The sequence below is a fragment of the Streptomyces sp. NPDC005402 genome (genome assembly GCF_040606575.1).
Classification (GTDB): Bacteria; Actinomycetota; Actinomycetes; order Streptomycetales; family Streptomycetaceae; genus Streptomyces.
Genome location: NZ_JBEXFB010000006.1, coordinates 1 through 113938 on the forward strand (window position 1 = coordinate 1; position 113938 = coordinate 113938).

Consider the following 113938-nt stretch of genomic DNA (forward strand, 5'->3'; position numbering starts at 1 on the left):
CGCACGCCGGTGCGCCCGGCCCGGGTCCTGCTGCACGTCTTCCTCGCCGGCACCGCGCTGGCCTGGCTGGCGCCGCTGCTGTGGGCGGTCCTCGCGGCCCTGCGGCCGTACTCGGAGACCAGCAACAAGGGCTATGTGTCCTGGCCGGACACGCTGAACTTCGACAACTTCAAGAACGCGTTCCAGCAGTCCGACATGCTGCACTACTTCGGCAACACCCTGCTCATCGCGGTCCCGGCCGTGCTGATCACCCTGGTGCTGTCGTCGATGGTCGCCTTCTACGTCTCGCGCTTCGACTTCCGCCTCAACATCGCCCTGCTGCTGGTCTTCACCGCCGGCAACCTGCTCCCGCAGCAGGTCATCATCACCCCGCTGTACCGCCTGTACCTGCTCATCGACCTGCCCGGCATCACCATGAGCGGCAAGCTCTACGACTCCGCGCTCGGCCTGGTCCTCATCCACGTGGCCTTCCAGTCCGGGTTCTGCGCCTTCGTCCTCAGCAACTACATGCGGATGCTCCCCCACGAGCTGACCGAGGCCGCCCTGGTCGACGGCGCCTCGGTGTGGCGGATGTACTGGCAGATCGTGCTGCCCCTGTGCAAGCCCGCCATGGCGGCACTGGGCACGTTGTTGTCCATCTGGATCTACAACGACTTCTTCTGGGCCATCGTGCTGATCTCCACCGGCGAGAACATGCCGATCACCTCGGCGCTCAACAACCTCTCCGGCCAGTACTTCACCGACCCCAACCTGGTCGCCGCCGGCGCCCTGCTCACCGCGATCCCCACGCTGATCGTGTACTTCGTGCTCCAGCGCCAGTTCGTCAGCGGACTGACCCTCGGCGCCAACAAGGGCTGACCGCCCGCACCTGAGAGAGAACCACCGTGCCCCACCCCTTCACCCCGCTCGCCTCCGTGCCCGTGGATCCCGTCAGGGCCCGCGTCCACGAGGAGGGCTGGCAGTCCTGGAGCCCCAGCGGCGCGTACGCCCTCGGCGACAAGCCGTACCGCCCGACGAACGACAACTGGGCGACGGTCTGCTACCGGCCGGGCGTCACCGTCCCCGAGGGCGCCTTCCAGGGCGAGGGCCTGCTGGCGCTCGACCCGGGGGACGGATCGCCGGTACGGCTGTGGGGGGCGCCGGATCCGCTGCACGAGGTGCCGTCGATCCGTCTGGTCGCCGAGGGCTCCGTGGCGGAGGTCTCGGCCGACGGCCCGGTGAAGGAGTTCACGGGCACCGACATCCCGTCGGTGCTGGCCGAGTGGGCCGCCGGACTCGGGGTCGCGGCCCCGCGCCCGGCGCCCACCGTCTGGTGCTCCTGGTACGAGTACTTCACCAGCGTCACCGAGGACGACATCCACGAGAACCTCCGTGCGATGGACACCCTCGACCTGCCCGTCGACGTCGTCCAGATCGACGACGGCTACCAGAAGGCCCTCGGCGACTGGCTCACCCTCTCCGGCCGCTTCCGCTCCCGCGCGGGCATCGCCGACGCGATCCGGGCCCGGGGCCGCCGCGCCGGCATCTGGACGGCCCCCTTCCTGGTCGACCCGGCCAGTGACCTGGCCGCCGAGCATCCCGACTGGCTGGTCGAGGACCTCGACGGAGGCTTCCTGCACGCCGGCCGCAACTGGGGCCACGACCTGTGCGTCCTGGACACCACCCACCCCGAGGCGGCCCAGTACCTGGCGTCGGTCTTCAGGACGCTGGTGTCCGAGGGCTACGACTACTTCAAGGCCGACTTCCTGTACGCGGGTGCGCTGGAAGGCGTGCGGCACTCCTCCGTGGACGCGCTCACGGCGTACCGCGCGGGCATCGAGCTGATCCGCGAGGCCATCGGCGAGGACGCCTACCTGCTCGGCTGCGGGGCGCCCGTGCTGCCCTCCATCGGTCTGTTCGACGCGATGCGGGTCAGCCCCGACACGGCCCCCCATCGCCGCCCCGAGGCCGACGACTACAGCCAGCCGGGCCAGGACCCGGCCGAGTTCACGGGCGCCGGCCGCCAGTGGCAGCACGGCCGGCTGTGGGTCAACGACCCCGACTGCCTGATGGCCCGCCCGGCCGTGGAGACCCGCGAGCGCTGGGCGGCCCACGTGGAGGCGACCGGCGGCCTGATGGCGTCGAGCGACCGCCTGCTGTCCCTGGACCAGTGGGGCGTGGAGACGACCCGCCGCCTGCTCGGCGGTGACGTCCGATGATCGCGGAAGGCATCGCCTACGGCGGCGACTACAACCCCGAGCAGTGGCCCGAGGAGGTCTGGGCCGAGGACGTACGCCTCATGCGCGAGGCGGGCGTCAACATGGTCAGCGTCAACATCTTCGCGTGGGCGCTCCTCGAACCCCGCGAGGGCGAGTACGACTTCTCGCGCCTCGACAGGATCCTCGCCCTGCTCCACGAGAACGGCATCGCCGCCGACCTGGCCACCCCGACCGCGGCCCCGCCGGCCTGGTTCTTCCGCGAGCACCCGGAGGCGCTGCCGGTCGACAAGGACGGCAGGAGACTGTCGTACGGCAGCCGCCAGACGTTCTGCCCCTCCAGCCCCGCCTACCGGGAGGCGGCCCTGCGGATCGCCCGGGTGCTCGGGGAGCGGTACGCCGACCACCCGGCGGTCGTGATGTGGCACGTCCACAACGAGTACGGCTGCCACAACGCGGAGTGCTACTGCGAGCTGAGCGCGGACGCCTTCCGGCGTTGGCTGCGGGCGAAGTACGACGACCTGGCCGCGCTCAACCACGCCTGGGGCACGACCTTCTGGAGCCAGTGGTACTACGACTGGGACGAGATCATCCCGCCCCGCGCCACCGGGGCCGTGCCCAACCCGACCCACCAGCTGGACTGGCGGCGCTTCTGCAGCGACGAGCTGCTGGCGCTGTGCACGGCGGAGCGCGAGGTGCTGCGGGAGGCCGCTCCCTCGGTGCCGGCCACCACCAACTTCATGGTGATGTACAACTTCGACGCGCTGGACTACTGGCGCTGGGCACCGGAGCTGGACGTCGTCTCCAACGACCACTATCTGAGGTCGACGGACCCCGAGTCGGAGATCGACATCGCGCTCAGCGGCGACCTGGTCCGCTCGCTGGCGGGCGGCCCGTGGCTGCTGATGGAGCACTCGACGGGCGCGGTGAACTGGCAGCCGGTCAACCGGGCCAAGACAGCGGGGGAGTTGCGCCGCAACGCCCTCGCGCACGTCGCCCGCGGCGCCGACGGCATCGCCTACTTCCAGTGGCGGGCCGCGAAGGCGGGCGCCGAACAGTGGCACTCGGCGATGCTGCCGCACGCGGGCACGGACAGCCAGATCTGGCGTGACGTGGTCGCGTTGGGCGCGGAGCTGAAGGCGCTGGCGGAGGTGCGGGGCAGCACGAGCCCCGCCCCGGTCGCCGTCGTCTGGGACTGGAACGCCCGCTGGGCCCTGGAACTCCCCTCCCAGCCCAGCGAGTCGGTCCGCTACCTGGACCTGGTCCGCTCCTGGTACGAGCCGCTGTGGCGCTCCGGCGTGGCGGTGGACTTCGTGCACCCCTCGGCGGACCTGTCGCGGTACCGGCTCGTCCTCGCCCCCGCCCTCTATCTGGTCGACGACGAGGGCGCGCAGAACCTGACGGGCTTCGCGTCCGGCGGCGGCACGCTGGTCGTCGGCTTCCACAGCGGGGCCGTCGACGCCAACTGCCATGTCCGCCTGGGCGGTTACCCGGGCGCCTTCCGCGAGGCACTCGGCGTCACCACGGACGAACTGTTCCCGCTGCTGCCGGGGGAGTCCCTGGGGCTGAGCGGCGGGGGCACGGCGTCCCTGTGGTCGGAGCGGGTACGGCCGGCCGGCGCGGAGGTCGTGACCTCGTACACCTCGGGCCCGCTGACCGGAGTCCCGGCGGTGACCCGGCACACCTACGGCGAGGGCGTCGCCTGGTACCTGGCCACCCACCCGGACCCGTCGACGCTGGCGACTCTGCTGGACCGCATCCGCACGGAGGCGGGCGTGGCGCCGGTGCGGGAGACGCCGGAGGGCGTGGAGGCGGTGCTGCGGCGGGGCGAGGAGGCCGACTATCTCTTCCTGATCAACCACGGTGAACGGGACGCCGAGGTGCAAGTGGCCTCCCGGGCAACCGAGTTGCTGAGCGGCAAGGGCATCGACGGCGGCCGGGTGACGGTGGCGCCGGGCGATGTGGCGGTCGTACGGGAATCACACTGAGACGACCTTGCCCACCGGGCGGGCCGCTCCTGCCCTCCTGGTGGCACTGGTCGCGGTGCTGGCGGTGACGTCGCTGCGGTGAGACGCGGCGGGGCGCGGCACCCCCCTCGGATGCCGCGCCCCTTCCCCGTCCCCCGTCTCCGTGGTGGCTACTGGATGCTGTGGACCTCCGGGAGCGTGCCCGTGCGTGCGGCCCGGCCGTACCAGAGGGCACTGGACTTGGGTGTCCGTTCCAGCGTCGCGTAGTCGACGTAGACCGCGCCGAAGCGCTTCTCGTAGCCGTACGCCCACTCGAAGTTGTCCAGCAGGGACCACAGGTAGTAGCCGCGGACGTCCGCGCCGTCGGCGATCGCGCGGCGGACCGCGGCGAGGTGACCGTGCAGGTAGGAGATCCGCTCGGGGTCGTGGACGCGGCCGTCGGGGTCGGGCTTGTCGTCGTAGGCCGCGCCGTTCTCCGTGATGTACAGCGGCAGACCCGGGGCCTCGCGCGTGTAGCGCATGATCAGGTCGTGCAGGCCCGTCGGGTCGATCGTCCAGCCCATCTCGGTGCGCTCGCCCGGCGTCTGGTGGAACGTGACGTCGTCCGCGCCCGGCCACGGGGAGTGCGCGCTGCTGCCGTGACCGTCGGCGCGCGGCCCGCTGGTGTCCGCGTCGGCGGACGAGACCAGTGCGGGCGTGTAGTAGTTGAGGCCCAGCGCGTCGAGCGGCTGGTTGATCAGGGCGAGGTCGCCGTCCTCGACGAACGACCAGTCCGTGATCAGCTCCGTCGCCGTGAACAGCGTCTGCGGATACGCCCCGTGCAGGATCGGCCCGTGGAAGACGCCGTTGGCCAGGTCGTCGATCTTCTGCGCCGCCGCCAGGTCCGCCGCGTCCTGCGAGAAGGGCCTGACCACCGAGGAGTTGAGGCTGAGCGCCACCGAGTTACGGGCCGGCATCGAGGCGCGCAGGGCAGAAGTGCCCAGCCCGTGCGCCAGGTTCAGCGTGTGGGCCGCCTTCAGTGAGGCGGCGGGGTCCGTACGGCCCGGCGCGTGCACTCCCGAGGCATAGCCCAGGAAGGCCGCGCACCACGGCTCGTTGAGGGTGATCCACTGCTCCACCCGGTCGCCGAGCGCCTCCCCGACGATCTGCGCGTACTCCGCGAAGCGGTACGCCGTGTCGCGCTCCGGCCAGCCGCCCGCGTCCTCCAGCTCCTGGGGCAGGTCCCAGTGGTAGAGCGTCACGGCCGGCTTGATGCCGTGCGCGAGGAGCTCGTCCACCAGCCGGCGGTAGAAGTCCAGACCCCGCTGGACCGCGGGGCCGCGGCCGGTCGGCTGCACCCGGGACCAGGAGACCGAGAAGCGGTACGCCGTCAGGCCCAGGTCGGCCATGAGCGCCACGTCGTCGCGGTAGCGGTGGTAGTGGTCGACAGCGATGTCACCGTGCTCGCCGCCGGCCGTCTTGCCCGGGGTGTGGCTGAAGGTGTCCCAGATGGAGGGCGTACGGCCGTCCTCCCGCACCGCCCCCTCGATCTGGTAGGCGGAGGTCGCGGCTCCCCACAGGAAGGCGGGGGGAAAGGTCACCGGGGTCACCGGCGATTCGGGCTCAGGCATGGAAGCGCTCCCATTGGGGGTCGTTGAACAGACCGACTGATGGAGGGGGGAGGGGAGGGGCAGGGGCCGAAGCGGCGGCGGCCCGGCCCCAGGAGACGTGCGGGAGGAACCGTACGGCGGGCGTCAGCCCTTGATCGCGCCCTGCATGATGCCGCCCACGATCTGCTTGCCGAACAGGAGGAAGGCGATCAGCAGCGGCAGCGTGCCGAGGAGCGCGCCCGCCATGATCACGGCCTGGTCGGGGACATAGCCGGTGCCGAGGGAGTTGAGGGCGACCTGCACGGTCGGGTTCTGCTGGTTCAGGGCGATGATCGGCCACAGGAAGTCGTTCCAGGCGAACACGAAGGTCAGCAGCCCGAGCACGGCCATCGCAGGGCGCGCCGCCGGGAAGACCACGTGCCACACCACCCGGATGCTGCTCGCCCCGTCCACTCGGGCCGCCTCGATCAGCTCGGTGGGCAGCGCCTGCACCAGGTACTGCCGCATGAAGAAGGTGCCGAAGGCCGTGACGAGGGTGGGCAGGATGACCGTCTGGAGCTGGTTCGACCAGCCGAGGTCCGCCATCCACAGATACAGCGGTACGACCGCCAGCTGCGGCGGGATCATCATCGTGCCGATCGTCAGCAGCAGCAGAAAGCCCGAGAACCTGAACCGCAGCTTGGCGAAGGCGAAGCCGGCGAGCGTGGAGAACAGCACCGTGCTGATCGTGATGGCGCCCGCCACGATCACGCTGTTCAGCATCGCGGTGCCGAGACCTGCCTCGTCCCACGCGGTCTGCATGTTCTTGAACAGGTTCCCGCCGAACCACAGCGGCGGCGGCGTCTCGGCGAGCCTGCGGTCGGTGCGTGAGGCCGCGATCGCCGTCCACACCAGGGGCGCCAGCGAGACCAGCGCGAAGACCGCCAGGACGAGGTAGGTCACCGGGCCCGCGTGCAGCTGCTTGCCCGCGCCCATCACCCGGCGGGAGGCGCCCCGCTTCTTCCCCGGCTGAGGCTTCGCCTGAGGCAGTGTCAGTTCACTGGTGGTCATTGGGACTTCCTCAGACGTCGGGTGACCAGCAGATTGATCGCGGCGATGATCAACAGGATCAGGAACATCGACCAGGCGATCGCGGACGCCTTGCCGAGGTTGCCGATGATCCAGCCCTGGTCGTACATGTACAGGCCGAGCGTCTGGTACTGGTGCTCGGAGCCGCCCTTGGAACCGCTCACCCCGCCGAACAGCAGGGGCTCACCGAAGAGCTGGGTCGCACCGATGGTGGAGACGACCACCGTGAACAGGATGGTGGGCCGAAGCTGCGGGACCGTCACGTGGATGAACTGCTGCCAGCGGTTGGCCCCGTCGATCGCCGCCGACTCGTACAGGTCGGCCGGGATCGCCTGCATCGCCGCGAGGTAGATCAGCGCGTTGTAGCCCGTCCACCGCCAGACCACGATCGAGGACACCGCGAACTGCGAACCCCAGTCGGACTCACGCCAGTTGATGGGGTCGATGCCCACGAAGTCCAGCAGCCAGTTGATCATGCCGCCGTCCCACGAGTACAGCAGCGTGAAGACGAGGGTCGCCGCCGCCACCGAGGTGGCGTACGGGGTCAGCATCACGACCCGCCACACGGTCGAGCCGCGCAGCCGGTAGTTGAGCAGATGGGCCAGCCCGATCGCCGCCATCAGCTGCGGCACGGTCGAGATCACACCGATGGTGAAGGTGTTCTTGAGGGCGTTCCAGAAGAAGTCCGAGGACAGCAGGTTCTGGTAGTTGTCCAGACCCGCCCAGGTCTGGGTGTGCAGCGAGGACAGCTGCACGTCGTGCAGCGAGTACCAGGCCGTGTACAGCAGCGGGACCAGCGAGAAGGCCCCGAAGATGATGAAGAAGGGGGCGATGAACACGTACGGAGACGCCTTCATGTCCCAGCGGTACAGCCGGCTGCGCCAGGGGTCCTTGCCCTCGGGCGGCGTACCGCGACCGTCAGCGCCCCGGGCCGCGCCCGGCTGGGAGCCGGACGCGGCCTCGACGCTCGACGCGGGATGCGCGAGTGCCTGCTTGGGACTTGTCACTGGCCGAGCACGTCCTTGATCTCGTTCGTGGCAGCGTCCCAGCCCTGCTCGGGCGACTTGCCCTTCTGCTCGACCTGGAGGATGCCGATGTCGGTCAGCGCGGTGTTGATCGGCTGGTCCTTGACACCGAAGACCTGCGCCGGGATCGTCTTCGCCGAGTCGGAGAAGATCTGCGTGATCGGCGCGTTGCTGAAGAACTCCGTGGTGGCGGTGGCCGGCTTCAGGGTCGAGTACGCCGACGGGGTCGACGGGAAGCTGGCCTGCTTGGCGAAGACCTTCGCCTGCTGCTCCGGCGCGGTCAGCCACTTCGCCAGCGCTATGGCCTCCTTCTGGTGCTTGCCCGCCGTCGGCACGCCGATGAAGGAACCGCCCCAGTTGCCCGCGGTCGGCGCGGCCGCCACGTCCCACTTGCCCTTGCCGGCCTCACCGGACTTCTCCTGGATGTAACCGATCATCCAGGCGGGGCAGGCCACCGTGGCGAAGGAGGCGTTCGCGTAGCCCTGGTCCCACGGCTTGTCGAACTGCTTGAGCTTCGCCGACATGTTGCTGGTCGCCACGGACATCGCGACGTCCCAGGCGTTCTTCACACCGTTGGACTTGTCCCAGACGACCTTGCCGCTCTTGTCGTAGTAGCGCTCGCTCTCACCGTTGAGGACCGCGTTGTAGACGGAGGAGGCCGAGTCCACGAACTTGGTGCCGCTCGGCGCCTTCTTCATGTACTGCTTGCCGAGGTCGACGTACTTGTTCCAGTCGCCCTTCCACTGCGCGGCGAGCTTGGTGCGGTCGGTCTCCAGACCGGCCTTCTCGAACAGGTCCTTGCGGTAGCAGATCGCCATCGGGCCGATGTCGGTGCCGAGCCCGATGAGCTTGCCGTCAGGAGTGGTGGCCTGGGCGTTCTTCCAGTCCAGCCACTGCGACTTGTCGACGTCCTTGCCGAGGTCGACGAACTTGGAGCTCTGCGTCTGCACGGCCTCGGTGATGTTGCCGACCTCGATGGCCTGGATGTCGTCGGTGCCGGAGCCGGCCTGCAGCCGGGTGAGGACCTTCGGCCAGTAGACGTCGGTGCGGGTGGTGACGTTCTCCTTGATGGTGACGTCGGGGTGCAGCTTCGTGTACTCGTCGTACAGACCGGCCTGCTTGTAGCCGAAGACCCCGAAGGTGCCGACGGTCAGTGTGGTCTTGCCGCCACCGCTGTTGCCCGACCCCGACGAGTCGTCGCCGTCGTCCGAGTCGCCGGCGCATCCGGCCAGCACTCCCGTAGTCAGTGCGGCGACGGCCGCCAGGGCCAACAGCCGGTGGGACCGGCGGGTAGTCGTGCGCATTGCGTCCTCCTGTTGCCTGACGTGCCGACCCCCCGGCCAACTGCGTTGTTGGACCCGTTAGTTCTTGCTGCGGCTCGGGCGGGGAACGTGCGGGATATTTATGTGTCAGGTACCGTGGGAGCGCTCCCACAAGTGATGTGTTGAAGGTTCGCGGGTCGGAGCGAGGGTGTCAAGGGAGTCGACGCGGAGAGATGCGTTCAGTTATCAGCCCGTTAACTGGACCCGCTCGCACGGCCGTCGCTCGCGCTCGTGGACGTGCGGTGCGGGGGGCGGTGGCCCCCGCGACAGTCACGTCCCTGCGCGGGACTGTTAAATTCCAGGCCAGCTTAGATACACGGTGGGAAGGCGGAGCCCATGGCAAGCCACGGAGCGCGGAGCCGGAGCGGTGGCCGGCCCACCCTCGAGGAGGTCGCCGCGCGCGCCGGCGTCGGCCGGGGCACCGTTTCCCGGGTGATCAACGGCTCGCCCCGGGTCAGTGACGCCACCCGGGCGGCGGTCGAGGCGGCGGTGGCGGAGCTCGGGTACGTCCCGAACACGGCCGCACGCGCCCTGGCGGCCAACCGTACGGACGCGATCGCGCTGGTCGTACCCGAGCCGGAGACGCGGTTCTTCGCCGAGCCGTACTTCTCGGACATGCTCAAGGGCGTCGGCGCGGAGATCTCGGAAACCGAGATGCAGCTCCTGCTGATCTTCGCGGGTAGCGACCGCGAACGCCGCCGGCTGGCCCAGTACCTGGCCGCGCACCGGGTGGACGGCGTGCTGCTGGTGTCGGTCCACGCCGACGACCCGCTGCCCGACCTGCTGGCCCAGCTGGAGATCCCGGCCGTGATCAGCGGCCCGCGCTCGGCAGCGGAGACGCTCCCCTCCGTGGACTCCGACAACTACGGCGGCGGCCGCTCGGCCGTGGAGCACCTGCTGGCCGGCGGCCGCCGCACGATCGCGCACATCACGGGCCGCCTCGACGTCTACGGCGCCCAGCGGCGCGTCGACGGATACCGGGACGCGCTGCGCGACGCGGGCCACGAAGTGGACGAGCGGCTGATCGAGGCGGGTGACTTCACGGAGGAGGGCGGCCGCCGGGCGATGACGAAGCTGCTGGCCCGCCGCCCCGACCTGGACGCGGTCTTCGCCGGCTCCGACGTCATGGCGGCCGGCGCCCGCCAGGTGCTGCGCGAGGAGGGGCTCGGCATCCCCTCGGACGTGGCCCTGATCGGCTACGACGACTCGGCCATAGCGCGCCACATGGATCCGCCCCTCACCAGCGTCCGCCAGCCCATCGAGGAGATGGGCCGCCACATGATCGACCTCCTCCTCTCGGAGATCGCCGACCGCCGCCCGGCGGTGTCCCGGGGACTGGAGCGCCGCCAGGTGGTACTGGCCACGGAACTGGTGACGCGAGCCTCGTCCTGACCTCTTCGGCGAGGACGACCATCAGCCACACCAGCATCAAGAGGTTGAACGCAAGGATCACCCATGACCGCCCATCCGCTGCTGGACGTCGACGACATCCCCGAGACCGAGCCGTACCTATGGAGCGTGGGCGAGGTGTTCCGTTCCTTCCGCGAACAGGACTCCGGCTGCCTCTCCCACGGCGTCCGACTCCCCGACGGCAGCCGCTGGTTCGTGAAGGAGGCCACCACCGACCGGGGCCGGCGCTCCCTCGACCGCGCCTGGGCCTTCCACGGGACGGTCCGGCATCCGGCGATCGTCCCCCAGTTGCACCGGATCACCGTGGGAGACCGCCGTACGGCCGTCGTCATGCCATGGCACGACGGCGAGATCCTCTACGACCCCACGGCCCGCGCACGCTTCCGGGCCCTGCCCCTCGACCGCGTCCACCACGCCCTGGACCGGGTCCTGGACGCCCACCTCGTCGTCGAGGCCGCGAGCCAGGTCGCCGTCGACCTCTACGACGGTGCCTTCCTCTACGACTTCGACGCCCACGAGCTCCGCCTGATCGACCTCGACGACTACCGTCCGGGCCCGTTCGTCCTGACCGAGGACCGCCTCCCCGGCTCCACCCGCTTCATGGCGCCCGAGGAGTGGCGGCGCGGCGCCACGATCGACACCCGCACCACCGTCCACGTCCTCGGCCGCACCGCCCGCCTCCTCCTGGACGCCGGCCCCGGCGAGGACGCCTTCCGCGGTACGCCCGCGCAGCTCGCGGTCGTCGAACGGGCCACGCGTCCCGAATCGGGCGAACGGTTCGGCAGCGTACGGGAGTTGGTGGAGGCGTGGCGGGCGGTGTCGTAGCGCGGCGGCTCAGGCGGCCTGAAGGCCGTACCCGAGTGACTCAGGCCTTGTCGAAGTAGTGGCCCGCCGCCAGGTCCGGGAGCAGCGCGGGCTGTTCCGGCCGCCAGCCGAGCAGCTTCTGCGTGAGTGCGCCCGAGGCCCGCATGTCGATGGCGGCGAACCGGCCGAGCCAGCCGAAGTGGTCCGTCGCCTCCTCGGGGGCCACGCTCGCGACCGGCACGTCGAGTCCCCGTCCGATCGTCTCGGCGATCTCGCGGAACGGCACCCCCTCGTCCCCGATCGCGTGCAGCCGTACGCCGGCCGGCGCCTGTTCCAGTGCCAGCCGGAACAGCCGGGCCGCGTCGAGCCGGTGGACGGCGGCCCAGTGGTTGGAGCCGTCACCCACCATGGCGGAGACGCCCTTGCCGCGCGCGAAGTCGATGAACATGGGCACGAAGCCGGCGTCGCCCTCGCCGTGCACACTCGGGGGAAGCCGCAGCACCACCGAGCGCACCCCGCGCTCGGCGAGCGCGAGCGTCGTGACCTCCGAGGCGAGCCGGTGATGACCGGGGGAGGCGGGGTCGGCCGGGTCCTCCTCGGTGCCGAGGCGTCCCGGCGCGGTCAGCAGTCCCGAGGTGACCACGAAGGGCTTGCCGGAGCCTTCGAGCACCCCGCCGATGGCCTCGATCGCCCTGAGGTCGGCCTCGCCCGAGGCGCCCAGGTCGGTGAAGTCGTGGATGAAGGCCAGGTGGGCGACGCCGTCGGCCGCCTCGGCACCCCGTTGCAGACTGTCGAGGTCGGTCAGGTCGCCGCGGTGCACCTCCGCTCCGACGGCCTTGAGCGCCTGCGCGGACCGGTCCGAACGGGCCAGGCCCACGACCTCGTGCCCGGCGCCGAGGAGCTCACGGGTGACGGCGGAACCGACGAAGCCGGTCGCTCCGGTGACGAATACACGCATGGTGATCCTTCGTTGTGAGGAGTGAATGCCTCTTCAGGGTGCGAAGGCGAGGCCGCGACCGTCCAAAGCCTGTTTCGTATGACGCAATACGGATCAGGCATCACCGCAGGTGAAAGGCGCTACAGGCCAGAAACAGCCGTCGGCATCGACGTACGCTTCAGGCATGACCGACCTCGACCTCCGGCTGGTCCGGTACTTCACGGCCGTCGCCGAGCACCGGCACTTCGGGCGGGCCGCCGACGCGCTGCACGTCACACAGCCGTCGCTGAGCCGGCAGATCCGGCGCCTTGAGCAGCAGCTGGGCGCGCGGCTGCTGGAGCGGACCCCGCAGGGGAGCAGGCTCACCGAGGCCGGGGAGGTCTTCCTGCCCCGGGCGAAGGCACTGCTGCGTTCGGCGGCCCAGGCGGCGAGCCTTGCCCGGGCCGCCGCCGAGCCGAGTCGGATCACCGTGGGCTACACGACGGGGATCATCGTCACCCCGGCGGTGCGCGCACTGCGCGAACGCCTCCCGGACGCCGACGTCAGGACCACGCACGTCGACTGGACCGAGCGGACGACGGTCCTGCCCGAGCTCAAGGTCGACGTCCTGGTGACGCGGCTGCCCTTCCCGACCGAGGGGGCGCAGGTGACGGTCCTCTACGAGGAGCCCCGGGTGCTGGTGCTCCCGGTCGGCCACCGTCTCGCGGGCAAGGAGTCCGTCACCCTCGACGACATCGCCGACGAGCCGCTGGTCCGGGTGGCCGACCCGGCGTGGAACGCGTACTGGCGCATCGACCCCCGCCCGGACGGCCGCCCGGCACCCGACGGGCCGCTGGCCGACGCCCTGGAGGACAAGTTCGAACTCGTCGCCTCCGGACAGGCCCTGGCCATCACGGCGTTGCCCCGGGCCGGTGCACTCCGCCCCGATGTCACCGCGGTCCCGCTGCACGGCGTGGAGCCGGCCCATGTGGTCCTCGCGACCCGCGCCGAGGACCGGAGCCGACTGGTCGCGGCCTTCCGCAGGGCCGCGCGGACCGTGCTCAAGGCGTCCGGCTCCTGAAACGACCTCAGCGGGTGACCTTGTCTCCAAGGTCACCCGCTGAGGAATCAGGGTGAGTGACGGGACTTGAACCCGCGGCCACCTGGACCACAACCAGGTGCTCTACCAACTGAGCTACACCCACCATGTTCGGCTGTTCGGATCTCTCCGACCGGCCGAGAAAAAGTGTACAGGGTCTGAAGGGGTGCTCGCGCCCGGCTTTTACCGCGCCGGCAGCACGTGCTTCGCGGCGATCGTCTTCGCGGTGTCGGAGTCGGGTCCGGGCTGCGGGACGAAGATCGCCTCGCGGTAGTAACGCAGCTCCGCGATGGACTCGCGGATGTCGGCGAGGGCGCGGTGGTTGCCGTTCTTGTCCGGGCTGTTGAAGTAGGCCCGCGGGTACCAGCGCCGGGCGAGTTCCTTGACGGAGCTGACGTCCACGATCCGGTAGTGGAGGTAGTCCTCCAGGGTGGGCATGTCCCTCAGCAGGAAACCGCGGTCGGTACCGACGGAGTTGCCGCACAGCGGGGCCTTGCCGGGTTCCTTGACGTGCTCGCGGACGTAGGAGAGGACCTGCTCCTCGGCGTCGGCGAGGGTGGTGCCGCCGGACAGCTCCTCGAGCAGCCCGGACGCGGTGTGCATCTGACGCACCACCTCCGGCATCGTCTCCAGCGCCTGGTCCGGCGGGCGGATGACGATGTCCACACCGTCGCCGAGCACGTTGAGCTCGGAGTCGGTGACGAGGGCGGCAACCTCGATGAGCGCGTCGTCGGACAGCGAGAGGCCGGTCATCTCGCAGTCGATCCACACCATGCGATCGTTCATGCGAACACCCTACGGCTGACGTCTGTGTTTGTGGCGCCCCGTGTCGGTGCCGGGCACCTGGAACGCCGGGCGGGCCCTCGCAGGCCGCGCCCGGCGTCAGGACGTCACGCTCCGCTGCGCTGCCCCGGCAGGCTCGCCCGGCCGCCGCCGACGTACAGCTCGCGGCCGTTGTCGGAGTGCGGGCCCACGGGGGCCGGGGTACGGCGGGTCTGGAGCGGTACCGGGCCGCTCTCCGGGTGCAGCGGCATGGGCGCGCTGGGCGCTGGTCCCGTCGGGCTGCCCACCACCGGACCGTCGCTGTCCACGGGCTTGTCGCCCTGCGGCCGGCGGGCCCGGTACGCGGCCCGGTAGGCGGCGGGGGACGAGCCCAGCTGCCGCCGGAAGTGCCCGCGCAGCGCCACCGGCGAGCGGAAGCCGCAACGCCCGGCGACCTCGTCCACCGAGTAGTCCGACGTCTCGAGCAGCCGCTGCGCCTGCAGCACCCGCTGGGTGATCAGCCACTGCAGCGGGGCCGAACCCGTCAGCGAGCGGAACCGGCGGTCGAACGTACGACGGCTCATGTACGCCCGCGCCGCCAGCGTCTCCACGTCGAACTGCTCGTGAAGGTGCTCCAGCGCCCAGGCGACGACCTCGGCGAGCGGGTCGGCGCCGATCTCCTCTGGTAAAGACCTGTCGAGGTAGCGCTCCTGACCGCCGGAGCGGCGCGGCGGGACCACCAGGCGGCGGGCCAGCGCGCCGGCCGCCTCGTTGCCGTGGTCCGTCCGCACGATGTGGAGACAGAGGTCGATTCCGGCCGCGGTACCGGCCGAGGTCAGTACGTCGCCGTCGTCCACGAAGAGTTCCCGTGGATCGACGTGCACCGACGGATAGCGCTTGGCCAGCGTCGGTGCGTACATCCAGTGTGTCGTGGCGGGGCGGCCGTCCAGCAGGCCCGCCGCCGCCAGCACGAAGGCGCCGGTGCACAGTCCTACGATGCGGGCGCCCTCCTCGTGCGCCCGGCGCAGAGCGTCGAGCGCCTCCTCCGGTGGCGGAGAAGTGATCGAACGCCAGGCCGGCACGACGACCGTGCCCGCGCGCGAGATCGCTTCCAGGCCATGCGGTGCGGTGAGTTCCAGGCCCCCTGTGGTCCGCAGTGGGCCGTCCTCACCGCCGCACACCAACAGTCGGTAGCGCGGTACGCCGGCGTCCTGGCGGTCAATCCCGAACACCGACAACGGTATGGAACTCTCGAAAATGGGGCCGCCGCTGAACAGCAGCACCGCGACGATCTCCTTGCGGCGTCGCCCGGAAAGCTTCCGGGCCGCGGCTTCCGGCGCGGCAGTGGAGTCGTGGCTCATCCTGCTAAGCCCCCCTCGGTGGTCGCGGCGCCCCTAACTTGTCGGGCATGTCGCTCCAGCACGTTTCCCCTCGGTCCTGCACGAGTCCCCCGCCGTAAGACGTCAAGATCGAATCTACTGTGTCCCGTGGTGCCGGCGTGACCAGTTCGTCATCCGGCACATTGTCGACATGGCAACTTGGCGTAAAGCATTCGATCACGAAGCGTTGCACTCGTGGGCCGTGCAGGGAAGTGCGCCTTGTGGCAGTGGCTAATCCACGTAGGGTGCACGGAACCCCGGAGACCCTATCCGTGCAGGTGGAACGGGGGTTGAGGGGTGGTTGGACCAAGGGACACGCCCAACGCGGAAGTTGGCTGAAAAGAATCGTCGCGGTGCACGGAAACCGGTCAGCCGACCGGTGTATTTCCCCCGGTGTGACGACCGCCTCGACGGGCCCCGGTACCACTCCTGTGATGACGGCCACGGCGGGGCGCAAGCTCCTCGGCGCGCAGGCGGGCCGCGCCGCGCTCCGACTGGCGCAGGAGGATACGGCAGACGCCCGTGACGGCGGCGAGACCGAGGGCGGTGCCCGTCGCGCCGGCCAGTGAGGTGCCGTACCAGACGAGCACCACGGGGACGAGGACGCAGCTGAAGGCCGCCCAGCGGACCACGTCCGTGGCGGAGTCCTCGGAGGGCGGTCGGTGTCCGGTCATGGTGTGCTCCCTGTGGCGTCTCCCCGCGGCGTGGCTCACGGGTTCAACGCGTGTTCGACCCTTCGGTCACTGTGTCGAGGGGCCGTCCGGGGGGCGGGCCGGTGGTCCGGGGCGACGACGGCCGCGGGCATCCTGTGCAAACCGCCTGTACAGCACAGCAACCATTGCGTTACGGGCGCCCCTCGTGCATGCTCCCTGGAACCCCCACGGACCGAGGGCGGGCTCTGGGCTAAGGAGGCGTGGCGCCGTACCCTTGGGGGTATGGGGTTGGGAAGATGATTCCCGGACACAGCTCCGCCGCACACGGTCGTCCCTCCCACACAAGGATCACAACGCCGAGACAGCCATGGCCGGTCACGAATTCTTCGAACCCGCGGACCGCAAGCGGCCCGTCGCCGACCACACGGCGGCCGAGCCCCTGGCGGCGGAAGAGCCACGCCATTCCTGCGACCCCGCCTTCAAGCACGGCGTCGTGGTCGGCTTCGACGGCTCCATGTCCAGCGAGCGCGCCCTCGCGTACGCGATCGGCATGGCCCATCGCTCCGGCTCGGGCCTGATCATCGTGCATGTCGCCAACCGGCTGCCCACCACCGTGTGGGCCGGCTGTGAGCCACCGGTCTTCGTCGACGTGCCGGACCACCGCACCGAGGTGCTCGGCCTGGAGCTCGCCTGTGCGGACTATCTGGCCGAGGTCCCCTGGATCCTCGTCGAGCGCGGCGGAGACATCTGCCACGAACTCGAGGAGGTCGGGCGGGAGTACGAGGCGGACGCGATCGTCGTCGGCTCCACCCACGGCATCGTCGGGCGCATCTTCGGCTCCGTCGCGGGGCGGCTCGCCAAGCGGGCGAAGCGGCCCGTCATCGTCATTCCCTGACGGACCGTTCTCCCAGGTGGGACAGTCGAATTTACTCGTGCGCAGAGGTGTTTGTGCCCTTGTGAAGGGCATATATCGGTCATCGCACCACCCCACCCGCACGAAGGGAGCCCGCCGTGGACAAAGATGTCTCCGCGGGAAGCGCAACCACCACCGTGGTCGGCCGACTGGCCCTGGGTATCACCCTGTTGGCGTTCGGACTCGGCCACACCGATGTGATCGACGGCGTCACGGCCACTGACGCCGTGTCAATCGCCCAGTACGTGGGGGGCGTTGCCCTCTTCGTGGCGGGACTGCTCGCCTTCCGCGACGGTGACTCCGTCTCCGGTACGGCGTTCTCGGCGCTCGGAGCGCTCTGGTTCACGTGGGCCGTCTCCGCCGACCACCAGGTCTCCGCCAACGCGGCCGGTCTGTTCCTGCTGTTGTTCGCCCTCGTGGCCCTGTCGCTCACCCTCGCGGGCGGGGATCAACTCGCCCAGGGCACCTACGGGTTGTTCTTCGTCTCCCTGGTGCTGCTCGCGATCGGTGTGTTCGCCGACAACGACGGTCTCGCGAAGGTCGGGGGCTGGTTCGCCGTGGCCGCGGGGGCCGTTGCCTGGTACGCGGCGACCGCGGCGCTCGCGCACTGGCCCACGGTGCTTCCTCGACGTGCTGCCGGCCGGGGCGTGACGGCCACCGGTTAGCCGCACGGGCCGGGGGGTTGGGCGGCCTCCCGGCGATCGAACGGACCCCCCGTCGATGTGGCATCGCGTGGGGGTCCGTTCCGTGGGGTGGCGTCCAGGGGGCGGTGGGGGTTGCTCGCGCCCACACGGCGGTAGCCGCAGATTGACACAGCCCCGCGCCCCTGGGTGTCCTACTCGACCGTTACCGACTTCGCGAGGTTGCGCGGCTTGTCGATGTCCCGGCCCAGGGCCAAGGCCGTGTGGTACGCCAGGAGTTGGAGGGGGATGCCCATCAGGATGGGGTCCAGCTCGTCCTCGTTCTTGGGGACCACGATCGTCTCGTCGGCCTTCTCCTGGTGCTGGTGGGCGACCGCCAGGATCCTGCCGCTGCGGGCCTTGATCTCCTCCAGGGCGGCGCGGTTCTTCTCCAGGAGGTCGTCGTCGGGGACGATCGCCACCGTGGGGAGGGCGGGCTCGATCAGGGCCAGGGGGCCGTGCTTGAGCTCGGAGGCGGGGTAGGCCTCCGCGTGGATGTAGGAGACCTCCTTGAGCTTCAGGGAGGCCTCGCGGGCCACCGGGTAGCCCCGGACGCGGCCGATGAAGAGCATCGAGCGGGCCTCGGCGTACTGCTCGGCCAGCTTCTTGATGTGCTCCTCCTGCTCCAGCATCTCGGTGATCTGCGCGGGCAGCTTGCGCAGGCCCTCGATGATCCGCTTGCCGTCCCGGACGGAGAGGTCACGGGTCCGGCCGAGGTGGAGGGCGAGGAGCGCGAAGGCCACCGTCGTGTTGGTGAAGCACTTCGTGGAGACCACGCAGACCTCGGGGCCCGCGTGCACGTAGATGCCGCCGTCCGCCTCGCGGGCGATCGCCGAGCCCACCACGTTCACGACGCCCAGGACGCGCGCGCCCTTGCGCTTCAGCTCCTGGACGGCCGCCAGGACGTCGTAGGTCTCACCGGACTGGGAGACCGCGATGTAGAGGGTGTCGGGGTCGACGACCGCGTTGCGGTAGCGGAACTCCGAGGCCGGCTCGGCGTCCGCGGGGATGCGGGCCAGCTCCTCGATCATCTGGGCGCCGATCATGCCCGCGTGGTACGAGGTGCCGCAGCCGAGGATCTTCACCCGGCGGATCTGGCGGGCCTCACGGGCGTCCAGGTTGAGGCCGCCCAGGTGCACGGTGGAGAAGCGGTCGTCGATGCGGCCGCGCAGCACGCGGTCCACGGCGTCGGCCTGCTCGTGGATCTCCTTGTGCATGTAGGTGTCGTGGCCGCCCATGTCGTAGGAGGCGGCCTCCCACTCGACGGTGGTGGGCTCGGCCGTCGTACGGGTGCCCTCCGTCGTGTAGGTGCGGAAGTCGTCGGCCTTGAGGGTGGCCATCTCGCCGTCGTCCAGCGTCACGATCTGGCGGGTGTGGGCGACCAGCGCGGCGATGTCCGAGGCGACGAACATCTCCTTCTCGCCGATGCCGAGGACGACCGGGGAGCCGTTGCGGGCCACCACGATGCGGTCGCTGAAGTCGGCGTGCATGACGGCAATGCCGTAGGTGCCCTCGATCACCCGCAGGGTGTCGCGGACCTTGTCCTCCAGCTTCTCCGCCTGGGAGCGCGCGATGAGGTGGACGAGGACCTCGGTGTCGGTCTCGGAGAGGAACTCGACGCCGTCCGCCTCCAGCTTGCGGCGCAGGTCGGAGGCGTTGTCGATGATGCCGTTGTGGACGACGGCGACCTTGCTGTCGGCCGACATGTGCGGGTGGGCGTTCACGTCGGAGGGGGCGCCGTGGGTGGCCCAGCGGGTGTGGGCGATGCCGGTCGTGCCCTTGAAGCGGGCCGGGACCTTGGCCTCCAGGTCGCGCACCCGCCCCTTGGCCTTGACCATCTTCAGGCCGGCCGTCTTCGGGGAGGTGACGACGATGCCCGCCGAGTCGTAGCCGCGGTACTCCAGGCGCTGCAGGCCCTCCAGGAGCAGGGGGGCGACATCACGCTTCCCGATGTATCCGACAATTCCGCACATGTAGCTGTGTCCCCTAGCCGTAGACCAGGCGGCGCAGCTGCCTCAGCGTCAGCTCAGGCGGCGCCACCGCTCGATATTTCAGGTCCGCCTCGATCCGTCCGAAGATCTCCGCGTTCACCAGGCCCTGGGTCTGGAGTTCGCGGTGGCGGCGACGGACGAATTCCTCGGTCGTCTCGTCGAAGTAGGCGAGCACGTCCTGGATCACGCGCAGTGCCTCGCCCCGACTGAGGGGCGTGGACCGCGTCAGATGATCAACAAGTTCGTCGTGCACCCGGTAGATCCTGGGGTACCGCGAGCTGTTTCGCAAGAATCCTGCCCGATATCGGGCAAGTGGCTGTTGATGCTCTTATGAACGTCTGTTCGCAAGCTGTCCATCCTGCGTCCCACACCTCGTCGCTCATGGAGACGAGTTTCAGACGCCATGGACATACCTCGCATGGGCGTACCCGAGCAGCTCGCCGAGCGCATGAGCATCGCCGAGCAGCACGAGTACCTGCGCGCCAGATTCTCCCGGCGCAACATGATCAGGGGCGGCGCCGTCACGCTGGGCGCCGTCGCGGGTGGCGCGTTCGTGCCGGGCGCCGTCGCCCAGGCCGCCACGCCGACCCGCACCTTCGCCGGCGCCGAGAGCGTCGACGGCGCCCTCGTCGCTCCCTTCGGCCGCCACCTCGCCTACGGCAACGACCCGCGCACCGAGATGACCGTCTCCTGGCAGGTGCCGGTCGCGGTCAAGAAGCCGTTCATCCGGATCGGCGCCCGCCCCTGGGACCTCTCCCGCAAGATCGAGGCCGAGGTGCGCACCCTGTACACCCCGGCCGGCGTAGGCGCCAGCGGCGACCACACCCAGTACTACGTACACGCCAGGCTGAGCCGGCTGCGCCCCGGCCAGACCTACTACTACGGCGTCGGCCACCAGGGCTTCGACCCCGCCGAGCCGCACCTGACCGGCACCCTGGGCACCTTCACCACCGCGCCCGCCCACAAGAAGCCGTTCACCTTCACGGCCTTCGGCGACCAGGGCGTCAGCTACCACGCGCTCGCCAACGACAGCCTGATCCTCGGCCAGAACCCGGCCTTCCACCTGCACGCCGGCGACATCGCCTACGGTGACCCGGCCGGTCAGGGCAAGACCTCCGACACGGTCTTCGACGCACGCACCTGGGACCAGTTCCTCGCCCAGACCGAGTCCGTCGCCAAGTCCGTGCCGTGGATGGTGAGCTTCGGCAACCACGACATGGAGGCCTGGTACTCGCCCAACGGCTACGGCGGCGAGGAGGCCCGCTTCACGCTCCCCGACAACGGGCCCGACAAGAAGCACCTGCCGGGCGTGTACTCCTTCGTCCACGGCAACACGGCGATCATCTCGCTGGACCCGAACGACGTCTCCTTCGAGATCCCGGCCAACCTCGGCATCTCCGGCGGCACCCAGACCACGTGGTTCGAGGGGCAGCTGAAGAAGTACCGGGCCGCGAAGGACATCGACTTCGTCATCGTGTTCTTCCACCACTGCGCCTACTGCACCTCCACCGCGCACGCCTCGGAGGGGGGCGTCCGCCAGGAGTGGGTGCCGCTGTTCGAGAAGTACACGGTGGACCTGGTCATCAACGGCCACAACCACCAGTACGAGCGCACCGATGTCATCAAGGGCGACAAGGTCGCCAAGAAGCTCCCGATCGGCGAGACCGCGTACCCCGAGACCGAGGGCGTCGTCTACGTCACGGCGGGCGCCGCGGGCCGCAGCCTGTACGCGTTCTCCGCCCCGGACTCCTACGAGGGGCACCTGAACGAGCAGGAGTCCGTCGCCTCCTTCGTCAACACCAAGGACGGCAAGGTCGACGAGACGGTCGCCTGGTCCCGGGTGCGCTACCTCAACTACTCCTTCCTGCGCGTGGACGTGGAGCCCGCCTCGAAGGGCCACTACGCCAAGCTGAAGGTGTCGGGCATCGCCGAGACCGGCGACCGCATCGACCACTTCACCGTGGCGCGCAGGGCGAAGTGACGCCACCTCCAACGCGCACGCCTCCAAGGAGGCGTGCGCCGAGGCGGCTCAGCCGCCGAGCGCCTTGGCCAGGGCGTCGTCCAGTGCGAAGCGGATCGCCCGGCCGGCTGTCGCGGTCGACAGCATGCGGACCGCGCCGTCGGTGACCCCCACGGCGATGGCCGGGTTGTCCTGGCACACCAGCGTGAAGGTCTTGTCCCGGCGGGCTTCGAGGACGAACGCCTGGTCCTCCGGGAAGGGGGCGCGGGCGCCCTGCCGGTAGGCGCACGGCCGCAGCTGCATGGGGTCGCCCACGGCCCGGTAGCCCGCTATGTCCAGACAGGACGCCGACGCCACGTGCCGCAGAGCGACGGCCCCGTCCCCGATGTCGACGACCCGCCACCGCTGGGTCGCGCTTCCGTCGCAGGCGGCCGGCGCGGGGGCGTCGTCCGGCCAGTGACGGGCGGCGGCGCCGACACAGCTTCCGGTCGTGACCGCGCTCTTCAGCGGGACGATCGCGAGGACGGTTCCCGTGCCCCGGGAGGCCGAGGGCGAGGCCGACGGGGCCTGCGAGGACGCGGCGGGCGGCGGCCCGTAGGAGTTCACGGCGGCTCCGGACCCGGTATCGCACAGCAGGTTCAGAGTGACGGCGGTGGCCACGGCCATCACCACGACGGCGCAGGCGAGGGCGAGCACGGGAGGGCGTGGCGCCGGTGCGCCGGGCCCGGGCGGGGCGGGGGGAGTGGGGGCGCCGGGCCCTGTGCCGGGCGGTTCGGCGGGCGGCTCGGTCCCGGGGACCGTGGCCGTCTGCGGTCCCGCCCCTGTCCTGGTCCGCCGTCCTCGCCCGGCCCATGGAGCCACCGGGGTCCACGAGCCGGGCCTGGCCCTCGCGGTCCTCTCCGAGAGGGCCGGGCCCGCCCCGTCGGCCGGTCCGGGTCTCGCCGAACGGTACGCCGGGCCGCCCCACACCAGGAGCTGGTCGACGAGCAGGGGCCGTAACTCCTGCGGACCGCCCGACGTGAGGGTGCGCAGCATCGCGATGTCGTGGGCGCAGAACTCGCAGGTCTGCAGGTGCTGTTCGAGATCGGCCGGGGTCTCGCGATGTGTGCCGCGGGCGATCGCGCCGAGCATGCCGCCGTAGTGCACACAGCGGGCGTCGGCCGTGTGCTCGGCGCGCAGTCGCAGGAGGGTGTCGGCGAGACGGGAGCGGGCCGCGTCGGCCATCGACGCGGCGAAGTCCTCGGAGGTGTTCAACACGCGGGCGGCGAAGGCCGGTTCGCCTTCCGCGAGGCACAGCCACAGCGCGGCCCGCGACTGGTCGGCCAGCTCTCCGAACGCCCGCAGCAGCAGCGTGTCGTGCTCCACGCGCCGCAGTGTGTCCGCCGTTCCGAAGGTCTCGTCCGTCCGCCGGGCCCAGTCCCGGAAGCCGGGGTGAAGGAGCCGGGAGCGGTCGTCCCGCAGCCACCCGAAGGCCGTGTGCCGCACGTCGGCCAGGAGGGCCGTGCGCGCGGCGGGCCCCGGCCGGCCGGCGAGCACCGCACCGGCGAGGGCCGCCGCCGTGGCCGGCCTGCCGCAGAAAGCGCCCGCGTAGGCGTGGACGGCCGCGACGTCCTCCGCCGGGAACCCGGTCGCCGGGTCGTACAGGGCTTGCTGGGGCGTGTGCTCGGACGTCATCGTCTCGTCTCCCCCAAGGAGCGCGGTCACGGCAAGATGTGGACCGTAGTGGCACTCACTATGCCGATGCTGTGCATCCCGTGTGCGCAGGTGAAACGAGAAGAGCCGGAAAGTGACGGGCCCGGGAGGACCGTACTCCCGGGCCACGCCTGGCTGTCGGGGCCGTACTACAGGCCCGCGATGGGGTTGTTCAGCGTGCCGACCAGCTGGAGCGCGCCGGACGGGTCCGCCAGGTCGACCATCTGCCGGTTGTTGCGCAGCTGGAGGCGGTTGAGGCAGGAGAGGGCGAACTCGGGCGCGAACATGTCGTACTGCGCGAACCTGTCGGCCAGTTCGGGCACCGAGCGCTGGTAGTCGCGCGTGACCTCGGCGACCGTGCGCCAGAAGTCCTCCTCCTCCAGGACTCCCTCGGCGGCGAGGTTCGCGGCGAGGAAGCGGAAGAAGCAGTCGAAGACGTCCGTGAAGATCGACAGCAGCTTCTTGTCGTCGGGGACCTCCACGCGCAGCCGCTCGACCGTGGGCGGCAGCACCGCCTCCGGGTCCATGACGGCGATCTCCTCGGCGATGTCCTTGTAGACCGCCCGCTCGACCACGCCGTCCTTCAGGACCAGGATGACGTTCTCACCGTGCGGCATGAACACCAGGTCGTAGGCATAGAAGCTGTGCAGGAGCGGGGTGTAGTAGGCCCGGAGGTAGCGGCGCAGCCATTCCGTCGGGGTGAGTCCGGAGCGCTCGATGAGGGCGCCCGCGAAGGAGCGGCCCTCGTGGTCGACGTGCACCAGCGAGGCCATCGTCGCGAGCGACTCGCCGTCCTCAAGGGACGGGACCGGGCTCTCGCGCCACAGCGCGGCCAGCATCTTGCGGTACGCGGAGTAGCGGTCCGTGGCGGCCTCGTACTCCAGGTGCCGGTAGCCGACGGCGGCCCGCTCGCGGATGATCGAAAGGCCCGTCGCCTTCAGTACCGGGTCGCCCTCGATCAGTCCGGCGAGCCAGTCGTTGATGGCCGGTGTCGCCTCCATGTAGGCGGCGGAAAGGCCGCGCATGAAGCCCATGTTGAGGACGGACAGGGCCGTCTTCACATAGTGCTTCTCCGGGTGCGAGGTGTTGAAGAAGGTCCGGATGGACTGCTGGGCCAGGTACTCGTCGTCGCCCTCGCCGAGGCAGACGAGCAGATCGCGGGCGACCTCGGCGGCGAAGGTGACGGTGAGCTTGTTCCACCACTGCCAGGGGTGGACGGGGATGAGCAGGTAGTCGGCCGGGTCGAGGCCCTTGTCGCGCAGGACGCCGTAGAACCGCTCGACGGTGTCCTCGCCCAGCTCCTGCCGTACGAAGGTCTCGTACTCGATGCCGACCCCGGCCGTGAAGGCGGCGCGGGAGCGGTGGGCGGCGAGCCAGACCAGACGGACCGGGCTCGCGGTCTCGGGGGCGTACGAGAGGTACTCGTGGACGCCGAAGCCGAGCCGTCCGTTGTTGGCGACGAAGCAGGGGTGGCCCTCGGTCATGCCGGTCTCGATGGCCTGGAAGCCCGCACGAGCGAGCTCGGCGACCGGGATCCGCGGCTTGGTGAGCTTGTAGCAGGTGCCGGAGAGGGTGGAGGAGATCTCCTCCAGGTAGACCGGCAGGATCTCGTCGCTCAGGCCCAGCGTCTGCTTCAGCTCGATGAAGAAGTCCAGGGCGGCGAGGGGGAGTTCGGTGCCGTCGCGGTGCCGGGTGATGGAGTCGGCGTCGACCTGCCAGTGGTCGAGGGCGCGGCGCACGGCTGTGAAGTCGTAGCGGGTCTTTCCGTCGTCGCTGCGGACGACGTACTGGTCCTTGTCCGTCTCCTCGGGCTCGATCAGCCGCTCGTGCGCGAACTCGGCGAGGCCCTTGCGGATCAGCAGGCGGTTGGCCACGTCCCAGCGTTCGGGGGAGAGGTGGGCCACGGCGTCGGCGAGGCTCATACGGTCACCCCCGTGGCGGCCGAGAACTGTTCCCGCGTGCAGAAGCTCAACAGGGCCTTCTTCTCCGGCTTCCGGATCTCGCGCTCGGGCACGAACCCGACCGCCTCGTTCAGGGCGTGGACGGCCTTGTTGGAGACGTCCGGCTCCACCACGACCCGCCGGGCGGTCGGGTCCTCGAAGAGGTGGGCCATCACGGCGGTGATGACGGACCGGGTGAAGCCGTGCACGGGCCGGTCGGTCGCCGGGGTGAGGAAGTGCATGCCGACGTCACCGGGACCGGGCTCGTACAGCCCGACCAGCTCGCGGTGGGCGGGGTCGTACTTCTCCATCAGGAAGGCGGGCCGGCCGTCCTTGCCGAGGCCCAGCAGCGCGTGGTGGTGCTCGTCGGCCGCGATGTCCAGGTACGCGCGCTCGACGTCCTCCAGTTTCGCGTCCTGCATCATCCAGAACGCGGCCTTGGGGTGGGTGACCCACCCGTGCAGCAGCTCGGCGTCCTTCAGGGGGTCGAGAGGGCGGAAGGTGAACGTGCCCACGGCAGTGGTGCTCATACGGAGAACTCCTGGAACGCGATCGTCTTCTCGACCGGGTAGTACTCGGTGCCGAGCAGCTCCCGGATGATGCAGCTGTTGCGGTAGGCACCCATGCCCAGGTCGGGGCTGGTGACGCTGTGGGTGTGGACACCGGCGTTCTGCAGGAAGACGCCTCTGCCCGTCACGTCGATCGCGTAGGTGCGGGACACGTCGAAGTTGCCCTGGGAGTCGTACACCAGGCGGTCCCTGACCGGCGCCAGGAACTCCGGCTCGGCGTACTTGTAGCCGGTCGCGAGCACGAGACCCTGCGACTCGATCTCGAAGTCCTTCTCCTGCTCCTCCTGGCGGAAGGCGAGCGTGTACGTGCCGTTGTCGTAACGGGCGCTGTTCAGCGAGGAGTTGGTGAGCAGCCGGGTGGGGACCGGGCCGCCGAGGTTCTTCTGGTAGAGCAGGTCGAAGATCTCGTTGATGAGGTCGCCGTCGATGCCCTTGAACAGGCCCTTCTGTTCGGCGGTGAGCCGGTAGCGGGTGGCCTCGGGCAGCTCGCGGTAGTAGTCGATGTACTCCGGGGAGGTCATCTCCAGCGTCAGCTTGGTGTATTCGAGGGGGAAGAAGCGCGGGGAGCGGGTCACCCAGTTCAGCCGGTAGCCGTGGACGTCGATCTCGCCGAGCAGGTCGTAGTAGATCTCGGCGGCGGACTGACCCGAGCCGACGAGGGTGATCGACTCCTTCTTCACCAGCTCGCTTCTGTGCTGCACATAGCGGGAGTTGTGGATGAAGTCGCCCCCCAGCCCCCGACAGGCCTCCGGGACGTACGGCGGGGTGCCGGTGCCGAGGACCAGGTGGCGGGCGCGGTACACGTCACCGGCCGACGTCGTCACGACGTACGTGTCGTCCTCGTACCGGACCTCCGTCACCGTCGTGTTGAAGCGGACGCTGCTCAGCTTGTTGGCGGCCCAGCGGCAGTAGTCGTCGTACTCGACCCGCAGCGGGTAGAAGTTCTCGCGGATGTAGAACGAGTACAGCCGCCCCTTCTCCTTCAGGTAGTTGAGGAAGGAGTACGGCGAGGTCGGGTCGGCGAGGGTGACCAGGTCCGACATGAACGGGGTCTGGAGGTGGGCGCCGTCCAGGAACATGCCGGCGTGCCACTCGAAGTCGGGCTTCGAGTCCAGGAAGATCCCGTCGAGTTCGTCGATGGGCTCGGTGAGGCAGGCGAGGCCCAGGTTGAACGGGCCGAGCCCGATCCCCACGAAGTCGTAGGTGGTGAACGGGTGTTCAGGACGCGCGGTCAAGGGACTCTCCCAGGTACTGCTCGGCGTGGCCGGCGATCAGGTCGAGGACGACGGACATGTCCTCGACCGTCGTCTCGGGGTTGAGCAGGGTGAACTTCAGGTAGTGGCGGCCGTTGACCTTCGTGCCCGCGACCACCGCGTCGCCGGAGGCGAACAGGGCCTTTCGGGCGTACAGGTTGGCGCGGTCGATCTCGGCGGGGTCGGTGACCGAGGCCGGGATGCAGCGGAAGACGAGCGTGGAGAGACTCGGTTCGACGACCACGTCGAAGCGGGGGTCGGCGGCGAGCAGCTTCCAGCCCTCGACGGCCAGGTCGCAGACCTCGTCGAAGAGCTGTCCGACGCCGTCGGCGCCCATCACGCGCAGGGTCATCCACAGCTTGAGCGCGTCGAAGCGCCGGGTGGTCTGGAGGGACTTGTCGACCTGGTTGGGGATGCGTTCCTGCACCATGCGGCGCGGGTTGAGGTACTCCGCGTGGTAGGTGGCGTGGCGCAGTGTGGCCACGTCGCGGACCAGCACGGCTGATGAACTCACCGGCTGGAAGAAGGACTTGTGGTAGTCCACGGTGACCGAGTCGGCGCGCTCGATGCCGTCGATGCGGTGCCGGTACTTGTTGGAGGCGAGCAGCCCGCAGCCGTAGGCCGCGTCGACGTGCATCCAGGTGCCGTACTGCTCGCACAGCTCGGCGATCTCGGGCAGCGGGTCGATGGAGCCGAAGTCCGTGGTGCCGGCGGTGGCGACGACGGCCATCGGCACCAGGCCGTCGCGGCGGCAGCGCTCCAGCTCACGGGCGAGGGCCACGGTCTGCATCCGCTTGTCGTGGTCGACGGGGATCGAGACCACGGCGTCCTGGCTCAGACCGAGCAGTTTGGCCGACTTCTTGACGCTGAAGTGGCTGACCTCGGAGGCGAAGACGCGCAGTTCGGCCGTCGAGTGCGCCTTGGCCTCCTCGCGGGCCAGCAGAAGTGCCTGGAGGTTGGACTGCGTCCCGCCCGAGGTGAACACGCCGTCGGCGACCGGGCCCAGACCGATGCGCGCGGTCGTCCAGTCGATCAGTTTGCGCTCGATGAGGGTGCCGCCGGCCGACTGGTCCCAGGTGTCCAGGGAGGAGTTGACGGCGGAGAGGATCGCCTCGCCGAGCACGGCCGGGATGACGACCGGGCAGTTGAGGTGGGCGAGGTAGCGGGGATGGTGAAAGTAGACCGCGTCCCGGAGGTAGACGTCCTCCAGTTCGTCGAGCACCGCCGCTGTGTCCAGCAGGGGCTTGTCGAGGTCGATCTCGTCGATCCGGGGGGAGAGGGCGTCGACGGTGACGCCGGTGAACGGCCTTGTGGTGGTGGCGAGTTTGGCCGCCACCCGCTCTATTCCTTCGGTCACGGAGCGGCGGTAGCTCTCCGCGGTCGTGTCGTTGAGCAGGTGCGAGCGCATGTGGGGGTCCTCCGGTGGGGACAATCCGTGCGGGACGGACGGGGCAGGAGCGGGGCAGAACCCGACTTCAACTTAGGTAAGCCTAACCTAACTAACAGGAGGTCAAACCTGCCCCACCCGTGACCGGCGTCACGTCGACGGGAGTTACTCGGCCGCCCGCAGCTGTTCCTCGGTCATTCCCTGCCGCCAGTACCCGACGAAGGTCACCCGGCGCCGGTCCACCCCGCGCTCCCGCACGAAGTGCCGCCGCAGCTCCTTCACGCACCCGGACTCGCCCGCGATCCAGACGTACGGCCGCTCGGCGGGCGGGAGTTGGGCATCGCGCAGGGCGCTCAGCGCCATGGGGGAGCACGGGGCGCCGGTCTCGCCGGCCACGAGCCAGGTGATCTCGGCGTCCGCGTCGGTCACGAGGTCCTGGATGTCCCCGGCGTCACGCACCTCCAGCCAGACGCGGGCGCGCTGCCCGGCGGGGAGGGCTTCGAGGATCGCCGAGACGGCGGGCAGCGCGGTCTCGTCGCCCCACAGCAGGACGAGATCGGTGTCCTCGGGCGGCCGGAACCGGATCGCCCGGTTGTCGGCGACGGCGGGCCCGAGCAACTGGACCCTGTCACCGGCGGAGGCGTGTGCGGCCCACCGGGAGGCGGGGCCGGCCGGCTCGTGCAGCACGAAGTCGATGTCGATCTCGTCGGGATCGCGGCGGAGACCTCGCAGGGTGTACGACCGCATCACCGCCCGTACGTCATCCGGCAGTTCCCGCCATGCCTGCCACCACCCGTCCCCGAGCTCGACGGGGACCCCGGGCTCGGTCCGCCCTTCGGCGGGGAGGAAGAGGGACAGCGACTGGTCGTGTCCGCCGGAGAAGAAGTGCCGGAGGTCCTCCCCGGCGAAGGTGACCCGGACCAGGGACGGCCCCAGCCGCCGAGTCCGTACGACCTGAAGGGAGAAGAAGCGGAACGGGGCGGCTACGGCCGTGGTCATGGGGTAACTCCTGAATCGACGTCAGGGATGTCTGCTCAGGGGCGCGGGGAACTGCGCGACCAGCCCCCACGCGCCCGCGGGCGGCAACGCGCCTAGCTGACCTTCTTCGCGGTCTCGATGGCCTTCGCGAGGTTCTCCACCATCGCCACGCACTTGTCGTACGACAGAATCGGCTCGGGAGAACGGGAGATGACCTGGCCCGCCTTGACCGCGGGCAGCTTCTTCCAGGTCGCCTCGGTGATGTCGGCGGGCTGGATCGTCGCCGTACGGTCGTCCATCATGATGATGTCGGCCGCGTACTTGTCGACGTTCTCCCAGCTCAGCGACTCGTACCAGCCGCCGGAGGCCTTGAGTACGGACGCCGGGGGCTCGACGAAGTTCACGCCGAGTGCCTTGAAGTACTCGAGGTCGATGGACAGGTTGGAGCCGGAGACGTAGAAGACGTCCTGCGCCGCGGACCCGGCGAGCACCTTGATGTCGGGGTGGGCCTTGGCGGCGGCGCGCAGCCGCTCCGACGCGGACTCGAACCGCTTCTTCGCGTCGGTGACCTTCGCCGCCGTCATGTCGGCGCCGAGGGACTCGGCCAGCTCCCACACCCGCTGGAGGGGCGTGGTGATCTGACGGTCGTAGACCGAGACCGCCACGCTCGGCGCCAGCTTGGCGATCTTGGACGCGGAGGCTGCGGGGACGTACCAGAGGGTGCCGGCGCTGTCGAAGGTCGTGGTGAGGAGGACCTCGGGCGCGAAGGCCGCGTACTGCTCGACGTTGAACTGGTCCCAGACGTTGCCGAAGACGGTCAGCTTGCTGACGTCCATGTCGCCGGCCTGGACATCGGCCTTGCCGTCCTTGGTCTTGGTGGGGCCGAAGACGCCCTTGACCTCGACGCCGTAGTCGTGGAGCGCTGCCGCGACGCCGACGAAGGCGACGATCTTCGTGGGAACCTTGTCGAGCTTCACGGTCGTGCCGCGGTCGTCCTTGAAGGTCCACGTTCCGGACTTCGCGGCCGTGGTCCCCTCGCCAGAGCCCTCGCTGCCGGAGTCGTCGTCACCGCAGGCCGCGAGCACGGCGCCGAGGCCGAGTGCGCCGCCCGCGGCGAGGATGCCACGGCGGGTGAGGTGGACGGCTCGTGCGTTGGACATGTGTGGCTGCTTTCGAACGGGGCGAAGCGCCCGCCGGACAAGTTCGAACGTAGGTTAGCCTAACCTCACCGAATGTCCAGAGGGCGGGCGCCGCCCCGCCGCAGCCGTGGGTGCCCTGTGAGCTGCGGTCTAGCCTGCCAGCCCCAACTCCCGCGCGATCAGCATCCGCTGGACCTCGCTCGTGCCCTCGCCGATCTCCAGGATCTTGGAGTCGCGCCACATGCGGGCGACCGGGTACTCGTTCATGAAGCCGTAGCCGCCGTGGATCTGCGTGGCGTCGCGGGCGTTGTCCACGGCGATCGTGGAGGAGTACAGCTTGGCGAGGGCCGCCTCCTTCTTGAAGGGTTCGCCCAGGACCAGCCGCGAGGCCGCATCCCGCCATGCCAGGCGCGCGGTGTGCGCCTTCATCTCCATGTCGGCGATCTTGAACTGGATCGCCTGGTTGGCGCCGATCGGCCGCCCGAAGGCCTCCCGCTCCTTCGCGTACTTCACCGACTCGTCCACACAGCCCTGCGCGAGCCCGGTCGCGAGGGCCGCGATGGCGATCCGGCCCTCGTCGAGGATGCGCAGGAACTGGGCGTAGCCGCGGCCCTGTTCGCCCAGCAGGTTCGCCGCCGGGACCCGGACGTCGGAGAAGGACAGCTCACGGGTGTCGGAGGCGTTCCAGCCGACCTTCGAGTACGGCGCCGCGACCGTGAAGCCCGGTGTGCCGGAGGGGACGATGATCGAGGAGATCAACGGCCTGCCGTCGGGCTTGCGCCCGGTGACCGCGGTGACGGTGACCAGTCCCGTGATGTCGGTGCCGGAGTTGGTGATGAAGCACTTGGTGCCGTTGATGACCCACTCGTCGGTGTCGGGGTCCAAGCGGGCCGTCGTACGGGTCGCTCCCGCGTCGCTGCCGCCGTCCGGCTCGGTCAGCCCGAAGGCGCCCAGGATCTCGCCCGAGCACAGCCGGGGCAGCCACTGGCGCTTCTGCTCCTCGGTGCCGAACAGGTGCAGGGGCATGGCACCGAGGGAGACGCCGGCCTCCAGCGTGATCGCCACCGACGAGTCCACGCGCGCGAGTTCCTCAAGGACGAGTCCCAGCGCCAGGTAGTCGCCGCCCATGCCGCCGTACTCCTCGGGGAACGGCAGCCCGAACAGGCCCATGCGGCCCATCTCGCGGACGATCTCGTACGGGAACTCGTGGTGCTCGTAGTACTCGCCGATCTTCGGCGCCACTACGTCATGGGCGAACTCCTCGACGGTACGGCGGAGTTCTTCCAGCTCGGGGGAGAGGCGGTGGTCCATCGGGGGTTCACTCCTGGTGGGAGAGGGCGCGGACGGTGCGGGACGGGCTGGGTCGGCCCAGGTGTTCGGCCATCCAGGCGCTGGTGGCGACGAGACGGCCGAGGTCGACACCGGTGTCGATGCCGAGGCCCTGAAGCATCCACACGAGGTCTTCGGTGGCGAGGTTGCCGGTGGCGGACTTGGCGTACGGGCAGCCGCCGAGGCCGCCCGCGGAGGCGTCCACGGTGGTGACGCCGTGCTGGAGGGCCGCGTAGGTGTTGGCGAGGGCCTGGCCGTACGTGTCGTGGAAGTGCACGCCCACCTTCTCGACCGGTACGTCGAGTTCGGTGAGCAGCGCGCGTACGTGGCCCGGTGTCGCCACCCCGATCGTGTCGCCGAGGCTCAGCTCGTCGCAGCCCATGTCGAGCAGGGCGCGGCAGACCTTGGTGACCTGGGGGATCGGGACCGCGCCCTCCCACGGGTCGCCGAAGCACATGGAGAGGTAGCCGCGGACGTGCACGCCCTCGGCCTTCGCCCGCGCGACGACCGGGTCGAACATCGCCAGTGCCTCGTCCACCGTGCGGTTGAGGTTGGCCTTGGCGAAGGACTCGGTGGCGCTGGCGAAGACGGCGACCCGGCGGGCTCCGAGGGCCAGCGCGCGGTCCAGGCCGCGTTCGTTCGGGACGAGCACCGGGAGGTCCACGGACAGGTCGGCGAGCTGTGGGAACAGCTGCTCCGCGTCCGCTAGTTGGGGCACCCACTTGGGGTGGACGAAACTCGTCGCCTCGATGGTCGTCAGGCCGGCCTCGGCGAGGCGGCGCACGAACTCCGCCTTGACCTCGGTGGGCACGGTCGACTTCTCGTTCTGCAGGCCGTCGCGGGCGCCGACCTCGTGGATGCGGACGCGGGCCGGGAGCCCGGTCTGCGGTACGACCATGGGGAGTGTCATCGCTCGTCCTCCACGGGGGTGATGACCGCCAGCACCTGGTCCATGGCGACGGTCGCGCCGGGCGTGACGTCCAGCTCGGCGACCGTGCCCGCGTGCGGGGCGGAGATGACGTGTTCCATCTTCATCGCCTCGACGACGAGCAGACTCTGCCCGGCGGCCACCTCGTCCCCGACCGCCACCTTCACGACGGTCACGGTGCCGGGCATGGGGGCGGTGAGGGAGTCGGCGCCGGCGTGCCCGCTCCGGGTGAGGGACGCGGCCACCGGGTCGTGATCGCGCACGTGCCAGGCGTCGCCGTCACGGCCCACCCAGTCGCCGGCCCGGTGGAAGGTGTGGCGGACACCGTCGAGGGTGACGGTGACCTGGCCGTCGGTGACGGTGTGGGTGCCGCGCGGGACGTACTCCACGGGCTCCTGCACCCGCAGCGGGAAGCCGACGGGCTTCGTGAACCCGGAGCCCCCCAGCCGCCAGCCGCTCGGTACCGAGAACGGATCGGTCCAGCCGTCTTCCCGTGGCCGCAGCGCTTCGAGCCGTACGGCCGCCGCCGCCTCGTACACCTCGTCCGGTACGTCCGTGGAGACCAGGTCGTCCACCACGCGCTCGACCAGCCCGGTGTCCAACTCGCCCGTCACCACGTCCGGATGGGCCAGCAGCCGCCGCAGGAACCCCGCGTTGGTCTGCACGCCCAGCGTGACCGTCTCCGCGAGAGCCGCCCGGAGCTTCCTGAGCGCGGTCGCGCGGTCCGGGCCGTACGCGATGACCTTGGACAGCATCGGGTCGTACAGGCTGCCGACCTCGGTGCCCTCGCTGAGCCCGGAGTCGGTGCGGACGCCGTCGCCCTGGGGTTCGTGGAGCCGGAGGACGGTGCCGCCGGACGGGAGGAAGCCCTTTGCGGGGTCCTCGGCGCAGACGCGGGCCTCGATGGCGTGCCCGGTCAGCCGGACGTCCTCCTGCCCGTACGGCAGTCGCTCGCCCGCCGCCACCCGCAGCTGCCACTCCACCAGGTCCAGGCCGGTGATGAGCTCGGTGACCGGGTGCTCCACCTGGAGGCGGGTGTTCATCTCCATGAAGTAGTACGACGAGGGGTCGTCGCCCGGCACGATGAACTCCACCGTGCCCGCGCCCCGGTAGCCGCAGGAGCGGGCCGCCTCGACCGCGGCCTCGCCCATGGACGCGCGCGTGGCCTCGTCGAGGAGGACACTGGGCGCCTCCTCGATGATCTTCTGGTGCCGCCGCTGGAGGGAGCACTCGCGCTCACCGAGGTGGATCACGTTCCCGTGGCCGTCCGCCAGCACCTGGATCTCGATGTGCCGGGGCCGGTCGACCCACCGCTCCACGAGCAGGGTGTCGTCGCCGAAGGAGGTGCGGGCCTCGCGGCGGGCGGCGGCGATCTCCTCCTCCAGGGCGGTGAGGTCGCGGACCAGCCGCATGCCCTTGCCACCGCCGCCCGCGCTGGGCTTCAGCAGCACGGGGGCGCCCAACGCGCGGGCCGCCTCGGCGAGTTCGGGGTCCCGGCCACCGGGCACGACCGGTACGCCGGCCGCCTCCACGGTCTCCTTGGCGCGGATCTTGTCGCCCATGAGGGCGATCGCGTCGGCGGGGGGCCCGATGAAGACCAGCCCGGCGTCGGCGCACGCGCGCGCGAAGGCCGCGTTCTCGGCGAGGAAGCCGTACCCGGGGTGGACGGCCTGGGCGCCGGTACGGGCGGCGGCCTCGAGGAGGCGCTCGGCGGACAGATAGCTCTCGGCGGCCGGCGCCGGTCCCAGCCGTACGGCGGTGTCGGCCTCCCGGACGTGCCGGGCGTCGGCGTCCGCGTCGGAGAAGACGGCGACGGAGCGTACGCCCAGGGCTTTGAGCGTGCGGATGACGCGGACCGCGATCTCGCCCCGGTTGGCGACAAGCACTGTGTCAAACATGGGTCCTCACATCCGGAAGACGCCGAACTGGGGGTCGCCCAGCGGCGCGTTGGCGCATGCGGTCAGGGCCAGGCCGAGCACCTGACGGGTGTCGAGCGGGTCGATGACCCCGTCGTCCCACAGGCGGGCGGTGGCGTAGTAGGCGTTGCCCTGGCGCTCGTACTGGGCGCGGATCGGGTCCTTGAACTGCTCCTCGGCCTCCGCGGGCCACGCCTCCCCGCGGGACTCCAGCTGGTCCCGCTTGACGGTCGCGAGGACCGACGCGGCCTGCTCGCCGCCCATGACGGAGATCTTCGCGTTGGGCCACATCCACAGGAAGCGGGGGGAGTAGGCCCGGCCGCACATGGAGTAGTTGCCGGCGCCGTACGAACCGCCGACGACCACCGTCAGCTTGGGCACGCGCGTGCAGGCGACCGCGGTCACCATCTTGGCGCCGTGCTTGGCGATGCCGCCCGCCTCGTAGTCCTTGCCGACCATGAAGCCGGAGATGTTCTGGAGGAACAGCAGCGGGATGCCGCGCTGGTCGCACAGCTCGATGAAGTGGGCGCCCTTCTGGGCCGACTCGGAGAACAGGATGCCGTTGTTGGCGACGATCCCGACCGGGTGGCCGTGGATCCGGGCGAAGCCGGTGACCAGGGTCTGCCCGAACTCGGCCTTGAACTCGGCGAAACGGGAGCCGTCGACCACGCGCGCGATGATCTCGCGCACGTCGTAGGGGGTGCGGGAGTCGGTGGGCACCGCGCCGTAGAGGCCGTAGGGGTCCACCTTGGGCTCCACCGCGGGCTCGACGGACCACGGCAGCGGTCCGCGCGCGGGCAGGGTCGCGGCGATGTTCCGCACGATCCTCAGCGCGTGGGCGTCGTCCTCGGCGAGGTGGTCGGTGACGCCGGAGATCCGGGAGTGCACCTCGCCGCCGCCGAGCTCCTCCGCGGTGACGACCTCGCCGGTGGCGGCCTTCACGAGCGGAGGGCCGCCAAGGAAGATCGTGCCCTGGTTGCGGACGATGACGGCCTCGTCGCTCATGGCGGGGACGTAGGCGCCCCCGGCCGTGCACGAGCCGAGCACCGCCGCGATCTGCGGGATGCCCGCGCCGGACATCCGGGCCTGGTTGTAGAAGATCCGCCCGAAGTGCTCGCGGTCCGGGAAGACCTCGTCCTGCATGGGCAGGAAGGCGCCGCCGGAATCGACGAGGTAGATGCAGGGAAGGCGGTTGTCGAGGGCGACCTCCTGCGCGCGCAGGTGCTTCTTCACGGTCATCGGGTAGTACGTGCCGCCCTTGACGGTGGCGTCGTTGGCGACGACGACACACTCCCGCCCGCTGACCCGCCCGATTCCGGCGATGACCCCGGCGGCCGGGGCCTGTCCGTCGTACAGCCCGTCGGCGGCGAGCGGGGCCAGCTCCAGGAAGGGCGAGCCGGGGTCGAGGAGGGTGTCGACCCGGTCCCGGGGCAACAGCTTCCCGCGCGCGGTGTGCCGCTCGCGGGCCCTCTCGCCGCCGCCCAGCCGGGCCGCGGCGAGCTTGTCGCGCAGCTCCTCCACGAGGGCCCGGTGGGCCTCCTCGTTGGCCTTCCAGGCCTCCGACGCGGGGTCTGCCGCGCTCGTCAGCTCGGGTGCCTGATCCATGTCCCGCGGTCCCCTCACCCAGTGATCGCCTGTTAATGAGCGTTAACCATTTCCTTCAGGTTAACGACCGCTAACCTCCCTGTCTAGAATTGCTTTCATGGCCACCAGAACCGACGCCCCCACCCGCCGCGAGCAGATCCTCAAGGAGGCCGCGCGGCTGTTCGCCGAGCGCGGGTTCCACGGCGTGGGCGTGGACGAGATAGGCGCGGCGGTCGGGATCAGCGGGCCCGGGCTCTACCGGCACTTCGCGGGCAAGGACGCGATGCTGGCGGAACTGCTGGTCGGCATCAGCGGGCAGCTCCTGACCGGCGGCAAGCGCAGGGTCGCCGAGTCGGGCGGCGGCGACCCCGAGGCGCTGCTGGACTCGCTGATCGAGGGCCACATCGACTTCGCGCTCGACGACCGCCCCCTGATCACCCTGCACGACCGCGAGCTGGACCGCCTGCGGGACAGCGACCGCAAGCTGGTGCGGCAGCTTCAGCGCCAGTACGTCGAGCTGTGGGTGGAGATCCTGCGCGAGGTCTACCCCGGCCTCGCGGAGCCCGCCGCCCGCTCGGCCGTGCACTCCGTCTTCGGCCTCCTGAACTCCACCCCGCACCTGGGCCGCCCCGGCTCCCTCCCGGGCCGCGGCGCGACGGCGGGGCTGCTGCACCGCATGGCCAGGGGGGCGTTCGCGGCAGCGGCGGCGTGACCAGTGCGTGGGCGGCGGCGTGACGAGCGTTACGGGATCACCTCTGGACTCCCCTCCCTACCCGCCGGTACCTTGATGTTCTGAGCAAGCGCTTAGGCATGGACCCAGTCAGGTGGAGGTGGCGGCGGTGCGCCGTACGGTGTTCAACGAGGACCACGAGGCGTTCCGGGAGACCCTGCGCGCCTTCATCGAGGCCGAGGTCGTCCCCGTCTACGACGAGTGGTTCCAGGCCGGCCAGGCGCCGCGCGACTTCTACTACAAGCTCGCCGAGCTCGGCGTCTTCGGTATCCGCGTGGACGAGGAGTTCGGCGGGGCCGGCATCGACTCGTACAAGTTCGAGGCCGTCATGTACGAGGAGACCGCCCGCGCGGGCGTGCAGTTCGGCGGCTCCGGCGTACACGTCCTCCTGGGCCTGCCGTACATCAAGATGCTCGCCACCGACGAGCAGAAGAAGCGCTTCCTGCCGAAGTTCGTCACCGGCGAGGAGATGTGGGCCCTCGCGATGACCGAGCCGGGCACCGGCTCCGACCTCGCGGGCATGAAGACGACCGCCAAGCTCTCCGAGGACGGCACGCACTACGTCCTCAACGGCTCGAAGACCTTCATCACCGGTGGCGTCCACGCCGACCGTGTGATCGTCTGCGCCCGCACCTCCGCGCCCACCGCCGAGGACCGCCGCCACGGCATCTCCCTGTTCGCCGTGGACACCAAGTCCGAGGGCTACTCCATCGGCCGCAAGCTGGACAAGCTGGGCCTGAAGACCTCCGACACCGCCGAGCTGGCGTTCGTCGACGTCAAGGTCCCCGTCGAGGACCTCCTCGGCGAGGAGAACAAGGGCTTCTACTACCTCGGCCACAACCTCGCCTCCGAGCGCTGGGGCATCGCCTTCGGCGCCTACGCGCAGGCCAAGGCCGCCGTCCGGTTCGCCAAGGAGTACGTGCAGGACCGCACGGTCTTCGGCAAGACCGTCGCCTCCTTCCAGAACACCAAGTTCGAGCTGGCCGCCTGCCAGGCCGAGGTCGACGCGGCCGAGGCCGTCGCCGACCGCGCCCTCGAAGCCCTCGACGCCGGTGAACTGACCCCCGCCGAGGCCGCCTCCGCCAAGCTGTTCTGCACCGAGGTCGCCCACCGCGTCATCGACCGCTGCCTCCAGCTGCACGGCGGCTACGGCTTCATGAACGAGTACCCGATCGCCCGCCTGTACGCGGACAACCGCGTCAACCGCATCTACGGCGGCACCAGCGAGATCATGAAGACGATCATCGCGAAGGACATGGGCCTGTAAGCCGCGCGATATCACCGGCCGGTACAACAGCTCCATGAGCCAGGCACTCCAGGACCTCCTCGATCTGCTCGACCTCGAGCAGATCGAGGAGGACATCTTCCGCGGCCACTCCCGCCCAGCCGTCGTCCCCCGCGTCTTCGGCGGGCAGGTCGCGGCGCAGGCGCTGGTCGCCGCCGGGCGGACGGTCCCCGAGGACCGGCTCGCCCACTCCCTGCACGCGTACTTCCTGCGCCCCGGCGACCCGGGCGCGCCGATCGTCTACACCGTCGACCGCATGAACGACGGCCGGTCCTTCACCGCGCGCCGCGTACTCGCGGTCCAGCACGGCCAGCCGATCTTCGCCCTCTCCGCCTCCTTCCAGCGGTACGAGGACGGCTTCGACCACCAGGCCGCCATGCCGGCCGCCCCCGACCCGGCGACGCTGCCCACCTCAGCGGACCGGCTGCGCGGCTACGACCACCTGGACCCGACGGTCGTGGAGCGCTTCCTGGAGGCCCGCGAGGCGATCGACCTGCGGTACGTCGACGAGCCGCCCTTCGGAAAGTTCGGCGAACCGCGCGAACCGCACTCCCAGGTCTGGTTCCGCACCAACGGCAAGCTCGCGGACGACCCGCTGCTGCACGTCGTCCTCGCCACGTACGTCTCCGACATGACGCTCCTCGACTCGATCCTGCTCGCGCACGGCCGTGGCGGCTGGGCGGTCGGTGACGTCGTCGGCGCCTCGCTCGACCACGCGATGTGGTTCCACCGCCCCTTCCGCGCCGACGAATGGCTCCTGTACGACCAGGAGTCCCCGTCGGCCTCGGGCGGCCGGGGCCTGGGCCAGGCCCGCATCTACACGCAGGACGGGCGGCTGGCCGTCTCCGTGATCCAGGAGGGCGTGGTCCGGGCGCCCAGGTGAGCCCCGCCTACGACAGGCCGGCCTCGCTCAGCAGATACGCCGTCATCGGGTCGTAGTAGCGCGGGCTCACCACGTGGTCGTCGAGGGGGACCGTCACCTGGACCGTCCCCTCCGCCTCGCCCACGAAGAGCGCCGGGTCGTTGGAGTCGGCGTACCCGACGGAGTCCACGCCGTGCTGACCGGCGTAGCCCGCCCAGCCGTGGTCGGCGACGACGAGGTCGGGCAGCGGGCGGCCCTCGCGCTCCAGGGCCGTGAGGATGGCCTTCATCGGGTCGCCGGAGTGGGTGTGCCACAGGGTGGCGCCGTGCTCCAGGACCGCCACGTCCGCGAACTGCATGACGTAGCCCTCGTCCGTCTGCAGCCCGTCCGGGATGACGACGATCTCGCAGCCCGCCGTGCGCAGCGCGGCGGCGGTGGCGTGGTGGACGTCGAGCATGCCGCCGGGGTGACCGGTGGCGAACAGCACCCGCTGCGCCCCGTCCGCCGCCTTGCGCAGCCGGGCCGCCATCCGCTCCAGACCTCCGACGGTCAGCTCCGGGTCGATGGTGTCCTGCCCGTACCGGTACTCCGGGTCGTCGTTGACGCCCACCCGCTCCGCCATCACCGCGAGCACGTCCTGCTCGTCGCTCCAGCGGTCGCCCAGCTCCAGACCGAACCAGTAGTGGCGGTTGCCGTTCGCCAGCTGGCGGTAGTGGGAGAGGTTGTTCTCCCGCGGGGTGGCCACCTCGCCCGCGATACGGGTCTTCACAAGGTGGTCGACGAGCTCGGCGCGGCTGGGTGTCCCGGGTATCGGCATGTCTCCCATTCTGATGCACGTCTTCACGGCGTCGCCGCGCATCCCGCACGCTGGGACGCGGGTCACGCGATCATGCCCGGCGCAGCGCGAACCACAGCTCCATCCGTACGTCCGGGTCGTCCAGGTCCAGCTCCAGCAGCGCCGCGCACTTCGCGATCCGCTGCCGCACGGTGTTGCGGTGCACGTCCAGCGCGACCGCCGTACGGTCCCAACTGCCGTGCAGGGACAGCCAGCTGCGGAGGGTCTCGGTGAGGGCGGGGGCCAGCGGTGCCAGGAGGGCCCGCGCGTGCGCGTCGGCGTCCGCCTCCGGCACCAGATCGGCGAGGGCGGGACGGGCCCCGTACCGGACCAGGCCGGCCCGGGTCGCGCGGGCGCGGGCCAGCGCACGGCCCGCCTGGACGTCGGCGACGGGCCACTCCCGCGACTCGACGGGTGCGCTCACCCCGAGCGTCCACCCCGGCTGCGGGGCCGGTTCCCGGTCGGCGGGCAGCAGCACGCGCACCACATCCCGCGCCACGTCGATGAGCGGCGACCCCAGCGCCGCGCCCAGGGCGGAGGCGGCGACGGGGTCGGGAGTGGCGTGGGTGTCGGACCGGCCGTGCACGACGACCCACCGTGCGCCACCGAGGAGCGGCGCCACATCCTCCGCCGGGGCGCCCAGCAGCAGCCGTACGAGAGCGGACGACCGCGCCGCCCCCGACCCGCTCTGATGCTCACCGGTGAGCAACGACAGGAGTACGGCGGCCACGGAGGCGATGGTGTGATCGCCGGGCTCACGGTGGGGCGCTGCGACGCCGAGGACGAAGCCGTGCCCGGTGCCGAGGGAGTAGGCGGCGAGGTGGAGGCCGGCGACGGTGTCGGTGGCGGAGGTGGGGGTGGGCCGGGAGGCGGGATAGGTCGCGGTGGCCGGGGACGTGCGGCCGCTCGGCGCCCGGGCAGCGGCGAAAGCCGCCCGGCCGCCGGGCCCGGCGATGGCACCCGAGCCGGCCGGCGCCGATCCGCCCGACGGAACCGTGGCCGCCGGCCGGACGATCCGCGCCAGCCCCGCCAACGCCTCTCGCACGCGCCCCTCCTCGGGCCGCCGCCCGGCCACCGCGACCTCCGCCCCGTCCGGCCCGTACAGCACCGCCCACCCCTCGACCCGCTGCGCCAGCTGCCGCAGCACCGACGGCACCGGATCGGGGCGGGACGCGGCCGCGGCCAGGCTCTGCTGGGCCTCGGTCACGCGGCGGAGTTCCGCGTGGCGGGCCTGGGCCATCAGTTGCCAGACCGCGCGGGCCACGGCGGAGAAGGTGGTGCGGGGCGGGACCTCCAGCAGCGGGAGCGCGTACGCCTCACACGCCGCGACCAGGGCGGGCGGGACCGTGTCGTGCACCGGGGCCACGCCGAAGCCGAGGGCCGCGCCGCCCACCGCGACGACACGAGAGACGTAGGCGTCGAAGTACGTGCCCGACCCCGCTGCCTCCGGGATGTGCACCCCGGCCGTCAGCAGCAGCTCACCGCCCAGCAGATACGGGTACGGGTCCGCCATCTCCGAGGTGTGCGCCCAGTGGATGACGCGGGAGGGGTCCGACGGCCCCGCGATCTGCCGCAGCCCCAGATCCTCGCGGGCCAGCAGCGCGGCCAGGGGGACCGGTGGGGTGGGTGGGACCGCCGGGTCCGGCATGGTGGACGTTCCCTCCATCCAGTACCGCTCGAATGGAGGAAACGTACACTTCGCAGCCGCTTTCCGGCCACCTAGTGTCGACGCAGACCGGCAGGACCTGGACCGGCAGAAGGAAGGCACACGACCATGAGCTCCCCCGAGACGCCCCGCGGCCCCGTCGACTCCTCCCGTATCCCGCGCTACGCCGGACCCGCGACCTTCGCCCGGCTGCCGCGCCTCGACGAGGTCGGGCGGGCCGACGTCGCCGTGGTCGGGGTGCCCTTCGACTCGGGTGTCTCGTACCGGCCCGGTGCCCGCTTCGGCGGCAACGCGATCCGTGAGGCGTCCCGGCTGCTCAGGCCGTACAACCCGGCGCAGGACGCGTCCCCCTTCGCGCTGGCGCAGGTCGCGGACGGCGGGGACATCGCCGTGAACCCGTTCAACATCAACGAGGCCGTGGAGACGGTCGAGGCGGCCGCGGACGAGCTCCTCGGCACCGGCGCCCGTCTGATGACCCTGGGCGGCGACCACACCATCGCGCTGCCCCTCCTCCGCTCGGTCGCCAAGAAGCACGGCCCGGTCGCCCTGCTGCACTTCGACGCCCACCTCGACACCTGGGACACCTACTTCGGCGCCGAGTACACCCACGGGACGCCGTTCCGGCGGGCGGTCGAGGAGGGCATCCTGGACACCTCCGCCCTCTCCCACGTGGGCACCCGAGGGCCGCTGTACGGCAAGCAGGACCTGGACGACGACGCCAAGCTGGGCTTCGGCATCGTCACGTCCGCGGATGTCATGAGGCGCGGCGTGGACGAGGTCGCCGACCAGCTCCGGCAGCGCATCGGGGACCGTCCGCTCTACATCTCCATCGACATCGACTGCCTGGACCCGGCCCACGCGCCCGGCACGGGCACCCCCGAGGCGGGCGGCATGACCTCCCGCGAGCTGCTGGAGATCCTGCGGGGTCTGGCATCGTGCAACCTGGTGTCGGCGGACGTCGTCGAGGTGGCCCCCGCGTACGACCACGCGGAGATCACGTCGGTGGCGGCCTCCCACACCGCCTACGAACTGACCACGATCATGTCCCGCCAGATTGCAGAGGCCCGCGCGCAGTGACTCACGACCACGACCTGGTGCTCCGTCCGACGGAGGCGCAGATCTCCGCTGCGCTCAACCCTCCTCCCGGCCGCAACGGCGGAGACCTGGTCGTGGAGACACTGGCCGCGCTCGGCGCGACCACCGTCTTCGGCCTGCCCGGCCAGCACGCGCTCGGCGTGTTCGACGCGCTACGACGCTCCGACCTCAGGTACATCGGCCTGCGGGTGGAGAACAACGCGGGCTTCGCGGCGGACGCGTACGGCAGGATCACGGGCGAGGCGGCGCCGCTGCTGCTGTCGACGGGCCCGGGAGCGCTGACGTCCCTGGCCGCCCTCCAGGAGGCGGCCGCCGCTTCGGCGCCGGTGCTGGCGATCAGCAGCCAGATCCCGACCGCGGGTCTGGGCGGCGGCCGGCACGGCTATCTGCATGAACTCCCGGACCAGTCCGCCTCGTTCCGGGGCGTGGTGAAGTCGGTCCACACCGTCCGCGCCCAGTCCCAGATCCCGTCCGCGATCGAGGCGGCCTGGAAGTCGGCGCTGACCGCCCCGCACGGGCCGGTGTGGGTGGAGATCCCGCAGGACGTGCTGCTGGCCGAGACCTCGATCCCGGTGGTGACGGGCGGCGACGCGTTCCCGGAGGAGCTGCCTCCGCGTCCCGAACTGACCGCGGTGGCAGCGGACTTGCTGTCCCGCGCCGCCCGCCCGGCGATCATCGCGGGCGGGGGAGTCGTACGGGCGGACGCGTCCCGCAAGCTGCGCCAGCTGGCGGAGAGGCTGAAGGCGCCGGTCGTCACGACCCCCGGCGGCAAGGGCGCTTTCCCCTGGACACACCCCCTTTCCCTCCAGTCCTGGATCGAGGACCGCCACACCACGGACTTCCTGGAGGACGCGGACGTACTCCTGGTCGTCGGCTCGGGACTCGGCGAACTCTCCTCGAACTACCACACGTTCAAGCCGCGGGGGCGGGTCGTCCAGATCGAGGCGGACCTCGGCAAGCTGGAGTCCAACCACCCCGCGCTCGGCATCCACGCGGACGCCCGACTGGCGTTGCAGGCGCTGCTGGAGACGGTGACGCCGAGGGAGGACGCGGAGGCGGCCGAGCGGGTCCGTACCGTCCTCGCGAAGGTCTCCGACCGTATCGCCGCCCAGGAACTCACCCTGGAACAGGACGTGTTGGCGTCGGTCCGCAAGGCGCTGCCCGCCGACTCGCCGTCCTTCTGGGACATGACGATCCTCGCGTACTGGGCCTGGTCGGCGTTCGACGCCAAGGGCCCCAACCACATGCACTCGGCCCAGGGCGCCGGCGGCCTCGGCTACGCCTTCCCCGCGGCACTCGGCGCGGCGGTGGCCGATCCGACCCGCCCGGTCCTGGCGGTGTCGGGCGACGGAGGGGCGCTGTACTCGATCGCCGAGCTCGCGACAGCGAAGCAGTACGCCCTCGACGTCACCTGGCTCATCGTCGACGACGGCGGCTACGGCATCCTGCGCGAGTACATGACGGAGGCCTTCGGCCAGGCCACGGCGACCGAGCTGACCCGCCCGGACTACGTGGCACTGGCCGAGTCCTTCGGCGTCCCCGGGGTCCGTACAACCCCGGAGACGCTCGCGGACGACCTGTCGAAGGCGCTCGGGTCACCGGGGCCCTCGGTGGTCGTACTCCCGGCTGTGCTGCGGATGTTCGCGCCGACGCACCTGTAGCCGGGGCGGGCCGAACTCCTACCAGATCGCCTCGACCCACTCCGGGTGGTCGATGAACGGGTTGCGGTTGTGCTGGTAGGTGTCGTAGATGACCTGGTTGCGCTTCTCCTCGAAGGCGCTCGGCGGGTCGGCCTCGTTCCAGGCCTTGAGGACGGAGAGCTTGCCCATGTAGGGGTTGGAGCCGTTGCCGACCTTCTCGTTGGGTTCCAGGTCGGCGAAGCCGTCGCCGCCGTCGTAGCGCACGGCCATGTAGAGGATCATGCGGGCCACGTCGCCCCGGTCCGCGGCGCGCGGCGCGAAGGAGTCGGAGTCGACGGTGCTGCCGCCGCCGTTCGTGACCGCGCTGCCGCCGTTGTCGAAGTCCAGGTTGCCGCGGATGCTGTTGACCTGGACGTCCGCCGGGCGCAGGTGGTGCAGGTCGGTACCGGGGCCGGTCACCTCGCCGAAGTCGCCGTGGGACTTGGCCCACACGTGCTCGCGGTTCCAGTCGCCGGTGTCACCGCCGTTGAGGGACTTGGCGCGGGAGACACCGCTGTACAGCAGGATCACGTTGCTGCTGTTGTTCGGGTCCTGGTCGGTGACCTTCAGCGCGTCCCAGACCGCGGAGTACGAGATCTTCGAGACGTTGGCGCTGATGATCGTGTGCAGGGAGGTCTTCAGGCTCGTGCCCGTCTTGCCGACCGCGTTCTTGTAGTACGTCGCGTCGTACGCGGTCGTCGTGGCGGCGGCCGGGGTCGTGGTCACGACCGGGGCGGCGAGCCCGACCAGCACGGCGGCGGTGGTGAGCGCCACCGACTTCCAGCTGCGGATGCGTGTCGCCAGCATAAAGGGGGTCCCATCTACGCGGGTTGAATGGAGGCGGCAGATGGGAGCGTGGCATGAGCATGCGGACATGTAAATGGATGGCACGTGTCCATTGGGTGACCTGAAACGGCAAATCAGGCCTTGTCTACGCGAGTTGACACGCGAAAGCGACCCCCGACGCGTGATCGGGGGCCGCCGCAACGGGACTTGCTCAGCTGACGTCCGACGGGTCCAGGCGGTAGACCGCCGAGGTGCTGGTAGAGGTGCCGGTCGAGGAGGAGGACTGCGACGTCGAGTTCTTGCTCGTGCCGTAGTCGCTCGCCTTCACCGCGGTGCCGTTCTTCTGCACCCAGCTGGTGATCTCCTGGCTGAGGCTGCTGTTGCCGCCCATGCCACCGCCGCCGAGCTGGATGTAGTGCAACTCGCCCTTCTGCACCAGCTCCTTGAGCTTGGCGAGGGTCATCGCCTGGTCGGTGCCGGTGAAGCCCCACATCGAGATGACGGGCTCGTGCGTGCTGAGGATGAGCTGGCCGGCACTCTGCGAGTTGGACACCGCGAGCAGCCACTTGGCGCCGTCCTGGTGCTTCTCCAGGTACGAGATCAGCGCGCTGTCGACGCTGCCGCCCATGCCGCCACCGCCACCGCTGGGGCCGCCGCCGGGAGCCGTGCCACCGCCCGGGAACTCCCCGTTCGTGCCGCCCGGCGCCCCGCCCCGCGGGAGCTCACCGGCGCCACCGCCAGGCTGCATCTGACCGCCGCCGTTGCCGCCGGGGAGCTCCCCGCCCGCCTGGCCGCCCTGCCGGGTGCCGTCCTGCTGACCGCCCGGCCCACCACCGTTGCCGCCGAAGCCGCCCCGGCCGCCGCCACCGCCGGGACCGCCCATGCCGCCGCCGGTCGACGGACCGGCCGTCGGGTTGGTGCCGCCCATCCCGCCGCTGGCGGAGGAGAGGGCCGGCGAGGCGGCGTACGCCGTCGGGCCCGCGAGGGCCGCCACGATCGCCGCGGCGACGGACACGCCCAGCAGCCGCGCCCTGGTGCTGGAACCCGCCGTACGGAAGACGAAAAGGCCCACGATCGCGAGGGCCATGACCACACCGACGGCCGGCCACAGCCAGGTGTTCCAGCCGGTGGCCCGGCGCAGCAGCACGATCGCCCAGACGCCGGTGACCGCGAGCCCGGCCGGCAGTACCCAGGACCAGCGGACGTCACCGGAGCGGAAGGCGCGCCACAGCAGGACGCCGCCCGCGCCGGTCAGTGCCGCGATGCCCGGGGCGAGCGCGGTCGTGTAGTACGGGTGCATGGTGCCCTCGGCCATCGCGAAGGTCAGGTAGTGCAGCACCAGCCAGCCGCCCCACATCACCAGCGCGGCGCGGGTGGCGTCGGTGCGCGGGGCGCGGCCGCACAGCACCAGGCCGGCGACGAGCGCGAGGAAGGCGAAGGGGATCAGCCAGGAAATCTGGCCGCCGAGGATGTCGTTGAACATCCGGCCGATGCCCGCGGTGCCGGCGAAGGTGCCGCCCCCGCCACCACCCCCGCCTCCGCCGTTGCCCTCGCCGCCGAGGACCCGGCCCAGGCCGTTGTAGCCCATGATCAGGTTCCAGGCGGAGCCGTCGGTCGAACCGCCGATGTAGGGCCGGTCGTCGGCGGGCACGAGCGAGACCGCCGTCGCCCACCAGAAGCTGGAGACCGCCAACGCCACAGCGGCGAGGGCCAGGTTGCCGACCTTCTTCTTCCAGCCGAGCTTCGACGCGTACACGTAGACCGCGAAGACGGCCGGCAGGGCGATGTAGCCCTGGAGCATCTTGGTGTTGAAGGCGAGCCCGAAGAGGACCGCGGAGCCGATCAGCGGCAGCAGCCGGTCGGTGCGCACCGCGCGCAGGGCGAGGGCCGCGCCGCCGACCATCAGCAGGACGAGGACGGTGTCGGGGTTGTTGTCCCGGTTGATCGCGACGGTGATCGGGGTCAGCGCGAGGACGAGTGCGGCGATCGCGGCCGCCGCGTGCCCGAACACCCGCTTCACGGAGGTGTGCAGGATCCAGATGGTGCCGAGGGCGGCCGCGATCTCGGGCAGCATCATCTGCCAGGTGCCGAAGCCGAAGATCCGGCAGGACAACCCCATGATCATGAGCGCGAAGGGCGGCTTGTCGACGGTGAGGAAGTTCCCCGCGTCGAGCGAGCCGAAGAACCAGGCCTTCCAGCTCTGCGTACCGCTGTAGACGGCGGAACTGTAGAAGCTGTTGAGGCTGTTCCCGCTCAGGTTGCAGCCGTAGAGGACCCCGGCGAGGGCGAGGATCGCGAGCAGCACGGGCAGCGACCAGCGTGGGGCCCTGTCCGGAGGCGCCGCGGTCGGGGCCGGCGGTGGCCAGTCGGGGGACACGGTCTCGGCGTGGGGGTGGGGATCGGTGGCAGATGTCACCCGGGCATCGTGCGGAGGGGGCTTGGGTGGGGGCTGTGACGTACCTGGCACCGTCCTGTGAAATCGCCACGGGGTAGGTAACGACTCGCACAACCATTCCCCATGCGTACAACCATTCCCCCGCACCCGAGAGTCAACTGGGCATGACACGGGGGATATTCAGACACACGAAATGGATCGCGGCCGGTGCGCTGGCCGCCTGCGTCGCCGCCGCCACTCCGGCCGCCGCGGCAACCGCGCCGGCCGTCAGCTGCACGTCCGCCAAGGCGGGCCTCGCCGACAAGCTCAAGCGGGACATCACGTCCGCCGTCTCCAACCGCTCCGGCACGATCGCCGTGGGCCTCTACGACCGTACGACCAAGACCACCTGCACCCTGCGTTCCTCCACCGCCTACGACTCCGCGAGCGTGGTCAAGGTGACCGTCCTCGCCACGCTGCTGTGGGACGCGAAGAAGCACAACAGGTATCTGACCACCACCGAGAGCAACCTCGCCAAGGCCATGATCACCAAGTCGGACAACGACGCCACCAGCAAGCTGTGGCGGCAGTTGGGCCTGACGAAGATCAAGGGCTTCCTCTCCGCGGCCGGTATGACCCAGACCAAGCCCGGCGCCAACGGCTACTGGGGCCTGACCCAGATCACCGTCACCGACGAGCAGAAACTGCTCAAGCTGGTCACCGCGAAGAACACGGTCCTGAGCGACAACGCGCGTGCTTACATCCTGAAGTTGATGGGCCAGGTCATCTCGTCGCAGCGCTGGGGCACACCGTACGGCGCCGGCTCGGGCATCTCCTGGCACGTCAAGAACGGCTGGCTCCAGCGCTCCACCCACGGCTGGCGGGTGCACAGCGTCGGCACCTTCAAGGGCGGCGGCCACGACTACATGATCACGGTGCTCACGCACGGCAACAGCACCATGAACTACGGCGTCACCACGATCCAGGGCGTCGCCAAGGTCATCCACCGGGATCTCGCGGCGAGCTGACGCCTGCCGGACTCCCGGACGTCACCGGCCCGCCCTACGGTGACGCCCATGCACCTGAGAACCGTACTCGCGACCACCACCGCGGCCCTGGCGGCGGCGACCTGCCTGACCGCGGCAGGACCCGCCGTCGCCTCGGCCCCGGTTCCGGTGAGCCGTGCCTGCTCCCCGTCCGTCTCCCTCGACCGTTTCTCCGACGCGCTCGACAAGACGACGTACGACGGCACCTTCGTCGGCAACTTCTCCGCGCTCGCGGTGGACCGGGACGGCTCGCTCGTCGCTCTGTCGGACCGTTCCGCCCTCTTCGACCTGGACGCGAGGACCCTCGCGCCGCAGTCGGTCGTCCCGCTCGCCGACGAGAACGGCGCCGCGCTGGACTCCGAGGGACTGGTGATCGACAAGGACGGCACCCGGCTGATCACCTCCGAGACCGAGCCGTCGGTCCGCCGCTACAGCGTGGACGGCCGTATCCTCGACCGGCTCCCCGTCCCGGCCTCCCTCCAGGTCGCCCCGGCGGGCCGCGCCACCGCCAACCAGACCTTCGAGGGCCTGACCCTCATGAACGGCGGCCGCACCCTGCTCGCCGCCATGGAGTACGCGCTCTCCGGCGACACGGCCGGCACCGTCCGCTTCCAGACCTGGGACCGGCACGGAAGGAGCTGGAAGCTCGGCGCCCAGTACGCCTACCGCACCGACGCCGCCTTCCTCGGCGTCCCCGAGGTCCAGGCCCTGCCCGACGGCCGCCTCCTCGTCCTGGAGCGCGGCTTCACCGCGGGCGTCGGCAATACGGTCCGCCTCTACCTGGCCGACCCCCGCCACGCCACGGACACGAGCGGCATCGAGAACCTCACGGGTCAGTCCGGCGTACGCCTGATCGGCAAGACCCTGCTCACGGACATCGCGAGCTGCCCGACCCTGGGGGCGACGGCGAAGCAGCCCCAGCCGAACCCGCTGCTGGACAACATCGAGGGCATGGCGATCACGGGCCGGGACAAGGGCCGCCTGAAGGTTCTCCTGGTCAGCGACGACAACCAGAACGCGGTGCAGACGACCCGTTTCTACTACCTGCGGGTGCGGGTCTGACGCTCGAAGAGGGTGCGGAGGGATGAAATCCGCCCCTGTCCGCGTTGGTGCTTTCCGGTAGATCAGGACGACGGGCAAACCGGAGGGCACCGCGTGGAACCGCAACGGGGATGGGCACGACGACTGGCCGGGTACGCCTGGCGCTACCCCAAGGACGTCGTCCTCGCCCTGGGCTCCTCCCTCGGCGGCATGGCCGTCATGGCGATCGTCCCCCTGATCACCAAGGTGATCATCGACGACGTCATCGGCGACCACACCCGGGACATGGCCCCCTGGGCCGGCGCCCTGATCGTGGCGGCGGTCCTCGTCTACGTCCTCACCTACATCCGCCGCTACTACGGCGGCCGCCTCGCCCTCGACGTGCAGCACGACCTGCGCACGGAGATGTTCGGCACGATCACCCGCCTCGACGGCCGCCGCCAGGACGAGCTGTCCACGGGCCAGGTCGTCGGCCGCGCCACCAGCGACCTCCAGCTGATCCAGGGCCTGCTCTTCATGCTGCCGATGACGATCGGCAACTTCGCCCTCTTCCTGATCTCCCTGATCGTGATGGCCTGGCTGTCGATCCCGCTCACCCTGGTCGCCCTGGCGGTCGCCCCGGCTCTGTGGTGGATCGCCAAGCGCTCCCGCTCCAAGCTGCACCCCGCCACCTGGTACGCCCAGGCCCAGGCCGCCGCCGTCGCGGGCGTGGTCGACGGCGCCGTCAGCGGCGTACGCGTGGTGAAGGGCTTCGGGCAGGAGGACCAGGAGACCGGGAAGCTCCGGGAGGTCGGCCGCCGCCTGTACGCGGGCCGGCTGCGCACGATCCGCTTCAACTCGAAGTACACCCCGGCCCTCCAGGCCGTCCCCGCCCTCGGCCAGGTCGCGATGCTCGCCCTCGGCGGCTGGCTCGCGGTCCGCGGTCACATCACCCTGGGCACCTTCGTCGCCTTCTCCACCTACCTCGCCCAGCTCGTCGGTCCGGTCCGCATGCTCGCCATGGTCCTCACCGTCGGCCAGCAGGCCCGCGCCGGCACCGAGCGCGTCCTGGAGCTGATCGACACCGAGCCGTACCTGAAGGACGGCACCAAGGAGCTCCCCGCCGACGCACCGGCCACCGTCGAGTTCGACGACGTGTCCTTCGGCTACGAGGACGGCCGGAAGGTCCTCGACGGCCTCTCCTTCGAGATCCGCCCCGGCGAGACCCTCGCGGTCGTCGGCTCCTCCGGCTCGGGCAAGTCCACGGTCTCCCTGCTCCTGCCGCGCTTCTACGACGTCACCCACGGCGCCGTCCTGATCGGCGGCCATGACGTCCGCGAGCTCACCCTGGACTCCCTGCGGGCGGCGATCGGCCTGGTCCCCGAGGACTCCTTCCTGTTCTCGGACACCGTCCGCAACAACATCGCGTACGGCCGACCCGACGCGACGCAGGAAGAGGTCGAGAAGGCCGCCCGCGCCGCCCAGGCGGACCGTTTCATCACCGAGCTCCCCGAGGGCTACGACACCACGGTCGGCGAGCACGGCCTCACCCTTTCCGGCGGCCAGCGCCAGCGCGTCGCGCTCGCCCGGGCGATCCTCACCGACCCGCGCCTGCTCGTCCTGGACGACGCCACCTCCGCCGTGGACGCGCAGGTCGAGCACGAGATCCACGAGGCCCTGAAACATGTCATGGAGGGCCGCACCACCCTCCTCATCGCCCACCGCCGCTCCACCCTGAACCTCGCCGACCGCATCGCCGTCCTGGAGAACGGCCGCCTCGCCGAGATCGGCACCCACGAGGAACTCCAGCTCCGGTCGCCGCTCTACCGCCGCCTGCTCACCGACCCCGACGGCCTCGGCGGCGTCTCCCCGGGCCACGCCCAGCCGGTCGCCGTACAGGAGGACACCTCCGTACGCGACGAGCTGGACGCGGAGTTCGACGCCGAGCGCGGGGTGACGCCCCGGCTGTGGACCGGTGACCGCGAGCCCAAGGACCTGGCGCTCGCCGGCACCCCGGCCACCCCCGAACTCCTCGCCGAGGTCGACGCGTTGCCGCCGGCGACGGACATCCCCGACATCGACGAGGCACGCGCGGTCACGCCCGAGGAGTCGTACGGCCTGCGACGGCTGCTGCGGGGCTTCGGACGCCCGCTGCTGATCAGCCTGGGCCTGGTGGCGGTGGACGCCGGCATGGGCCTCCTCCTCCCCGTGATGATCCGGCACGGCATCGACGACGGTGTCTCGCGGATGGCGACGGCCGCGGTCTGGACGGCGACCCTGCTCGCCCTGCTCTCGGTCCTCGTCCAGTGGGCCGCCCAGATCGGCGAGACCCGGATGACCGGACGCACCGGCGAACGGGTCCTCTACTCCCTGCGTCTGAAGATCTTCGCCCAGCTCCAGCGGCTCGGACTCGACTACTACGAGCGGGAGTTGACCGGCCGGATCATGACGAGGATGACGACGGACGTCGACGCCCTCTCCACGTTCCTCCAGACCGGACTGGTCACCGCCTTCGTCTCCGTCGTGACCTTCTTCGGCATCATGGTCGCCCTTCTGGTGCTCGACGTACAGCTGGCCCTGGTCGTCTTCGCGACCCTGCCGCCGCTGATCATCGCCACCTACTTCTTCCGCAAGGCGAGCGTGAAGGCGTACGAACTCGCCCGTGAACGCGTCTCGTTGGTCAACGCCGACCTTCAGGAGTCGGTGTCGGGGCTGCGGATCGTGCAGGCGTTCCGCCGGGAGCGGGACGGCGGGGCACGCTTCGCGGAGCGCAGCGACAGCTACCGCCAGGCCCGTATCCGGGGCCAGTGGCTGATCTCGATCTACTTCCCCTTCGTCCAGCTGCTGTCCTCCGTCGCCGCCGCGGCCGTACTCATCGCGGGCGCGGGCCGGGTGGACGCGGCGACCCTGACGACCGGCGCCCTGGTCGCCTACCTCCTTTACATCGACCTGTTCTTCGCCCCGGTCCAGCAGCTCTCCCAGGTCTTCGACGGCTACCAGCAGGCGACCGTCTCCCTGGGTCGCATCCAGGAGCTGCTCCAGGAACCGACGTCCACGAAGGCGGCCGAGGAGCCGCAGGAGGTCCTCTCCCTGCGGGGCGAAGTCGCCTTCGAGAACGTGCACTTCGCGTACGGCGACGACGAGGAGGCCCTCGGTGGCGTCGACTTGAAGATCCCCGCCGGTCAGACGGTCGCCTTCGTCGGCGAGACCGGCGCGGGCAAGTCCACGCTGGTCAAGCTGGTGGCCCGGTTCTACGACCCGACGGGCGGCCGGGTCACGGTCGACGGCACGGACCTGCGCGCCCTGGACCTGACGTCCTACCGCCACCGCCTCGGCGTGGTCCCCCAGGAGGCCTACCTCTTCCAGGGCACGGTCCGCGACGCCATCGCCTACGGCCGACCGGACGCCACCGACGCCGAGGTCGAGGCGGCGGCCCGCGCGGTCGGCGCCCACGAGATGATCGCCACGCTGGAGGGCGGCTACCTCCACGAGGTCGCCGAGCGCGGCCGCAACCTCTCGGCGGGCCAGCGCCAGCTGATCGCCCTGGCCCGCGCCGAGCTGGTCGACCCGGACATCCTGCTCCTGGACGAGGCCACGGCCGCCCTGGACCTGGCCACCGAGGCCCAGGTCAACCAGGCCACCGACCGCATCGCGGGCCGCCGCACCACGCTCGTCGTCGCCCACCGCCTGACGACCGCGGCCCGCGCCGACCGGGTCGTCCTGATGGATCATGGCCGCGTGGTGGAGGACGGCACCCACGACGAGCTGCTCGCACGGGACGGACGGTACGCCGAGTTGTGGCGGACCTTCGTAGGGGAGCCGGTCGAGGTGTCCCGCTGACGGTCGTGCAACCGTCCGACATACGTTGTGCGTCCGTACACCTGTACGCCCGGAAGAGCTGCGGGAGGGACGGCAGTGAAGAGTGGAGCGATACGGAGGCTGGCGGTGGGGCTGGCCGTGACGGCGGCGGCCGGGATGCTCGGGGTCGCCGTGCCGGGGCAGGCGCACGCCGCGGCCTCGTCGTGCGCGGGACGCAAGGTCAGGTCGTTCCCGTTCTCCACCGGCACGGTGGAGGTCTACAAGCGGCGCGGTTACGTGTGCGCGATCACACTTCCCAAGCGTCCAGGGGCCCGCCAGTACATGATGGTGAGTCTGCGGGCGTACGGGCTGCGGCCGGTCGAGGACGCGGGCCGGTACAAGTACCGGGCCGGTCCGGTCACCGTGCACGCCGGGCAGCGCAAGGTGTGGATCAAGGGCGGGGTGGGCCGGGGCAGGTACGACTCGGACGGCTGGATCCGGCTCTGACGGACAGGGTCCGGTCCCGACACACAGATTCCTCACAGGGTTTTCCCCATCGAGGTGTCATATCCCCTGGTGCGGACCGGACTTGCGCCGCTAGCGTCCGGCGCACATCTGTACTCACAGGGGAGGGTGCATGCGCAAGGCGCTCAGATGGCTTCTCACGCTGGTCGTGCTCATAGGCACGGTCGGCACGGCGGGGGCGGCCACCGCCGCCGAGCCGGAGGCCAGAGGCACCGGTGCCACCACCGACATCAAGGATCAGCTCCTCGCCGTCCCGGGGATGAGCCTGATCGAGGAGAAGCCGTACACCGGGTACCGCTTCTTCGTGCTCAACTACACCCAGCCGGTCGACCACCGGCACCCGTCCAAGGGCACGTTCCAGCAGCGCATCACCGTGCTGCACAAGGACGTGAGCCGGCCGACGGTCTTCTACACCGGCGGCTACAACGTCTCCACCACGCCTCGCCGCAGTGAGCCGACCCAGATCGTGGACGGCAACCAGGTCTCCATGGAGTACCGCTTCTTCACGCCCTCCCGGCCCGCCCCGGCCGACTGGAGCAAGCTGGACATCTGGCAGGCCGCCAGTGACCAGCACCGCATCTTCAAGGCGCTGAAGAAGATCTACTCGAAGAACTGGCTCTCCACGGGCGGCTCCAAGGGCGGCATGACCGCCACCTACTACGAGCGCTTCTACCCGCGCGACATGGACGGCGTCGTCGCCTACGTGGCCCCGAACGACGTGGTGAACAACGAGGACTCGGCCTACGACCGCTTCTTCGAGAAGGTCGGCACCAAGGAGTGCCGCGACCGGCTGAACGCGGTGCAGCGCGAGGCCCTGGTCCGGCGCGAGCCGCTGGAGAAGAAGTACGCCGACTACGCGGCGGCGGAGGGCCTCACCTTCACCACCGTCGGCAGCCTGGACAAGGCGTACGAGGCCGTCGTCCTCGACTACGTCTGGGGCTTCTGGCAGTACAACCTGCTGGCCAACTGCGGTGACGACGAACTGATCCCGCCGGACGCCAAGACCGCGACCGACGACCAGATCTGGAACTCCGTCGACACCATCTCCGGCTTCTCCGCCTATGCCGACCAGGGTCTGGAGACGTACACCCCGTACTACTACCAGGCGGCCACCCAGCTCGGCGCGCCGACGATCGAGTTCCCGCACATCGAGAGGAAGTACATCCGCTACGGCTACCAGCCGCCGCGCAACTTCATCCCGAGGGACATCCCGACGAAGTTCCAGCCGTACGCGATGCGGGACGTGGACAACTGGGTGCGGAACAACGCCCACCACATGCTGTACGTCTACGGCCAGAACGACCCGTGGGGCGCGGAGCGGTTCCGCGTCGACAAGGGAGCGAAGGACGCCTACGTGTTCACCGCGCCCGGCATGAACCACGGGGCGAACGTCGCCGGCCTGGTCGCCGACCAGAAGGCCTTCGCCACGGCCAGGATCCTGGCCTGGGCGGGCGTCCCGGCCACCGCCGTGACCGAGGCGAAGCCGCTCGCGAAGTTCGACCGGAAGCTGGACGTACGGGACGTGGAACGCGAGCCCACCCTGCGCCCGTAGTCCGCGGTCCGCTCGCCGCGCCCGGCCGGGATCACAACGGCCGGGCGCAACCCACCGGCTGAGGTCCGCCGAGCTGGACGTACAGGGCCGTCGACAGGGGGCAGGAACCGCGCCGGGCGACCGCCTTCACCACCTTGTACTGCGGTTTCTTCTCTCCCGTGCCGTCGCACGCGGTCTCCCTGACCTGCCCGCTGCCCGAGCCGTACACGCAGTCGCCGACGATGGTCCGCGGGCCGCCCCCGCCGCCGGGGTCGCCGGGGTGCGGCGGCTGCAGGTTGCGCATGCAGGCGTACCCCTGCGGTACCGCCCCGTCGCCGTCCTCGTCGGAGATCTGACTCTGCTCACTGATGTGCAGCACGAAGTCGGTGGTGGCCGGGCAGGGTGGCCCGCCGGCCGTGGTCCCGTCGTGCCGGGCCACGACCCGCGCCGCCGCCCGCTCACTGGTGCAGGGCACCTCGGTGAAGCTGGCCTTGCCGAAGGAACTGCACTCGTCGACCGCGAGGAACACCGCGCCGAAGCCGGAGGCCCGGGTGACGGACGGCGAGGCGGAGGCCGTGGCGGAGGGCGCCTTGTCGGTCTCCCCGCCCGCCGCCGACTGCGTACACCCCGTCAGCAGGGCGGCGAGCAGCGCCGCCAGTACGCACACCACCCCCGTGGACAACCTGTCGCGCATCGCCATCCCCCCGGACTACCCCCGCGTCCAGCGTGACCTTCGCGGCGGGGCCACGCCAGGCGTGTGGGGTCCTTTGCGCCTTTCGGGGGCGATGTACGAGTTGTGAGTCGTACGGGAAACTACGCCCCGCGCGCTACCGGCCGTACGACAGCCCGTACCCGACCGGGTACAGCACCTTCGCCGGGTCGTCCGCCCGCTGCACCGGCACCGGCAGCCTCCCGCGCGGTGCCGTCCTTCCGGCGATCACCCGCGCGGCCGCCCGCAGTTCGACGTCGGTCCAGGAGTAGGTCGCCAGGCAGGCCGGGACGCCGGGCAGCTGGGCCACGTCGTAGGGATTGCGGATCGCGACCGCGACCACCGGCCGCCCGGTCGCCACGAGCTGCTCCACGAGCGCCTTCTGGGCGGCCGTGATGTTGTACGTCCCCACGATCACCGCGTCCGCGTCCCGTGCCGCCGCGACGGCCTGAGCGATGGTGGCCGCCGAGGGGGCCGTACCGGTCGACAGGGCGGTGGCCGTGAATCCCAGTCCGGTGAGGGCGGTGGCGAGGACTCCGGTCGGCGGGCCCGTCGTACCGGACGGGGAGGCGGGGTCGGCGCCCACGACGAGCAGCTTGCGGTGGGTGCGCCGGGACAGGGGCAGCAGCCGCTTCTCGTTGACCAGCAGGGTCGTCGTCCGCTCGGCGATCCGGTCGGCCGCGGCGAGGTGGCCCGGGGTGCCGACGGCCCGGGTGACGCCGCCCTGGCTGACGTAGGGCGACTCGAAGAGCCGCAGCCGGGCCTTGAGGCGCAGGATGCGCAGGATCGACTCGTCCAGCCGTGCCTCGGTGAGCTCGCCGTCCTGTACGGCCTTCAGGACGGCGTTCCACGCGACGTCCAGGGAGGGCGGGTTGAGGAGCTGGTCGACACCGGCCTTGAGGGCGAGGACGGGGACGCGGTCGTCGCCGTACTTCTGCCGGACGCCCTCCATGCCGAGGGAGTCGGTGACCACGACACCGTCGTAGCCGAGTTCGCCGCGCAGGATGCCGGTGAGGATCGGGCGGGAGAGGGTGGCCGGGTCGCCGGAGGGGTCGAGGGCCGGGAACTGGATGTGTGCGGTCATGACCGAGTCGATGCCGGCGCGGATCGCGGCCCGGAAGGGGACGGCGTCCAGCTTCTCCCACAGTTCTCGGCTGTGGGTGATGACGGGGAAGCCGTAGTGACTGTCGACGGCGGTGTCCCCGTGCCCCGGGAAGTGCTTGGCGGTGGCGGCGACCCCGGAGCCCTGGTATCCGGCGACCTCGGCGGCGACGAGCCCGGCGACGGCCTGCGGGTCGGCCCCGAAGGAGCGGACGCCGATGACCGGGTTCGCCGGGTTGACGTTGACGTCGGCGACGGGGGAGTAGTTCTGCCGGATGCCGATGGCCCCAAGCTCCTGCCCGGCGATACGGCCGAGGGCGCGGGCGTCCTTGCGTGAACCACCGGCGCCGACGGCCATGGCACCCGGGAAGAGGGTGGCGGGCTCGCCGACCCGGCAGACGATCCCGTGCTCCTGATCGGTGGAGATGAGGACGGGCAGCCCGCGGGGCTGTTCCAGTGACGCCTTCTGGATGCCGTTGGACAGGTCGGCGATCTGGTGCGGATCACGGGTGTTGTGCGCCCAGGTGAAGTAGATGATCCCGCCCACCCGGTACCTGGCGATCATCTCCGCGGCCGAACGGACACCGATCTCCTTGAGGTTGGCGTCGATGTCGGCTTGGTCGGGGACGGTGGCGGAGTGGCCGTAGACCCGCATCACGAAGAGCTGGCCGACCTTCTCCTGGAGCGTCATACGGGAGATGAGGGAGCGGAGCTTCTTGTCGTCGGCGTATGCGGTCCCGCTCACGGCGAGTGTGGCGGCGACGCCTGCCGTCGCGGCGAGGACGGTACGTCTGGAGGGCACGTGCGCTCCTTCCGGAGGTGATCCGCTGAAGGAAACTTCCGAGAAGTCACCAATAACCGGGAAGTTTCCGCCAGTCAAGGGAGTGCACAGTAACCGGAGGGGGCCGCCATCGGCGCTGTTGGAGGGGGGCGCGCCGATGACGGCGTGCTGCCGGCCGCGGTACGCAGGAGAGGGTTGGTCAGCGTTCGCAGCCAGCAGCGAGGCCGACGCCGTACCGCGGTGACTCTCCGGCAGCTCGCGGGTTGGACGAGCGGGGGTGGGGCGGGGTTCCCGACTCCCGCCCGTTTTCCCCAAGTTGGTGAAGCCGGGACCGACGGGACGGATGAGTCGGCCCATGGGGCCGACCGCGCTCCCGGCGTAGGGTCGGCGCATGAGCCAGTCGCTGACTCTCCTGACCGTCCTCGCCGGTCTTGCCGTGACCCTTGCCCTCTTCACCCTGCTGGCCCGGCACGTCCGGCGCCGCGGGACGGCGGGCGGGGCCCTGCGCGGGGCGCTGGCCGCGCACGACGAGGTGTGGCACGGGACGGCCGCGGACTCGTACGTCGAGCTCCAGGTGCAGACGGACCGGAAGTCGCCGCTTCCGGACGACCGGTGGAAGCGGCGCCCGAGAGGCTGAGCCGCGGTCGACGCACCGGGGTGACTCCCAGGTCCATCCCGTGGACGTCCCGGCGTCGGGGGCGGTCCTGGGCGATCATGAGCGTCATGCCCGTCGACACGCCCGCCCCGCAGTCCCTCTCCCTCCCCGGTTCCAAGTCCATCACCGCCCGCGCCCTGTTCCTGGCCGCCGCGGCCGACGGAGTGACCACCCTGGTACGCCCCCTCCGCTCGGACGACACGGAGGGCTTCGCCGAGGGCCTGGTCCGGCTCGGCTACCGGGTGGGCCGCACGCCGGACACCTGGCAGGTGGACGGCCGCCCGCAGGGACCGGCGGCCGCCGAGGCGGACGTGTACTGCCGTGACGGCGCGACGACCGCCCGCTTCCTGCCCACCCTGGCCGCGGCCGGCCACGGCACCTACCGCTTCGACGCCTCGCCCCAGATGCGCCGGCGGCCGCTGCTGCCCCTGTCGCGTGCACTGCGGGATCTGGGCGTGGACCTGCGCCACGAGGAGGCGGAGGGCCACCATCCGCTGACGGTACGGGCGGCGGGCGTCGAGGGGGGAGACGTGGTCCTGGACGCGGGCCAGTCCTCCCAGTACCTCACCGCGCTCCTGCTGCTCGGCCCCCTGACCCGCCGGGGTTTGCGCATCCGCGTCACCGACCTGGTGTCGGCGCCGTACGTCGAGATCACCCTCGCGATGATGCGGGCGTTCGGGGTGGAGGTGGCGAGGGAGGGCGACGTCTTCGTGGTCCCGCCGGGCGGCTATCGCGCCACGACCTACGCGATCGAGCCGGACGCGTCCACGGCGAGCTACTTCTTCGCGGCGGCGGCGATCACGCCGGGCGCCGAGGTGACGGTCCCCGGCCTGGGCGCCGGCGCGCTCCAGGGCGACCTCGGCTTCGTGGACGTACTGCGGCGGATGGGCGCGCGGGTGTCCGTCGGCGCCGACGCCACCACGGTCCGGGGCACCGGCGAACTGCGCGGCCTGACGGTCAACATGCGGGACATCTCCGACACCATGCCGACGCTCGCGGCGATCGCGCCGTTCGCCTCCGGCCCGGTCCGCATCGAGGACGTGGCCAACACCCGCGTCAAGGAGTGCGACCGGCTGGAGGCCTGCGCGGAGAACCTGCGCCGGATGGGCGTGCGGGTGGCGACCGGCCCGGACTGGATCGAGATCCGGCCCGGAGCAGCCACCGGGACTCGGGTGACGTCGTACGGCGACCACCGCATCGTCATGTCCTTCGCGGTCACCGGCCTCAGGGTCCCCGGAATCTCGTTCGACGACCCCGGCTGTGTACGGAAGACTTTCCCCGGTTTCCATGAGGCGTTCGCCGCACTGCGAACGAACATCGGGGGATGAACGGGCGTTGAGTTTCCAGCTGGAAGGGCCGGTCCTGGCAGGCGAGTCGGTACGCCTGGAACCGCTGGACCACGGGCACACGGCGGACCTGGCCGTGGCGGCGGAGGAGAACCGCGGTACATACGCGTTCACATGGGTGCCCAGGGCCGACGAGGTCGCCGACTACGTCGACGCGCAGCTCGCGCGGGCGGCGACGGGACGGCTGGCGCCCTACGCTCAGGTCTCGGTGGCCACCGGGCGGGCGGTCGGGGCGACGTCGTTCTGGGAGCCGCGGTGCTGGCGCTCCGACGACCAACTCGACGCCGTCGAGGTCGGCTTCACCTGGCTGGCCGCCTCGGCACAGGGCACCGGCATCAACGCCGAGGCCAAGCTGCTGCTCTTCCGGCACGCCTTCGAGGAGTGGGGCGTCGCCCGCGTCGACCTGAAGACCGACGCCCGCAACGACCGCTCCCGCGCCGCGATCCAGAGCGTCGGCGCCCGCTTCGAGGGCGTCCTGCGCAACTGGTCCCGCTCCTGGGCACCCGGCGAGGACGGACGGCTGCGGGACTCGGCGATCTTCTCCATCACGGCCCAGGAGTGGCCCGAATGCCGGAAACGGCTGGAGGAGCGAGTGGCGGGGTTCGTGGCACGGAGGGGCTGATCGGTGCTGTTGCGCGATGTCACGGTGGACGATGTGGACGCCTGCGTCCCGGATGCGGTGCGACCGTTCCTAATGCGTGTCCTGGCGTGATCCAGGGCCGGTCAACTCCCCGCCGGACAGCCGGAGTTGATCCAGTACGGTCGCCAGTACCGGATCCCCCTCCGCACCCGTCCGCACCGCCGCGAAGACGTGGCGGGACGGGGGTGCCTCGTCCTCCGTCGTCAGCAACGCCAGGTCCCGGTGGGCGTACGTCGCGCGGACCAGGCGCGGGACCAGCGCCACTCCCTGGCCCGCCTCGACCAGCGCCGCCAGCGCGCTCCAGTCGTTCACCGCGTGCCGGATGTCCGGCGTGAACCCGGCCGCCGCGCACACCGACCGCGCCACCGCGCCGACGCAGCTTCGGGCGTCCCCCACGATCCAGGCGTCGGAGGCCAGTTCACGCAGTGCGATCCGGCCGCGCCCGGCGAGGCGGTGCCCGGCCGGGACGGCGATGTCCATGACGTCGGTGAACAGCTCGGTGCGGCTGTAGCGGGCATCGGTGTGCGCAGGCGCCGCCGCGAAATGCACCGCCACCGCCACGTCCACCTGGCCGCCGTCCAACGCCGTGAACAGGTCCGGGGGTTCGGACTCGACCACGTCCACACGGACCCGCGGCAGGCGCTCGGCCAACGCCCGCAGCACACCCGGCAGCAGCCCGAGGACCCCGCTCGACAGACAGCCGATCGTCACCGACCCCCGCCCGCCCTCGCCGTACGCCGCCAAGTCGGCCCGCGCCCGCTCCAGTTGGGCCGCGATCGCCTCGGCGTGGGCCAGCAGCACGCGCGCCTGACCGGTCAGCCGCACGCCTCGGCCGTCCTTCTCCGTCAGCGCTACGCCCGTTTCGCGCGCCAGTGCCGCGATCTGCTGGGAGACGGCGGACGGGGTGAGATGCAGGGCCTCCGCCGTCCTCGCCAGACTGCCCCGGCGCTGGAGCTCACGCAGGACGGTCAGTCGACGCAGGTCGATGGTGAAGGGATCGCTTACTGGTTCCACCGTAAAAGATTAACTGGACCTGCGCGCCGGTGATCGGAACCATCGACACCATGACCGCCTACCTCATCCTCCACGGCTGGGAGAACCACCGGCCCGAGAAGCACTGGCAGTACTGGCTCGCCGACCGCCTCACCGACCTCGGCCACCATGTCGCCTACCCCCAGCTCCCCGACCCCGACGACCCCGGCCTCGACACCTGGCTCGCCGAGCTCACCCGGCATCTCGGCGCACTGCCCGCCACCGGGGAGCGTGTCGTCCTCGCCCACAGCGCCTCCGCCCTGCTGTGGCTGCACGCCGTCTCGCGCGGGCTCGTTAAGCACGGGTCCGCCGACCGTGTGCTGCTCGTCTCCCCGCCCTCCGCCTCCGTCGTCGTACGGCATCCGGAGATCGCCGCCTTCGCCCCGCCCGCGCTCGACTTCACCCTCCCCGGTTCCACCCGCCTGGTCGCCGGCGACGACGACCCGTACTGCCCGGAGGGGGCGCGCGAGACCTTCGGTGAGCCGCTCGGCATCGCCGCCGACATCCTCCCCGGCGCCGCCCACCTCGACCTGGACGCCGGCTACGGCGCCTGGCCCGCCGTACTGGACTGGTGCCTGGACCCGGACGCGAGGATCACACCTCGTCCGTAGCCGGAACCGCCCGCAACTGCGGTGTGCTCGCCCCGACGTACCCCACCGCCGCCACGCACATGAGACCGCCCGTGATCAGCGCCGTCACACCCGAACTCCAGCCCGCGACCAGGCCGCCGCGCAGGTTGCCGAGGTGCGGGCCCGCCTGGCCGACAATCGTCTCGGCGGCCGTGACCCGGCCGAGCAGGGCGTCAGGGGTGCGGGTCTGGACGATGGTCGTGCGGGAGAGAACGGCGAGGGCGTCCGCCGCGCCGGCCAGCGCCAGGATGCCGAGGCCCGCCCACGCGCTGGTGGTCAGGCCGAACAGCGCAAGGGCCGCGCCCCAGGTCGCCGACGCGCACAGCATCACCGGCCCGGGACGGGACAGCCGGGTCACCGGGCCGGAGAACACCGTCGCGGCGACACCGCCCACGGCGAGCGCGGACAGGAACAGGCCGAGCGTGCGCGGGTCACCTCCGAAGCGCTCCTCGTTGACCAGCGGGAACAGGCTCACCGGCATGGACAGGACGGTGGCGGCCAGGTCGGTCAGCAGGGCGCCGCGCACCACCCGGTGGCCGGTCAGGAAGCGCAGCCCGTCCAGGACGCCGTGCACCCCGGGCCGGGATTTCTCGCCCTCGGGCGGCAGCGCGGGCAGGCCGTAGGCGCCGTAGAAGGACATCGAGAAGCTCAGGGTGTCCAGGAGGTAGCAGACGCCGATGCCCCACCAGCCGAGCACGACCCCGGCGACGGCCGGGCCGACCAGCATCATCGCCTGACCGGTGACCTGCTGGAGCGCGAGACCGGCGGGCACCTGCTCGCGGGGCAGCAGTCTCGGCACGAACACTCCGGCGGCCGGGGCGCCGAGCGCGGCGAAGGAGGTCTGCGCCGCGACCAGCAGCAGGATGACCATCACCGGCGCGTGCCCGGCGAAGCCCTGTACGGCCAGCAGCAGGGAGCAGACCGCCGAGCCGACGGTGCCGGTGAGGTACACCCGGCGCCGGTCGGCCCGGTCGACCCAGGAACCCGCGAACAGGCTGACGCCGACCATCGGCACCGCCTGCGCGACGCCGACCGCGCCGCTCCAGACCGTGCTGTGGGTCATGTCCCAGACCTGGTACATGACGGTCACCATGGTCATGAAGGTGCCCAGCGTGGACACCGTGCGCCCGAACAGCAGCCGCCGGAAGACCGGCGAGGTGCGCAGGGGCCGTACATCGAGGAACGTACGGCTGAGGCTCATGACGCGGGGAGCGGAGCGGGGGTGGGCTGATGCACCCGGGGACGGTATCCGGCCGTCCCCGCCGCAGCCACCGAATAATCGCGTCAGGCGGAGTCGTTCAGCAGTCGGGCCAGGTGCTCGCGCCCCGCCTCCAGCAGCTCCTCCAGCGGCGCCGCCGCCTCGTACCACCGCTTCTCGTACTCCCAGCACAGCCAGCCGTCCCAGCCGTGCCGGGAGAGGACCTCCACGCACTCCGCGAGCGGCAGGACACCGGCGCCGAGCGCGACCGGGGTGGTGTCCTCGGCCGAGGCGATGTCCTTGACCTGGACGTATCCGAGGTGCGGGGCGAGGGCGGCGTAGGTCTCGGAGGGCTGTTCGCCGCCGAGCCAGGTGTGCATGACGTCCCAGAGCGAGCCGACCTGGCGGTGGCCGACCGGGCCGAGGATCCGGATCGCGTCGGCGCCGGTGCGGTGCGAGTCATGGGTCTCGAGCAGGATGCGTACGTCGAGGTCACCGGCGTACTCCGCGGCCGTACCGAGCCGCCGGGCGGCCGTGGCGTCGGCGTCCTCGCGGGACTGGTCGGAGGCGGCGCCGGGGAAGACGCGGACGTATCGGGCGCCGAGATCGCGGGCGAGGTCGAGGAGCCGGTGGATCTCCTCGACCACGGGCTCGTCGTCGCCGGGCGCGGCCACCCGCGCGTACCCGGCGAGCCCCAGCACCTCCACGCCGGCCGCCTTGAACTCGGCGACCGCGTCGGCCCGTTCGGCGAGCCCGATACCGGGGTGCACCGGCTCCTCCGGATGCGCGCGCAGTTCTACTCCGTGATAGCCGTGCGTGGTCGCGAGCCGCAGCACGTCGGCGAGGGGGAGGCCGGGGACACCGAGGGTGGAGAACGCCAGTTTCATGCGCCCTACTCTCACCCGGTGGGGTCGGTGAGGTCCAGCCGGACCACCCCCGTCACTCCCCCGTCCTGGTCAGGTCCAGTCGCCAGTCCTGTCCGTTCAGGTCCTTGCCGAAGGAGCGGTGGGGTTTCTCGGCGGCGAGGACGAAACCGTGGCGCTGGTAGATACGGCGGGCGGCGGTGAGGACGTCGTTCGTCCACAGCACCAGGTCGCGATAGCCGACACCGCGGGCGAAGTCGACGACCGCCGACACCAGCCGGTCCCCGATGCCGAGTCCGCGCGCCTCGGGCTCGACGAGGAGCAGCCGGAGCCGGGCGGTCGCGGGCGCCTCGTCCCGTACGCACATCACGCACCCCACCGGCCGCCCGTCCAGCTCGGCGATCCACACCCGCTCCAGATGCGGGTCGTGGTCCTCCGCGAAGTCGGCGACGATCCTGGCGACCAGGCCTTCGTAGTCGGCGTTGAAGCCGTACTCGGCGGCGTAGAGGGCCGCGTTGCGGGCCACGATCCAACCGAGGTCACCCGGGCCCGGCTCGCGCAGCAGGACGTCCTCGCGGCGGGGAGGGCGGCCGTCGGACAGGAGCGTGCGGACGGTCCGCATCGCCTCTGAGAGCCGGGGCCGGTCGGCGGAGGGGACGGTCGCCAGGAGCGCGCCCACCGATTCGTCGGCGCGCTCGGCGAGCAGCGCGGCGGTCTCCCTGCCGCGCGAGGTGAGTACGACCCGGCGCCGGCGCGGATCACGGTCCGAGGCCGTGCGCTCGATCAGTCCGTCCTGCTCGAACTTGTTCAGGATCCGGCTCAAGTACCCCGCGTCCAGCGAGAGTTCGGTGCGCAGATCGGCCGCGTCGGTGCGCGGTGAGTGCGCGAGCTCGTACAGGACGCGGGACTCGGTCAGGGTGTACGGCGCGTACAGCCGGCGGCTGTAGTCGAGGGCGCCGATGACGTTCGTGTAGAAGCGGTTGAAGGCGCGGATGTCCTGGACGGTCATGATCGGTCGACCCCCGGATGCTTGACTCAGTCAGAGATAGCGATGGACCGAGCGTAGGACGTCCGCGCCCGCCGCGGCTACCCCGCGGTGGTCGCCGTAACGGCACCACCTGTGCAGTCGTGGAGGTGGTACCGAAAACTCGTACCGACAGTGGTACGTTATTCCTGTACCACTTACGAGAGGATGGTGTTCGGCATGTCGATAAGCGCCAGTGAGGCAAGGAAGACCCTGTTCCCCCTCATCGAGCGGGTCAACAACGACCACACCGTCGTCGAGATCACCTCCCGGTCCGGTGATGCCGTGCTGATGTCCGCCGACGACTACCGCTCATGGCAGGAAACGGTGTATCTCCTGCGCTCTCCGGCCAATGCCGCCCGCTTGATGAAGGCGATCGCGGACTACCAGGCTGGAACGGAAACGGTCCCCAAGACCATGGACGAGCTGTACGGCGCGGTGGACGGTGAGACGTGAGGGACATCCGTTTCACGTCCTACGGATGGGACGACTTCATGTACTGGGCCACCACCGATCCGAAGATGTGCCGCCGTCTGGCGAAGGTGATCGATGACTGCCGACGCGATCCCTTCGCCGGAATCGGAAAGCCGGAACCGCTGAAGGGTGACCTGTCGGGGTTCTGGTCCCGCCGGATCAATGACGAACACCGCCTGGTGTACGCCGTCGAAGAGAAGGCCGTCGTGGTCATCAAAGCCCGCTACCACTACAGCTGACAGGGGGCCAGGCGGGCCGATCGGATACGGAGCAGCCCTGTCCCTCCCACCTCAGTCCCACCAGAAACGCCACTCCGTCCGCCCCACCAGCTCGCGCGCGTACTCCGGGAACGGCGTCGGCGGGTCGTCCACGATGTTGTCCGCGGTGGACAGCACATGCTCCAGGGCGAGTCTCTCGGCATCCGCCGGGTCGAGCGGCGGCCGGGCGACGGAGACATACAGCTCAGCGCCGTACGCGGCCACGACCCGGGCCCCGAACCGCTCCTCCCAGCTCCGCAGCAGGGCTCCCATGAGCGGCATCGGCGGGTCGTTGGTCCAGCCGATCACGGCCGGGACGTCTGCGGAGCTGCGGGCGGGGACGAGGACGAGGCTGAGGGAGCTCGCGTACGGCCCGGTGCGCAGGAGATCCGCGACAGTACGACCCGCCACCTCCTCGGGACCCGGACCGGCACCGGTGTCCGGACCGGCGGGTGCGAGGCCCGGCCAGCTCTCGAACGGCGGTCCCGGATCGTGCGGCCAGGGCTCGACGTCCTCTGGGGTGTCGTCCGAGGGCTCCGTGGAGGAGGGATCGGACCAGGACGGCAGCCGTCGCTCCCGGTACTCCGCGAAGTCGGCCGCGAGGACATCGTCCAGGCGTACGGCGTCGGCGGCGGCCGGATCCGCGGGTCGTGAGGAGTCGTCGGGCCAACACAGGTGCGGGTGCAGCCCGGTGACGGCGGCCTGCCTCAGCAGATCCGCCCACAACTCCTCCATGTCGTCCGGCAGTTCGTCGGAGACCCAGATTTCCGTCGGACCCCGTCGCTCGAACCGCCCGGTGGGCAGCCCGTGGGGAAGGGAAAAGACCATGCCAGGACGATAGAGGGGACCACTGACAACGAACCTTTCGAGGACCCGGCGGCCCCTGAATTCGGTGGACAGCGATCACGCCGCCGACAGACTGGTCCGATGACCACCACAGACCCCGCCGCCGACCTACGCCTCTACCTCCAGGACGCCCGCGACTCCCTGCTCCTGAAGCTCGACGGCCTCTCCGAGTACGACGTCCGCCGCCCTCTCACCCCGACCGGCACCAACCTCCTGGGACTGGTGAAGCACCTCACCGGTGCCGAGGCGATCTACTTCGGCGAGACCTTCGGCCGGCCGCTCCCCGGGGCCCAGCCCCTGTGGATCACCGGCGCCGCCGAACCGAACGCCGACCTGTGGGCGACCGCCGAGGAGACCCGCGAACACATAGTCGACGGCTACCGCCGGGCCTGCGCCCACGCGGACGAAACCCTCGACACCCTCCCGCTGAACACCGTGGGCCGAGTCCCCTGGCCCCCGCACTCCGAACTCACCCTCCACCGCATCCTGATCCACATGATCGCCGAGAGCCACCGCCACGTCGGTCACGCCGACGTCGTACGCGAACTCGCGGACGGCTCGGTGGGCCAGCGGTCGGAGGGCGACAACATGGCGCCGGGTGACGGGGCTTGGTGGGAGCAGTACCGCAGCCGGGTGGAGGAGGCGGCGAGAAAGGCAGCCGGGCAATAGCGGTTTCTCGCCCGGACACCGCCTCAGCCGAGCCTCCTGGGGGCGCGGGGAACTGCGCGACCAGCCCCCACGGCCCCGCACCCGTCGCCGAAGCGGCTACGACCGGCCCCGCCGCCCGGGCGATAGTGGTTTCCCACCCAGACACCGGCCCGGTCGAACCCCCTGGGGGCGCGGGGAACTGCGCGACCAGCCCCCAGGGCCCCGCGCCCGTCGACGAACGAGCACCGACCGGCCCCACCGCCCGGGCAATAGCGGTCTCCCACCCAGACACCGGCCCGGTCGAACCCCCTGGGGGCGCGGGGAACTGCGCGACCAGCCCCCACGGCCCCGCACCCGTCGACGAACGAGCACCGACCGGCCCCACCGCCCGGGCAATAGCGGTTTCCCACCCAGACACCGTCTCAGCCGAGCCTCCTGGGGGCGCGGGGAACTGCGCGACCAGCCCCCACGGCCCCGCACCCGTCGACGAACGAGCACCGACCGGCCCCACCCTCGTCAACCAAAAAGCAGCCCGGCACGGTCGAACCCCGCGCCACATCAACCCCGCGGCGCCCCAGAAGACCCCCGCACCATCAACTCCCCCCGAACCGTCGCGATCCCCCCGGGCGGCGGCTCCTCCCGCCCCATGGCGATCCGCCCCGCCCGGGCCCCCGCCTCCGCCAACGGCAACCGCACCGTCGTCAGCGCGGGCACCGCGTCGATGCTGAACGGCAGGTCGTCGAACCCGGCGACGGACACGTCGTCCGGAATCCGCAGCCCCGAGTCCCGCAGCGCCGCACACGCGCCCAGCGCGACGGAGTCGTTCGCGGCGACGACGGCCGTGAGCGACGGGTCCCGCCGCAGCAGCTCCAGCGTGGCCTCGTACCCGGACCGCCGGTCGTAGCGGCCGTGCACGGTCCAGCGAGGGTCCTCCTCGATCCCGTGCGCCTCCAGCGCCGCCCGGTGCCCCTCCAACCGGTGCCGGGTCGTCGTCCGCTCCTCGGGGCCCGCGATGTAACCGAGCCTGCGGTGGCCGAGCCCGATGAGATGCTCGGTCAGCTCGCGACCGCCGCCCCGGTTGTCGAAGGTCAGCGCGAACGCCCCGGTCTCCGGCGCCGGAGGGCGTCCGCACAGCACGATCCGCGTCCCCGCGTCCGCGAGTTTCCGCAGCTTGGCGGACATCGCGGCCTGGTGCGGCGCGGCCTCCGTCGCCCCACCCGTCAGCACGACCGCCGCCGCCCGCTGCCGCTGGAGCAGGGTGAGATACGTCAACTCCCGCTCCGGAGAACCCCCGGTGTTGCAGACGACTCCGAGCCGCTCACCGCCCGCGCGCCCGCCCGGCCCGCCGATCTCCGACTGGATCGCGCCGGCCATGATCCCGAAGAAGGGGTCGGCGATGTCGTTCACGAGGATCCCGACGAGGTCCGAGGTGGCGGCGGCGAGCGAGCTCGCCGGACCGTTCAGTACGTAGTCCAGCTCGTCCACGGCCCGCAGCACCCGCTCACGGGTGGACGTGGCCACGGGGTAGTTCCCGTTCAGTACGCGCGACACCGTCGCGGGGGAGACCTGGGCGCGGGCCGCCACGTCCGCCAGGGTCACCGTCATCTCGTCGTCCTCCGGTCGCGCGCCTTCGCGTGCCGCAGCGTGCTTGGGCGCATCTCAGTCGTACTCCGTCGTACACGCGGGCCCCCACGGCCCGGTTCCGAGCCGACCTTAAGCCCCCCGACCGCCGTCGTTCGCCCCCTCGAACAACTCAACCGGTTCGCGGTCTTGTCCAGACCGCTGGTCAGAGGCTAGCTTCTACCTAGATAGAAAGCGCTTGCTGTAACGCTCGTCAGTGGGGGGCGTGCGCGGCGCGCACAACCGCGTACGACTCCTATGAAGGGAATGACGTGACACGCAAGACGGTGCGTATCGCCATGAACGGTGTGACGGGGCGCATGGGCTACCGCCAGCACCTCGTCCGCTCGATCCTCGCCATCCGCGAGCAGGGCGGTCTCGACCTCGGGGACGGCAACGTGCTGTGGCCCGAGCCGATCCTCGTGGGCCGCCGTGAGCACGCGCTGAAGGCCCTCGCCGAGCAGCACGGCCTGGACCCGGCGAACGTCTCCACCGACGTGGACGCGGTCCTCGCCGACCCGACCGTCGAGATCTACTTCGACGCCCAGGTGACCTCCGCGCGCGAGGAGGCCATCAAGAAGGCGATCGCCGCAGGCAAGCACATCTACACCGAGAAGCCGACCGCCACCGGCCTCGACGGCGCCCTGGAGCTGGCCCGTCTCGCCGAGGCGAAGGGCATCAAGCACGGCGTCGTCCAGGACAAGCTCTTCCTCCCGGGCCTGCTCAAACTGAAGCGCCTCATCGACGGCGGCTTCTTCGGCCGGATCCTCTCGATCCGCGGCGAGTTCGGCTACTGGGTCTTCGAGGGCGACTGGCAGCAGGCCCAGCGCCCGAGCTGGAACTACCGCGCCGAGGACGGCGGTGGCATCGTTGTCGACATGTTCCCGCACTGGGAGTACGTCCTCCACGAGCTCTTCGGCCGCGTGAAGTCCGTCCAGGCTCTCACCGCCACCCACATCCCCCAGCGCTGGGACGAGAACGACAAGCCCTATGACGCCACCGCCGACGACGCCGCCTACGGCATCTTCGAGCTCGACGGCGGCGCGATCGCCCAGTTCAACTCCTCCTGGACCGTCCGCGTCAACCGCGACGAGCTCGTCGAGTTCCAGGTCGACGGCACGGAGGGCTCCGCGGTCGCCGGTCTGCGCAACTGCCGCGTCCAGCACCGCTCCGCCACCCCCAAGCCCGTCTGGAACCCGGACATCCCGGTCACCGAGGCCTTCCGTGACCAGTGGCAGGAGGTCCCCGACAACGCGGACTTCGACAACGGCTTCAAGGCCCAGTGGGAGCTCTTCCTCAAGCACGTCTACGCCGACGCCCCCTACCAGTGGGACCTCCTCGCCGGCGCCCGCGGCGTCCAGCTCGCCGAACTGGGCCTGAAGTCCTCGGCGGAGGGCCGCCGTCTCGATGTCCCGGAGATCTCGCTGTGACGATCCAACTCCCCACCGGTGACGGAGGATTCAAGGCGTACGAGCCCCGCGAGGAGCCCTTCGCCGCCACCCCCGGCACCCCCTTCACCTCCCGTACGGTCTTCTCGGCGGCGCACGTCGTCGCCGACCCGTTCGCCGACTCCACGCCGGACTCCCCGGCCGCCGTCGACTGGGACGCCACCCTCGCCTTCCGCCGCCACCTGTGGTCGCACGGGCTCGGGGTCGCCGAGGCCATGGACACCGCCCAGCGCGGGATGGGCCTGGACTGGGCGGGCGCGGCCGAACTGATCCGCCGCAGCGCCGCCGAGGCCAAGTCGGTCGGCGGTCTCATCGCCTGCGGCGTCGGCACCGACCAGCTCACCGGTCCCGCGACCCTGGACGAGGTCCGCGCGGCCTACGAGGAGCAGCTCGCCCTCGTCGAGCAGTCCGGCGCACAGGCCATCCTGATGGCCTCCCGGGCCCTCGCGGCGGCCGCCAAGGGCCCCGAGGACTACCTGGAGGTCTACGGCCACCTCCTGCGCCAGGCCACCGAGCCGGTCATCCTGCACTGGCTGGGCCCGATGTTCGACCCGGCACTCGAGGGCTACTGGGGCTCCAGCGACCTCGACGCGGCCACGGACACGTTCCTCCAGGTCATCGCGGCCCACCCGGACAAGGTCGACGGCATCAAGGTCTCGCTCCTGGAGGCCCAGCGCGAGATCGACATCCGCCGCCGGCTCCCGCAGGGCGTCCGCTGCTACACCGGCGACGACTTCAACTACCCCGAGCTGATCGCGGGCGACGACCAGGGCTTCTCCCACGCCCTGCTCGGCATCTTCGACCCGCTGGGCCCGCTCGCGGCCGAGGCGGTCCGCGTGCTGGACACCGGTGACGCCAAGGGCTTCCGCGAACTCCTCGACCCCACGGTCGAGTTGTCCCGGCACCTCTTCCAGGCGCCCACCCGTTTCTACAAGACGGGCGTGGTGTTCCTGGCCTGGCTGTCCGGCCACCAGTCGCACTTCACGATGGTCGGCGGCCTCCAGTCGGCCCGCTCCCTCCCGCACTTCGCGCGCGCCTACGAACTCGCCGACGGTCTGGGCCTGTTCCCGGACCCGAAGCTGGCCGAGGAGCGCATGAAGAACCTGCTCTCGCTGTACGGAGTGACCCAGTGACCGGCGACCTGTCCCGCTTCTCCATCAACCAGATGACGGTCAAGCAGCTGTCGATCCCGGAACTGGTCGACGCCTGCCGCGACCTGGGCATCGGCAACGTCGGCCTGTGGCGCGAGCCCGTCCAGTCGTACGGCGTCGAGGAGACGGCCAAGCTGGTCCGCGACGCGGGTCTGACCGTCACCACCCTGTGCCGCGGCGGCTTCTTCACGGCCATCGACCCGGACGAGCGGGCCGCAGCCCTGGACGACAACCGGCGCGCGGTCGACGAGGCGGCCACCCTCGGCACCGACACGCTGGTCCTGGTCTCCGGCGGCCTCCCGGCGGGCTCGAAGGACCTGCACGGCGCCCGCGAACGCATCGCGGACGCCCTGTCCGTCCTGGGCCCGTACGCCGAGGAGCACGGGGTGAGGCTGGCCATCGAGCCGCTGCACCCCATGTACGCCTCGGACCGCTGTGTGGTCTCGACGCTCACCCAGGCCCTCGACCTGGCGGAGCGCTTCCCCGCCCGGCAGGTCGGTGTCACGGTGGACACGTACCACATCTGGTGGGACGACAACGCGCCCGCGCAGATCGCCCGCGCGGGCGCCGGCGGCCGTATCCACACCTTCCAGCTCGCGGATTGGACGACCCCGCTGCCGGAGGGCGTGCTGAACGGCCGTGGCCAGATCGGCGACGGCTCGATCGACATGCGGGAGTGGCAGCGGTACGTCGAGGCGGCCGGGTACACGGGCGCCATCGAGGTCGAGCTGTTCAACGACGCGCTGTGGGCCCGCGACGGCCGCGAGGTCCTGGCGGAGACCGCGGAACGGTTCGTGGCCCACACCTTGTGACGGTCTGTTCGGTCCCCACCCGCCGGGCCCTGGGTGGGGACCGTGAGCCCTACGGATTCCGGAACACCGTCGTGAAGGTGTGGTCGAAACGCCGGGCGGCCAGGTCCGCGCGCTGGATGGCCCAGTGGACGGTGGCGCCCTCCAGCCCGTCGATCCAGGGAGTCCAGTCGGCGAGCAGGACCCAGTCCGCGAGGTCGGCCGACACCGGCTCGCCGCCGCCCCAGCGCCCCGCTTGCGCCTCGTCGACCGCGTACGACATGGCCCGCCCGACGGGGTCCGTGTCGATGGCCTCCTCGTCGGCGTACCCACCGAGCTGGAGCCGCCCCGAGGAGACGATGTCGCCGTAAGTCTCGTGCCACACCGCGGCCAGTTCCTCGGAGCGCGGATGCCCGGGCAGCGGCTCGTAGTGGGGCGCCTCGGGTAGGTCGACCCAGTGGTGGTACGGCAGCGAGACGTCGACCGTCGCCCGGAGCTGCTCCTGCGGGAACTGCGCGAAGACCTCCTGGTACTCGTCGTCGTTGTCGAACCAGGCCCACCCTTCCTTGTCCCGCTCCTCCACGGTGGTGCCCGCGGGGACGTATACCACGCTCCCCATGTTCTCCCCGTCGCCGAAGTCCTCGGGGTAGGCGAACAGCAGCAGGTGGCCGTCGGGCGGCAGCGGAAGGTCCGTCGCACCGGCGGGCAGGGCCGCGAGGTCGATGGACGCGACGAAGGGGTGGAAGGGGTGCGGTGTCCCGACCGGAAGCATCAACGGCCCTCCGAACCGCCCCACCACTGGCCCGTCCCCGTCCTCGGCCAGCGTCGCGCAGGGCCGGGCGGTGTGCATCCACCGCTCCACGTCCTCGGCGGGTATCCCACGCGCGAGCGCCTTGTCCCGGAAGGGCTCTGATCTCTTGCGCATCTCGTCAGGAGTCATGGAGGAAACCTAGGGCCGGGCACTGACAAAAAAATCCGTGGACCCGTACAACCCTTCCCCCACCTGGCCGGTCGTACGTGGCATCAGGACTCTTGGAGGGGGATCCGGGGGGATCGCGGGGGTTCTGACGGGGAGGGAAAACCCGAAGGGGTCCGGTCGTCAGACCGGGCCCCTTCGAAGTATGTGCACAGCCCGCTCAAGGGGCGGGAGGTGGGTGCACGGACGCAACGGGTGTTACTCAGACCGCAGTTGAGTACGCGTGCTCATACTCGCGGCTCGCCGCGCGACCAGTATGGAACCACGGCGCCGACGAGAGCGCCGAGGGGATCCAACTGAACCTGTGGGGAAATTTCTCATGTCGCGTCGTATCGCCGTTTCCGTTGCTGCCGGTGTCGTCGTCCTCGGAGGTGCCGGTGCCTTCGCTCTCGCCTATGCCGGGGACCAGTCGCCTGCGCTGGCGCACAGCTCGGCCCGTTACACCGCTCCCGCCGCAGGCCACGACGGCTCGTTGACCTTCACCACCGATGTCACGGCGTCCTCCGAGGTCAAGAGCGTGAAGGTGCTGGCCTGGCCGGCGAGCTCGTCCTTCGCGAAGAAGGGGCTGACGGTCAAGGACATGGCCGCCGTCGAGTCGGCCGTCTGCAAGCCCTCGGGCGGGGACAGTGAGCGGTGCACCTACAAGGTGCCCGTCACCCGTGCCGATGCCGAGGGCTCCCCGCGGGGTCTGTGGCACGTGGCCGTCCTGGTCACCGCCAAGGACGGCGACACGACCCTGGACACCAAGGCGGCCGACTTCACGGTGGCCTGATCCGAACGTGCGGGTGATGGTGGAGCGCGTGCGGCCCGGGGCCACGCCACACACGCTCGTGGGCCACCTGCGCAGCACGCTGGTGCCCCACCCGGGGAACGGGTGACGCCGCCCACGTGATGTCCCCCTTCGCCGGCGAGGGCGCCGACCTGGCTATGTACGACGCCGCCGAACTCGCCCAGGCCATCGCCGCCCACCCCGGGGACACACCGAGGCCGCCCTCGCCGGGTACGAGGAAGCGCTCTTCCCTCGCAGTGAGGCGTGGGCCGCAGACTCCGCCGAGAGCCTGGACACCACGTTCGGCGAGCAGGGCCTGAAGCAGATGGCCGCGTTCTTCAGCGGCCGCTCGGCAGGCCAGTGGGCGCCCGCACGCCCCTGCCCTGCCCTCGCGATGAACGTCTTGCGCAGCCGCCTGACGATCCGGCTGCCGTTCGGGGTGCGGCGTCCATCGACGCCCAGCCGATCCCGCGCGAATGATCCGTGGCCGCCCGCCTAGAAGAACACCCCGCACCTGAGCAGCACATTCGCGTACGGCCGCGCTTCCCCCGTGCGCACGACCAGTCGCGCGCCCGCCGACAGCTCCTTGAGCTTCTCGTGGGAGACCAGGTGCAGTTCGGGCAGGCGGGCGTGCAGCAGCTCCGCGGCCGCGGGGTTGGCGCCCCGCACCTCCTCCGCCGCCGTGCCGCCCTCCACGACCAGCTCGGCGAGCAGCCCGTCGAGCACCTCCGCGAAGGACGGCACCCCGGCCCGGAAGGCCAGGTCCACCACGCGCGGCCCGTCGGGGATCGGCATGCCGGCGTCGCACACCAGCACTCCGTCGCCGTGCCCCAGCTCGGCGAGGGCGCCGGAGAGGTGACGGTTCAGTATTCCGGCCTTCTTCACAGGGCCTCGACCTCCTCCGACGTGGGGAAGGAGTCCTGCGCGCCCTTCCGGGTCACCGCGACCGCCCCGACGCGGGACGCGTACGCGGCCGCCTCCGCCAAAGAGGCACCCTCCCCGAGCCGGAACGCCAGCGCCGCCGTGAAAGCGTCCCCGGCCCCCGTGGTGTCCACGGCGTCCACCTTCACCGACGCCACCCGGGTCACGTTCCCGGACGAGGACGCCACTAGCGACCCCTCCGCACCCAGCGTCACCACCACCGACCGCGGCCCCTTCGCGAGCAGCAGCCGCGCCCAGTCCTCCGGCGCGTCGCTCACGCACGCGTCCCCGAGGATCACCTTCGCCTCGTGCTCGTTGACGATCAGCGGGTCGCAGGCGGCCAGCACCTCGGTGGGCAACGGCCGCGGCGGCGACGGGTTCAGTACGAACCGGCTGTCCGGCGACAGACTCCGTACGACCTCCACGACCGTCTCCAGCGGGATCTCCAGCTGGGTCGACACCACCCGGGAGGCGTGGAAGAGGCTGACCGCGGCCCGTACGTCCCCCGGCGTCAGGCGCCCGTTGGCGCCCGGCGAGACCACGATGCTGTTGTCCCCCGACGGGTCGACGGTGATCAGCGCGACCCCCGTCGGCGCCCCGCCCACCAGCACGCCCACCGTGTCGACCCCGGCCGCCCGCTGCGAGTCGAGCAGCAGCCGGCCGTGCCCGTCGTCGCCGACGCGGGCCAGCAACGCCGTACGGGCGCCCAACCGGGCCGCCGCGACCGCCTGGTTGGCGCCCTTGCCCCCCGGGTGCACGGCCAGGTCCGAGCCGAGCACCGTCTCGCCGGCCCCCGGCCGCCGCTCCACGCCGATCACCAGGTCGGCGTTGGCCGACCCTACGACCAGAAGGTCGTAGTCGTACATGAATGACTCCCCTAGTCAGTGACGCGGGGCGGGCGGTCGAAGCGACCGCCCGCCCTTACGCCGTCGTCAGCCCGTGAAACCGGCCACGTTCTCCTTCGTGACCACCTTCACCGGCACCTTGATCGTCTCCTCGACCTTCTTGCCCTCAAGGGCCTTCAGCGCGTTGTCCACCGCGATTTTGCCCAGCTGGGATGGCTGCTGTGCCACGGATGCGAACAACGTGCCGTTCTTCACCGCGGTCAGGCCGTCCGGGGTGCCGTCGAAGCCGACGACCGAGACCGACGTGCCGGCCTTGGAGCCCAGCGCCTTGATCGCACCGAGCGCCATCTCGTCGTTGGCCGCGATGACGCCCTGGACGTCCGGGTGGGCCTGGAGCAGGTTCGACATCACGTCGAGGCCCTTGGTGCGGTCGAAGTCGGCGGGCTGCTGCGCGACGACCTGGATGCCCGGGTACGCCTTGAGGCCGTTGGCGAAACCCTCGGCACGTTCACGGGCCGCCGAGGTGCCCGCCTGACCCTGGAGGATCACGATCTTGCCCTTGCCGCCGAGCTTCTCGCCGATGGACTTGGCGGCGAGCTCACCGCCGGCGACGTTGTCGGAGGCGACCAGCGCGTCCACCGAGGCCTTGTTGACACCGCGGTCCACCGCGATGACCGGGATCTTCGCCTTGTCGGCGGCCTTCACCGAGTTGCCGGCCGCGTCCGAGTCGACCGGGTTGACGATGATCGCGCCGAGGCTCGAACTGGTGAAGTTCTGGAGCTGGTTGGCCTGCTGGGAGGCGTCGTTCTGGGCGTCCGTGACGGTCAGGTCCACGCCCAGCTTCTTCGCCTCGGCCTGGGCACCCGCCCGGATCTGCACGAAGAAGGGGTTGTTGAGGGTGGAGAGCGACAGACCCACCTTCGGGTTCGCCGTCGAGGACGAGTCGTTGTGCAGGAAGGAGGTCGCGCCGACGATCGCCACGGTGACCACGGCCGCGAGACCGTACGTCGCCGCCTGGCGCCCCTTGCCGCCCTGCGAGGCCCCGGCCACCGGGGTCGCCCCCGCCTTGCGGCGCAGGGTGTCCAGGAGCACCGCCAGCGCGATGACGACACCGATGACGACCTGCTGCCAGAACGCGGACACGTTCAGCAGGTTGAGGCCGTTGCGCAGCACCGCCAGGATCAGCGCGCCGATCAGCGTCCCGGACGCCTTGCCGGTGCCGCCGGCGAGCGAGGCGCCGCCGATGACGACCGCGGCGATCGCGTCCAGCTCGTAGCCGTCGGCGGCCTGCGGCTGCGCCGAGGACAGCCGCGCGGCGAGCACGACACCCGCGACGGCGGCGAAGACACCGGAGAAGGCGTAGATGGCGAGCTTCTGCTTCTTCACGCGGAGGCCGGAGAGACGGGCCGCCTCCTCGTTGCCGCCGATCGCGTACATGGAGCGCCCGATGTACGTCCGTCCCAGCACGAAGGCCGCGAGGAGCCCCATGACGACCATGACGAGGACGGGCACCGGCAGCCAGCCGCCGAGCGTGTCACCGAGGTGTGAGACGGAGTCGGGGAAGGCGATCGGGGAGCCCTCGGAGATCACCAGGGACAGACCGCGGGCCACCGAGAGCATCGCCAACGTGGCGATGAACGGGGGGAGTTTGCCGTACGCGATCAGGAAGCCGTTGACGAGACCGGCCGCGATGCCGGTGACGACGGCGAGGACGACCGCCAGGAAGACCGGCACCCCGTGCGAGGTCGCGCTCCAGGCGAGGACGGTGGCCGACAGGGCCGCCACCGAGCCCACCGACAGGTCGATGCCCGCCGAGACGATCACGAAGGTCACACCGAAGGCGAGGATGGCGGTCACGGCCGCCTGGACGCCGACGTTGAGCAGGTTGTCGGTGGTCAGGAAGTCGCCGGACAGCGCCGACATGGCGATGACGAGGACGATCAGCGCGGTCAGCGCGCCGTTGTCGAGGAGCAGCCGGCGCAGGCCATCCGCGCTCGCCCCGCTCTTGAGCGTGTCAGTGGCGGCCACGGGGGGCCTCCTTCTCGGTCTTGACGTTGTTCGTGCTGACGGCGAGTGCCATCACGGAGTCCTGCGTGGCCTCGTCGGCGGCGAGTTCGCCGGCGATCCGGCCCTGGGCCATCACCAGCACCCGGTCGCTCATGCCGAGCACCTCGGGCAGATCGCTGGAGATCATGAGGACGGCGGCCCCTTGAGACGTCAGCTCGTTGACGAGCTGGTAGATCTCGACCTTGGCGCCGACGTCGATCCCGCGCGTGGGCTCGTCGAGGATCAGCACCTTGGTGTCGGCGAGCAGCCACTTGCCGATGACGACCTTCTGCTGGTTGCCGCCGGAGAGGGTGCGGACGTGCTGGTGCAGGCCCGCCATCCGGACCCCGAGCTGCTCGGCGATCCGCGCGGCGGCCTCCCGCTGGCCCTTGAGGTCGACGAGCCCCGCGCGCGTGGCGGCCCGCATGGTCACCAGCCCGAGGTTCTCCTCGACCGACTGGTCGAGGACCAGGCCCTGGCCCTTGCGGTCCTCGGGGATGAGTCCGATACCGGCCGCCATGGCGGCGCCCACGTCATGACCCTTCAGGGCCGCCCCGGCGACGTGCACGGTCCCCTTGTCGTACGGGTCCGCGCCGAACACGGCCCGCACGACCTCGGTACGGCCCGCTCCGACCAGCCCGGCGATGCCGACCACCTCGCCGGCGTGCACCTCGAAGCCGATGTCGTGGAAGACGCCGTCGCGGGTGAGCCCCTCGACCTTGAGCAGAGCCGGTCCGGTGTCGCCGCGCTCGCGCGGGTACTGCTGCTCGATCGACCGCCCCACCATCAGGCGTACGAGCTCGTCCTCGGGCGTGGTGGCGGGGACCTGCCCGACGGACTTCCCGTCCCGGATGACCGTGACCCGGTCGCCCAGGGCGGCGATCTCCTCCAGGTGGTGGGTGATGAAGACGATCCCGACCCCGTCCTCGCGCAGCCTGCGCACGATCGCGAAGAGCTTGTCGACCTCCTCGGAGGTGAGCACGGCGGTCGGCTCGTCCATGATCAGCACGCGCGCGTCCAGGCTGAGCGCCTTGGCGATCTCGACCATCTGGAGCCGGGCGATACCGAGTTCACGCACCCGCGCGCGGGGCGAGACGTTGACGCCGACCCGCTGCAGGAGCACCTCGGCGTCGGCCTCCATCCGCTTCCGGTCGATCATCCCGAGCCGGCGCGGTTGGCGCCCCAGGAAGATGTTCTCGGCGACGGTCAGATCCGGTACCAGGTTGAACTCCTGGTAGATGGTGGCGATGCCCAGCCGCTCGGCGTCCTGCGCCCCGCGGATGTGCGCCTCCCGGCCGTCCACCAGGACGCGGCCCGCGTCGGGGTGGTAGGCGCCCGACAGCATCTTGATCAGCGTGCTCTTGCCGGCGCCGTTCTCGCCGAGCAGTACGTGCACCTCGCCCCGGCGCAGGTCGAAGTCGACGCCGTCGAGCGCGACCACGCCGGGGAAGGACTTCCGTATGCCCTCGATGCGCAGCAACTCGTCCTCGTTGCTCACGACTCGCTCCTGTTCGTTACGGGGTTCTCGTGCGGGTTCTCGCCGCAGGAACGGCGGACGACGAGACGGGCGGGGAGGGTGACCGACTCGGGGGGCCGCCCCTCGATGCGGTCGACGAGTGCGCGCACGGCGGCCCGCCCCAGTTCGCCCGTGGGCTGGGCGATCGCGGTGATCGGCGGATCGGTGTGCACGAACCACGGGATGTCGTCGAACGCGGCCAGGGCGAGGTCCTCCGGTACGCGCAGCCCACGCGCGCGTACGGCGTCCAGCGCGCCGAGCGCCATCAGGTTGTCGGCCGCGAAGACGACCTCGGGCGGCTCGGGCAGGTCGAGGAAGCCCTCGGTGACCCGCCGCCCGCTCTCGGCCTGGAAGTCGCCCTGCCCTATGTAGGCGTCGGGCAGCTCCAGGCCGTACGCCTCAAGGGCCTCCCGGAAGGACGCGACACGTTCCTGGCCGGTGGTGGTCGCCGCCGGGCCCGCGATGATGGCGAGCCTGCGGTGGCCGAGGCCGTGCAGATGGGCGACGAGATCGCGCACGGCGGCCCGTCCGTCGGCCCTGACGACCGGCACGGCCACGCCCGGGATCCACCGGTCCACGAACACCATCGGCGTCCCCGCGCGCACGGCGTCCAGCATCAGCGGCGAGCCTCCGTCGGTGGGGGAGACGAGGAGTCCGTCGATCCGCCGGTCCAGCAGGTTCCGTACGTGGTGATCCTGAAGATCCGGGCGTTCGTCGGCGTTCCCGATGATCACGCTGTACCCCAGCGCGCGGGCCTCCTCCTCGACGGAGCGGGCCAGTTCGCCGAAGTAGGGGTTCAGCACGTCGCTGATGACCAGGCCGAGGGTGTGGGTCTGGTCGGTGCGCAGGGAGCGGGCGACGGCGTTCGGGCGGTAGCCCAGGGTCTCGACGGCGGCCAGCACGCGGGTGCGTGCGTCCGCGCTGACCGACGGATGGTCGTTCAGGACCCGCGACACCGTGGCGACCGAGACCCCCGCCTCGGCAGCGACATCCTTGATGCTCGCCATCGCCGCTCCACCTCCTCGTGGAATCGATTACACGACTTCGTGTACCGAGGATTGGAATCGATTACACGGCCAGAGGCAAGACCTCGATACCGGATTGTGATGTCAGACCCCGGGGGTACCGTCGGATCATGACCGATCAGGCGGGGGCCTCCACGGGCGAACGACGACTGGCCGTGCTCGAGGGCGTACTGGAGCGGATCACGTACGCAAACGAGGACAACGGCTACACGGTCGCCCGCGTCGACACCGGCAGAGGCGCCGGCGACCTCCTCACCGTCGTGGGCGCGCTGCTCGGTGCCCAGGTGGGGGAGTCCCTGCGGATGGAGGGGCGCTGGGGCTCCCACCCGCAGTACGGCAAGCAGTTCACCGTCGAGAACTACACGACGGTCCTGCCGGCCACCGTCCAGGGCATCCGCCGCTATCTCGGCTCAGGGCTCGTCAAGGGCATCGGACCCGTCTTCGCCGACCGCATCACCCAGCACTTCGGCGTGGACACCCTGAAGATCATCGAGGAGGAGCCGAAGCGCCTCGTCGAGGTCCCCGGCCTCGGCCCCAAACGCACCAAGAAGATCGCCGACGCCTGGGAGGAACAGAAGGCGATCAAGGAGGTCATGCTCTTCCTCCAGACCGTCGAGGTGTCCACCTCCATCGCCGTGCGCATCTACAAGAAGTACGGCGACGCCTCGATCTCCGTCGTGAAGAACCAGCCCTACCGGCTCGCCTCCGACGTCTGGGGCATCGGCTTCCTCACCGCCGACAAGATCGCCCAGTCCGTCGGCATTCCGCACGACAGCCCGGAGCGCGTCAAGGCGGGCCTCCAGTACGCCCTTTCGCAGTCCACCGACCAGGGCCACTGCTACCTCCCCGAGGAACAGCTGATCGCCGACGCGGTCAAGCTCCTCCAGGTCGACACCGGCCTGGTCATCGAGTGCCTGGCCGAACTCGCCCTCCCCGACGAGGACTCCGGCGAGGTGGGCGTCGTACGGGAGAAGGTGCCCGGCCCCGACGGCCACGAGGTCACCGCCGTCTACCTGGTGCCCTTCCACCGCGCCGAACTCTCCCTCTCCGCCCAGCTGGTGCGCCTCCTGCGCACCGGCCAGGACCGAATGCCGGCCTTCCGTGACGTGGCCTGGGACAAGGCGCTCAGCTGGCTGAAGTCCCGTACCGGAGTGGAGCTCGCGCCCGAACAGGAGGCCGCCGTCAAGCTGGCGTTGACCGAGAAGGTCGCCGTCCTCACCGGCGGTCCCGGCTGCGGCAAGTCCTTCACGGTCCGCTCGATCGTGGAGCTGGCCCGCGCCAAGAAGGCCAAGGTCGTCCTCGCGGCCCCGACCGGCAGGGCCGCCAAGCGCCTCGCCGAACTCACCGGCGCCGACGCCTCCACCGTCCACCGCCTCCTGGAGCTCAAGCCCGGCGGCGACGCGGCGTACGACAAGGACCGCCCGCTCGACGCCGACCTGGTGGTGGTCGACGAGGCGTCCATGCTGGACCTGCTGCTCGCCAACAAGCTGGTGAAGGCCGTGCCGCCCGGGGCCCATCTGCTGTTCGTCGGCGATGTGGACCAGCTGCCCAGCGTCGGCGCCGGAGAGGTCCTGCGTGACCTTCTCGCCGACGGCGGCCCGGTCCCCGCGGTGCGCCTCACGCGCGTGTTCCGGCAGGCCCAGCAGTCCGGCGTCGTCACCAACGCGCACCGGATCAACGCCGGGCAGCACCCCGTCACCGACGGCATGAAGGACTTCTTCCTCTTCGTCGAGGACGACACCGAGGAGGTCGGCCGGCTCACCGTCGATGTGGCGGCCCGTCGGATTCCGGCCAAATTCGGCCTCGACCCGCGCCGGGACGTCCAGGTGCTCGCCCCCATGCATCGCGGCCCCGCGGGCGCCGGCACCCTCAACGGCCTGCTCCAGCAGGCCATCACCCCGGGCCGCCCCGACCTCGCCGAGAAGCGGTTCGGCGGCCGGGTCTTCCGGGTCGGCGACAAGGTCACCCAGATTCGCAACAATTACGACAAGGGCACCAACGGCGTCTTCAACGGCACCGTGGGTGTGGTCACCTCCCTCGACCCGGTCGACCAGCGCCTCACCGTGCTGACGGACGAGGACGAGGAGGTGCCGTACGAGTTCGACGAACTGGACGAACTGGCTCACGCGTACGCGGTGACCATCCACCGTTCCCAGGGCAGCGAGTATCCGGCCGTGGTGATCCCGGTCACCACCAGCGCCTGGATGATGCTGCAGCGGAACCTGCTGTACACGGCGGTCACCCGGGCGAAGAAACTGGTCGTCCTCGTCGGTTCGCGCAAGGCGATCGGTCAGGCGGTGCGCACGGTCTCGGCGGGACGGCGTTGTACGGCGCTGGACTTCCGGCTCTCGGGCCTGTGACGAGCGTCAATCGTGAGACGGCACAAAAAATGATCGATCAAATGAGTCACGTGGGTCACACAGCCCTTCCGGAAGCGGGTGGGGAGGGGCAGGATGAGCAAGTTGGCGGCACTCAGTGCCGTCGATACGCCCAACGGCCGACCCCGAGTGCACTCTCCTGCGCCAAATGGGGGATGGTAGAGACAGTCAGGGCAACCTCGAAGAAGAGGCACAACGTCGGTGAGGGATGACGTGAGCGACAACTCTGTAGTAGTGCGGTACGGCGATGGCGAGTACACCTACCCGGTGATCGACAGCACCGTCGGCGACAAGGGCTTCGACATCGGGAAGCTCCGCGCCCAGACCGGTCTGGTCACCCTGGACAGCGGCTACGGCAACACCGCCGCCTATAAATCCGCCATCACCTACCTCGACGGCGAGGCCGGCATCCTCCGGTACCGCGGCTACCCGATCGAGCAGCTGGCGGAGCGCTCCACGTTCCTGGAGGTCGCCTACCTTCTGATCAACGGCGAGCTTCCGACGGTCGACGAGCTCTCGGTCTTCAAGAACGACATCACGCAGCACACCCTGCTGCACGAGGACGTCAAGAACTTCTACCGCGGCTTCCCGCGGGACGCGCACCCGATGGCCATGCTGTCGTCGGTCGTCTCCGCGCTGTCCACGTTCTACCAGGACAGCCACAACCCCTTCGACGAGAAGCAGCGCAACCTCTCGACGATCCGCCTGCTCGCCAAGCTTCCGACGATCGCGGCGTACGCGTACAAGAAGTCGATCGGTCACCCGTTCGTCTACCCGCGCAACGACCTCGGTTACGTCGAGAACTTCCTGCGTATGACCTTCTCGGTCCCCGCGCAGGAGTACGAGCCCGACCCGGTCGTCGTCTCCGCCCTGGACAAGCTGCTCATCCTGCACGCCGACCACGAGCAGAACTGTTCGACCTCGACGGTCCGCCTCGTCGGCTCGTCCCAGGCGAACATGTTCGCGTCGATCTCCGCCGGTATCAACGCCCTGTGGGGCCCGCTGCACGGCGGCGCCAACCAGTCCGTCCTGGAGATGCTGGAGGGCATCCAGACCTCCGGCGGTGACGTCGACTCCTTCATCCGCAAGGTGAAGAACAAGGAGGACGGCGTCCGGCTGATGGGCTTCGGCCACCGGGTCTACAAGAACTTCGACCCGCGCGCGAAGATCATCAAGGCGGCGGCGCACGACGTCCTCTCGGCCCTCGGCAAGTCCGACGAGCTGCTGGACATCGCGCTCAAGCTGGAGGAGCACGCGCTCTCCGACGACTACTTCGTCTCGCGCAGCCTCTACCCGAACGTCGACTTCTACACGGGCCTGATCTACCGCGCCATGGGCTTCCCGACCGAGATGTTCACGGTCCTGTTCGCCCTCGGCCGCCTCCCGGGCTGGATCGCCCAGTGGCACGAGATGATCAAGGAGCCGGGCTCCCGTATCGGCCGCCCGCGCCAGATCTACACGGGCGTGGTGGAGCGGGACTTCGTGCCCGTCGAGCAGCGCTGACACCTGCCGGTGAGCTGAGGGGCGTCGCTCGGGCGGCGCCCCTTCGGCGTTTCCGCTGCGCGGAGGCGACCCGTATCGGCCGTCCGCGCCAGTTCTGTACGGGTGTGGTGGAGCGGGACTTCGTCCCGCTCGAGCAGCGCTGACAAACGCCGGTGCCGGGACTGACCTGTTTTTCAGGGGCGCGGGGAACTGCGCGACCAGCCCCCACCGATCCGCAGCCGACGACGAACCGTAGTTCCGGCTCGATCCGCGAAGCGCAAAGCGGAAGGCGCCCTGGCGACGGTCCCCCCACGGGCCGGCGTCCAGGGCGCCTTCCCATGTCCCGGTGCGGATTCCCCCCACGGGATCCGGCCGGGCGTCTGAGAGACCAGCGCCTGAATTCGCTGTCTTTTCCGGTACTGCTGTCACTGCTGTTGAGCAGAACGAGCAAAACTCCTCGTACTACTCCTGTGTGCGGTCTGCCGGGACAGCGCACGGTCGGGAGGGCCGCTCAAAGCTTCCCTAAGTGCGTGCCCCGGCAACGCAGCTCCGAGGAAGTCCCCCAAGACATCCTCAGACGCCAGGTCAACGCCCCCCAAGACGCTGCCTGACATCGCCAACTTAGACCTTCGAACCCCTTCGATGGTTACGTTCGCATCACTGTGATCTGCGTCTCTTGCAAATGTCCGTTAGATACGCAAGAGCCCGGATACGGTGAACGGGACTCCGGCGTAAGGACGATGCGCGAGTCTTGTGAAGAGCTTATGTGAGCGGGGCTCCGGACTCCAGAGGGGGTCCGTCAAAGGATCCTCAACGGAAGGCTCGCAGCCGCAGGCTGTTGGTGACCACGAACACCGAGGAGAACGCCATCGCCGCCCCGGCGATCATCGGGTTCAGCAGCCCGGCCGCGGCCAGCGGCAGCGCGGCCACGTTGTAGCCGAAGGCCCACACGAGATTGCCCTTGATGGTCGCCAGGGTGCGCCGGGAGAGCCGGATCGCGTCCGCGGCCACCCGCAGATCCCCGCGCACCAGCGTGAGGTCCCCCGCCTCGATGGCCGCGTCGGTCCCGGTCCCCAGGGCGAGCCCCAGGTCGGCGGCGGCGAGCGCGGCCGCGTCGTTGACCCCGTCGCCGACCATCGCGACGACCCGCCCCTCGCCCTGGAGCCGCCGTACGGCGTCGACCTTGTCCTCGGGCAGCACCTCGGCGATCACCTCGTCGATTCCGACCACCCGGGCCACCGCCTTGGCCACCACCCGGTTGTCCCCGGTCAGCAGCACCGGCGTGAGCCCCAGCGCCCGCAGCGACCGCACCGCCTCCGCACTGGTCTCCTTGACCGCGTCGGCGACGGCCAGGACGCCGTACGCCACCCCGTCCCACCCGACGACGACAGCCGTACGACCGCCCCGCTCGGCCTCTTCCTTCGCCCGGGCCAGCTCGGCGGGGAGCGCGTCGAACAGCCGCCCCACGGCCACCTCGCGGCCCTCCACGCGTCCGCGTACGCCCCTCCCAGGGACGTTCTCGAACCGCTCGGCCTCCGGCAGCGGCCCCACCCGTTCCTCGGCGCCCCCGGCGACCGCCCGGGCCACGGGATGCTCGGAGGCGTGCTCCAGGGCGCCCGCGAGCCGCAGCACCTGCTTCTCGTCGGCGTCCTGGACGACGTGGACCTCCTGGAGGGTCATCCGGCCGGTGGTGACCGTGCCGGTCTTGTCCAGGACGACGGTGTCGACGCGGCGCGTGGACTCCAGGACCTCGGGCCCCTTGATGAGGATGCCGAGCTGGGCGCCACGCCCGGTGCCGACCATGAGCGCGGTCGGCGTGGCCAGCCCCAGCGCGCACGGGCAGGCGATGATCAGCACGGCGACGGCCGCGGTGAACGCGGCGACGGTGTCCCCGGTGGCGCCGAGCCAGACCCCGAAGGTGGCCACCGCGACGAGGAGGACGGCCGGCACGAAGACCGCGGAGACCCGGTCGGCCAGCCGCTGCACCTCCGCCTTGCCGTTCTGCGCGTCCTCCACCAGCCGCGCCATCCGCGCCAGCTGCGTGTCGGCCCCGACCCGGGTCGCCGCGACGACGATCCGTCCGCCCGCGTTGACCGTCGCACCGGTGACGGCGTCCCCGACGCCGACGTCCACCGGCACCGACTCGCCGGTCAGCATGGCGGCGTCCACGGCCGAGGCGCCCTCGACGACGGTGCCGTCGGTCGCGATCTTCTCGCCGGGCCGTACGACGAACCGGTCCCCGACGACCAGCCGCTCCGCCGGGATCCGCACCTCCCGCCCGTCCCGCAGCACGGAGACGTCCTTGGCGCCCAGTTCCATCAGCGCCCTGAGAGCCGCCCCCGCGTGGCGCTTGGCGCGGGCTTCCAGATAGCGGCCGAGCAGGATGAAGGCGGTGACTCCCGCGGCCACCTCGAGGTAGATCGTCGAGGCACCGTCCATGCCGCCGACGGTGAGCTCGAACCGCTCCCGCATGCCGGGCATCCCCGCGTCACCGAGGAACAGGGCCCACAACGACCAGCCGAACGCGGCGAGGGTCCCGACCGAGACGAGGGTGTCCATGGTGGCCGCGCCATGCCTGGTGTTCGTCCAGGCGGCCCTGTGGAAGGGCCACGCGCCCCAGACGACCACGGGCGAGGCGAGGGTCAGCGCGAGCCACTGCCAGTTGTCGAACTGGAGGGCCGGGACCATGGAGAGCGCGATGACGGGGACGGCGAGCGCGACGGAGACGAGGAGCCGCCGCCGCAGGGCGGTGAGCTCCGGGTCCGTGTGGTCGGGGTCGTCGGGCCGCTGTGCCGCGGGCGCCGGCTCCTCGGCCGTGTAGCCCGTCTTCACGACGGTCGCGATCAGATCGGCGACCTCGACCCCCGCGGGGTAGACGACCTTCGCCTTCTCGGTGGCGTAGTTGACCGTGGCGCTGACGCCGTCCATCCGGTTGAGCTTCTTCTCGACCCGGGCGGCGCAGGAGGCACAGGTCATCCCGCCGATGACGAGCTCGACTTCGGACACGGGTGCTATCGGGGCCGTGGTGGACATGTTCCCTACTCCAGAAACGGTTCAGCCACGACAGGCCGCCGGTCGCCGACGACCTGTCGTGGCGCTTCTCGGGGCGATCAGACCTTGCCCACGAGCTCGAAACCGGCCTCGTCCACGGCGGCCCGCACGGCTTCCTCGTCCAGCGGCTCCGCCGATACGACCGTCACCTCGCCGGTGGAGGCGACCGCCTTCACGGAGCTGACTCCCGCGATCTCGGAGATCTCGCCGGAAACGGAACCCTCACAGTGCCCGCAGCTCATCCCGCTCACCTTGTAGACGGCGGTGACGGAACCCGGGGTATCGGTCTGGGCGGTCATGTCGTTCTCCTCATGGAGGCGTGTGGGGCTACTGCATCGAAGACTATACCCCTAGGGGGTATTTCACCAAGAGTGGTCGGCGAGTAGTCGGCCGGGTCGGGGCGGCGGATCGGCGACCGGTCACGATGTACCGGCAGACGAAACGGCGATGGAGACGCAGATGCGAGCGGTTGTCTTCGAACACTACGGCGAACCCGCACAGATACGGGACGTGCCCGACCCCCGCCCGGCGGAGCACGGAGTGGTCGTCCGCGTGGAAGCCACCGGCCTGTGCAGAAGCGACTGGCACGGCTGGCAGGGCCACGACCCGGACATCACCCTCCCGCACGTGCCGGGCCATGAACTCGCAGGCGTGGTGGAAGCGGTCGGCCCTCGTGTGAGCGCCTGGCACCCCGGCGACCGGGTCACCGTCCCCTTCGTCTGCGCCTGCGGCACCTGCGCGTCCTGCGCGGCCGGCGACCACCAGATCTGCGAGCGCCAGACACAGCCCGGCTTCACCCACTGGGGCTCGTTCGCCCAGTACGTGGCGCTGGACCACGCGGACGTGAACCTCGTGGCCGTACCGCGGGACATGTCCTTCGCCACGGCCGCGTCCCTGGGCTGCCGTTTCGCCACGGCGTTCAGGGCGGTCGTGCAGCAGGGGCGGGCCACCGCGGGGGAGTGGGTCGCGGTGCACGGCTGCGGCGGCGTGGGCCTGTCCGCGGTGATGATCGCGGCGGCCTCGGGAGCCCGGGTGGTGGCCGTGGATGTGTCACCGCGGGCCCTGGACCTGGCGAGGGCGTTCGGGGCGGCGCACGCCGTGGACGCGACGGCCACGCCGGACACCGCGGCGGCGATCCGCGAGCTGACCGGCGGCGGGGCGCAGGTGTCCCTGGACGCCCTCGGTTCCCCGGCCACCTGCGCGGCCTCCGTCAACTCCCTGCGCCGCCGCGGCCGGCACGTCCAGGTCGGCCTGCTGCCCTCGCCGGACGGCACGACCCCGGTCCCCATGGCCCGCGCGATCGCCCTGGAGCTCGAACTCCTCGGCAGTCACGGCATGGCCGCCCACACCTACCCGCCGATGCTGGAACTGGTCCGGGCGGGCGTGCTGCGCCCCGAGCTGCTGGTGACGTCCGCGATCACCCTGGACGCGGCCCCGGACGCCCTCGCGGCGATGGGCACGGCCCCCGGAGCGGGGGTGACGGTCATCGAGCCGTGGCGTGGAGGGCGTTGAGGGCGGCCCACTCGCGGTCGAGGAGGCCCATCACCACCCAGTCCACCCACTCGCCGTCCCGCAGATCGGCCTCCCGCCGTACCCCCTCGACCGTGAACCCGGCCTTCTCGTAGACCCGCAGGGCACGGGCGTTGTGGCCGTAGACCTCCAACTCGATCCGGTGCAGGCCGAGTCGCTCGAAGCCGTGGCCGACGATGAGGCGGGTGGCCTCGGTGCCGAGTCCGCGTCCGCGGCCCCCGGGGCCGATGAGCGTACGGAAGGTGCAGCTGCGGGCCTGGCTGTCCCACTCGTACAGGACGACCTCGCCGACCAGTTCCCCGGTGGCGCGGTCGGTGACGGCGAGGTCGAGGCGGTCCGCCTGCCCGGACCGGGAGCCGTACCAGGACCGCAGCCGCTCCAGGGTGAGTTCGGCGGCCGGCGGTCCGGTGAAGCGGACGACCTCGGGGTCCTCGATGATCTCCGCCATGACCTCGGCGTCCGCCTCGGTGAACGGCCGCAGCACGGTCCTGTCGCCGGTGAGCACGGGTTTGACGGAGAAGTCGCTCATGGGCCGACTGTGTCAGACGCCGGTATCCGCGGGCCCGTGATTTTTCCGCGGTCCCGCGGATCCACGAGTCCGGCCGGAACCGAAGGAGCGGGTGCCCGCGCTCCGCACAGGCACCCGAAGGCGCCGGGCGAACCGGCCTCAGTCCTCTCTCCGCCCCCGGTTCCCCGGCCGGGACGCGACCCAAGCGCGCACGGTGTCGGCGTACCAGAAGGGCTTGCCGCCCTCGACATGGTCGGGCGGCGGCAGCAGCCCGTGCTTGCGGTACGACCGCACGGTGTCCGGCTGCACACGGATGTGCGCCGCGATCTCCTTGTACGACCAGAGCCTTCGGTCGGTCATGTGGTGCACCTCCTCGCGCGCACCGCGGTGGCGGCCGGGAACGGCCGTCGGGGGTACCGGGCGCTGCGCTGGCGATCACAAAGCCTGCGCTCCGTGAACGACACCCGGTGGCCGTCGGTCAGGGCCTGTGCGCCGGGTGTGACGAGGAACCCGCGTACGCGCGACATGTGTGACACGGAGGGGGAGTTTGTGACACAAATGACGCAAAGGCGCACGCGGGCGTGTGGGCGCGGCGCGTTGACATCGAGGTGCCCCGGGCCCCGATGTCACCGGGCGGACGAACGACTACGCGCCGCAGGACCGAAGGAACGCCCGGGTCCGCTGAGCGATGGGCAACGGCTTGTCCGGCTCGCACGGATACATGTCCTGCTCGACGATCGCGAACAGATCCACGTCCAGCTTCTGGGCGGCCTCCAGTACGGGACCGAGCGCCGGCACACCCGAGGGCGGCTCGCACATCACGCCCTGCGCGACGGCGGGCCCGAACGGCGTCCCCTTGGCCCGTACGTCCGCCAGGATCTCCGGGTCCACCTGCTTGAGGTGCAGATACCCGATCCGCGACCCGTACGTCTCGATCAGCTTGACGCTGTCCCCGCCGCAGTAGGCGTAGTGCCCGGTGTCCAGGCACAGCGACACCAGGCCGGAGTCCGTGGCGTCCAGGAACCGGACCACGTTCTCCTCGCTGTCGATGTGGGTGTCGGCATGCGGGTGGACGACGATCTGCAGGCCGTACTCCTCCTTCACCCGCTGCCCCAGCCGCTCGGTCAGCGTGCTGAGATTGCGCCACTGCTCGGGTGTGAGCGTGTCGGACTCCAGCACCTCACCCGTCTTGTCGTCCCGCCAGAACGACGGGATCACGACCAGGTGCTTCGCCCCCATGGCCTGCGCGAGCACCGCGTTGTCCGCGACATGCGCCCAGGTCTTCTCCCAGACGGCCTCGCCGTGGTGCAGGCCGGTGAAGACGGTCCCGGCGGACACCTTCAGGCCACGCCGGGAGACCTCTTCGGTGAGGACTGCGGGATCGGTCGGCAGGTACCCGTACGGCCCCAGTTCGATCCACTCGTAACCGGAGTCCGCGACCTCGTCGAGGAAGCGCTGCCAGGGGACCTGCTGGGGGTCGTCGGGGAACCACACGCCCCAGGAGTCGGGAGCCGAGCCGATCCGGATGCGGGACAGTGAGGGCTGAGGTGCGGCTGTCATGCCGGTCAGCTTCGGTTCGGACAGCAAGCGCTGTCAAGGTCTCGTCCGAATGTCTGGACAAAACATTGACAGGGCTCACCGTGCGGGGCTACAAACGCCGGGAGAGCCGACGCAGGTACGAAGGGAAGCCGATGGCGTACGACCTGATCACCATGGGGCGGATCGGTGTGGATCTGTATCCACTCCAGACCGGTGTCCCGCTGCCGCAGGTGACGTCCTTCGGCAAGTTCCTCGGAGGGTCGGCGACGAACGTCGCGGTCGCCGCGGCGCGCCTGGGACGGCGGACCGCGGTGATCACCCGCACCGGCGACGACCCCTTCGGCACGTATCTGCACGAGGCCCTCCAGGGCTTCGGCGTCGACGACCGCTGGGTCACCCCGGTCCCGGGCCTGCCGACCCCCGTCACCTTCTGCGAGGTCTTCCCGCCGGACGACTTCCCGCTGTACTTCTACCGGCAGCCCAAGGCCCCCGACCTGGAGATCGACGCCCACGAGCTGGATCTCGACGCGATCCGCGAGGCGAGCGTCTTCTGGGTCACCGGCACCGGCCTGAGCGAGGAGCCCAGCCGTACGGCGACGCTGGCGGCCCTCGCCCACCGCGCGAAGTCCGCTACGACGGTCTTCGACCTGGACTGGCGTCCCATGTTCTGGAAGGACCCCGCCGAGGCCCGCCCCTTCTACGAAGAGGCCCTGCGCCACACCACCGTCGCCGTCGGAAACCTCGACGAGGTCGAGGTCGCGACCGGCGTACGCGAGCCGCACGCCGCCGCCCGCGCCCTCCTGGACGCCGGTGTCGAACTGGCGGTCGTCAAGCAGGGCCCCAAGGGCGTCCTCGCCGTCAACAGCAAGGGCGAGTCCGCCGAGGTCCCGCCCCTGCCCGTCAACGTCCTGAACGGCCTCGGCGCCGGTGACGCCTTCGGCGGCTCCCTCTGCCACGGCCTGCTCAGCGGCTGGGACCTGGAGAAGATCATGCGTCACGCCAACGCGGCCGGCGCCATCGTCGCCTCCCGCCTCGAGTGCAGTTCGGCGATGCCGACGACCGGCGAGATCGAGAGCGCGATCGCGGCGGGAGCGGTTCTGTGAGCGTCGACCTCGCGGAACTCCTCCGCCTGCGTGCCGAACGCCCCGAGGCGATCGCCGAGGCCGCCGCCCGCCGCACCCGGCGTTCGCTCCTGAACGACAACGGCCGCCTGATGATCGTCGCCGCCGACCACCCCGCCCGGGGCGCGCTCGGCGTCGGCGGCAACCGCATGGCCATGGCCAACCGCGCCGACCTGCTCGAACGCCTCTGCCTGGCGCTGTCCCGCCCCGGTGTCGACGGCGTCCTCGCCACCGCCGACATACTCGACGACCTGCTGCTGCTCGGCGCCCTCGACGGCAAGGTCGTCATGGGCTCCATGAACCGCGGCGGCCTCCAGGGCGCGAGCTTCGAACTCGACGACCGCTTCACCGGCCACCGCCCCGAGGACATCGAGCGGCTCGCCTTCGACGCCGGCAAGCTCCTCCTGCGCATCGACTACGACGACCCGGGATCCCTCACCACGATGGAGTCCACGGCCCGCGCCATCGACGACATGGCCGCGCGCCGGCTCCCCGTCTTCGTGGAGCCGTTCATCAGCGGCCGCACCACCGAGGGCAAGGTCAGGAACGACCTGTCCGCCGAGGCCGTCACCAAGTCGATCGCCATCGCCTCGGGCCTGGGCGGCAGTTCGGCCTACACCTGGCTCAAGGTCCCGGTCTGCGACAACCCCGACGACATGGGCGAGGTCATGGCCGCCTCCACCCTGCCCGCCGTGCTCCTCGGCGGCGAGGTCGGGGACGACCAGGACGGCGCGTACGAGAAGTGGCGCGGCGCCCTCCAACTCCCCACCGTGCGCGGCCTGGTGGTCGGACGCTCGCTGCTGTACCCGGCGGACGGCGACGTGGCCGCCGCCGTGGACACCGCCGTAGGACTGCTGTGAGGGCCGCCGCATGACACAGACCGAGCTGTACGTCCCCAAGGGCCGCTCCACCAACGCCCAGTACGCGGTGGACATCGACCCCAAGCGGGCCGGCTGGACCCACAGCAGCCTGCGCGTCGTCGAGCTGGCACCGGGCGGCACCCACACCTTCACCTCCGGTGACAGCGAGTGGATCGTGCTTCCGCTGGAAGGCGGCTGTACCGTCCGCACAGGTACCGAAGAGTTCCAACTCCTGGGCCGGGAAAGCGTGTTCGCCGGAGTCTCGGACTTCGCGTACGTGCCCCGGGACGCCCAGGCATCGATCGCCTCCGGCGCGGGAGGCCGCTTCGCCCTGGCAGGAGCGAAGTGCGAGCGACGACTCCCCGCCCGCTACGGCCCCGCGCCGGAGGTCCCCGTCGAAGAACGCGGCAGCGGCACCCAGTTGCGGCACGTCCGCAACTTCGCCTCCGCCGACGCCTTCGACTGCGACAAGCTCATCGCCGTCGAGGTGATCACCCCCGGCGGCAACTGGTCCTCGTACCCGCCGCACAAGCACGACGAGAACCGGCCCGGCGTGGAAGCGGAGCTGGAGGAGATCTACTACTTCGAGATCGACGGCCCGAACGGTTTCGGCTATCAGCGCGTATCTCCCTCCCGTGAGGGCGGTTCCGACGTCCTCGCCGAGGTCCGCTCCGGCGACGCCGTCCTCGTCCCCGACGGATGGCACGGCCCGTCCATCGCCCAGCCCGGCCACGACATGTACTACCTGAACGTCATGGCGGGACCGGGTGAGACGCGGGAGTGGCGGATCTGCTTCCACCCGGACCATACGGAGGGGTACCGATGACCACCCGCCTGACCGTCGCGCAAGCGCTGGTCCGCTTCCTGGCCGCCCAGTACACCGAACGCGACGGTGTACGACAGCGGTTGATCTCCGCCACCTGGGGCATCTTCGGCCACGGCAACGTGGCCGGACTCGGCCAGGCGCTCGTCGAGTACGCCGACGACATGCCGTACCACCAGGGCCGCAACGAGCAGTCCATGGTGCACGCGGCGGTGGGCTACGCGCGTCAGTCGAACCGCCTGTCCACGCACGCGGTGACGACGTCGATCGGCCCGGGCGCCACCAATCTGGTCACCGGCGCCGCCCTCGCCACGATCAACCACCTCCCGGTCCTGCTCCTCCCCGGTGACATCTTCGCCACCCGCGTCGCCGACCCGGTCCTCCAGCAGCTCGAAGTCCCGTACGCGGGCGACATCAGCGTCAACGACTGTCTGCGGCCCGTGTCGAAGTACTTCGACCGCGTCACCCGGCCCGAAGCCCTGATACCGGCCGCCCTGCAGGCCATGCGCGTCCTCACCGACCCCGTCGAGACCGGCGCCGTGACCCTCGCGCTGCCCCAGGACGTCCAGGCCGAGGCCCACGACTGGCCGGACGAGTTCTTCGCCGAGCGCACCTGGACCGTACGGCGTCCGGGCGCCGATCCCGCCGAACTCGCCGACGCCATCAGCGTGATCAGGTCGGCGAACCGCCCCCTGATCGTCGCCGGCGGCGGAGTCCACCACAGCCGCGCCGAAGAGGCCCTCGCCGAGTTCGCTTCGAGCACCGGCATCCCGGTCGCCTCCACCCAGGCCGGCAAGGGCTCCCTGCGCCACGACCACCCCCAGGACGTCGGCGGCGTCGGCCACACCGGCACCGCCACCGCCAACGAACTGGCCCGCCAGGCCGACCTGGTGATCGGCGTCGGCACCCGGTACACCGACTTCACGACGGCCTCCGGCACCCTCTTCGCAGGCGACGGCGTCCGCTTCCTCAACCTCAACATCGCGCCCTACGACGGCCACAAGCTCGCCGGGACGCCGCTGGTCGCGGACGCCCGCAGCGGCCTGACCGAGCTCACCGAGGCACTCCGGCTGCACGCCCACCGCGTCACGGGCACCTACATCGACGAGTACACGCTCGACAAGGAGCGCTGGGAGCAGCGCGTCGACGCCTGCTACGAGGCCGACGAGCCCGACATCAGGCCGACCCAGCCGCAGGTCCTCGGCGCGCTGGACGCCCTCGTCGACGAGTCCGACGTGATCATCAACGCGGCCGGCTCCCTCCCCGGAGACCTGCACAAGCTGTGGCGCGCCCGGTCGAGGGACCAGTACCACCTGGAGTACGGCTACTCCTGCATGGGCTACGAGATCCCGGCCGCCATCGGTGTGAAGATGGCCGCTCCCGACCGCAACGTCTGGGCGCTGGTCGGCGACGGCACCTACCTGATGATGCCGACGGAGATCGTCACGGCCGTACAGGAGGGCATCGCGATCAAGCTCCTCCTGATCCAGAACCACGGCTACGCCTCCATCGGCGGCCTGTCCGAGACGGTCGGCGGCGAGCGCTTCGGCACGGCGTACCGCTACCAGTCCGACGACGGCACCTACACCGGCGCCCCACTGCCCGTGGACCTGGCCGCCAACGTGGCCAGCCTCGGTATGCGCGTGCTGCGCGCGAAGACCGTACGAGGCCTGCGCGCCGCACTCGAAGAGGCGCGGGCCGCCGACACTCCCACATGTGTCTACGTCGAGACCGAAACGGCCGACACAGTGTCGGGCCCGCCTCCGGCGCAGGCCTGGTGGGATGTACCTGTGGCCGAAACCGCGACCCGACCGTCCGCGGTGAAGGCCCGTGAGCTGTACGAACGGCACGTCTCAACCCGACGCCGCCATCTGTGAAAAGGAGTACTCGGTCATGACGAAGATCGTCAACCACTGGATCGGCGGCAAGACCGTCGAAGGCGCGTCGGGGAACTACGGGCCGGTCACCGACCCGGCGACCGGCGCGGTCACCACGAAGGTCGCGTTCGCCTCGGTCGACGAGGTCGACGCCGCCGTAGCCGCCGCGAAGGACGCGTTCCAGACCTGGGGCACCTCCTCGCTCGCCAAGCGCACCACGATCCTGTTCCGCTTCCGGGCCCTGCTGGAGGCGAACCGGGACGCGATCGCCGAGCTCATCACCGCCGAGCACGGCAAGGTGCACTCCGACGCGCTCGGCGAGGTCGCGCGCGGCCTGGAGATCGTGGACCTGGCGTGCGGGATCACCGTGCAGCTGAAGGGCGAGCTGTCCACCGAGGTCGCCAGCCGCGTGGACGTCGCCTCCATCCGCCAGCCGCTCGGTGTCGTCGCGGGCATCACGCCGTTCAACTTCCCGGCGATGGTCCCGATGTGGATGTTCCCGATCGCCATCGCGACCGGCAACACCTTCGTGCTGAAGCCGTCCGAGAAGGACCCGTCGGCCTCCCTCAAGATCGCCGAACTGCTGGCCGAGGCCGGTCTGCCCGACGGCGTCTTCAACGTCGTGCACGGCGACAAGGTGGCCGTCGACCGCCTCCTGGAGCACCCGCACGTCAAGGCCGTCTCCTTCGTCGGCTCGACCCCGATCGCCCGCTACATCCACACCACGGCCTCCGCCAACGGCAAGCGCGTCCAGGCGCTGGGCGGCGCCAAGAACCACATGCTGGTCCTGCCGGACGCCGACCTGGACGCGGCGGCGGACGCGGCGGTGAGCGCCGCCTACGGCTCCGCGGGCGAGCGCTGCATGGCCATCTCCGCGGTCGTGGCGGTCGGCGCGATCGGCGACACGCTGGTCGAGAAGATCCGCGAGCGCGCCGAGAAGATCAAGATCGGCCCGGGCAACGACCCGGCCTCCGAGATGGGCCCGCTCATCACCAAGGTGCACCGCGACAAGGTGGCGTCCTACGTCTCCGGCGCGGCGGCCGAGGGCTGCGAGGTCGTCCTGGACGGCACCGGCCACACCGTGGAGGGCTTCGAGGACGGCCACTGGATCGGCATCTCGCTCCTGGACAAGGTCCCCACCACCGCGAAGGCCTACCAGGACGAGATCTTCGGCCCGGTCCTGACCGTGCTGCGCGTCGACACCTACGAGGAGGGCCTGGCGCTGATCAACGCCTCCCCCTTCGGCAACGGCACCGCGATCTTCACCCGGGACGGCGGCGCCGCCCGCCGCTTCCAGCTGGAGGTCGAGGCCGGCATGGTCGGCGTGAACGTCCCGATCCCGGTCCCCGTCGGCTACCACAGCTTCGGCGGCTGGAAGGACTCGCTCTTCGGCGACCACCACATCTACGGCAACGACGGCACGCACTTCTACACCCGCGGCAAGGTCGTCACCACCCGCTGGCCCGACCCGGCCGACGCCCCGGCCGGCGTGGACCTGGGCTTCCCGCGCAACCACTGAGTCAGCGCCGAGCGCCGGGCACGCACACGCGTGTCCGGCGCTCGGTCATGCTCACTGCTTGCCGGTGGCCGCCTTGATCTCGTCGGTAAGGTCACCGGTCTCGGACGCCGGCGGCGCCTTCACCACGGCCGTCTTCCCGAACTTCTCGAAGTCCATGGTGACCTTCATGGCGCCGATCTCCTGCGTCATCCGCACCGGCAGGTCCCCGGCGCCGACCCAGACGTCCATGGTGATCGAGGACGCCCCACCGGTGATCTTGCCCACGAGCCCGCTCTTGTCGCCGTAGGCCTTGTTGAACTTGCCCATGTGCTGCTGGTCGATCACGGCCCGGTAGTGGGTCGTGCTCTTTCCGTCCACCGTCGCCTTGCCGAGGTTCTCCACGTCGTTGGCGTACTTCAGGCCCTTCATGGACGCCGACGGGCTGCCGTTGCTGCCGCTGAGCGCCTGGGCTCCGGACTCGCCGAATACGGCGGAACCGTCGATCTTCATCCACTCCTTGCCCTTGAGCGGGCCGGCGGGCTGCGGATCGACGTCGTAGTAGTAGGCGCCGTCCACGAACAGCACGCGGATCGACGGGTCGCTCGTCAGTGACTGCATCTGGGCGGCCTTGGTGTCCATCTCCACGTCGTATGCGTAACCGTCGCCCCAGGAGTAGGTGCCGTCCATGGCGATCGGCGTGCCGGTACCGACGTCGGTCGTCATCCTGACCTCGGCCGAGCCGAGCTGTTCGGTCCGGTCCGTCGCCCGCGTGAGCGCCGCCATGATCGCGTCCGACTTGTCGACGACGTCCGCCGCCTGCTTCACGCCCTCCGAGCCGCATGCCGTGACCGCGACCATCGCCGCCGCCGTGAACCCCACCCAGGCAGCGGTGTACTTGAGCTTCATGTGCCCCCCTGTGAATGACCTTGGAGGTGAGACTTTAGCGGCACGTTTTTTCACGTCGGCGCTGCGGTTCCCGTACAGCCCGAACCGTAGAAGCGGCCGCGCAGAACTGCCGTATTCGCCATTCAGGCCGCTCGTGATCTACGGATTTCGCAGCCAGACACCTATTGACGTGCTGGTTTTCGTCGGGGTTCCATGCAGCACCATGACCGACACCCTCCGCCCTGCCGACACCGCCGTCCCAGAGGCGCGGGAGCACGGCCCCGCCAAGCTCAACCGTTCCATCGGCGTGGTCGGCGGCACCCTCCTGACGCTGTCCTGCGTGACCCCGGCCTCCACGCTCTTCGTGGTCGTCCCCGACCTCTTCGGCTCGCTCGGCACCGCCACCGCCCTGACGATCGCCATCGGCTCCCTCCTCTGTGTCGCCGTGGCGTTCTGCTACTCGGAGCTGGGCACCCTCATCCCCAGCGCGGGCGGCGAGTACGCCATGGTCTCGACGCTGGCGGGACGGCTCGCGGGCTGGCTCGTCTTCGTGCTCTCCCTCCTGGTCGTCATGATCGTCCCGCCGGTGATCGCGATGGGCACGGCGGACTACCTGGCCCCGGTGGTCCACCTGAACCCCTCCCTGGCGGGCGCCGCGGTCATGCTTCTGGCCACCCTCGCCGGCCTCCTCGACCTGCGCGCCAACGCCTGGATCACCGGAATCTTCCTGGTCCTGGAGGTGATCGCGGCGGCGGTGGTGGCGCTCCTGGGCTTCACCCACGCGGAACGCGGCCCCAGCAGCCTCATCTCCATGCAGGTCACCGGCGCACACGGCGGGACGGACACGGTCACGGCCATGCTGGTCGTCTCCGGCCTGGCGATCGCCCTCTTCGTCACCCAGGGCTTCTCGACGGCCGTCTACCTCTCCGAGGAACTGGAGAACCCCCGCCGCAACGTGGCCCGCACGGTCCTGGCCACGCTCGCCATCTCCACCGTGATCATCCTGGTCCCGGTGGTCGCGATCACCATGGGCGCCTCCGACCTGACCGAACTGACCGGCGGCGACATCAGCACCATGGTCACGGCCTGGTCGAACTCCGCCGTCGGCACCTTCGTCAGCCTGTGCGTCGCCCTCGCCATCATCAACGCGGGCATCGTCATGGTCATCCAGAACTCCCGGGTCCTCTTCGCCTCCGCGAGGGACAAGGCCTGGCCGGCCCCAATCAACCACGTCTTCTCGAAGCTCGGCCGCTTCGGCTCCCCCTGGGTCGCCACCCTCGCGGTCGGCATCCCGGGAGCGGCCCTGTGCTTCGTGAACCTGGACACGCTGTACGGCGTGACGGGCGTCTCGGTGACGGGCATGTACCGGCTCGTCGCGATCGCCGCCCTGTTGTCCCGCCGCGACCACCACAAGCACACCCCGGCCTGGCGCATGCCCCTGTGGCCCGCGATGCCGGTCCTCCTGATCGCGGTCCTGGCCTACATCCTGACCCAGCAGGAGACGGAGTACCTGGTGTGGACGGGAGGGACAACGGCAGCGGCCACCCTTTACTGGGCCCTGTACCTGCGCCCGCGCAGGGACACGAGGTGGCTCGTCTCCATTCCGAGTGAGTAGACCCACCCAGGGGCGAGGGGCTGTGTCGATGTGCGGCTACCGCCGCGTGGGCGCGACCAGCCGCGACGAACCCGCGGACGGCCATGAGGAGGACGCACCACCCCCGTAGCCGTACCGCACCCGCTGTACACCACGAACCCTCATCCACCCCCAGGATGGCCCGGAGTTCAGCCCTCGGTCGACAAGTCCCCGACAGTTTCACCCCGTACCGTTGACGCATGGATCTTCGACGCCTCCGGAGGCCACGGTGGATCGCCGCCGCGGCCTCCGTCGTCGTCCTCGCCGCTGCCGGGACATGGACGGCCGCCGCCTCTGACGACCCGCCCCCGGTGCACCGCACCGACCAGATCATGGCGCTCGACGGCGTCCGCATAGACACCTCGTACTTCACGACGACCGGCACCGAAAGGCGCCCCGCGCTCCTCCTGGGCCACGGCTTCGGCGGCAGCAAGAACGACGTGCGCCAACAGGCCGAAGACCTGGCGAGAGACGGTTATGCGGTCCTCACCTGGTCGGCGAGAGGTTTCGGCAAGTCGACGGGCAAGGTCGGCCTCAACGACCCGAAGGGTGAGGTCGCCGACGTCTCCCGGCTCATCGACTGGCTGGCGAAGCAACCCCAGGTCCAGCTCGACAGGCCCGGCGACCCCAGGGTCGGCGTGGCGGGCGCGAGCTACGGCGGCGCGATCTCCCTCCTCGCGGCCGGACACGACGACCGTGTGGACGCGATCGCCCCGTCGATCACGTACTGGAACCTCTCGGACGCCCTCTTCCCGAACGGTGTCTTCAAGAAGCTCTGGGCCGGCATCTTCGTCAACTCCGCGGGCGGCTGCGACAAGTTCGAACCGCAGATCTGCGCGATGTACCAGCGGGTGGCCCAGTCCGGCGTCCCGGACCAGCAGGCCGAGCGGATGCTGGAGGAACGCTCCCCGTCGGCCGTCGCCAAGGACATCAAGGTCCCCACCCTCCTCGTCCAGGGCCAGACGGACTCCCTCTTCCCCCTGAACCAGGCCGACGCCGCCGCGAAGGCGATCCGGGCCAACGGCGCCCCCGTCGACGTCGACTGGATCGCGGGCGGCCATGACGGCGGCGACCTGGAAGCGAGCCGAGTCCAGTCCCGCGTGACGCACTGGTTCGACCGCTACCTCAAGGACGACAAGTCCGCCGACACCGGCCCCGCCTTCCGCGTCACCCGCACCCTCGGCACCGACACCGGCGACGGCGAGACCCGCCTCACCGGCGTCACCGCCGACACCTACCCGGGCCTGGAGAGCGACGACCACAAGATCGCCCTCACCGGCCGCGAGCAGGACTTCACCAACCCGGCCGGCGCCAGCCCGCCCGCCGTCTCGGCCCTCCCCGGCATCGGCGGCGGCGGCCTCTCCCAGCTCTCCTCCCTCGGCGTGGGCGTCTCCCTCGACTTCCCCGGCCAGTACGCCGCCTTCGAGTCCGCCCCCGTCAAGGACGACCTCCAGATCACCGGCTCACCCACGGTCACCGTCCACGTGAAGTCGACGACCGACGACGCCGTCCTCTTCGCCAAGCTGTACGACGTGGGCGCGAACGGGCAGCAGGCCCTGCCCTCCCAGCTCGTCGAGCCCCTCAGGGTCGAGGGCGCGAAGGCCGGCAAGGACGTCACGATCACCCTCCCGGCGGTCGACCACGACATCGACGACGGCCACCGCCTCAAGCTGGTCCTCGCCTCCACGGACCTCGGTTACGCCTCCCCGACGGCCCCGGCGACGTACACCGTCTCCCTGAAGGGCGACCTGAACGTCCCCACGGCCCTCAGCCAGAAGAACACCCAGGCCCCCCTGCCCGCCTGGGTGTGGTGGCTGCCGTTGGCCGGCGCGGTGCTCGCGCTGATCCTGGTCGTGACGGGCCGCCGCCGTACGGCGGTCCCCGCCGCACCCGAGCCGGAGCTGGCCGAAGTCCCCCTGCAGATAACGGACCTGAGCAAGCGGTACGCCAAGTCCGCCGACCGGTACGCGGTCCGCGACCTCTCCTTCCGCGTCGAGAAGGGCCAGGTCCTCGGCCTGCTCGGCCCGAACGGCGCGGGCAAGACGACCACCCTGCGCATGCTGATGGGCCTGATCAGGCCGGACGGCGGCGAGGTCCGCGTCTTCGGCCACGCGATCGGGCCCGGCGCCCCGGTGCTCTCCCGGGTCGGCGCCTTCGTCGAGGGCGCGGGCTTCCTCCCGCACCTGTCGGGCCGGGAGAACCTGGAGCTGTACTGGCAGGCCACCGGCCGCCCGCCCGAGGACGCCCGCATGGAAGAGGCGCTGGAGATCGCCGGTCTCGGCGACGCGCTGTCCCGCGCGGTCCGCACCTACTCCCAGGGCATGCGCCAGCGGCTGGCCATCGCCCAGGCCATGCTGGGCCTGCCGGACCTGCTCATCCTCGACGAACCGACCAACGGACTCGACCCACCGCAGATCCGCGAGATGCGGGAGGTGATGATCCGCTACGCGGCGGCCGGCCGCACGGTCATCGTCTCCAGCCACCTCCTCTCGGAGGTCGAGCAGTCCTGCACCCACCTCGTGGTCATGGACCACGGCAAGCTGGTCCAGGCGGGCCCGGTCGGCGAGATCGTCGGCTCCGGCGACACCCTCCTGGTCGGCACCGCCGCGGAGGTCGAGGAGCCCGTCGTCGAGAAGGTCGCGGCCCTGCCGGGCGTGGCCTCCGCGGTCCGGACGGAGGGCGGTCTCCTCGTACGGCTCGACGCGGACGGCAGCGCGGCCCGCCTGGTCGCCGAACTCGTCCGGCTGGAGGTCCCCGTGGAGTCGGTGGGCCCCCACCGCCGCCTGGAGGACGCCTTCCTCACCCTGATCGGAGACTCCGCATGAGCAGCACGCTGACCGAGCGCGCGGAGGTCGCCGACGGCTACCGCGCGGGCCGTACACTGCCGATCCGGGTCGAGCTGATACGGCAGCTGAAGCGGCGCCGCACGCTCGTCATGTTCGGCATCCTTCTCGCCCTGCCGTTCGTCCTGCTGATCGCCTTCCAGCTGGGCGGCGGACCGGACTCGGGCAACAACCGCGTCAACCTGATGGACACGGCGACCGTCTCCGGGGCGAACTTCGCCGCGGTGAACCTCTTCGCCTCCGCGGGCTTCCTCCTGATCGTCCCCGTGGCGCTGTTCTGCGGGGACACGGTCGCCTCCGAGGCCGGCTGGTCCTCCCTGCGCTATCTGCTCGCGGCACCGGTGCCCAGGGCCCGCCTGCTGTGGTCGAAGCTCGTCGTCGGCCTCGCCCTCAGCCTGGCCGCGATGCTCCTGCTGCCGCTGGTCGCCCTGGCGGTCGGTACGGCGGCGTACGGCTGGGGCCCGCTCCAGCTCCCGACCGGCGGCTCACTGGAACCGGGCACGGCGGCCCTGCGCCTGCTGATCACGGTGGCGTACATCTTCGTCTCCCAACTCATCACCGCGGCCCTGGCGTTCTGGCTCTCCACCCGCACCGACGCCCCCCTGGGCGCGGTCGGCGGCGCGGTCGGCCTGACCATCGTGGGCAATGTGCTGGACCAGGTGACGGCCCTCGGCGACTGGCGCGACTTCCTCCCCTCGCACTGGCAGTACGCGTGGCTGGACGCCGTGCAGCCGAAGGTGCAGTGGTCCGACATGCTCCAGGGCACCTCGCTGTCGATAACGCTCGCCCTGGTGCTGTTCGCCCTGGCCTTCAGGGGTTTCGCCCGCAAGGACGTGGTCTCCTAGGTCAACGGAAGATCTCCCACCGGTCTCGACGGGCCGTCTCCGTGCCCCCTTTGAGACCCATCCGCAACGCTCCGTAGCGCACGTTCCGGCCCCCAGGCCCGTCACAGTCGGCAGAAGCCGACGTCAACAGGCCCAGGGGGTACGGACGATGGAGCGACAGCGGACACGACAGGTGATGCTCGCCCTCACACTGGCGGGCGGCCTGCTGCTCACCGGTTGCGGCGGGAGCGACGACGCGAGCAAGAGCAGCTCCGACGGAGCGCGGGGCGGCTCGTACGACCCGGGCTTCCCGGCCCCCGACCAGCCACAGGGCGAACAGAACTCCGGCGAGTCCCGCGACGACTACGTCACCCCGTCCCCCGACTACCTCTCCACCTTCGCCCTCGACGTCGACACCGCCTCCTACGGCTACGCCCGCCGCACCCTCGCCGAGGGCCGCCGCCCCGACCCCTCGACGATCCGCCCCGAGGAGTTCGTCAACAGCTTCCGTCAGGACTACGACCGCCCCGACGGCAACGGCTTCACGGTCACCGTCGACGGCGCCCGCACGGACCGCGACGACTGGTCCCTGGTCCGCGTGGGCCTGGCCACGAGGGGCGCACGGGACGATCAGGACGACCGCCCGCCCGCCGCCCTCACCTTCGTCATCGACATCTCCGGCTCCATGGCCGAACCCGGTCGCCTCGACCTCGCCCAGCAGTCCCTGGGCACCATGACGGAAAGCCTGGGCGACGACGACTCGGTCGCGATCGTCACCTTCAGCTACGAGGCCGAGACGGTCCTGCCGATGACCCGCCTCGGCAACCACCGCCCCCAAATCCACCAGGCGATCGAGAACCTGCGGCCCACGTACTCCACCAACCTCGGCGCGGGCGTCGAGACCGGCTACAGGACGGCCGTCGACGGCCTGCGGAAGGGTGCCACCAACCGGGTCGTCCTCATCTCCGACGCCCTCGCCAACGACGGCGAGACCGACCCCGACGCCATCCTCGACCGCATCGACACCGCCCGCCGCGAGCACGGCATCACCCTGTTCGGAGTCGGCGTCGGCAGCGACTACGGCGACGCCCTGATGGAACGCCTCGCCGACAAGGGCGACGGCCACACCGTCTACGTCTCCGGCGCCGACGACGCCGAGAAGGTGTTCTGCGAACAGCTCCCGCAGAACATCGACCTGACCGCACGCGACGCCAAGGCCCAGGTCGCCTTCGATCCCGAGACCGTCGCCTCCTTCCGCCTCGTCGGCTACGACAACCGCCGCGTCGCCGACGACGACTTCCGCGACGACCGCGTGGACGGCGGCGAGGTCGGCCCCGGACACACGGTCACCGCGCTCTACGCGGTCCACACCCGCCCCGGCGCCGACGGCCACCTGGCCACCGCGACCGTCCGCTGGCAGGACCCCGACTCCCGTGCCCCGCACGAGAAGTCCGGCGAGCTGGAGACCGGCTCCCTCGACGGCTCCGTGTGGAGCGCGAGTCCCCGCTTCCAGGTCACCGCGGTGGCCGCCTACCTCGCCGACTCCCTGCGCCGAGGCGACGACCGCTGGAACCCCCTGCCGGGAGCCCCGCGCCTGAGCGAACTGGCCGACCGAGCGGACACGTTGGCGGGCCAGACAGAGGACCGGGCGGTACGGCAGCTCGCCGACACCATCCGGCGGGCGGGGCACCTAGACTGACCGTCCCGCCGAGCAGCCGTGTGGCCGAAGCGGTCTCTCGTGGGCAGGGCGGCCGGGATCACCCCTCGCGGCCGCCCGCGCTCTGACGGGAGCGCCGGTACAGCACCGATCCGGCGGTCAGGAGGGCCAGGCTGGCCACGGACGGCACCCAGGGGCTGTCCGCTCCGGTGTGCGCGAGTGTGGCGGCCGCTTCCTGCTGCACCACGCCAGGGGCCGACCTCGGGGTCGGGTTCGCCTTCGCCGGGTGTGACGGCTGGTGGTGGACCGGCGGCGTGCGCGGCGTGGACGGTACGGACCGGTCCTCGGACTCGTCGGGACGGTGGGCCGGTCCGTTGACCGACTCGTTGCCGAAGACGGGATTGCCGACACCCACCAGGTTCGCGCTGTTGCCGCTGAGGTTCACGGGCAGGTCAACCGGAACCTGGAGGACGTTGCCGGACAGGACGCCCGGCGAGTCGTGGGCGCCGCCGACGGCCGTGGCCCCGCCCGGCGCCGCGTGCTTTTCGTCGCCCGCGGCCGGGCCGTCCTCGTTGGCGCAGCGGTTGCCCATGGCGGGGTTGAGGAGCCCGACCACGTTCAGGGTGTTCCCGCACACGTTCACCGGCACGTCCACGGGCAACTGGATGTTGTTGCCGGAGAGCACCCCGGGCGAACCATCCGCGGAGCCCTCAGCGGTGGAGTCGGCCTGCGCCGGCCCCGCGACTGCCATCGCACCAGAGGCGACAGCGACGGCGATCACACTGTTTCGGATAGCCCGTTTCATGGGTTCCCTGCCCTTCATACGTGTCGCGGGTACGCACCCGCATTCGTTGAAACATGCGTGAAACCATAGAAGTTATGGTTTTTCAGTCATTTGCCCGGAACAAGGTCGCATGCGGACACCGGTCGGGGCCCGTTCGATCCCCCTCGTGACCGCGCATGGCCGCCCTCTCTACAGAAAGACCCTCGCCCCGCACCGGGAGTGCCTCGGCGCAGGGGAGGGGTGAAGGCCGCCTGTCGGGCTTCGATTCGGTCAGAACGCCCGGCTGTCGCAACCCATGTCTGAACCGAGCTTGTTCTGCTGCGCACCCGGGTTGCCCTCGCCGTTCAACACGTTGCCCGCCAGGCCGGTGAGTGCGCCGACACTGCCGAGCACCTCGATGTTCATGTCGTGCGAGCGGCACTCGATGCCCTGAGTGACGTCGATGTCGTGGCCCGGCTCACCGTGTGCCACGGCGGCGCCGGCGCCGAGGGAGCCGACACTGCCGAGGATGGCGCCCACGAGGACTGCCTTGTGAAACGTGCGCATGGGGGTACTCCATTTCGAGCGGATGGGGGTCTGCTACAGATCGGGCTGGTACGTGACGGACGACGCTCGGGCGGGTGTCAGCCGAGTCGGGGAAGCCCCAGTTGACCGACCGGCGGCGCCGCGAGCTGTCCGAGGCCGACCGGAGCCAGCTGCGGTGCGCCAGCAGGCGCGATCTGCGGGTTGAGGAGCGGGTTGACCTGCGGGTTCACTTGCGGGTTCACCTGCGGGGTGACACTCGCCGGAGGCTCTGGCGCAAAGGTCTGGGGTACGGCCACCTGGGGGGCGACCTGCGGCATGACCTGCGGCATCACCTGAGGCTGCGGTGCGGGTGCGGCCGGTGCCGGCTGCGCGGGTACGGCCTGCTGCGGGTACGGCGAGGCGGAGGCCTGTGCCGATCCCTGCGACGAGGCGGCGGCGTAGCTGGCCTGTTGCGGTGCCGGCTGGTAGGCGGGTGCCGGGGCAGCCTGCGGCGCGGCCTGCGGTGCAGCCTGCGGTACGGGCTGCGGTGCGGGCTGGTAGACGGGTGCCGCGGCCTGCGGTGCCGGCTGATAGGCGGGTGCCGGTGCGGCCTGCGGGGCGGGCTGGTAGGTGGGTGCCGGGGCAGCCTGCGGTGCCTGCTGGTAGGCGGGTGCCGGTGCGGCCTGCGGGGCGGGCTGGTAGGCGGGTGCCGGGGCAGCCTGCGGTGCCTGCTGGTAGGCGGGAGCCGGGGCGGCCTGCGCAGCCCCGAGATCGGGAGCCGGCGCCGGCGTGGGACTGCGTTGAGCGATGGAAGAGTCGGCATGGCTGATGCCGGTGCCCATGGCGGACAGACCGCTGGCCGCTGCTACCAGGAGCACGGCCTTGTGAAGCTTGCGCATGAAACTCTCGGCCCTTCATACCTGAAATAGGGAAGTCCATTGCCTTGAGTGCAGTCACGTGTGCAGTCGGTGCGCTGCTCCCAACTGCACGGTCAACAGCGGTTGTTCCGAGTGGCACGCGGACTTCGCATCAAAGCCGGCAGCGACTCGCCTCACCCTTGCAAGGTCCACGAACGCTGCCCTCTCCCCGTTGGAACGATGACGCTGGGCCGCGGTCACGGAACCTCGCGATCCGTCACCCGTTTGCCGCGCGGGTGAGTGCGTGTCGCGGCGTCAAGCAAGCCGTTTGCGGCAAATGGGTGACCACGCCCCGGCGGCCGTATCTGCGTCTGTTCTCGGGTCGTTCCCCACGGGGCAAGGACGTTGGTCCATCGCGGTCGCTCAGGGCAGTCGGAACAGCTGCAACTGCGCTGCCGTATCAGCGTTCCCGAGATTTTCGTGCACAGGTCAATGAAGGGCCGAGAATTCCATGCGCAAGTTCCAGCGATTCGCGCTCGTCGTCGCAGCGGCCGGCGGACTGTCCGCCGTAGGGGCAGGACAGAGTTCTGCTGTCACCCCCGTCGCCTTCAACGGGGCTGTGCCGCCTCCCGTTTCACAGCCGGACGCCCAGGCCGCCTCAGCCACGTCCGCTCAGGCGACCACGCAGACCTACGGCTCGCCGGCCCCTCAGCAGTCGGCCCCTCAGCGTGGCACCCAGGTCGCACCGCAGCTCAACCCTCAGCTCAACCCGCAGATCAACCCGCAACTCTCCTCCCCGGCGCCGCAGACGGCGCAGAGTGCCGCCGCACCGGCCCAGAACAACCTGTTCCGGCCGTACCAGGAGTGCAGCCCGCAGACCGTGCTCGACGCGAACGTCCCGGTCGCGGTGCTCGCCGCCTCCCAGACCCGGGGCGTCGAATGCACCCAGGCCAACAGCCAGTCGAACGCCCTCGCCACCGCGCGCTAGCTCTCCCGCGGGCGGCCGGACACTCCACGCGATACGACTTCCGGGTGGTTTCGCTTCGCCATCACAAAACCGGCGCGCCTATGCCTGTTTTGGGATACTTCGCACTAATCTTTCGTAACTGTAAGGAGTCGATCTCGCACAGATCGCACCCATTCACTCTCACCGGAGAAGACATGCGCAAGCTTCGCAACGTTGCCGTCCTGGTCGTTGCCCTCGGCAGCATCGGACTCGTGGGCGGCACCGCTCACGCCGGCGGTCAGGGAGGAAAGGACGGCGAGCACGGGGACAAGTTCAACATCACGCAGAGCTCCAACTGCCGCTCGCACGACCTGAACCTCGACGTCCTGGGCGAGGTCGGCATCCTCAACGGCCTGCTGGGTAACGGCCTCAACGGCGAGGGCAACCCGGGTGCTCAGGCCACCGACATCGGCTCCACGATGGGCTGCAACAACAGCGCCTTCTAAGGCTCTGCCCGGCGCCCAGGCGCCGAACACCGCAAATGGTCCCGGCGCAGGGCCGGGACCATTTGCGTGCCGCCAGGCCTGCCGGGCGGCGATGGTTTTGGCGCGTCGCCGAAACCTGTCGGCTGTTCCCTTCGGCCTTTCATGACCGCACTGATGTCGATCAACACGGATCGCGTCCACCTCAATTCACCGGAGAAGACATGCACAAGCTCCGCACGGCTGCCGTCCTCCTTGCCGCATTCGGGAGCATCGGCCTCCTTGGAGCCGGCACCGCCCACGCCGACCGCGGTGGAGACAAGGGCAGTGACGCCGGTTTCAACATCATGCAGACCAGCTCCTGCACGTCGCACGACAGCAACGTCGACATCCTCGGCGAGGTCGGCATCGCCAATGGCCTGGGCGGCAACCTCCTGAACGGTGAGGGCAACCCGGGCGCCCAGCAGACGTCCCTGGGCTCGAGCATGGGTTGCAGCAACACGGTCGGCAAGTAAGACGCCACCATTCCCCGGTGTCCCGAATCGTTGACGGGGCACCGGGGATTTTCGTTTAGTCGGCGAGCTTTCACCGAAAACCGAAATGCCGGGCCAGGATTCATCCTGGCCCGGCATTCGTCGTCATGCTCAGAACTCGATGTGCGGCTTCTTGAACTTCGCGGGCAGAGTGGTGGTGTTGGAGCAATCCACGACCGGCCCGACACTCGCGGACCCACCGTCCAGCATGTGGTCCTGCCAGTCCACCACATGCGGCTGGTCTGCCGTCGAGCACTCCTGCGCCTGCTTGACGATGTGCGCGTCGTCCTTGTCGATGTGCGTCTCGCTCTTGCGAATGCAGACGGTGTCACCCTGCGCCGTGGTCGCGCAGTCACCGTCGTCCGCGTAGGCGTACGGGGCGCCGAGGCAGATCGCGGCGAGACTGGTGACGAGCCCCGAGACAGCGGCGATCTTCTGCGAAGTGAACATGTGCGGTATTCCTTTACGACGGAGGCCCGAGCGCACCTGCCATTGACCGGTGTGCGCTCGAGCCCGAGAAGGTCAGAACAGAGAATGCTGCGTCTGGACGTGCTGTCAGCCGTGACCGACGCCAAGACGGCCGCAGCCCGGACGCGTGCCCTGATCGAGCGGCGCGTCCGGGCTGCATGTGCCACGGGGATTCACTCAGCACACCGTTGAGCCCGCTGAAGCGGTGCGGGACCGAGACGTTGCGTTCGTGCAATGTGCGTCAGGCTTCCCAAGAGTGTGGGGGCGCCCGTCGTGGCGCTGTGCGGATGGGCTTGCGGCGCGGTTCTTACTCTTCGCCCTGCTCCTCGTAACCCTGCTCGCCCTCGGGGTTCTTGTGCTCCTCCGGCTGAGCCTCGGGCTGCTGCTGCTGCTCCTCCGGCTGGGCCTCGGGCTGCTGCTGCTCCTCCGGCTGACCCTCGGGCTGACCCTCGGGCTGGCCTTGCGGCATGGTGAAGTAGTCGCCCCCGAAGGCGACGGCGCTGGCCGACGAGTTGGCCACGGCGGAGATCGGCGGAGGCGCCTCGCCGTTGTCGCCGGCGAAACCGACGCCGGCACCGAGGGTGGACAGCCCCGCAATCGCCGCCGCTACGACTGCAGCACGCTGGAACATACGCATGGTTGACCCTTTCTCACCCGGGCAGAACCGCCCGGCTTGGCTACTCGGTGTGAGCATATACACACACTGTGTAGCTATCGAGGATCTAGAGGCCCCATGTCGCGTCGTCGGCGTGTGTGGCCCGGTGCGGCAGGCCGGTCGTCTCCGGTGCGGTGCCGGTCGCGTCGGGTGGTGTCGCTGCCGAGGGGGTGCAGGTCACCTCGGGGCCCAACCGGGCCCGGCCGTTGCCCAGGGCGGCGGGCACCGTCACGGGCTGCACCGGCGTGCAGGTCTCCTGGTGGGGGATGACGCCGTCCTCGGGAATCACCCCCACGATCCGCTGGGTGCAGGTGAAGCCGCCCAGCAGGTCGCGAGTGCAGGCTCCCGGGCCCGCCGCGGCATGCGCCTGGCCGATGCCGACGCAGGTCATGAGGAGGCCCCCGGTCAACGCCGAAAGGGCCGCGATCTTCCTTCTGTTGAACATCTGATGCGTTGTCCTTCGTAGAGGTGCCCGGGCGAGGCGTCGCGCCGACGGCACTACCGAGTTCAGCCCGTGAAGGCGTTGTTGAACTGGCCGCAGGTGGTGTCCATGGTGGTCGCGAGACCGAGCACGCCGACCGGGACGTTGTTCTCGGCCACCGTCTGCGGACTGCATTCCTGGTAGGGCCGGTAGAGGTTGTTCACCTGCAGCCCCCCGTCGGAGGTCTCGGCGGCGGCGGCGGCGGTGCCGGCGCCGACGGCGGACAGACCGCCGGCCGCCACTGCTGCTGCGATCACGACCTGCTGAAACTTGCGCATGGAACACCTCGTTCGTTGCTCGTATGTCACAGCTGATTGCCTAGCGTGACTGACCGAATACTAGCAGTAGTCACAGCAGGCGCCGCGCGCAACAGGCGTGTTCCTGAGGGGGATACACCCCGCACCTGATCCGGGTTGACGCCAACTGACGCCCGTCGGCAACGGGTTGCCGACGGGCGACGGGCCAACACGGTTGAAGCACAAGCGCAGTCGCGTCAGGTGAACACCGGCTCCGCGACCCGCAGGCGACCATGTGAGGGCACCGAGACGATCACATCCCGCAGTCCTTCGGCGTACCGCCGCACGTTCTTGCAGGCGATTTCTGTGTCCGGGTAGCGACAGGCGAACCACAGGCCCTCGTGCAGCCGGTTGACCCAGGCGCACACCTGGTCGCCGTACGACACCCGGATCAGCCCGTACGCCCTCTGCTCCGCCCAGCGGGCCGAGCCGGGGATGAGGCGGGCATCCACGTACGAGACCATCGAGTACATGTCGGGTGACGTTGGACGGAAGTCCGTACCGAGCAGGCGCAGTACGCGGGCCAGCGGAATGCGCGCCAGCGACCGGTTGGCCCGCAACTCGGAGCGGACGGCGACGAGCGCTTCGTCGAAGTCCCGGGCCGCGGGCACCTCGATCGGGGCGCCGCCGACATACCAGCCCACGGAATCCGACCACGCGGACTTCAGCCGGGTGTGGAACGGCACGACCGTGCGGTAGACCGACTGTCCGCCGAGTTGGTGGACGATGAGACTGGTCGCCGCCAGGATGCCCACCAGGCTGCCGCCGTAGGGACGGCAGTACTCCTCGAACGCGGCGGCGGCGCTCGCGTCGACGAGCGGCTCGCACAGCAGCTTCTGGGTGGGCAGAACCCCACCGGGCCGCACCCCGAGGTCGACGGGGAACTCCGGAAGCCTTCCGTCGCACCGGCCCACGAACTCCCGCCAGCGCGCCACGATGGCGTGGGTGTCGTCGATCCCGTCCGCGTTCGCCCGTTCCTGCTCGCAGAAGTCGACGTAACTTCCCACAGGCGTACCGACGATGGGCCGTCCCTTGACGCCGGCCATGTACAGCTCGCTGATCTCCTCCGGGATGCGCTGCAGGGAGTAGGCGTCGACATTGGTGTGGTCGAAGGCCATGTACACACTGACGGAGTCGTCGCGAACGACCGCCGCGTACATGAGGTTCGGCCAACCCAGAGCGTCCGCCGCGATGTCGAACCGGCCCTGGAGGTAACTGACCAGCGCCTCCGGGTCGGTGAAGTCACCCACCACCTCGCGTTGCAGTGACACGTCGCTCGCATCGAGCGTGAAGCGCTGCATGTCGTCCCCCGACCACCTGAAACCGCTGCGCAGCGTCTCGTGCCGCAGCGTCCAGTCCCGCAGAGCCCCTTCCAGCGCACAGAGGTCCACGGGGCCCTGCAGGTCGAAGGCCGTCCCGATCCACGTAGGAACGAACAGACCGTCCTCGCGCACCGATCGCGCCGTCCTGACGTGCGACTCCTGGATGTACGCCGGCGGCCGTGGATCCGGTGGCAGCACCGCCGCAGCCGCGACGGTTGCCGCACTGACCGTCCACTCGAGGAGTTGTCCCGGCCGGACCTCGCAGCGCTGCATGTCAGAAATTCGCACGGTGGTGTCTCCTTCGCAGAAGACACCAGCTTGATCAAGGGGCCGCCGTGTGGCAGCAGTGGCAGTCGTGTCGCCGCCATTTCAGCAACACGTGTGACGCCTCGAACGATGAAGCGATCCGTGGGTGACTGCGCGCTCGGCTCAACGGCCTTGCCCAGAACGGTTGCAGGCACCGCCGACTGCGGCTGCCACCGCGCGCGGCGGAAGGGCGGACCGAGCCGGGCGCGGTCTCGTCCGGCGGGGCGACGGCCCGGTTGAGCACGTGTGGCGCGACAACAGGCCTGTGCGACAAGGGGGTTGATCATAAGTCGATGCACCGAGGGCGCAAGAAGGCGGGGCCACCGAACAGTTCGGTGGCCCCGCCCTCCTGTCGATGTCAGTCCTCGCCGTTCTGGGACAGGATCGAGACGTCCTCCAGCAGGTGCGCCAGCGCGCCGTCGCGCTTGACGTTCGAGGAGTTCTCGGTGCACTGCTGCTGCATGTGGTCGGACAGGATCGGAACGTCCTGGATCGCGCCACCGATGGCCGCGTTGGCCGAGGCCGGAATGTCGTTCAGGGCGACGCACGGCTTGTTGAAAGAACCCTGGATGAGAGCGATCTGCGGGCTCATCTTCCCGTACGTGGTCGAATTGCCGAAGGACTGCCATCCCGCGTTGCCGTTCGTGACGCTCGGGCCTTGGTCGTTCCCCACTGCCAGCGCCTGCGGTGCCGCGGCAGCGGAGGCGCCCAAGGCGGAAGCGGCGACAGCTGCAGTGGCGACAAACTTCTTGATCACTGGCCAACCCTTTCTGAGGAAACGTCTGCGCGGAGCGCTCTGGTTCAACT

Annotated in this window: 99 protein-coding genes, 1 tRNA gene and 1 pseudogene; 46 read left to right on the plus strand and 55 right to left on the minus strand. The window is 70.5% G+C overall.

The features are described 5' to 3' along the window. The 3 genes from ABZT02_RS12985 to ABZT02_RS12995 all read left to right on the plus strand — a co-directional run. Window positions 1-858, plus strand: an 858-nt coding sequence (locus tag ABZT02_RS12985; protein ID WP_356017154.1) for a carbohydrate ABC transporter permease, incomplete at its 5' end; no start/stop codon positions are given. A 26-nt stretch (window positions 859-884) separates the two neighbouring features. After that, window positions 885-2198 (plus strand): glycoside hydrolase family 36 protein, encoded by a 1314-nt coding sequence (locus ABZT02_RS12990; protein WP_356017156.1) that lies wholly within the window; start codon window positions 885-887, stop codon window positions 2196-2198. Beyond that, complete coding sequence (locus tag ABZT02_RS12995; RefSeq protein WP_356017158.1) at window positions 2195-4183, plus strand: beta-galactosidase; 1989 nt, start codon at window positions 2195-2197, stop codon at window positions 4181-4183. The genes ABZT02_RS12990 and ABZT02_RS12995 overlap by 4 nt, the downstream gene beginning before the upstream one ends. Before the next feature lie 149 nt (window positions 4184-4332). On the opposite strand, the gene ABZT02_RS13000 is transcribed toward ABZT02_RS12995, so the two are convergent. From ABZT02_RS13000 to ABZT02_RS13015, 4 genes are all read right to left on the minus strand, one after another. Beyond that, window positions 4333-5772, minus strand: coding sequence for a GH1 family beta-glucosidase (locus ABZT02_RS13000; RefSeq protein WP_356017160.1), 1440 nt, complete (start codon window positions 5770-5772; stop codon window positions 4333-4335). A gap of 123 nt (window positions 5773-5895) precedes the next feature. Next, window positions 5896-6801 carry a carbohydrate ABC transporter permease gene (locus ABZT02_RS13005; protein WP_356017162.1) on the minus strand — a complete coding sequence of 302 codons (906 nt, stop codon included), beginning with the start codon at window positions 6799-6801 and terminating at the stop codon, window positions 5896-5898. Then, entirely contained in the window at window positions 6798-7826 is a 1029-nt protein-coding gene (locus ABZT02_RS13010; RefSeq protein ID WP_356017164.1) for a sugar ABC transporter permease, read from the minus strand. The genes ABZT02_RS13005 and ABZT02_RS13010 overlap by 4 nt, the downstream gene beginning before the upstream one ends. Further along, entirely contained in the window at window positions 7823-9148 is a 1326-nt protein-coding gene (locus ABZT02_RS13015; protein ID WP_356017166.1) for an ABC transporter substrate-binding protein, read from the minus strand. The genes ABZT02_RS13010 and ABZT02_RS13015 overlap by 4 nt, the downstream gene beginning before the upstream one ends. A gap of 354 nt (window positions 9149-9502) precedes the next feature. Between ABZT02_RS13015 and ABZT02_RS13020 the strand changes: the two genes are divergently transcribed. Both ABZT02_RS13020 and ABZT02_RS13025 read left to right on the plus strand, forming a co-directional pair. Next, window positions 9503-10558: a LacI family DNA-binding transcriptional regulator gene (locus ABZT02_RS13020; protein ID WP_356017168.1), complete on the plus strand. Its 1056-nt coding sequence runs from the start codon at window positions 9503-9505 to the stop codon at window positions 10556-10558. A gap of 63 nt (window positions 10559-10621) precedes the next feature. Next, window positions 10622-11401: a serine/threonine protein kinase gene (locus ABZT02_RS13025; RefSeq protein WP_356017170.1), complete on the plus strand. Its 780-nt coding sequence runs from the start codon at window positions 10622-10624 to the stop codon at window positions 11399-11401. A 40-nt stretch (window positions 11402-11441) separates the two neighbouring features. On the opposite strand, the gene ABZT02_RS13030 is transcribed toward ABZT02_RS13025, so the two are convergent. Continuing rightward, a complete protein-coding gene (locus ABZT02_RS13030; protein WP_356017172.1) occupies window positions 11442-12338 on the minus strand; it encodes an SDR family oxidoreductase in 897 nt (298 codons plus the stop codon). 163 nt (window positions 12339-12501) lie between these two features. Here ABZT02_RS13030 and ABZT02_RS13035 point away from each other — a divergent pair, with 163 nt between their 5' ends. Continuing rightward, window positions 12502-13377, plus strand: a complete 876-nt coding sequence (locus ABZT02_RS13035) for a LysR family transcriptional regulator (RefSeq protein ID WP_356017174.1) — start codon at window positions 12502-12504, stop codon at window positions 13375-13377. 51 nt (window positions 13378-13428) lie between these two features. On the opposite strand, the gene ABZT02_RS13040 is transcribed toward ABZT02_RS13035, so the two are convergent. The 4 genes from ABZT02_RS13040 to ABZT02_RS13055 form a co-directional block, all read right to left on the minus strand. Then, a tRNA-His gene (locus ABZT02_RS13040) sits at window positions 13429-13501 on the minus strand. Between the two features lie 77 nt (window positions 13502-13578). Further along, window positions 13579-14181: an oligoribonuclease gene (gene orn / locus ABZT02_RS13045; protein WP_037721863.1), complete on the minus strand. Its 603-nt coding sequence runs from the start codon at window positions 14179-14181 to the stop codon at window positions 13579-13581. A 104-nt stretch (window positions 14182-14285) separates the two neighbouring features. Further along, window positions 14286-15518: a helix-turn-helix domain-containing protein gene (locus ABZT02_RS13050; protein ID WP_356017177.1), complete on the minus strand. Its 1233-nt coding sequence runs from the start codon at window positions 15516-15518 to the stop codon at window positions 14286-14288. Window positions 15519-15904: 386 nt separating this feature from the next. After that, window positions 15905-16210, minus strand: coding sequence for a hypothetical protein (locus ABZT02_RS13055; RefSeq protein ID WP_356017179.1), 306 nt, complete (start codon window positions 16208-16210; stop codon window positions 15905-15907). A gap of 346 nt (window positions 16211-16556) precedes the next feature. Here ABZT02_RS13055 and ABZT02_RS13060 point away from each other — a divergent pair, with 346 nt between their 5' ends. Continuing rightward, the gene (locus tag ABZT02_RS13060) at window positions 16557-17084 is read left to right on the plus strand and encodes a universal stress protein (RefSeq protein WP_356017181.1); all 528 of its coding nucleotides are present in this window, start codon (window positions 16557-16559) and stop codon (window positions 17082-17084) included. Between the two features lie 116 nt (window positions 17085-17200). Beyond that, window positions 17201-17767: a GPR1/FUN34/YaaH family transporter gene (locus ABZT02_RS13065; RefSeq protein WP_356017183.1), complete on the plus strand. Its 567-nt coding sequence runs from the start codon at window positions 17201-17203 to the stop codon at window positions 17765-17767. Between the two features lie 170 nt (window positions 17768-17937). Here ABZT02_RS13065 and glmS read toward each other — a convergent pair whose 3' ends face one another. Next, complete coding sequence (gene glmS / locus ABZT02_RS13070) at window positions 17938-19755, minus strand: glutamine--fructose-6-phosphate transaminase (isomerizing) (protein WP_356017185.1); 1818 nt, start codon at window positions 19753-19755, stop codon at window positions 17938-17940. 13 nt (window positions 19756-19768) lie between these two features. Then, the gene (locus tag ABZT02_RS13075; RefSeq protein ID WP_356017187.1) at window positions 19769-20026 is read right to left on the minus strand and encodes a hypothetical protein; all 258 of its coding nucleotides are present in this window, start codon (window positions 20024-20026) and stop codon (window positions 19769-19771) included. A gap of 165 nt (window positions 20027-20191) precedes the next feature. Here ABZT02_RS13075 and ABZT02_RS13080 point away from each other — a divergent pair, with 165 nt between their 5' ends. After that, a complete protein-coding gene (locus tag ABZT02_RS13080; protein WP_356017969.1) occupies window positions 20192-21754 on the plus strand; it encodes a metallophosphoesterase family protein in 1563 nt (520 codons plus the stop codon). Between the two features lie 48 nt (window positions 21755-21802). Here the strand turns inward: ABZT02_RS13080 and ABZT02_RS13085 are convergent, their stop codons facing one another. The 11 genes from ABZT02_RS13085 to ABZT02_RS13135 form a co-directional block, all read right to left on the minus strand. Continuing rightward, entirely contained in the window at window positions 21803-23407 is a 1605-nt protein-coding gene (locus tag ABZT02_RS13085) for an RICIN domain-containing protein (RefSeq protein WP_356017189.1), read from the minus strand. A gap of 167 nt (window positions 23408-23574) precedes the next feature. Then, window positions 23575-25347 carry an IucA/IucC family siderophore biosynthesis protein gene (locus ABZT02_RS13090; RefSeq protein WP_356017191.1) on the minus strand — a complete coding sequence of 591 codons (1773 nt, stop codon included), beginning with the start codon at window positions 25345-25347 and terminating at the stop codon, window positions 23575-23577. Beyond that, window positions 25344-25895 carry a GNAT family N-acetyltransferase gene (locus ABZT02_RS13095; RefSeq protein ID WP_356017193.1) on the minus strand — a complete coding sequence of 184 codons (552 nt, stop codon included), beginning with the start codon at window positions 25893-25895 and terminating at the stop codon, window positions 25344-25346. Before ABZT02_RS13095 ends, ABZT02_RS13090 begins: the two co-directional genes overlap by 4 nt. Further along, window positions 25892-27169, minus strand: a complete 1278-nt coding sequence (locus ABZT02_RS13100) for a lysine N(6)-hydroxylase/L-ornithine N(5)-oxygenase family protein (protein WP_356017195.1) — start codon at window positions 27167-27169, stop codon at window positions 25892-25894. The genes ABZT02_RS13095 and ABZT02_RS13100 overlap by 4 nt, the downstream gene beginning before the upstream one ends. After that, window positions 27153-28595: a lysine decarboxylase DesA gene (desA, locus tag ABZT02_RS13105; RefSeq protein ID WP_356017197.1), complete on the minus strand. Its 1443-nt coding sequence runs from the start codon at window positions 28593-28595 to the stop codon at window positions 27153-27155. Before desA ends, ABZT02_RS13100 begins: the two co-directional genes overlap by 17 nt. Before the next feature lie 144 nt (window positions 28596-28739). Beyond that, window positions 28740-29573 carry a siderophore-interacting protein gene (locus ABZT02_RS13110; protein ID WP_356017199.1) on the minus strand — a complete coding sequence of 278 codons (834 nt, stop codon included), beginning with the start codon at window positions 29571-29573 and terminating at the stop codon, window positions 28740-28742. 92 nt (window positions 29574-29665) lie between these two features. Then, window positions 29666-30712 carry an ABC transporter substrate-binding protein gene (locus ABZT02_RS13115; RefSeq protein ID WP_356017201.1) on the minus strand — a complete coding sequence of 349 codons (1047 nt, stop codon included), beginning with the start codon at window positions 30710-30712 and terminating at the stop codon, window positions 29666-29668. Between the two features lie 129 nt (window positions 30713-30841). After that, window positions 30842-32002: an acyl-CoA dehydrogenase family protein gene (locus ABZT02_RS13120; RefSeq protein WP_356017203.1), complete on the minus strand. Its 1161-nt coding sequence runs from the start codon at window positions 32000-32002 to the stop codon at window positions 30842-30844. Between the two features lie 7 nt (window positions 32003-32009). Then, window positions 32010-32930 (minus strand): hydroxymethylglutaryl-CoA lyase, encoded by a 921-nt coding sequence (locus tag ABZT02_RS13125; RefSeq protein WP_356017205.1) that lies wholly within the window; start codon window positions 32928-32930, stop codon window positions 32010-32012. Continuing rightward, window positions 32927-34846 carry a biotin carboxylase N-terminal domain-containing protein gene (locus ABZT02_RS13130; protein ID WP_356017207.1) on the minus strand — a complete coding sequence of 640 codons (1920 nt, stop codon included), beginning with the start codon at window positions 34844-34846 and terminating at the stop codon, window positions 32927-32929. Before ABZT02_RS13130 ends, ABZT02_RS13125 begins: the two co-directional genes overlap by 4 nt. A 6-nt stretch (window positions 34847-34852) precedes the next feature. Further along, entirely contained in the window at window positions 34853-36469 is a 1617-nt protein-coding gene (locus ABZT02_RS13135) for a carboxyl transferase domain-containing protein (RefSeq protein WP_356017209.1), read from the minus strand. 97 nt (window positions 36470-36566) lie between these two features. Between ABZT02_RS13135 and ABZT02_RS13140 the strand changes: the two genes are divergently transcribed. From ABZT02_RS13140 to ABZT02_RS13150, 3 genes are all read left to right on the plus strand, one after another. Beyond that, entirely contained in the window at window positions 36567-37160 is a 594-nt protein-coding gene (locus ABZT02_RS13140) for a TetR/AcrR family transcriptional regulator (RefSeq protein WP_356017211.1), read from the plus strand. Between the two features lie 127 nt (window positions 37161-37287). After that, the gene (locus ABZT02_RS13145) at window positions 37288-38445 is read left to right on the plus strand and encodes an acyl-CoA dehydrogenase family protein (protein ID WP_356017213.1); all 1158 of its coding nucleotides are present in this window, start codon (window positions 37288-37290) and stop codon (window positions 38443-38445) included. Between the two features lie 34 nt (window positions 38446-38479). Further along, window positions 38480-39346, plus strand: a complete 867-nt coding sequence (locus ABZT02_RS13150; RefSeq protein WP_356017215.1) for an acyl-CoA thioesterase II — start codon at window positions 38480-38482, stop codon at window positions 39344-39346. A gap of 7 nt (window positions 39347-39353) precedes the next feature. On the opposite strand, the gene ABZT02_RS13155 is transcribed toward ABZT02_RS13150, so the two are convergent. Then, window positions 39354-40142, minus strand: coding sequence for a phosphatase (locus ABZT02_RS13155; protein WP_356017217.1), 789 nt, complete (start codon window positions 40140-40142; stop codon window positions 39354-39356). A 70-nt stretch (window positions 40143-40212) separates the two neighbouring features. Beyond that, window positions 40213-41808 (minus strand): PucR family transcriptional regulator, encoded by a 1596-nt coding sequence (locus ABZT02_RS13160; protein WP_356017219.1) that lies wholly within the window; start codon window positions 41806-41808, stop codon window positions 40213-40215. A 126-nt stretch (window positions 41809-41934) separates the two neighbouring features. Here ABZT02_RS13160 and speB point away from each other — a divergent pair, with 126 nt between their 5' ends. Both speB and ABZT02_RS13170 read left to right on the plus strand, forming a co-directional pair. Continuing rightward, complete coding sequence (speB, locus tag ABZT02_RS13165; protein WP_356017221.1) at window positions 41935-42903, plus strand: agmatinase; 969 nt, start codon at window positions 41935-41937, stop codon at window positions 42901-42903. Further along, window positions 42900-44582, plus strand: a complete 1683-nt coding sequence (locus ABZT02_RS13170) for a thiamine pyrophosphate-binding protein (RefSeq protein ID WP_356017223.1) — start codon at window positions 42900-42902, stop codon at window positions 44580-44582. Before speB ends, ABZT02_RS13170 begins: the two co-directional genes overlap by 4 nt. A gap of 18 nt (window positions 44583-44600) precedes the next feature. On the opposite strand, the gene ABZT02_RS13175 is transcribed toward ABZT02_RS13170, so the two are convergent. Beyond that, window positions 44601-45407 (minus strand): endonuclease, encoded by an 807-nt coding sequence (locus ABZT02_RS13175; RefSeq protein WP_356017225.1) that lies wholly within the window; start codon window positions 45405-45407, stop codon window positions 44601-44603. Window positions 45408-45597: 190 nt separating this feature from the next. Continuing rightward, a complete protein-coding gene (locus tag ABZT02_RS13180; protein ID WP_356017227.1) occupies window positions 45598-47802 on the minus strand; it encodes a glycosyltransferase family 39 protein in 2205 nt (734 codons plus the stop codon). Between the two features lie 143 nt (window positions 47803-47945). Here ABZT02_RS13180 and ABZT02_RS13185 point away from each other — a divergent pair, with 143 nt between their 5' ends. From ABZT02_RS13185 to ABZT02_RS13205, 5 genes are all read left to right on the plus strand, one after another. Then, a complete protein-coding gene (locus ABZT02_RS13185; protein WP_356017229.1) occupies window positions 47946-48788 on the plus strand; it encodes a serine hydrolase in 843 nt (280 codons plus the stop codon). A 48-nt stretch (window positions 48789-48836) separates the two neighbouring features. Further along, the gene (locus ABZT02_RS13190) at window positions 48837-49868 is read left to right on the plus strand and encodes an esterase-like activity of phytase family protein (RefSeq protein ID WP_356017230.1); all 1032 of its coding nucleotides are present in this window, start codon (window positions 48837-48839) and stop codon (window positions 49866-49868) included. A gap of 93 nt (window positions 49869-49961) precedes the next feature. Next, entirely contained in the window at window positions 49962-53666 is a 3705-nt protein-coding gene (locus tag ABZT02_RS13195; protein ID WP_356017232.1) for an ABC transporter ATP-binding protein, read from the plus strand. A 75-nt stretch (window positions 53667-53741) separates the two neighbouring features. Then, complete coding sequence (locus ABZT02_RS13200; protein ID WP_356017234.1) at window positions 53742-54131, plus strand: hypothetical protein; 390 nt, start codon at window positions 53742-53744, stop codon at window positions 54129-54131. Between the two features lie 130 nt (window positions 54132-54261). Then, entirely contained in the window at window positions 54262-55701 is a 1440-nt protein-coding gene (locus tag ABZT02_RS13205; protein WP_356017236.1) for a S28 family serine protease, read from the plus strand. Between the two features lie 31 nt (window positions 55702-55732). Here ABZT02_RS13205 and ABZT02_RS13210 read toward each other — a convergent pair whose 3' ends face one another. Continuing rightward, the gene (locus ABZT02_RS13210) at window positions 55733-56374 is read right to left on the minus strand and encodes a hypothetical protein (RefSeq protein ID WP_356017238.1); all 642 of its coding nucleotides are present in this window, start codon (window positions 56372-56374) and stop codon (window positions 55733-55735) included. 133 nt (window positions 56375-56507) lie between these two features. Then, on the minus strand, window positions 56508-58292 hold the full coding sequence (locus ABZT02_RS13215) for a glycoside hydrolase family 3 protein (protein ID WP_356017239.1): 1785 nt from the start codon (window positions 58290-58292) through the stop codon (window positions 56508-56510). A gap of 370 nt (window positions 58293-58662) precedes the next feature. Between ABZT02_RS13215 and ABZT02_RS13220 the strand changes: the two genes are divergently transcribed. The 3 genes from ABZT02_RS13220 to ABZT02_RS13230 all read left to right on the plus strand — a co-directional run bounded on the left by ABZT02_RS13220 (window position 58663) and on the right by ABZT02_RS13230 (window position 60894). Next, window positions 58663-58908 carry a hypothetical protein gene (locus ABZT02_RS13220; protein ID WP_356017241.1) on the plus strand — a complete coding sequence of 82 codons (246 nt, stop codon included), beginning with the start codon at window positions 58663-58665 and terminating at the stop codon, window positions 58906-58908. 86 nt (window positions 58909-58994) lie between these two features. Then, the gene (gene aroA, locus ABZT02_RS13225) at window positions 58995-60254 is read left to right on the plus strand and encodes a 3-phosphoshikimate 1-carboxyvinyltransferase (RefSeq protein ID WP_356017244.1); all 1260 of its coding nucleotides are present in this window, start codon (window positions 58995-58997) and stop codon (window positions 60252-60254) included. 7 nt (window positions 60255-60261) lie between these two features. Further along, the gene (locus tag ABZT02_RS13230; RefSeq protein WP_356017246.1) at window positions 60262-60894 is read left to right on the plus strand and encodes a GNAT family protein; all 633 of its coding nucleotides are present in this window, start codon (window positions 60262-60264) and stop codon (window positions 60892-60894) included. 69 nt (window positions 60895-60963) lie between these two features. Here the strand turns inward: ABZT02_RS13230 and ABZT02_RS13235 are convergent, their stop codons facing one another. Continuing rightward, complete coding sequence (locus ABZT02_RS13235) at window positions 60964-61926, minus strand: LysR family transcriptional regulator (protein ID WP_356017247.1); 963 nt, start codon at window positions 61924-61926, stop codon at window positions 60964-60966. Window positions 61927-61976: 50 nt separating this feature from the next. On the opposite strand from ABZT02_RS13235, the gene ABZT02_RS13240 reads away from it, so the two are divergent. Next, window positions 61977-62555, plus strand: coding sequence for an alpha/beta hydrolase (locus ABZT02_RS13240; RefSeq protein ID WP_356017248.1), 579 nt, complete (start codon window positions 61977-61979; stop codon window positions 62553-62555). On the opposite strand, the gene ABZT02_RS13245 is transcribed toward ABZT02_RS13240, so the two are convergent. The 3 genes from ABZT02_RS13245 to ABZT02_RS13255 all read right to left on the minus strand — a co-directional run bounded on the left by ABZT02_RS13245 (window position 62539) and on the right by ABZT02_RS13255 (window position 65643). Then, window positions 62539-63774 carry an MFS transporter gene (locus ABZT02_RS13245; protein WP_356017250.1) on the minus strand — a complete coding sequence of 412 codons (1236 nt, stop codon included), beginning with the start codon at window positions 63772-63774 and terminating at the stop codon, window positions 62539-62541. The two genes, ABZT02_RS13240 and ABZT02_RS13245, sit on opposite strands and share 17 nt — an antisense overlap. A gap of 83 nt (window positions 63775-63857) precedes the next feature. Then, window positions 63858-64658 (minus strand): sugar phosphate isomerase/epimerase family protein, encoded by an 801-nt coding sequence (locus ABZT02_RS13250; RefSeq protein ID WP_356017253.1) that lies wholly within the window; start codon window positions 64656-64658, stop codon window positions 63858-63860. Between the two features lie 52 nt (window positions 64659-64710). Then, window positions 64711-65643 carry a helix-turn-helix domain-containing GNAT family N-acetyltransferase gene (locus tag ABZT02_RS13255; protein ID WP_356017255.1) on the minus strand — a complete coding sequence of 311 codons (933 nt, stop codon included), beginning with the start codon at window positions 65641-65643 and terminating at the stop codon, window positions 64711-64713. A gap of 195 nt (window positions 65644-65838) precedes the next feature. On the opposite strand from ABZT02_RS13255, the gene ABZT02_RS13260 reads away from it, so the two are divergent. Both ABZT02_RS13260 and ABZT02_RS13265 read left to right on the plus strand, forming a co-directional pair. After that, on the plus strand, window positions 65839-66114 hold the full coding sequence (locus ABZT02_RS13260) for a type II toxin-antitoxin system Phd/YefM family antitoxin (RefSeq protein ID WP_356017257.1): 276 nt from the start codon (window positions 65839-65841) through the stop codon (window positions 66112-66114). Continuing rightward, the gene (locus ABZT02_RS13265; protein ID WP_356017259.1) at window positions 66111-66371 is read left to right on the plus strand and encodes a Txe/YoeB family addiction module toxin; all 261 of its coding nucleotides are present in this window, start codon (window positions 66111-66113) and stop codon (window positions 66369-66371) included. Before ABZT02_RS13260 ends, ABZT02_RS13265 begins: the two co-directional genes overlap by 4 nt. A gap of 51 nt (window positions 66372-66422) precedes the next feature. Here ABZT02_RS13265 and ABZT02_RS13270 read toward each other — a convergent pair whose 3' ends face one another. Next, window positions 66423-67217 (minus strand): DUF4253 domain-containing protein, encoded by a 795-nt coding sequence (locus ABZT02_RS13270; protein ID WP_356017261.1) that lies wholly within the window; start codon window positions 67215-67217, stop codon window positions 66423-66425. 99 nt (window positions 67218-67316) lie between these two features. On the opposite strand from ABZT02_RS13270, the gene ABZT02_RS13275 reads away from it, so the two are divergent. Further along, window positions 67317-67904 carry a DinB family protein gene (locus tag ABZT02_RS13275; RefSeq protein WP_356017263.1) on the plus strand — a complete coding sequence of 196 codons (588 nt, stop codon included), beginning with the start codon at window positions 67317-67319 and terminating at the stop codon, window positions 67902-67904. A gap of 537 nt (window positions 67905-68441) precedes the next feature. On the opposite strand, the gene ABZT02_RS13280 is transcribed toward ABZT02_RS13275, so the two are convergent. Next, a complete protein-coding gene (locus ABZT02_RS13280) occupies window positions 68442-69488 on the minus strand; it encodes a LacI family DNA-binding transcriptional regulator (RefSeq protein ID WP_356017264.1) in 1047 nt (348 codons plus the stop codon). Window positions 69489-69775: 287 nt separating this feature from the next. Between ABZT02_RS13280 and ABZT02_RS13285 the strand changes: the two genes are divergently transcribed. Genes ABZT02_RS13285 through ABZT02_RS13295 form a run of 3 tightly spaced genes read left to right on the plus strand, consistent with a single transcriptional unit; the run spans window position 69776 to window position 72914 of the window. After that, a complete protein-coding gene (locus ABZT02_RS13285) occupies window positions 69776-70933 on the plus strand; it encodes a Gfo/Idh/MocA family oxidoreductase (protein WP_356017267.1) in 1158 nt (385 codons plus the stop codon). Beyond that, window positions 70930-72084 (plus strand): dihydrodipicolinate synthase family protein, encoded by a 1155-nt coding sequence (locus tag ABZT02_RS13290; RefSeq protein ID WP_356017269.1) that lies wholly within the window; start codon window positions 70930-70932, stop codon window positions 72082-72084. Before ABZT02_RS13285 ends, ABZT02_RS13290 begins: the two co-directional genes overlap by 4 nt. Before the next feature lie 32 nt (window positions 72085-72116). Continuing rightward, window positions 72117-72914 carry a sugar phosphate isomerase/epimerase family protein gene (locus tag ABZT02_RS13295; protein ID WP_356017972.1) on the plus strand — a complete coding sequence of 266 codons (798 nt, stop codon included), beginning with the start codon at window positions 72117-72119 and terminating at the stop codon, window positions 72912-72914. 49 nt (window positions 72915-72963) lie between these two features. On the opposite strand, the gene ABZT02_RS13300 is transcribed toward ABZT02_RS13295, so the two are convergent. Beyond that, a complete protein-coding gene (locus ABZT02_RS13300) occupies window positions 72964-73830 on the minus strand; it encodes a DUF1963 domain-containing protein (protein ID WP_356017271.1) in 867 nt (288 codons plus the stop codon). Between the two features lie 355 nt (window positions 73831-74185). Here ABZT02_RS13300 and ABZT02_RS13305 point away from each other — a divergent pair, with 355 nt between their 5' ends. Both ABZT02_RS13305 and ABZT02_RS13310 read left to right on the plus strand, forming a co-directional pair. Next, window positions 74186-74638 carry a DUF5707 domain-containing protein gene (locus ABZT02_RS13305; protein ID WP_356017272.1) on the plus strand — a complete coding sequence of 151 codons (453 nt, stop codon included), beginning with the start codon at window positions 74186-74188 and terminating at the stop codon, window positions 74636-74638. A 101-nt stretch (window positions 74639-74739) separates the two neighbouring features. Further along, window positions 74740-74978: pseudogene (locus ABZT02_RS13310) on the plus strand (FAD-dependent monooxygenase); the annotation flags it as partial. A gap of 152 nt (window positions 74979-75130) precedes the next feature. On the opposite strand, the gene rbsD reads toward ABZT02_RS13310, so the two are convergent. The 5 genes from rbsD to ABZT02_RS13335 form a co-directional block, all read right to left on the minus strand. Beyond that, window positions 75131-75520: a D-ribose pyranase gene (gene rbsD, locus ABZT02_RS13315; RefSeq protein WP_356017274.1), complete on the minus strand. Its 390-nt coding sequence runs from the start codon at window positions 75518-75520 to the stop codon at window positions 75131-75133. After that, a complete protein-coding gene (locus ABZT02_RS13320; protein WP_356017276.1) occupies window positions 75517-76422 on the minus strand; it encodes a ribokinase in 906 nt (301 codons plus the stop codon). The genes rbsD and ABZT02_RS13320 overlap by 4 nt, the downstream gene beginning before the upstream one ends. Before the next feature lie 66 nt (window positions 76423-76488). Then, window positions 76489-78429: a substrate-binding domain-containing protein gene (locus tag ABZT02_RS13325; protein ID WP_356017278.1), complete on the minus strand. Its 1941-nt coding sequence runs from the start codon at window positions 78427-78429 to the stop codon at window positions 76489-76491. Continuing rightward, the gene (locus ABZT02_RS13330; protein ID WP_356017280.1) at window positions 78416-79945 is read right to left on the minus strand and encodes a sugar ABC transporter ATP-binding protein; all 1530 of its coding nucleotides are present in this window, start codon (window positions 79943-79945) and stop codon (window positions 78416-78418) included. Before ABZT02_RS13330 ends, ABZT02_RS13325 begins: the two co-directional genes overlap by 14 nt. Then, the gene (locus tag ABZT02_RS13335) at window positions 79942-80970 is read right to left on the minus strand and encodes a LacI family DNA-binding transcriptional regulator (protein ID WP_356017283.1); all 1029 of its coding nucleotides are present in this window, start codon (window positions 80968-80970) and stop codon (window positions 79942-79944) included. Before ABZT02_RS13335 ends, ABZT02_RS13330 begins: the two co-directional genes overlap by 4 nt. A 128-nt stretch (window positions 80971-81098) precedes the next feature. On the opposite strand from ABZT02_RS13335, the gene ABZT02_RS13340 reads away from it, so the two are divergent. Both ABZT02_RS13340 and ABZT02_RS13345 read left to right on the plus strand, forming a co-directional pair. Further along, a complete protein-coding gene (locus tag ABZT02_RS13340; protein WP_356017285.1) occupies window positions 81099-83348 on the plus strand; it encodes an ATP-dependent RecD-like DNA helicase in 2250 nt (749 codons plus the stop codon). Between the two features lie 231 nt (window positions 83349-83579). Further along, window positions 83580-84869 (plus strand): citrate synthase, encoded by a 1290-nt coding sequence (locus ABZT02_RS13345; protein WP_031037819.1) that lies wholly within the window; start codon window positions 83580-83582, stop codon window positions 84867-84869. 789 nt (window positions 84870-85658) lie between these two features. Here the strand turns inward: ABZT02_RS13345 and ABZT02_RS13350 are convergent. Then, window positions 85659-87881 carry a heavy metal translocating P-type ATPase gene (locus ABZT02_RS13350; RefSeq protein WP_356017288.1) on the minus strand — a complete coding sequence of 741 codons (2223 nt, stop codon included), beginning with the start codon at window positions 87879-87881 and terminating at the stop codon, window positions 85659-85661. 77 nt (window positions 87882-87958) lie between these two features. Beyond that, window positions 87959-88198 (minus strand): heavy-metal-associated domain-containing protein, encoded by a 240-nt coding sequence (locus tag ABZT02_RS13355; protein WP_356017290.1) that lies wholly within the window; start codon window positions 88196-88198, stop codon window positions 87959-87961. A 160-nt stretch (window positions 88199-88358) separates the two neighbouring features. Here ABZT02_RS13355 and ABZT02_RS13360 point away from each other — a divergent pair, with 160 nt between their 5' ends. After that, window positions 88359-89411 carry a zinc-dependent alcohol dehydrogenase family protein gene (locus ABZT02_RS13360; protein WP_356017292.1) on the plus strand — a complete coding sequence of 351 codons (1053 nt, stop codon included), beginning with the start codon at window positions 88359-88361 and terminating at the stop codon, window positions 89409-89411. Here the strand turns inward: ABZT02_RS13360 and ABZT02_RS13365 are convergent. The 3 genes from ABZT02_RS13365 to ABZT02_RS13375 form a co-directional block, all read right to left on the minus strand. After that, window positions 89383-89958, minus strand: a complete 576-nt coding sequence (locus tag ABZT02_RS13365) for a GNAT family protein (RefSeq protein ID WP_356017294.1) — start codon at window positions 89956-89958, stop codon at window positions 89383-89385. The two genes, ABZT02_RS13360 and ABZT02_RS13365, sit on opposite strands and share 29 nt — an antisense overlap. A gap of 138 nt (window positions 89959-90096) precedes the next feature. Further along, a complete protein-coding gene (locus ABZT02_RS13370; RefSeq protein ID WP_020116516.1) occupies window positions 90097-90297 on the minus strand; it encodes a MerR family transcriptional regulator in 201 nt (66 codons plus the stop codon). Window positions 90298-90582: 285 nt separating this feature from the next. Further along, on the minus strand, window positions 90583-91497 hold the full coding sequence (locus ABZT02_RS13375; RefSeq protein ID WP_356017297.1) for a sugar phosphate isomerase/epimerase: 915 nt from the start codon (window positions 91495-91497) through the stop codon (window positions 90583-90585). A gap of 131 nt (window positions 91498-91628) precedes the next feature. Between ABZT02_RS13375 and iolC the strand changes: the two genes are divergently transcribed. The 5 genes from iolC to mmsA are packed head-to-tail and all read left to right on the plus strand — an operon-like array spanning window position 91629 to window position 97676. Next, entirely contained in the window at window positions 91629-92579 is a 951-nt protein-coding gene (gene iolC, locus ABZT02_RS13380; RefSeq protein WP_356017299.1) for a 5-dehydro-2-deoxygluconokinase, read from the plus strand. Next, window positions 92576-93457 carry a deoxyribose-phosphate aldolase gene (locus tag ABZT02_RS13385; protein WP_356017300.1) on the plus strand — a complete coding sequence of 294 codons (882 nt, stop codon included), beginning with the start codon at window positions 92576-92578 and terminating at the stop codon, window positions 93455-93457. The genes iolC and ABZT02_RS13385 overlap by 4 nt, the downstream gene beginning before the upstream one ends. Window positions 93458-93467: 10 nt before the next feature. After that, entirely contained in the window at window positions 93468-94283 is an 816-nt protein-coding gene (iolB, locus tag ABZT02_RS13390; protein WP_356017302.1) for a 5-deoxy-glucuronate isomerase, read from the plus strand. Beyond that, window positions 94280-96157 (plus strand): 3D-(3,5/4)-trihydroxycyclohexane-1,2-dione acylhydrolase (decyclizing), encoded by a 1878-nt coding sequence (gene iolD, locus ABZT02_RS13395; RefSeq protein WP_356017304.1) that lies wholly within the window; start codon window positions 94280-94282, stop codon window positions 96155-96157. Before iolB ends, iolD begins: the two co-directional genes overlap by 4 nt. Window positions 96158-96173: 16 nt before the next feature. Then, window positions 96174-97676, plus strand: a complete 1503-nt coding sequence (mmsA, locus tag ABZT02_RS13400; protein ID WP_356017307.1) for a CoA-acylating methylmalonate-semialdehyde dehydrogenase — start codon at window positions 96174-96176, stop codon at window positions 97674-97676. 51 nt (window positions 97677-97727) lie between these two features. Here mmsA and ABZT02_RS13405 read toward each other — a convergent pair whose 3' ends face one another. Next, a complete protein-coding gene (locus ABZT02_RS13405) occupies window positions 97728-98561 on the minus strand; it encodes a hypothetical protein (protein WP_356017309.1) in 834 nt (277 codons plus the stop codon). Window positions 98562-98763: 202 nt separating this feature from the next. On the opposite strand from ABZT02_RS13405, the gene ABZT02_RS13410 reads away from it, so the two are divergent. From ABZT02_RS13410 to ABZT02_RS13425, 4 genes are all read left to right on the plus strand, one after another. Next, complete coding sequence (locus ABZT02_RS13410; protein WP_356017311.1) at window positions 98764-100155, plus strand: APC family permease; 1392 nt, start codon at window positions 98764-98766, stop codon at window positions 100153-100155. Between the two features lie 218 nt (window positions 100156-100373). Beyond that, window positions 100374-102998 carry an alpha/beta fold hydrolase gene (locus ABZT02_RS13415; RefSeq protein WP_356017313.1) on the plus strand — a complete coding sequence of 875 codons (2625 nt, stop codon included), beginning with the start codon at window positions 100374-100376 and terminating at the stop codon, window positions 102996-102998. Continuing rightward, window positions 102995-103861 carry an ABC transporter permease gene (locus tag ABZT02_RS13420; RefSeq protein ID WP_356017316.1) on the plus strand — a complete coding sequence of 289 codons (867 nt, stop codon included), beginning with the start codon at window positions 102995-102997 and terminating at the stop codon, window positions 103859-103861. Before ABZT02_RS13415 ends, ABZT02_RS13420 begins: the two co-directional genes overlap by 4 nt. 148 nt (window positions 103862-104009) lie before the next feature. Beyond that, window positions 104010-105539 (plus strand): von Willebrand factor type A domain-containing protein, encoded by a 1530-nt coding sequence (locus ABZT02_RS13425; protein WP_356017318.1) that lies wholly within the window; start codon window positions 104010-104012, stop codon window positions 105537-105539. A gap of 58 nt (window positions 105540-105597) precedes the next feature. On the opposite strand, the gene ABZT02_RS13430 is transcribed toward ABZT02_RS13425, so the two are convergent. The 3 genes from ABZT02_RS13430 to ABZT02_RS13440 form a co-directional block, all read right to left on the minus strand. Continuing rightward, window positions 105598-106248, minus strand: a complete 651-nt coding sequence (locus ABZT02_RS13430) for a chaplin (protein ID WP_356017320.1) — start codon at window positions 106246-106248, stop codon at window positions 105598-105600. Window positions 106249-106551: 303 nt separating this feature from the next. Continuing rightward, on the minus strand, window positions 106552-106827 hold the full coding sequence (locus ABZT02_RS13435) for a hypothetical protein (RefSeq protein WP_356017322.1): 276 nt from the start codon (window positions 106825-106827) through the stop codon (window positions 106552-106554). 77 nt (window positions 106828-106904) lie between these two features. Beyond that, entirely contained in the window at window positions 106905-107684 is a 780-nt protein-coding gene (locus ABZT02_RS13440) for a hypothetical protein (RefSeq protein ID WP_356017324.1), read from the minus strand. Window positions 107685-108153: 469 nt separating this feature from the next. Here ABZT02_RS13440 and ABZT02_RS13445 point away from each other — a divergent pair, with 469 nt between their 5' ends. The 3 genes from ABZT02_RS13445 to ABZT02_RS13455 all read left to right on the plus strand — a co-directional run bounded on the left by ABZT02_RS13445 (window position 108154) and on the right by ABZT02_RS13455 (window position 109585). Next, a complete protein-coding gene (locus ABZT02_RS13445; RefSeq protein WP_356017326.1) occupies window positions 108154-108630 on the plus strand; it encodes a hypothetical protein in 477 nt (158 codons plus the stop codon). Between the two features lie 173 nt (window positions 108631-108803). Beyond that, window positions 108804-109094 carry a hypothetical protein gene (locus ABZT02_RS13450; protein WP_356017328.1) on the plus strand — a complete coding sequence of 97 codons (291 nt, stop codon included), beginning with the start codon at window positions 108804-108806 and terminating at the stop codon, window positions 109092-109094. Between the two features lie 200 nt (window positions 109095-109294). Next, entirely contained in the window at window positions 109295-109585 is a 291-nt protein-coding gene (locus tag ABZT02_RS13455; RefSeq protein ID WP_356017330.1) for a hypothetical protein, read from the plus strand. Window positions 109586-109714: 129 nt separating this feature from the next. On the opposite strand, the gene ABZT02_RS13460 is transcribed toward ABZT02_RS13455, so the two are convergent. From ABZT02_RS13460 to ABZT02_RS13485, 6 genes are all read right to left on the minus strand, one after another. Further along, window positions 109715-110053 (minus strand): hypothetical protein, encoded by a 339-nt coding sequence (locus ABZT02_RS13460; RefSeq protein WP_356017333.1) that lies wholly within the window; start codon window positions 110051-110053, stop codon window positions 109715-109717. A 325-nt stretch (window positions 110054-110378) separates the two neighbouring features. After that, on the minus strand, window positions 110379-110708 hold the full coding sequence (locus tag ABZT02_RS13465) for a hypothetical protein (RefSeq protein WP_356017336.1): 330 nt from the start codon (window positions 110706-110708) through the stop codon (window positions 110379-110381). Between the two features lie 85 nt (window positions 110709-110793). After that, window positions 110794-111171: a hypothetical protein gene (locus tag ABZT02_RS13470; RefSeq protein ID WP_356017338.1), complete on the minus strand. Its 378-nt coding sequence runs from the start codon at window positions 111169-111171 to the stop codon at window positions 110794-110796. 62 nt (window positions 111172-111233) lie between these two features. Then, entirely contained in the window at window positions 111234-111485 is a 252-nt protein-coding gene (locus ABZT02_RS13475) for a hypothetical protein (protein WP_356017340.1), read from the minus strand. A gap of 215 nt (window positions 111486-111700) precedes the next feature. Continuing rightward, the gene (locus ABZT02_RS13480; protein WP_356017342.1) at window positions 111701-113113 is read right to left on the minus strand and encodes a condensation domain-containing protein; all 1413 of its coding nucleotides are present in this window, start codon (window positions 113111-113113) and stop codon (window positions 111701-111703) included. A gap of 376 nt (window positions 113114-113489) precedes the next feature. Then, window positions 113490-113888, minus strand: a complete 399-nt coding sequence (locus ABZT02_RS13485; protein WP_356017974.1) for a rodlin — start codon at window positions 113886-113888, stop codon at window positions 113490-113492. Window positions 113889-113938: the final 50 nt, after the last annotated feature.

Bases quoted from the DNA above. Each gene is read 5' to 3' on its own strand.
- ABZT02_RS12995 (WP_356017158.1), top strand. From the start codon at position 2,195: ATGATCGCGGAAGGCATCGCCTACGGCGGCGACTACAACCCCGAGCAG.
- ABZT02_RS13000 (WP_356017160.1), bottom strand. From the start codon at position 5,772: ATGCCTGAGCCCGAATCGCCGGTGACCCCGGTGACCTTTCCCCCCGCC.
- ABZT02_RS13005 (WP_356017162.1), bottom strand. From the start codon at position 6,801: ATGACCACCAGTGAACTGACACTGCCTCAGGCGAAGCCTCAGCCGGGG.
- ABZT02_RS13015 (WP_356017166.1), bottom strand. From the start codon at position 9,148: ATGCGCACGACTACCCGCCGGTCCCACCGGCTGTTGGCCCTGGCGGCC.
- ABZT02_RS13020 (WP_356017168.1), top strand. From the start codon at position 9,503: ATGGCAAGCCACGGAGCGCGGAGCCGGAGCGGTGGCCGGCCCACCCTC.
- ABZT02_RS13025 (WP_356017170.1), top strand. From the start codon at position 10,622: ATGACCGCCCATCCGCTGCTGGACGTCGACGACATCCCCGAGACCGAG.
- ABZT02_RS13030 (WP_356017172.1), bottom strand. From the start codon at position 12,338: ATGCGTGTATTCGTCACCGGAGCGACCGGCTTCGTCGGTTCCGCCGTC.
- ABZT02_RS13035 (WP_356017174.1), top strand. From the start codon at position 12,502: ATGACCGACCTCGACCTCCGGCTGGTCCGGTACTTCACGGCCGTCGCC.
- orn (WP_037721863.1), bottom strand. From the start codon at position 14,181: ATGAACGATCGCATGGTGTGGATCGACTGCGAGATGACCGGCCTCTCG.
- ABZT02_RS13050 (WP_356017177.1), bottom strand. From the start codon at position 15,518: ATGAGCCACGACTCCACTGCCGCGCCGGAAGCCGCGGCCCGGAAGCTT.
- ABZT02_RS13055 (WP_356017179.1), bottom strand. From the start codon at position 16,210: ATGACCGGACACCGACCGCCCTCCGAGGACTCCGCCACGGACGTGGTC.
- ABZT02_RS13060 (WP_356017181.1), top strand. From the start codon at position 16,557: ATGGCCGGTCACGAATTCTTCGAACCCGCGGACCGCAAGCGGCCCGTC.
- glmS (WP_356017185.1), bottom strand. From the start codon at position 19,755: ATGTGCGGAATTGTCGGATACATCGGGAAGCGTGATGTCGCCCCCCTG.
- ABZT02_RS13080 (WP_356017969.1), top strand. From the start codon at position 20,192: ATGGGCGTACCCGAGCAGCTCGCCGAGCGCATGAGCATCGCCGAGCAG.
- ABZT02_RS13085 (WP_356017189.1), bottom strand. From the start codon at position 23,407: ATGACGTCCGAGCACACGCCCCAGCAAGCCCTGTACGACCCGGCGACC.
- ABZT02_RS13090 (WP_356017191.1), bottom strand. From the start codon at position 25,347: ATGAGCCTCGCCGACGCCGTGGCCCACCTCTCCCCCGAACGCTGGGAC.
- ABZT02_RS13095 (WP_356017193.1), bottom strand. From the start codon at position 25,895: ATGAGCACCACTGCCGTGGGCACGTTCACCTTCCGCCCTCTCGACCCC.
- desA (WP_356017197.1), bottom strand. From the start codon at position 28,595: ATGCGCTCGCACCTGCTCAACGACACGACCGCGGAGAGCTACCGCCGC.
- ABZT02_RS13110 (WP_356017199.1), bottom strand. From the start codon at position 29,573: ATGACCACGGCCGTAGCCGCCCCGTTCCGCTTCTTCTCCCTTCAGGTC.
- ABZT02_RS13115 (WP_356017201.1), bottom strand. From the start codon at position 30,712: ATGTCCAACGCACGAGCCGTCCACCTCACCCGCCGTGGCATCCTCGCC.
- ABZT02_RS13120 (WP_356017203.1), bottom strand. From the start codon at position 32,002: ATGGACCACCGCCTCTCCCCCGAGCTGGAAGAACTCCGCCGTACCGTC.
- ABZT02_RS13125 (WP_356017205.1), bottom strand. From the start codon at position 32,930: ATGACACTCCCCATGGTCGTACCGCAGACCGGGCTCCCGGCCCGCGTC.
- ABZT02_RS13130 (WP_356017207.1), bottom strand. From the start codon at position 34,846: ATGTTTGACACAGTGCTTGTCGCCAACCGGGGCGAGATCGCGGTCCGC.
- ABZT02_RS13135 (WP_356017209.1), bottom strand. From the start codon at position 36,469: ATGGATCAGGCACCCGAGCTGACGAGCGCGGCAGACCCCGCGTCGGAG.
- ABZT02_RS13140 (WP_356017211.1), top strand. From the start codon at position 36,567: ATGGCCACCAGAACCGACGCCCCCACCCGCCGCGAGCAGATCCTCAAG.
- ABZT02_RS13150 (WP_356017215.1), top strand. From the start codon at position 38,480: ATGAGCCAGGCACTCCAGGACCTCCTCGATCTGCTCGACCTCGAGCAG.
- ABZT02_RS13155 (WP_356017217.1), bottom strand. From the start codon at position 40,142: ATGCCGATACCCGGGACACCCAGCCGCGCCGAGCTCGTCGACCACCTT.
- ABZT02_RS13160 (WP_356017219.1), bottom strand. From the start codon at position 41,808: ATGCCGGACCCGGCGGTCCCACCCACCCCACCGGTCCCCCTGGCCGCG.
- speB (WP_356017221.1), top strand. From the start codon at position 41,935: ATGAGCTCCCCCGAGACGCCCCGCGGCCCCGTCGACTCCTCCCGTATC.
- ABZT02_RS13175 (WP_356017225.1), bottom strand. From the start codon at position 45,407: ATGCTGGCGACACGCATCCGCAGCTGGAAGTCGGTGGCGCTCACCACC.
- ABZT02_RS13185 (WP_356017229.1), top strand. From the start codon at position 47,946: ATGACACGGGGGATATTCAGACACACGAAATGGATCGCGGCCGGTGCG.
- ABZT02_RS13190 (WP_356017230.1), top strand. From the start codon at position 48,837: ATGCACCTGAGAACCGTACTCGCGACCACCACCGCGGCCCTGGCGGCG.
- ABZT02_RS13205 (WP_356017236.1), top strand. From the start codon at position 54,262: ATGCGCAAGGCGCTCAGATGGCTTCTCACGCTGGTCGTGCTCATAGGC.
- ABZT02_RS13210 (WP_356017238.1), bottom strand. From the start codon at position 56,374: ATGCGCGACAGGTTGTCCACGGGGGTGGTGTGCGTACTGGCGGCGCTG.
- ABZT02_RS13220 (WP_356017241.1), top strand. From the start codon at position 58,663: ATGAGCCAGTCGCTGACTCTCCTGACCGTCCTCGCCGGTCTTGCCGTG.
- aroA (WP_356017244.1), top strand. From the start codon at position 58,995: ATGCCCGTCGACACGCCCGCCCCGCAGTCCCTCTCCCTCCCCGGTTCC.
- ABZT02_RS13240 (WP_356017248.1), top strand. From the start codon at position 61,977: ATGACCGCCTACCTCATCCTCCACGGCTGGGAGAACCACCGGCCCGAG.
- ABZT02_RS13245 (WP_356017250.1), bottom strand. From the start codon at position 63,774: ATGAGCCTCAGCCGTACGTTCCTCGATGTACGGCCCCTGCGCACCTCG.
- ABZT02_RS13250 (WP_356017253.1), bottom strand. From the start codon at position 64,658: ATGAAACTGGCGTTCTCCACCCTCGGTGTCCCCGGCCTCCCCCTCGCC.
- ABZT02_RS13255 (WP_356017255.1), bottom strand. From the start codon at position 65,643: ATGACCGTCCAGGACATCCGCGCCTTCAACCGCTTCTACACGAACGTC.
- ABZT02_RS13260 (WP_356017257.1), top strand. From the start codon at position 65,839: ATGTCGATAAGCGCCAGTGAGGCAAGGAAGACCCTGTTCCCCCTCATC.
- ABZT02_RS13270 (WP_356017261.1), bottom strand. From the start codon at position 67,217: ATGGTCTTTTCCCTTCCCCACGGGCTGCCCACCGGGCGGTTCGAGCGA.
- ABZT02_RS13275 (WP_356017263.1), top strand. From the start codon at position 67,317: ATGACCACCACAGACCCCGCCGCCGACCTACGCCTCTACCTCCAGGAC.
- ABZT02_RS13280 (WP_356017264.1), bottom strand. From the start codon at position 69,488: ATGACGGTGACCCTGGCGGACGTGGCGGCCCGCGCCCAGGTCTCCCCC.
- ABZT02_RS13295 (WP_356017972.1), top strand. From the start codon at position 72,117: ATGACGGTCAAGCAGCTGTCGATCCCGGAACTGGTCGACGCCTGCCGC.
- ABZT02_RS13300 (WP_356017271.1), bottom strand. From the start codon at position 73,830: ATGACTCCTGACGAGATGCGCAAGAGATCAGAGCCCTTCCGGGACAAG.
- ABZT02_RS13305 (WP_356017272.1), top strand. From the start codon at position 74,186: ATGTCGCGTCGTATCGCCGTTTCCGTTGCTGCCGGTGTCGTCGTCCTC.
- ABZT02_RS13320 (WP_356017276.1), bottom strand. From the start codon at position 76,422: ATGTACGACTACGACCTTCTGGTCGTAGGGTCGGCCAACGCCGACCTG.
- ABZT02_RS13335 (WP_356017283.1), bottom strand. From the start codon at position 80,970: ATGGCGAGCATCAAGGATGTCGCTGCCGAGGCGGGGGTCTCGGTCGCC.
- ABZT02_RS13340 (WP_356017285.1), top strand. From the start codon at position 81,099: ATGACCGATCAGGCGGGGGCCTCCACGGGCGAACGACGACTGGCCGTG.
- ABZT02_RS13350 (WP_356017288.1), bottom strand. From the start codon at position 87,881: ATGTCCACCACGGCCCCGATAGCACCCGTGTCCGAAGTCGAGCTCGTC.
- ABZT02_RS13355 (WP_356017290.1), bottom strand. From the start codon at position 88,198: ATGACCGCCCAGACCGATACCCCGGGTTCCGTCACCGCCGTCTACAAG.
- ABZT02_RS13360 (WP_356017292.1), top strand. From the start codon at position 88,359: ATGCGAGCGGTTGTCTTCGAACACTACGGCGAACCCGCACAGATACGG.
- ABZT02_RS13365 (WP_356017294.1), bottom strand. From the start codon at position 89,958: ATGAGCGACTTCTCCGTCAAACCCGTGCTCACCGGCGACAGGACCGTG.
- ABZT02_RS13370 (WP_020116516.1), bottom strand. From the start codon at position 90,297: ATGACCGACCGAAGGCTCTGGTCGTACAAGGAGATCGCGGCGCACATC.
- ABZT02_RS13375 (WP_356017297.1), bottom strand. From the start codon at position 91,497: ATGACAGCCGCACCTCAGCCCTCACTGTCCCGCATCCGGATCGGCTCG.
- iolC (WP_356017299.1), top strand. From the start codon at position 91,629: ATGGCGTACGACCTGATCACCATGGGGCGGATCGGTGTGGATCTGTAT.
- iolB (WP_356017302.1), top strand. From the start codon at position 93,468: ATGACACAGACCGAGCTGTACGTCCCCAAGGGCCGCTCCACCAACGCC.
- iolD (WP_356017304.1), top strand. From the start codon at position 94,280: ATGACCACCCGCCTGACCGTCGCGCAAGCGCTGGTCCGCTTCCTGGCC.
- mmsA (WP_356017307.1), top strand. From the start codon at position 96,174: ATGACGAAGATCGTCAACCACTGGATCGGCGGCAAGACCGTCGAAGGC.
- ABZT02_RS13405 (WP_356017309.1), bottom strand. From the start codon at position 98,561: ATGAAGCTCAAGTACACCGCTGCCTGGGTGGGGTTCACGGCGGCGGCG.
- ABZT02_RS13410 (WP_356017311.1), top strand. From the start codon at position 98,764: ATGACCGACACCCTCCGCCCTGCCGACACCGCCGTCCCAGAGGCGCGG.
- ABZT02_RS13415 (WP_356017313.1), top strand. From the start codon at position 100,374: ATGGATCTTCGACGCCTCCGGAGGCCACGGTGGATCGCCGCCGCGGCC.
- ABZT02_RS13420 (WP_356017316.1), top strand. From the start codon at position 102,995: ATGAGCAGCACGCTGACCGAGCGCGCGGAGGTCGCCGACGGCTACCGC.
- ABZT02_RS13425 (WP_356017318.1), top strand. From the start codon at position 104,010: ATGGAGCGACAGCGGACACGACAGGTGATGCTCGCCCTCACACTGGCG.
- ABZT02_RS13430 (WP_356017320.1), bottom strand. From the start codon at position 106,248: ATGGCAGTCGCGGGGCCGGCGCAGGCCGACTCCACCGCTGAGGGCTCC.
- ABZT02_RS13435 (WP_356017322.1), bottom strand. From the start codon at position 106,827: ATGCGCACGTTTCACAAGGCAGTCCTCGTGGGCGCCATCCTCGGCAGT.
- ABZT02_RS13440 (WP_356017324.1), bottom strand. From the start codon at position 107,684: ATGCGCAAGCTTCACAAGGCCGTGCTCCTGGTAGCAGCGGCCAGCGGT.
- ABZT02_RS13445 (WP_356017326.1), top strand. From the start codon at position 108,154: ATGCGCAAGTTCCAGCGATTCGCGCTCGTCGTCGCAGCGGCCGGCGGA.
- ABZT02_RS13450 (WP_356017328.1), top strand. From the start codon at position 108,804: ATGCGCAAGCTTCGCAACGTTGCCGTCCTGGTCGTTGCCCTCGGCAGC.
- ABZT02_RS13455 (WP_356017330.1), top strand. From the start codon at position 109,295: ATGCACAAGCTCCGCACGGCTGCCGTCCTCCTTGCCGCATTCGGGAGC.
- ABZT02_RS13460 (WP_356017333.1), bottom strand. From the start codon at position 110,053: ATGTTCACTTCGCAGAAGATCGCCGCTGTCTCGGGGCTCGTCACCAGT.
- ABZT02_RS13465 (WP_356017336.1), bottom strand. From the start codon at position 110,708: ATGCGTATGTTCCAGCGTGCTGCAGTCGTAGCGGCGGCGATTGCGGGG.
- ABZT02_RS13470 (WP_356017338.1), bottom strand. From the start codon at position 111,171: ATGTTCAACAGAAGGAAGATCGCGGCCCTTTCGGCGTTGACCGGGGGC.
- ABZT02_RS13475 (WP_356017340.1), bottom strand. From the start codon at position 111,485: ATGCGCAAGTTTCAGCAGGTCGTGATCGCAGCAGCAGTGGCGGCCGGC.